Source organism: Vibrio sp. 99K-1 (assembly GCF_013114585.1).
Taxonomy (GTDB): domain Bacteria; phylum Pseudomonadota; class Gammaproteobacteria; order Enterobacterales; family Vibrionaceae; genus Vibrio; species Vibrio chagasii_B.
The window spans coordinates 115,344-214,287 of sequence record NZ_VTXF01000018.1; the positions used below are offsets into that span (position 1 = coordinate 115,344).

Sequence of the window (98,944 nt, forward strand, 5' to 3'; positions counted from 1 at the left end):
AACCAGTGGCTGTCTTGAGCGACTAGTGTCACCATTTCAGTCGCAATATTATGTAGGTTTTGTTTTGCGTGAATATCTAGATCGATATTGTCTGAAAGGAAGTTTGAGAATTGACGGACAACATGATTAAGCACTTCATCAACCAGATCTTCACGAGTAGGGAAGTAGTTAAATACTGTTGCTACTGATACCTGAGCGATATCTGCAATGTCAGCGTGACCACCACGGCCAATGCCGCGACGAGAGAATACTTCAAGCGCGATTTCCATCAGCTGAAGTTTTCTTTTTAAAGGTGAAAGCCTAGTTCTAGGTCTCTTAGAGATTGAGTCCATTTTATTTTCCTTGCCAACGATTTTTTTATATTAATGATTTTATTATTATTTAAGCCAAGATGAGTGTAATGGTGCATATGCGAATGGTCAATCCTTTGAGCTTATTTAATAGACAGTTACATCAAACTTGATACATAAAGCGTGATCCACATTGATGTGAAAGGAGGCGACTATCAGACAAAGCACAAGTGCACATTTCATTGATAATCTGACAGTAAATTGGAACCATAAGGTGGTGTGGGTATTTGAGCAGTGCTAGACTTACGCACAAATTGAGCGGCACCAATGGCAAAACTGTCTACACTTGTCGCAATCACCAAACAAAATGAGAGCAGTATGAAGCATACAGTTGAAGTCATGATCTCTGAGCAAGAAGTTCAGGATCGAGTAAACGAACTAGGCAAACAGATCACGGAACACTACCAAGGCAGTGAAGATCTGGTTTTAGTTGGCTTATTACGTGGATCGTTTGTCTTTATGGCGGATCTTGCTCGTGCTATTGATTTAACTCACCAAGTTGATTTCATGACCGCGTCTAGCTACGGCAACAGCATGGAAAGCTCACGTGATGTTCGTATTTTGAAAGACCTAGATGACGACATCCAAGGTAAAGACGTTCTGCTTGTAGAAGATATTATCGATACTGGTAACACACTGACTAAGGTAAAAGAGATCCTGAGCTTACGTGGTCCTAAATCTATCGAGATCTGTACGCTACTAGACAAGCCTTCACGACGTGAAGTTGAAGTGGACACTAAGTGGATTGGTTTCGAAATCCCAGATGAGTTCGTTGTTGGTGTTGGTATCGACTACGCTCAAAAATACCGTCACCTGCCATACATTGGCAAAGTTGTACCGCAAGAGTAATCATTACGCTTGCCGACAGAAGATATTAAAAAGCCCGCTTGATGCGGGCTTTTTGTATTTTGATTGAGATAATTAGCCTTGTTGGCTAAGAAGAGGCGTCGTTAAGATTTTATTGATAGCTTCTAAGTGGCTGTTCTCTAAAGTATCGTTACTAGAGCAGCGCACGCCAAGGTCTTGCAATTTGCCATCGCCAATACCATACACCACACCGTGGATCTCGACCTCTTGACCACGTTCCCATGCACTTTGCATAATGGTTGAGTTACCTAGGTTGTAAACCTGCTCTGCGACGTTAATCTCACAAAGCTTGTCACCCCACTGTTCACGTGGAAGCGCTTCGATCTCTTTACGGTATTTTAGGTAGTTATCGCGAATGTGAAGTAACCAGTTGTTGATAAGGCCAAGTTTCGGGTTATCAATTGCCGCATTAACACCGCCACAACCGTAGTGACCACAGACAATAATGTGTTTCACTTTAAGCACATCTACTGCGTACTGAACGACAGATAGACAGTTTAGGTCTGTATGAACCACTTGGTTGGCCACGTTTCGGTGAACAAACAGTTCTCCAGAATATAAGCCAGTAAGGCGCTCGGCTGGAACTCGGCTATCTGAACAACCTATCCATAGAAAACCAGGGCTTTGACCCTCTTCAAGCGTTGTAAAATACTCAGGTCTTTCAGAGCGAATTTCTTCGGACCATTTGGAATTGTTCTCAAAAAGCTGTTTTATTTCTGGCATCTTGCTTCTTACATCCCTCAATTAAGATGCTTAACTATACACAATGTTACAAATTCAATCTCGTAAAAACTGCGTCAAAATGTACTCATCTGACGTGTTCTAGTACGGAAAATCATAAACTTAGCCCACTATCAATAATCCGGTTATAAGACATGAATAATGTGATTGAATTAACACTTTCTGAACACTTGATACATTTGTTAAAGTGATAAGGTTTGTCATTTCATCATCAGGAAGGTGTGTTTTGTTTGGAAGTCGTTTTACGGATATCAATCTCAAAGGGGATATGTTTGGCGGTGTAACTACAGCCATCATCTCGTTACCTTTAGCATTGGCATTTGGTGTTGCTTCTGGCGCGGGAGCTGAAGCTGGCTTGTGGGGCGCCATTATGGTTGGCCTATTTGCAGCATTGTTTGGCGGTTCGAGTAGTTTGATTTCTGAACCTACCGGCCCGATGACGGTGATCATGACTGCCGTAATGACGAGTATGGTTGCGAAGTATCCTGAAACGGGTATGGCAATGACCTTTACTGTTGTGATGATGGCCGGTGCATTCCAGATATTACTTGGCACGTTAAAGCTAGGAAAATACGTCACTTTGATGCCATATAGCGTGATTTCCGGATTCATGTCGGGAATTGGCGTTATTCTGATTATCTTGCAGCTGTCTCCATTGTTAGGACATGCCGCTCCATCCGGTGGTGTAATGGGCACGCTCTCTGCTTTGCCTGATACGCTAGCAAACTTAAAAGTGAGTGAGCTATTTCTAGGTGCACTGACACTCGGTATTCTGTTTGGCTTCCCAGCTAAGTACCGTAAGTATGTGCCTGCGCAACTGGTCGCGTTGGTAGCCGTCACTCTTTTGTCCGTTATTTTCTTCGATACCGATTCTATTCGCCGTATTGGTGAAATCCCAGCAGGTCTGCCTTCTCTCGTTATCCCTACTATTAGCGCTGAGCAATTCACAACTATGGTTATTGATGCTTTAGTGCTTGGTACTTTAGGTTGTATTGATACGCTTTTGACCGCTGTTATTGGAGACTCATTGACTCGTAAAGAGCATGACTCAGATAAAGAACTGCGTGGCCAAGGTATCGCAAATATGCTTTCCGGCTTGTTTGGTGCATTGCCAGGTGCGGGTGCTACCATGGGCACTGTAACCAATATTCAGGTGGGAGCGCGCTCTCCACTGTCCGGTGTGATTCGAGCATTAGTATTGGCGTTAGTGGTTTTGGTCGCTGGTGGATTAACAGAACCTATCCCTATGGCTGTGCTGGCGGGTATTGCGATGTATGTAGGCTTCAACATTCTCGATTGGAGTTTCATTCAGCGTGCGCACAAGGTCAGTTATGCGGGCATGGGCGTCATGTATGGTGTAATGCTGCTAACCGTATTTGTTGACTTGATCATCGCGGTTGGATTGGGTGTATTTATCTCGAACATTTTGATTATTGAAAGATTGAGCCGTGAGCAAGCCAGACAAGTTAAGGCGATCAGTGATGGTGATGATGAAGACGATATCCCATTGACCGACAGCGAACGTCAGCTACTGGATAATGCCAACGGCAAGGTTTTGTTCTTCTATCTATCAGGGCCGATGATCTTCAGTGTCTCAAAGGCGATTTCACGTCAGCACTCAAGTATTACTGATTATGAAGCAATGATTTTAGACCTAACCGATGTACCTATGATTGATGTTACGGTTGGTCTTGCGCTAGAGAATGCAATCAAAGATGCGCTAGACGCTCAATGTGAGGTGTACTTGTTGTGTCCGAATGAGAACACTCGTCAACAGTTGGAGAAGTTCCACGTAATTGATTTAGTACCGGAATCGAACACATATCGCTTCAGATATGAAGCCTTGACGGCCGCAACAAGCTACGTTGAGAGAGACGAGCACCAATTTGAATCGGTTTAATACTCTTACTAATTCACTGTGCCTGAACAATAGTTATCAATATTGGTCATGAATTTCTAATAACGGAAAGTACCGCTAAGTTAATGTCTTAGCGGTATTTTTTTGTCTGTGATATTCGATATAGGGCTTTATGCAGCCTTAGTTCTTTTAAGTTTTATAACGAAACCGTTAATCGACATTTGTATTCATCGTCATTCAACGATAAACTTGTTTGCAAAATGGCCGCGTACATTATCTTGAGCTAGTTCAACTGGTTCATTTCAGGTTTCGTTCTCTTCATCCTGTCCGGCTAACCACACTATTTATAGCAAATGGCAATCATCTCTATGTATGCATTAGAAATTGAGCAATTAAGAAAAACTTATGCTGGTGGCTTCGAGGCACTTAAAGGCATCAGTTTACAGGTAGCAAAAGGTGACTTTTACGCGCTACTTGGTCCAAATGGTGCGGGTAAGTCCACCACCATTGGCGTTATCTCTTCGTTAGTAAATAAAACCTCTGGCAAGGTTAAGGTATTCGGCTACGACATTGATACCGATCTTGAGCTGGCAAAGCAGAACCTAGGCTTAGTTCCTCAAGAGTTTAACTTCAACCCGTTTGAAACGGTTGAGCAGATCGTTTTGCAGCAAGCGGGTTACTACGGTGTGCCTAAATCTCTGGCAAAAGAGCGAGCGAAAAAATACCTATCTCAACTCGATTTGTGGGAAAAACGCGGCGAACGTGCACGTAACTTGTCTGGTGGTATGAAGCGTCGTTTGATGATTGCTCGTGCATTGATGCATGAGCCACAGCTGCTGATTCTTGATGAGCCAACTGCAGGTGTCGATATTGAACTGCGCCGCTCGATGTGGGAATTCCTCAAAGAGATCAATGAGAAGCAGGGCATTACCATTATCTTGACCACGCACTACCTAGAAGAGGCGGAAATGTTGTGTCGCAACATCGGCATCATTAATCGTGGTGAGTTGATTGAGAACACCACCATGAAGGCGCTACTAGGTAAGCTGAGTGCGGAAACCTTTATCCTTGATCTGGAGGAGGGAGCTGCGGAGCCTAGGTTAGAAGGCGTCAATAACCAAGTCTTGGTGAATGGTTCTTTAGAGATCGAAATTGATAAGAACCTAGGTTTGAACACCATCTTTGCTCAGTTGAGTGAGCAGAATGTGAAAGTCCTCTCGATGCGTAACAAAGCTAACCGTCTGGAAGAACTGTTTGTAAGTATCGTACGTGAGGGGAGTAAATAATATGTACAGCCTATATTGGACCGCTTTTCGCAGCTTGTTGACCAAAGAGATCAACCGTTTTACTCGTATCTGGGTGCAAACGCTAGTCCCACCTGCAATTACTATGACGCTCTATTTCATCATCTTCGGTAACCTGATTGGTGCGCGAATCGGTGAAATGAACGGCTTTAGTTATATGGAGTACATAGTGCCGGGTTTGATCATGATGTCGGTAATCACTAACTCATACTCGAATGTGGCTTCATCATTCTTTAGTGCCAAATTCCAAAAGAACATTGAAGAACTGCTGGTTGCCCCTGTACCAAACTACGTGATCATTGCTGGTTTCGTGATGGGTGGTGTGGTGCGCGGCCTATTGGTCGGTACTATCGTGACCTTTGTTTCTCTGTTCTTCGTTGACCTTCAGGTTGATCACTGGGGCGTGATTATTGCGACCGTTTTCCTAACATCGGTGGTATTTGCGTTAGGTGGCCTTATCAACGCGGTATTTGCACGTACGTTTGATGATATTTCAATTATCCCAACCTTCATTCTGACGCCGCTTACTTATCTTGGTGGTGTGTTCTACTCGATTAGCCTGCTGCCTGAGTTTTGGCAGGGTGTGTCGAAGTTGAACCCGATTGTCTACATGGTGAATGCGTTTAGATATGGTTTCTTGGGTGTGTCTGATGTGGGTATTGTGACGTCGTTTGGCGTACTAGGTGTGTTTATCGTTGTACTGTATGGCATTGCACATTACCTAGTGACTAAGGGCATCGGCTTACGCAGCTAACTCCGGCGCCCCTGAATCGCAGGTAAAGAAAAAGGTCGATATTACATCGACCTTTTTTGTCTCTTTTATTTGAGAATCAGCACGCTACTCAGCTGTTTCTTCTTTCACTTCTTCTTTGGTTTCCGTTACCAAGTCGAGAACTTGGTTGTCGATAAGACGAGTCTTATCTAGGAAAGCCGACATAAGAATCACAGCTTGAGTCGATTCTGAAGTGATGGCTTGCAGAGTTTTAGCATCACAAATGAAAATTTCATCCGGTTGCAGATCTGCTGCGCGAAGCTGGTCTGTCGCATCTTCAATCACTGATGCGTAGTCATCACGTCCACCACGAATTGCGCTGCTGATCCAACGCATAGTGCGCGCTAGAACCGGTGCACGTTGGCGCTCATCAATAGTCAGGTTGCTATTGCGAGAGCTCATTGCTAAACCGTCCATTTCACGAACCGTTGCAACGCCTACAATTTCAATGTCTAACGCTAAGTCAGTTGTCATTTGGCGAATGACAGCAAGTTGCTGGAAGTCTTTCTCGCCGAAGCATGCAAAATCTGGCTGAACGATGTTAAACAGCTTAGTGACAATCGTCGCTACGCCACGAAAGTGACCCGGACGAGACGCACCTTCCAACATGTGAGATAACCCTGGTACTTCAACAAACGTCTGTTTGTCTAGGCCATCTGGGTACATCACTTCTGGTGTCGGTGTAAATACCAGTTCAACGCCTTCGCCCGTTAGTTTGCTTAGATCCGCTTCTAACGTGCGAGGGTAGTTGTTCAGGTCATCGGCACGATCAAACTGCATCGGGTTAACAAAGATGCTTACCACGACGATGTCTGCTAGTTCACGAGCCTTCTTTACTAGAGTAAGGTGGCCTTCATGCAGGTTTCCCATAGTCGGAACAAAAGCAACCGTACGTCCATCACGCTTAAACTGTTTAATCTGCTCACGAAGAGCCGCTATTTCAGCAAAAGTTTGCATACTTACTCCTAAGCGATTGTATGAGCATCATCAGGGAAGCGTGCGCTCTCTACTTCTTCTTTGTATAGAGCTACTGCTTTGCGCATGTCACCTGTTTCTGCTAGGAAATTCTTAGAGAACTTCGGCATGTAGTTCGCAGAAATACCGAACATGTCATGCATAACCAAGATCTGACCATCGGTAACATTACCTGCACCGATACCAATAACTGGTACGTGACAAGCTTCTGTAATTCGTTTTGCCAATGAAGCAGGTACACATTCAAGTAGAACGATTTGCGCACCTGCGTTTTGTAGCGCTAGTGCGTCAGCAACCATTTTATCCGCTTGGTCGTCATCGCGACCTTGAACCTTGTAACCACCAAAGATGTTCACAGATTGCGGCGTTAAGCCTAAGTGTGCACATACTGGTACTGCGCGTTCTGTTAGCATCTTCACAGTATCAACCAACCAGCTTCCGCCTTCGATTTTTACCATGTTCGCACCAGCACGCATCAAGGTAGCTGCGCTCTCACAAGCTTGCTCTGGAGTCGCGTAGCTCATGAAAGGCATGTCAGCCATAAGAAGACAGTTCGGGCTACCAGCACGCACAGAGCGAGTGTGGTAGGCGATGTCTTCAACGCTTACTGGTAATGTGTCGTTATGGCCTTGTAGAACCATACCCAGTGAATCACCGACAAGCAGAACTGGCATCTCTTGGCTTTCGAATAACTGAGCAAAGCTCGCATCGTAAGCTGTTGACGTCGCGAATTTACGGCCTTCACGTTTACACTTGATCAGGTCGTTAATGGTTACTTTTTTCATTGGTTTTCCTTAATGCGCCTGGCTATTGCTGCCAAACATTGAGCCCGTTTTTATCTACAATTTTCAGTAGTTCTGTCAGCTCAGTCCCATCAGGGAGTTGTAAACTTGGTGCGATTTCAGCAAGCGGGTAGAGTACAAACTCTCGTTCTTTCATTCCGTAATGAGGAACGGTTAAGCGCTCTGAATCGATCACCTCATTGCCGTACAGCACGATGTCGAGATCCAAGGTTCTTGGTCCCCAGCGTTCGTCTTTACGGACACGCCCTTGCTCTAACTCGATTTTTTGAGTGCAATCAAGCAGTTCAATAGGCGTTAATTCGGTTTTAATCGCGACTACCGCATTGATGTAGTCCGGTTGATTTTGCGGCCCCATTGGAGTGCTACTATATAGCTGAGAGGTCGCAATAAACGTTGATCGCGGTAGGCTTTTTAGCGTTTCGATAGCCAAGTTTGCTTGGCTAACTGGGTCGGCAAGGTTGCTGCCGACCGCAATATAAGCAGTTATCATTCGGCTTGCTTACTCTTTTTGTTTCGGTAAGTCTTACGGCGACGATGACCTGACTTTGATGGCGCCGCTACGTCGTTAGCCATTGCTTGACGCATATTGCGACCAGCTGTCTGATAGCGCTCCCACCATTTAGCTAACTCTTTTGTCTCGCCACCTTCAATCTCGCCACGCATCTCTAAGAAGTCGTAGCCAGCGCGGAACTTGTTGAGCTCCATTAGGCGAACGGCACGCTTACCGTTACGGCGAGGTAATCGCAGTTGCAGTTGCCAAACTTCGCGAATGGTTGCTGTGTGGCGACGAGGAATAGCAATGGATTTTACTTGCTGATCCAGAATGATGTTACTCGCTTCCATGATCGCATCGTAGTGTGCCATGCCTTGTTCAGAGACAAGCTTGTCTGCCAGTTTGTTCATTGGGTACCAAAGAATCGCGGCAAACATGAACGCTGGGTTTACTCGCTTACCATCTTCGATACGAAGGTCGGTAGAGTCGAGCACCAAATCAAGCATCTGCTCAGTCGGTGAGTCGTAATCTTCAGTGAAGTACTCAGCTACTGCTGGGAACATCTGCTGGAATAGGTTGTATTCACGCATCAGGTGGTAGGTCTCTAAACCGTAGCCTGATTGAAGCAGTTTTAGAGACTCTTCGTAAAGACGTGCTGCTGGGATGTCTTTTAGAAGGTGCGCCAAACCTTCAATTGGGTCGGCGGTGTCTTCTTCAATGTCAAAGTCCAGCTTCGCTGAGAAACGCATTGCACGCAGCATACGTACAGGGTCTTCACGATAGCGTGTCTCTGGATCGCCAATTAGGCGGATCAGCTTGTCTTCTAAATCTTCTACACCACCTGCGTAATCGTGGATGCTGTAGTCGGCAATGTTGTAGTACATCGCATTGATAGTGAAATCGCGACGCTCTGCATCTTCATCAACACTGCCGTACACGTTGTCGCGTAATAGCATGCCTTCTTTCGATTGTGCAGATACGTTTTTAGATGGCTCTTGATGGTGACCTCGGAAAGTTGCCACCTCAATGATGTCACGACCAAACATGATGTGTGCCAAGCGGAAACGACGGCCGATTAGGCGGCAGTTTCGGAAAAGGTTCTTGATCTGCTCTGGCGTAGCGTTGGTCGCAATATCGAAATCTTTTGGTTGAGAGCCAAGTAAGATATCACGAACACCACCACCGACTAAAAATGCGTCAAAACCCGCACCATTCAGGCGATATAGTACTTTTAGTGCGTTATCGCTGATCTGCTTACGTGAAATATTGTGCTCTTGGCGAGTATAAATATTCAGTGCTAGTTCGTGGAATCCGCGTTGTTCGCTTGGGGTATTGTCGTTTGTATTCATTAGTTTAGAACAAAGTAGGTATCGCCAACTTTGTTTTTCTCTTAGTCCAAAGTGGTAGTGCAGAGTTTAATTGCGGCTAATAATAGCTTAGCGCGAGCCATTTGAGAACATCGTCTGCTTAACCACAGTGGTTGGTTATGGCATTTTTGTGTTTCGTTTTTACTATTTGCCGTTAGTTTTGAGCTAATTGCAGTGTTGTTTTTGTAAACTATCAGGTAATTGAGCAACGTTCCATTGCTGGCAGCCCCATGCCAATATCTCATCGATTGAAGCCTCACAAACAGCTTTAGGAACCTCAAAGCCTAAGAACTGCATGGCATTGAGCAGTGTTGGTTTAGGGTTATCGAGGTCAATAGCGGTAGCGTGGTTTTGCTTTGATAGTTTATTGCCAGACGCATCGGTCGCTAACGGCAAGTGCAAGTAGCTCACTGTGTTTTGTTTCAGTGTTTTATAAAGACTGATTTGGCGGCCGGTAGGTTCGATGAGATCCGCGCCTCTCACCACCTCAGTTACGCCTTGCTCGATATCATCAAGTACCACGGCTAAGTTATAAGCAAACAAGCCATCGCGGCGTTTGATGATGAAATCTTCTTCTGCCAGTGCCTTAGGGATTTGAATGGTGCCATGACGGACATCGTCGAATGACTCGACAGGGAAATCCATACATAAGCGCACGGCTTGCTCGCCAGTATCCGTTAATCCTGCCTGTCGACAATGGCCATTATAGAAACCACCCAAGGCTTTTATCTGTTTGCGCGTGCATTGGCAGTAGTAGGCTTGGTTGTCAGCCACCCATTGATCAATTTGCGCTTGGTATAGGTCGTGACGTTGGCTCTGATAAACAACTTTACCATCCCAAAATAGGTGGTATGCCTCAAGCGTCTTAAGAATTAGGTCTGCAGCGCCAGCCATTTCTCTTGGCGGATCCAGGTCTTCCATACGGACTAACCATTGCCCCTGATGAGATTTTGCCTGGAAGTAGCTGCCAAGAGCGGCAACCAGTGAGCCAAAATGAAGAGGACCTGACGGTGATGGTGCAAAGCGCCCGATATAATTCATATGTGAACAACCTAATCTAGAGGATACCGCAGTAGCCGATTCTTAAGACGTTTAATGTGGTTTAATGCATGCAGTGAGTACTGTTGTTGCTTAGCACTCGTTTTAACACTGCTCATTGCTATCTAAGGTATCTCGCTTGGGCAGCAAACAAAAAAGGGAGCCAAAGCTCCCTTTCTTTACATCCGCAAGCATTAACCTTGCATCTGTTTCTCTTTGATCTCTGCAAGTGTTTTACAGTCAATACAAAGGTCAGCAGTTGGGCGAGCTTCAAGGCGACGAATGCCAATCTCGATACCGCAAGAATCACAGAAGCCGAAATCATCTTCTTCGATCTTGTCTAGTGTCTTCTCAATTTTCTTGATTAGACGACGCTCACGGTCACGGTTACGTAGCTCTAGGCTGAATTCTTCTTCTTGAGAAGCACGGTCAACTGGGTCTGGGAAATTCGCTGCTTCGTCCTGCATGTGGTGCACAGTACGATCAACTTCTTCCCTGAGCTGGTTGCGCCAAGCTGCTAAAATTTTTGTAAAATGTTCCGTTTGCTCAGGTGACATGTATTCTTCACCTGGCTTTTCTTGGTACGGTTCAACACCTGCGATGGCTAGGATGCCTAGCGCTTTTTTCTTAGATTCTGGCATACAGCATCTCCTATTTACACCTAGTCAACTGCAAAGCAGCTAATTTTAAGGCGGGTATCTATAGCAGAAAGAACGAATGGTGGCAAATACTCTTATTCAAACTTGCAATCAATGTGATTTGTTCAACATCTTTGTTCAGTTATTGATAAATTCAACAGATTGTTTTAGTTGTATTTGAGTACTGCTGAGCTCTGCTTTGTAGCAAAGCACTTCAACTCCAGCGTCTTGTGCTTGTTTTAGTAATAACGAATATTTGGCGTCTATATGGTGTGCCGCAGACACTTTTTCAATACCTGAATGTAAAACAGTGAATAAAAGTACGGCTCTATTTCCAGATTCGACCATTTCTGTGAGTTCACGCAGATGTTTTTGGCCTCTGGTTGTCACCGCATCAGGGAAAAATCCTTGCCCCTCAGTTGAGGTCTCTTGTTCATCGAGTAAGGTGACGCTTTTTACTTCGATATAGCAAGGCGGCTTCTCGTTATCTTCAAGCAGAATGTCAATTCGACTATTCTCGCTACCATACTTCACTTCGGTTCGTAACGCGTTATAACCTAAGAGTTCAACTATAGTCTTATTTTCAATTGCTTCCACTGCCAGCTGGTTTGCTCGCGCAGTATTTACACAAATCCGGTGACCTTTGTCCGTTTCTGAGATCTCCCAGCTGTTTGGGTACTTTCTTTTTACATTATCGGAGGTTGAATACCACACAGTGTTACCCGGAGTCGCGCATCCTGTCATCGCTCCAGTGTTGGCACAGTGAATAGTTCGCTCGCTGCCGTCGGGAAGTTTGATGTCAGTGAGGAAACGTTTGTAGCGTTTGATAAGAGTCGCTGACTCTAATGGTGGATTGAACTGCATATTACTTATTTAGACGGGTAGGTTTTTATGTACAATATTGCCAACATTACACCACAAGGTTCTCCCATTGCCACAACTGCCCATAGAAGCTGTGATGCCAGATCTGCTCGCTGGCTTAGAAACACACACTCAACTTATTCTAAAGGCCTCTCCCGGTGCGGGTAAGTCAACATTCTTCCCTTTACAGTTAGTTAAGACCAAAGCCGTTCAAGGCAAAATCATCATGCTTGAACCAAGGCGGTTGGCTGCAAGAAATATTGCGGCTTACTTGGCGAGCCAATTGGGAGAGAAGGTGGGGGAGAGCATCGGTTTTAGAGTTCGTGGCGAATCTAAAACCAGCAGTGCAACTCGCTTAGAGATCGTTACCGAAGGGATCATGACCAGAATGATCCAAACTGACCCTGAACTGACTGGGGTCGATATGGTGATCTTCGATGAATTCCATGAGCGCAGTATTCATGCGGATACGGCACTGGCGTTTAGCTTGGAGATCCAAGAAGCGCTACGTGACGATCTTAAAGTGATAGTGATGTCGGCTACCTTAGATCAGCAAGCTCTGCAATCCTTGTTGCCAGAGGCTAAGTATGTTGAATCGCAAGGTCGCACCTTTCCGGTTGAATTCCGTTACCAGCCCTTGGGTACTAATGATTACTTGGCGCCTAAAATGGCTAACGTGATTCGTTCTCTGATGGAGAAGGAGTCGGGGTCACTATTGGCGTTCCTACCAGGAGTGTCTGCAATAAAGCAGGTAGAAGCTCAATTAGAGAACTTAGTCAGTGACATTGATGTGTGTCCTCTATACGGGCAGCTTAACTTTTCTCAGCAACAGAAGGCGATTGCACCATCGGAGAAAGGACGCCGCAAAGTGGTATTGGCTACCAATATCGCTGAAACCTCTTTGACTATCGAAGGTATTCGATTAGTGGTGGACTCAGGGCTTGAAAGAGTCGCTAAGTTTGATTTGAAAACTGGTATCACTAAGCTCGAGCAAGTCAAAATCTCACAATCTTCCGCTGAGCAGCGCGCGGGTCGTGCTGGGCGAATTGAAGAAGGGCTGTGTGTTCGTTTGTACAGCGAAACGCAGTTAATGCAGCAACCTGCTGTACCTGAACCGGAAATTCTCCATTCAGACCTCTCCTCGCTGGTGGCAGAGTTGACCCAGTGGGGCGCTGCAAATGCGGATGAACTGCAATGGCTTGATATTCCGCCACGTGCCTCTATAGAGCAAGCTAGACAATTGTTGCAAAGCCTTGAGCTATTAGACACCCATGGTCAGTTTACTTCGTTAGGTAAGCAAGCGCAGCGATTAGGTATTGAGCCGCGTATCGCCAGTATGCTGATCAAAGCGCAGCAGGGCAGCCAAGCCATGTTGAATGTTGCTATTGTTGCCGCTGCGTTGTTGGAAGAGCCAGAGCGCAATGTCTCGGATATTCAGCATTCGCTACATAGGCTAAAGCAGAGAAAGCACACGAAAAATAGCGTTGTGATGCAGCGAGCGAAAAACCTCGCTAGCAAACTGAATCATCACTTAGATTTGTCACAACTTGACGAATCATTGCTACCATTGGTGCTTTGTTTTGCATTCCCAGACCGAATTGCTCAAGCAAGAAGTGCCAATAGTAATGCTTTTCTGTTAGCGAACGGTCACGGTGCAGAGGTGCGTGATGATGATCCATTGGCAAACAATGATTATATCGTGGTGATTGATTTGATGCGTAGCACCGGGCGTGCTAGTCAGATCTTCTTAGCGACCCCCGTTGATATTACACAGTTAGAAGACGCGTTTCCTAAGCTTTTTGTTTGTTCCGATTATGCCGACTGGGATGAAAAACGTGGCAAATTAGTTGCCGAGCAGCGAGTTGCTTTGGGTAAGCTTGTTATCAGCACTAAGGCTTTACCTGAGCCGGACGCAAGTCAGATTAGCCAAGCGCTGTTGAATTACATCGCTCGATGTGGGCTGGACCGTTTACATTGGACGCCAGCGGCGAAGCAACTTGTTGAACGCGTGCGCTGCGCTCAGCTTTGGATGCCAGAACATGATTGGCCTGCGATGGATGACGCGAGCCTAGTAGAACATCTTGATACTTGGTTATCGCCGTATTTGAACGGCGTTAAATCTGCGAAAGGGCTGGCAAACGTTTCGATTGAGCAGGCACTGTCGGCGTATCTCGGTTGGCCTCTGAATCAAGAGATTGACCAGTGGCTGCCAACACATTATCTGATGCCGACAGGCAGTAAAAAAGCGATCCGATACCAGTATCAATCTGAACCCGTGATCTCGGTTCGAATGCAAGAGGTCTTTGGTGAACAAGACTCACCATTGATAGCCCAAGGGCGTAAAAAGGTTGTGCTTGAATTACTTTCTCCTGCACAGCGCCCATTACAAATTACTCAGGATTTAGCTGGCTTTTGGGCTGGCGCGTACAAAGAAGTGCAAAAAGAGATGAAAGGTCGTTACCCAAAACACCCTTGGCCTGATGACCCTGCTAACCATGTTGCAACCACTAAAACCAAACGACAGTTGAACCGATGATGACCAAAATGTTAACGCCAAAAAAGGCACCACCTAAAAAAGCGCCAGCAAAGAAGTCACCAGCGACCAAAGCTAAACCAAGAAAGCCGAGAGCGACGGCCAAGAAAGGCAAATCAAAAGCGAAAAAGGCGGGTAACAGAGGTTGGTTAAAGATCCTGTGGGGCATCGCGTGGAAAGCGGGCCTAGCACTGGCTGCATTGCTATTGTTTGTTGGTATCTATCTTGACTCTGTGGTGAAGCAGCGCTTTGAAGGCCAGCTGTTTGATTTACCAACGGTTGTTTATGCGCGTGTGTTGGATTTATCTCCAGGTACTCAGGTCAGCCTTGTTCAGGTGAAGAATGAACTGGATGTGCTGAATTATCGTAAGGTGAGCTCCCCTCGTCATCCTGGTGAGTATTCATCTTCATCAACTAAAATTGAGATGATTCGTCGTCCGTTCGAGTTTGTCGATGGGCCGGAAGCCGATCGTCACGTGATGCTGCACTTCAATGGTAATGAGTTAACTCGTATTCAGTCGCTAGAGAAGAAAGGCGACATGGGGTATTTGCGTGTCGAACCTAAGATGTTGGGCATGCTTGAGAAAAGTAACGATGAACAACGTCTGTTCTTAAAACGTAACCAATTTCCAGAGGTGATGGTTGATGCCTTGTTGGCGACGGAAGATAGAAACTTCTATCAGCACGATGGTGTTTCACCTCTAGCGATTGCTCGTGCGATGGTGGTTAACGTCAAGGCTGGGCGCACTGTTCAAGGTGGTAGTACGCTGACACAGCAGCTCGCGAAAAACCTGTTCCTATCTAGTGAACGTACGCTTTGGCGTAAGGTTCGTGAGGCTTATATCGCGCTTATCTTGGATCATCGTTACAGCAAAGACCGCATTCTAGAAGCTTACCTAAACGAGGTTTATCTTGGTCAAAATGGCGGTGAAGCGATTCACGGCTTTGGTTTGGCTTCGCGCTTGTACTTCGGCCAACCGATTCAAGAACTGCGTATTGATCAGTTAGCCTTGCTGGTGGGCATGGTGAAAGGACCATCGTATTACAACCCGGTTCGCTACCCTGAGCGCGCTAAAACTCGACGCGATCTGGTTCTGCGCTTGTTGATGCAACAAGATATTTTGACCCCAAGACAATATGAAGAAGCAGCAAGCCGTGATTTGGATATCCAGGACAATCCGCGCATTGCCAGCCGTCAGCCTGCTTATTTCCAACAGGTCAATATCGAGCTGAAAAAGTATGTTGGTGATAGGTTCCAAGCTAAGAAAGGGATACGTGTTTTCACCTCTTTGGATCCGGTTTCGCAAGACAAGCTAGAGAAGTCGATTGCTCGCAAGGTGCCTGAACTATCGAAAACGGCAGGTGATAAATTAGAGGCTGCAGCGATCGCGGTAGATAGAAATACTGGTGAAATCCGTGCAATGGTCGGTGGTAAGCGTACTGGCTATGACGGCTTTAACCGAGCGTTGAACGCAAGTCGTCCTATCGGTTCTTTGGTGAAACCAGCTGTTTATTTAACCGCACTTGAGCAGCCAGAAAAGTACACCTTGGCAACGACCTTGATGGATACGCCGCTCAGCTTGAAAGGCAGTAAGGGCAGCGTATGGAGCCCGAGAAACTTCGACCGTAAGTTCCGCGGAGAAGTGCCTTTATATGTGGCACTGTCTAAGTCTTATAACGTACCAACTGTGCGTCTAGGGATGCAGTTAGGCATTGATAAGGTCTCCGATACCATAGGTAAACTGGGTGTCGATAAAAATGAAATTCGCCCAGTACCATCGATGTTTTTGGGGGCGTTCTCTCTGACACCATTCCAAGTGTCTCAGATGTTCCAGACGATCACTAACTCAGGTCGTATTGCGCCTTTATCTGCGCTTCGCTCAGTGGTTGACAGTGACGGTGAGGTTTTATACCAATCTATCCCTCGAGTATCGCAGCGCGTTGATCAGCAAGCCGCTTGGCTAACCACTTACGCAATGAAACGTGGTGTATCGGAAGGGACAGGTCGATTCCTACAGAACCAGTTTGCATGGGCAGGGCTGGCCGGTAAAACAGGTACTAGTAATGACAGCCGCGACAGTTGGTTTGTGGGTGTTGATGGGCGCGAAGTAACAACCATCTGGCTTGGACGTGATGACAATAAACCGACTAAGCTTACTGGTTCTAGTGGTGCATTGCGTGTCTACGCTGATTACTTGAAGCAGAGAACGCCTGAACAGCTACTACTGCCATGGCCAACCGGAATCGCAACCGCGAGCTTCACTCGTACGTCTGATGGTGCGTTGGAGTTTGACTGTGACGGCGCAGTTAAATTGCCGGTTTGGGATGAAAATGGAAACATTAAAAAGAGCTGTGAAAGTCAACCAAAACAGTGGCTAAAGAAGCTTTTTCAATGGTAAAGTCATAACAGAAAACAATGACAAGGACAGTTTAAATAATGATTTCTCGTTGGTTAGTGAGCAGCTTAGGTATGGTCGGAACTGTGATCAGTTTTCAACTGTTCGCAGCGACTGCGGCACAGGTTGATTCATCTGAGCATGTGGAACTTGAACAAGCTCATAAGAGGCCAACGGTTGCTGTTGTTTTAGCGGGCGGCGGTGCAAAAGGTGCTGCCCATATTGGCGTACTTAAAGCGCTCGAAGAGATGCAAATCCCGGTTGACTACATTACCGGTACCAGCATGGGTTCATACGTTGGTGGTCTTTATGCGACAGGGATGAGCGCAGACGAGATTGAAAGCTTTATCTATACGGTGGATTGGAATCGCGGTTACCGAGACCGTGTAAACCGTAGCGATCGTCGTGTAAGAGATAAAGAGTATGAAGACCGCTACCAACTGAATACCGATCTTGGTTTAGGTTGGGGAGAAATCAAAGCCAGAAAAGGCGTGGTACAAGGCCAGAATATGCTGCGTATTCTGCGTGAAACCACAGGTAACTTGTCGCCACTCGACTCTTTCGATGATCTTGCCATTCCTTATCGCTCCGTCGCAACCGACATTATTGAACTTGAAGAAGTCGTGATTGACCACGGCCACCTTGTCGATGCCATGATGGCGAGTATGTCGGTACCTGGTGCTCTGCCTCCTTATGAAGTTGATGGTCGAATGCTGGTTGATGGTGGCGTAACCAACAATATGCCGGTTGATGTCGCAAGGGCGATGGGCGCAGATATCATTATTGCGGTCGATATCAGTACCAACTACAAAGGCAAAGAGGACTTCACGACCTTTTTAGCCGCAGCAGACCAACTTTCCAATTACCTTGTTCAACGTAGTACCCAGGAACAAGCCGAGACACTCAAAGACAACGATGTATTTCTCCAGCCTGATGTTGGGCAAATGGAAACGACCGAGTTCGATAAAATGCCATCAGCTTACGAAGCCGGTTACGAGGCAGCGAAGCAGCACTCTGTTGAGCTTTCTAAGTTGTCGCTCTCGAATGCTGATTACCAACACTATATCGAAGACAAACAAAAGGCGCGCAGGCAGTTGAAGCATGGTGATAAAACCGTGGTTGATAAAGTGGTCATTAATAACAATACCCACTACTCAGATAAGCTGCTCGAAAACCGTTTGAACCTTCATTCTGGCAAGGTTCTCAAAACCAGCGAAATCGAGGCAAAGGTGCAAGACCTTTATGCGTTGGATCGCTTTGAGTTGGTGACTTATGAGTTCGAAAACGTTGATGGTGAAGATCAACTTACGGTTAATGTGGATGAAAAGTCTTGGGGACCTAATTACCTCAACTTTCGATTCTTCCTCGAAGACGATTTTTCTACGACAAGTCAATATTCTATTGGTGTCTCGGCCAATTTTACCGATATCAACTCACATGGCGCTGAATTAAGAACAAATGTTGAGATGGGAACGGATAAGCGAATTGAGGCGGAGCTTTACTCGCCGTTTTTCTCAAGTCAGAAATTATTTACCTCTGCCTCGATTGTCTACAGTAAGCAAAATCGAAACTTACCTGTCGATATTGATGAAATTGAAGAGCCGACACTCGATGTAACTAACGATTATTTCCCAATGACATACAGTGAATACATCGGTGAATTAGCTTTAGGTTATCAGCCTACTCTGTGGCAAGAGCTAAAGTTTGGTGCTCGCTATACTAACGGTGACGTAGAAGTCGCTTCGTTACCTTCATTGGGAAGTGGCGGCTACTCACGTATTGGTGGTTTTATTAGTTATCGATTGGACACCTTAGATAACTTCAGTTTGCCAACCGAAGGTTATTTCGTTGATTTGGAATACCTTGTCTCTCATGATGATTTTCAAAACGATACGGAGATCAACGACACAGAGTTAACCTCAGAAAGTGATACCGTTTATGAATTCTCAGCCAATTTCATGGCAGCGCAAAGCTATGAAAGACATACTTTTGTCGGAAAAGTCGATTATGGCATTGTAGAGAGCAAGAACTCAGTCTTTCCTATTGACCCTAGAGAGCTCGGTGGCTTTTTAAACCTGTCTGGTATCCCAAGAAACAGCTTAATCGGTCAGAACTTGGCGTACACCAGTCTGATTTATCGTTATAAGTGGTTTGAAAATGATTTCGGTCTCTTTGAATCACCGTTCTACGTGGGCGCATCTATCGAGCATGGTGGCGTTTGGTCGAACAATGATTTGAAGCTTAATGAAGCGCCGATGTACACCGCAGGCTCGGTTTTTGCCGGTGTTGACTCCCCGATAGGACCAATAATATTAGCTTATGGACGTACGGAAGATAACTACGATTCGGTTTACTTGATTGTTGGTACGTCTTACAAATAATCATGCGCGGAGTCGTTATTTAACTGCGTAAATAGGCAAAAATAGTGGGACTTTCGTCTTAACTTGCTATGTTGGTCAAAATGATAAGATTTTAATTTAACGTTAAATTTGCTATTCTACCGCCCACAGTTTGGCCTCTATGACGCCGCTCATCAATACAAATTGAATGACAAAAATGGCAATGGAGAGCCAAGTTTCCAAGGATGTTCACTTCTTTATTTTACTAACAATTATGAAGGTGAGAAGTGAACCGCAATGAGAGGAAAAAAGTCGTGCTTGAAGCCTACCGTAAACACGTCGAAGAACGTGCTGCCGAAGGAGTTGTTCCTAAACCACTAGATGCTGAGCAGGTAGCTGGCCTAGTTGAACTTCTGAAGAATCCACCTCAAGGTGAAGAAGAAACCATTCTTGACCTACTAGAAAACCGCATTCCACCAGGCGTAGATGAAGCTGCCTATGTAAAAGCGGGCTTCCTAACGGCTATCACTAAAGGTGAAGTAGCATCTCCACTAGTAAGCAAAGCAAAAGCTGCAGAATTGCTTGGTACTATGCAAGGTGGTTACAACATCGAATCTCTAGTATCTCTACTTGATGATGCTGAGCTTGCTCCAATCGCTGTGAAAGCACTGTCTCATACTCTACTGATGTTTGATGCGTTCTACGACGTAGAAGAGAAAGCAAAAGCTGGCAATGAATCAGCGCAACAAGTTATTCAATCTTGGGCTGATGCAGAATGGTTCACAGCGAAAGATAAAGTCGCTGAAAAGATCACTGTAAAAGTATTCAAAGTCACTGGTGAAACGAACACCGATGACCTATCTCCAGCACCTGATGCATGGTCTCGCCCAGATATTCCAGTACACGCAAAAGCGATGCTGAAGATGGAACGTGATGGCATCAACCCAGATCAACCAGGTACGGTTGGCCCAATCGCTCAAATCGAAGAACTGCAAAAAGACGGCATTCAGCTTGCTTACGTAGGTGATGTTGTTGGTACAGGTTCTTCTCGTAAGTCTGCGACAAACTCAGTACTTTGGTTCATGGGTGAAGATATCCCGTTCGTACCAAACAAGCGCACTGGCGGTGTTTGTCTTGGTGGTAAAATTGCTCCAATCTTCTACAACACGATGGAAGATTCAGGCGCACTTCCGATTGAATTAGACGTTCAAAACATGAACATGGGCGATGTTATCGATATTTTCCCATATGAAGGTGTTGTACGTAAAAACGGTGAAGAGATCTCTAGCTTCGAACTAAGCAAAGTATTGCTGGATGAAGTTCGTGCTGGTGGTCGTATCCCACTTATCATCGGTCGTGGTTTAACAGGTCGTGCTCGTGCTTCTCTTGGTCTAGAAGAAACAGACTTATTCGCTAAGCCTGTTGATCCATCTGCATCTGATAAAGGCTACACACTAGCTCAGAAGATGGTTGGTAAAGCATGTGGTGTTGAAGGCGTTCGCGCGGGTCAATACTGTGAGCCTAAGATGACGACAGTAGGTTCTCAAGATACTACTGGCCCTATGACGCGTGATGAGCTTAAAGACCTTGCTTGTCTTGGCTTCTCTGCTGACCTAGTGATGCAGTCTTTCTGTCATACATCGGCATACCCGAAACCAGTTGATGTTAACACGCACCATACGCTACCTGATTTCATCATGAACCGTGCCGGTGTTTCACTACGTCCTGGTGATGGTGTTATCCACTCATGGCTAAACCGTATGCTTCTTCCTGATACTGTAGGTACAGGTGGTGACTCGCATACTCGTTTCCCTCTAGGGATCTCATTCCCTGCGGGTTCTGGTCTAGTTGCATTCGCGGCAGCAACAGGTGTTATGCCTCTTGATATGCCTGAATCTATCTTGGTTCGCTTTAAAGGTGAAATGCAGCCAGGTATCACGCTACGTGACCTAGTACATGCAATCCCTCTATACGGCATCAAGCAAGGTCTACTAACCGTAGAGAAAGCAGGTAAGATCAACGAATTTTCTGGTCGAGTGCTAGAAATCGAAGGTGTTGAGCACCTATCTGTTGAGCAAGCGTTCGAACTTTCTGACGCTTCAGCTGAACGTTCAGCTGCAGGTTGTACAGTTAAGCTGTCTCAAGAGTCTATCGAAGAGTACCTGAACTCAAACATCGTTATGCTTAAGTGGATGATCGCTGAAGGCTACGGTGACGTTCGTACTATCGAGCGTCGTATTACGGCAATGGAAGAGTGGCTAGCGAACCCTGAGTTGCTGTCTGCCGATTCAGATGCTGAATACGCACACGTTATCGAAATCGACCTTGCTGACATCGATCAGCCAATCCTATGTGCACCAAACGATCCAGATGATGCTCGTCTTCTTTCTGACGTTCAAGGCACAGAGATCCAAGAAGTGTTCATCGGTTCTTGTATGACCAACATCGGTCACTTCCGTGCTGCAGGTAAGATGCTTGAAGAGTTCAACGGCTCGCTAAGCACTCGTCTATGGGTGGCTCCGCCAACTAAGATGGACAAAGACCAGCTAACAGAAGAAGGCTACTACGGTATCTTCGGTCGTGCAGGGGTTCGTATCGAAACTCCGGGTTGTTCACTATGTATGGGTAACCAAGCGCGTGTTGCAGACAAGTCGACAGTAATGTCTACGTCTACTCGTAACTTCCCGAACCGTTTGGGTACAGGTGCTAACGTTTACCTAGCATCTGCTGAACTTTCTGCGGTTGGTGCGATTCTTGGTCGTATTCCAACGAAAGAAGAGTACCTAGAGTACGCGGATAAGATCAATGCAACGGCTGCAGATACATACCGTTACCTGAACTTCCATAAAATGGGTCAGTACACGGAGAAAGCGGACACGGTTATTTTCCAAGAACCAGCTTAATCGCTGACTGGCTAAATAATTGATTAAACGCCTTCTATTCGTAGAAGGCGTTTTTTTATGTCTGAATGTTGGGGGATGAGTAGCTCGATCTATTTATTACTTCGCTATATACTCTCGCCTCATTTTTAACCCTGTCTGCAGTTACTGCGTGGAGCCACTATGGAATTCGAATTTACAAGAAACACTCTGATGGGTGAGTACTACGTGAAATGCAGCATGGGACATGAAATCGTTGGCCGCTGGTTACAAGAAGAGATCGGTAAAGATAAGCAGAAATTAGATCATGTGATGGCGCTTATCGAGCAATCACGACAGGGTCTGAGCAATGAAGTGACGCTGCTCGGCAAAGAGATTAGCCTAGCGATCAATGAAGATGAAGTAACGATTCAAGAAAACGTGTTAGGTCATGAGCAAGAAATGGAAGAGGGCAGTGAGTTCGACTTTTACAACTGTGAGAGCCAAGCAAGCTGTGGAATTGACGACTTCGAGTTGCTAATCGAGCGCTGGGTTGAGTTTCTAGGGTACTAGCCGTTGTTATAACAGTGCTTAGGACTCCGTTGCCCAAAACTGGAGCAATAATAGAGCCACGCATTAAGATAGTGAAAAGGTCGCACCAAATTGGTGCGACCTTTTTTTTTATTAGCGCTTAATCATCACCATCTTATTAAAAATCAACAAGTTAAATTCTTGGCACACAACTTGGATTGTAATAAGAGAATTAACGGAATTAGTGAAGAATTTAAGGAACGAATATGAAACTAATAAATGCCATTGTTAAGCCATTCAAATTAGATGACGTACGTGAAGCGCTGTCTGATGTGGGTATTGAAGGTATGACGGTCTCTGAAGTTAAGGGCTTTGGTCGTCAGAAAGGACACACTGAATTATACCGTGGTGCGGAATACCAAGTCGACTTCCTGCCAAAGGTGAAGCTAGAGATTGCTACTCAAGCTGAAAACGTTGACCGAGTTGTTGAAGCGATCAGCCAAGCGGCACACACAGGCAAAATCGGTGACGGTAAGATTTTTGTGTATGACCTAAGCCAAGCTGTACGAATCCGTACTGGTGAAATGGATGCAGAAGCACTTTAAAGAATTACAAGGACTGGAGACTTTAATATGGAACTTACAACAACAGTAACGGAACTACGTTACGCACTAGACACTTTTTTCTTCCTCATTTCAGGTGCGTTGGTAATGTGGATGGCAGCAGGCTTCGCAATGTTAGAAGCTGGCCTAGTTCGTTCAAAGAACACCACAGAGATTTTAACTAAGAATATCTGCTTGTACGCGATTGCATGTACTGCATTCTTAGTCGTTGGTTACAACATTATGTATGTCGATAACGGCGAAGGCGGTTGGTTACCATCATTCGGTACTCTGATTGGTACTCAAGGTGAAGGCGCAGACCACTCTTTAGAATCAGACTTCTTCTTCCAGGTAGTATTCGTTGCAACCGCAATGTCTGTAGTATCTGGTGCAGTAGCTGAGCGTATGAAGCTTTGGTCATTCCTAATCTTCTCTGTAGTGCTAACAGCATTTATCTACCCAATGGAAGGTTACTGGACTTGGGGCGGTGGTTTCCTATCAGAAGCAGGCTTCAGTGATTTCGCAGGTTCAGGTATCGTACACATGGCGGGTGCAGCAGCAGCGCTAGCAGGCGTTCTACTACTTGGTGCTCGTAAAGGTAAATATGGTAAAAACGGTGAAATCTACCCAATTCCAGGTTCGAACATGCCACTTGCTACATTAGGTACATTCATCCTTTGGTTTGGTTGGTTCGGCTTCAACGGCGGCTCTCAACTGATGGTTTCAGATTTTGAGAACGCAACAGCAGTGGGTCAAATCTTCCTTAACACCAACGCAGCAGCAGCAGCGGGTGCAATCGCAGCACTACTAGTATGTAAGACAACCTGGGGTAAAGCGGACCTAACCATGATTCTTAACGGTGCGTTGGCTGGCCTAGTAGCAATCACTGCAGACCCTCTATCACCATCACCTCTATTTGCAGTAGCAATTGGTTCGGTATCTGGCGCATTGGTTGTATTCAGCATCATCGCTCTAGATAAAGCTAAGATTGATGATCCAGTAGGTGCAATCTCAGTGCACGGTGTGTGTGGTTTCTTCGGTCTAATGGCTGTGCCACTAAGCAATGCAGACGCTACATTCGGTGCACAACTATTCGGTGCAGCAGTAATCTTTGCTTGGGTATTCGGTGCGAGCCTGGCGGTATGGGCTGTACTTAAAGCAACAATCGGTATCCGTGTAAGTGAAGACGAAGAGCTAGAAGGTATGGACATGCACGATTGTGGTGTTGGTGCTTATCCAGAGTTTGTATCAGTAAAATAATCAATAGTATTTGTCTAACCTGAACGGGTTAGGCAGGACAAAGAAAACCCCATAGCTATTGGTTGTGGGGTTTTGTTATTAATGGTCGAGTAGTTTTGATTGATTTAGATAAACCGAGCTAGCCGGCAACTCTTCGCAAGAATAAGCGGTCACTTTGAAATAGATTGTTACAAAAGTGCGAGGCTGATGGCGCAGAGCGAACAATTTTTTTGTCGGATATCATTGTAATTGTGTTATTGATGAATATAATAACGCAACTGATATAGATTATCATTTCGATATAAGGGATTTTACCATGAAAAAACTGCTAACTCTTTCAGCTCTTGCGTGCAGCACTATCGCACCAGCAGCAATGGCTGCAGAAGAAGTAAACGTATACTCTTACCGCCAACCTTTCCTTGTTGAGCCAATGTTCGATGAGTTCACAAAGGAGACGGGTATTGAGGTAAATGTTAAGTTTGCTAAGAAAGGTTTGGCAGAAAAGCTAGCTCAAGAGGGTGAATACAGCCCTGCAGACGTGGTATTAACAGTTGATATCAGCCGTCTATCTGAGCTAACTGAAAAAGGCTTAGTTCAAGCGGTAAACAGCGACGTTCTAGAAAAGAACATCCCGGCTCAATACCAAGATACAGACAACGAGTGGTTTGCTCTAACAACACGTACTCGTAGTGTTTACTCTTCACGTGACCGCGTTGGCCGTCTAGGTGAAGACTTCACTTACGCTGATCTAGCGAAGCCTGAATTCAAAGGTAAAATCTGTACTCGTAGCGGTAAGCACCCATACAACGTTTCTCTAGTATCTTCTATGATAGCTCACAAAGGTGAAGCGGAAACTAAAGAGTGGTTAGAAGGCGTAAAAGCAAACCTAGCTCGTAAGCCTCAAGGTAACGACCGTGCACAAGTTAAAGCTATCAAAGAAGGTCTATGTGACGTTTCTCTTGGTAACAGCTACTACCTAGGTAAGATGGTTAACGATAAAGAGCAAAAAGCTTGGGCTGACGCTGTTTACATTAACTTCCCTAACCAAGAGACGACAGGCACTCACGTAAACATCTCTGGTATGGCAATGGCTAAGTACTCTCCAAACAAAGAGAACGCAGTTAAGCTAATGGAATTCCTATCTGGTAACACAGCACAAGGTATGTACGCAGAAGTAAACTACGAATACCCAGTTAAAGCTGATGTTAAACCTTCTGAGCTAGTAGCTTCTTGGGGAGAATTCAAAGCAGATACTATCTCTCTAGACCAAATTGCAGATCACCACGAAGCTGCAATCAAGCTTCTAGACGAAGTTAAATTCGACCTGTAATTATTAATATAGGCTTCGGCCAATATTAGATTTAACAACCTCAAGTTGCCGTTTTGGGTACTTGAGGTTGTTTTGTTTTTAGTTAAGTCACTTTTTGAAACAAAGCTCTCGTTTGATCTTGAGAGTTATTAGCACAGCTCCTTGAAGTCATTACCGTATATGGGTATAAATAACCCCCACCACTAAAAGGGCATGAGATGTATTTGCAACTGCATTTGTGTTTCATTAAGCCTCGTTGTAATTAGGCGATGAAAGAAAAGAATTATTTATGGAACACCAGTAGTGGTTTGATAGCTTTACTACTGGTTTTTCCGATCTTAGCGATATTCACCACCGCTGTAGGTGAAACAAATGAGCTGTTTTCTCATTTGATGTCCACAGTGATGCCGACTTACGCTTATAACACTGTCGTTTTAGTGATAGGAACCATGTTCTTGTCGCTGCTATTTGGTATCCCCTCAGCTTGGATCATGGCGATGTGTCGCTTGCCGGGTGAGAAAGTGTTGCAGTGGGCATTAGTTTTGCCACTCGCAATGCCAGCTTATATTGTTGGATACATCTTTACCGATTGGTTTGACTTCGCCGGGCCTGTGCAGATTCTGCTTCGCGACCTAACTGGCTGGGGGCCTGGGGAGTATTGGTTCCCGGACATTAGAACCTTGTCTGGCGCAATTATTGTTCTGTCACTTGTTCTATACCCTTATGTATACCTGTTGTGCCGTGCTGCATTCATGGAGCAGAACGTCTCTCTACTCCAATCCGCTAGATTATTGAAATGCTCACCTTGGGAAAGCTTCCGCCGCATCTCTTTGCCGCTTGTGCGCCCATCAATGGCTGTCGGTTTATCACTTGTTGCCATGGAAACCATCGGTGACTTCGGCACGGTCAGCTACTTTGCGGTGAACACCTTAACAACGGCGGTTTATGATACCTGGTTAGGCTACTCAAGCTTGACCGCGGCAGCGAAAATATCGGCAATCATGTTGGTTATCGTGATTCTATTGTTAAGCTCGGAGCGATACAGTCGCCGTAAACAGAAGCTATTTCAAAATCAATTCAGTAGTAGTGAAGATTTTCGTTATGACCTGTCTGGTTGGAAAAAATGGCTAGCAATGTTTTGGTGTTGGGGGCTAGTCTGCGTCGCATTTTTGTTCCCGCTTGGTCAGTTAATTATTTATGCTTATAAATACTTCGGTCAAAGCTGGACTCCAGAATTTAGAGAATACGCGGTTAACAGCTTATATGTTTCTATTGTGGCTGCGATCATCGGTGTGATCATTGCTCTCATTGTGAACTTTAATCAGCGAGTAAGCCCAGGCAAGAGAAGTCAGGCATACATGCGTCTTGCTTCTATGGGTTATGCCGTACCTGGCACCGTGTTGGCAATTGGTGTGATGGTGCCGGTTTTGTTCATGGACCACTTAATTAATGATATTGCGAAAGTGATGGAGTGGGGACGTCCGGGGCTGATCTTCTCTGGCTCTATGTTCGCGCTTATTTTTGCGATGGTAGTGCGTTTTTCTGCGGTTGCTATCGGCAGTGTGGAAAGTAGCCTAAGTAAAGTGTCGCCGTCTTTGGATATGGCTTCAAAGACCATGGGTTGTAACACCAACCAGATGTTACGCCGAGTGCATTTGCCTCTGATTAAGCGTGGTGCTTTGATTGCAGGACTATTGGTGTTTATCGAATCGATGAAAGAGTTGAATGCAGCGCTATTGCTGCGTCCGTTTAACTTTGAAACCCTAGCTACCTATGTTTATAACTATGCCTCAGACGAGCATCTAGAGCTGGCTGCGATGCCTGCTGTGTTACTTGTACTGGTGGGTCTAATCCCATTGATCATCGTCAACCGTTCTTTGGAGCAAAAAAACTAATGAGCTGTGCATTATCTATTAAAGATCTGACTTGTAAGTATGAGTCTCAAACGGTTCTCGAGTCACTTTCTCTTGAAGTTGAACATGGCGAGATCGTATGTCTACTTGGCGCTAGTGGCTGTGGTAAAACAACTTTATTAAAAGCAATTGCTGGATTACTTCCGTTGAGCCATGGGGTAATGAATCTCAACTGTCAGACTATTGATGATGGTAAGAATTGGCTACCACCAGAGCAACGTAACATCGGCATGATCTTCCAAGATTATGCGCTGTTTCCGCACCTTACCGTAAATCAGAACGTGGCATTTGGACTGCGTGATATGTCTGAGCAAGACAAGAAAGCAAAAGTGAAAGAGATGCTAGAACTGGTTCACCTTGATCAATATGGTGAGCGCTATCCTCATCAGTTGTCTGGTGGACAACAGCAACGTGTCGCTATTGCTCGCTCTTTGGCTTACAAGCCTGATTTATTGCTACTTGATGAACCGTTCTCGAACATTGATACCCAAGTTCGTCATGAGTTGATTTCTCAGATCCGCAAGATCTTTAAGAAGCAGGGCGTAACCGCTATTTTTGTTACTCACAGTCGTGAAGAAGCGTTTGCCTTTGCGGATAAAATGGCCGTAATGAACCATGGTGTGATTGAACAATATGGCTCAGCATCTGAGTTGTATTTCCACCCTTCAAGCAAGTTTGTGGCTGATTTCTTAGGTGGTGGTAGTTACTTAAATGCTCAGCGTATCTCAGATAATGAATTCGAAACCAGCTTGGGCTTAGTGGAAGCAAAAGCGCAAACGGAGATTGATGTTGGCTCTGAGTGTGCGCTGTTACTAAGACCTCAGCACATTGTCGCGAGCCATGATACAGACAGTAACTTGTCGGTATTGGAGCAGCAATTCATGGGTGACCATTGTCGCTATGTGATTGAAGCCAATGGGCAAAAGCTACTGGCGACTTCGTCGGAAGCGTTAGAAGTTGGTATGCCAGTGACCGTGAAAGTAGACACTAAAGGCGTACTGGCTTTTTAGGTGTTTTAGTGGCTCAGCTATAAAAAAGCCCAGTACTTTCACCAAAGTACTGGGCAAGAGTTCTTCACTTATAGGCTTTAACAAGGCAGTGATTTGTTAAGTCCCATACAAAACTGCTGCACTCTATAAGCCTATAGAGAGAGGAAGTCTTTCACTTTTTGAAGAACACGTTCTGCAGTGTCTTTATCTTCCATTTCTGCGAAGATTCGTAGTAACGGCTCTGTTCCTGAGAAGCGAGCAATTACCCAGCCGCCATTCTTGAAGTACACCTTGGCACCATCTTCATAGCTGACTTTTTCAATTTCGTATTCAAATTCAGGTAGTTGCTTCTCGACGTAGATCTTAGTGTAGAGCGCTTCTTTCTCTGAAGGTTTAAACTTACAATCGCCTTCCGCGGTGTAGGCATAGCCATATTTAGAGTAAATCTCATCAAGTAATTCAGACAGCTTCTTGCCTGTCACACTGATCATCTCAACCAGTAAGCTTGAAGCAAATACGCCATCCTTACCTTTGATGTGACCACGAATGGTTAAACCACCTGAACTTTCGCCGCCAATCAGAGAGTCATCAGCCTCCATTTGCGAGCTGATATGCTTAAAGCCTACAGGAACCTCAAAGCTTTTCTCACCATGATCTGCCGCCACTTTATCCAGTAGATGTGTGGTTGCGATGTTACGAACAACAGAGCCCTTCCAGCCTTTGTATTCCAGCAAGTAGTAGTAAAGCAGGAGTAGTACTTCGTTTGGGTGAATGAAGCTACCTTTCTCATCGATAATACCTAAGCGGTCAGCATCGCCATCGGTACCAATACCGATGTCATACCCTTCAGCTGCAACTAAGTGCTTCAAGCGATAGAGCGTAGCTGCGCTTGGTGATGGCATTAATCCACCAAAATCTGGGTTTTTACCATCGTTGATCACGTCGACATCACAACGGCCATTGATAAGAACCGTTTGTAGGGCGTTCTTCGCTACACCAAACATTGGGTCAATCAGTACGCGCAGATTCGCTTTCTTGATTGACTCGATATCGATGAAGTTAATGATCGAATCAACAAAGTCGTTCATTGGGTTGATGATCTCGATCTCTTTGTCATTCAACGCTTGTTCGAAGTCGACGCGGATAACGTCTTCGTTGGTTAGAGTTGCGATTTGCTGTTCTATCTTCTCTGTGATGATCTCATCAGCATCGCGACCACCTTCAATAAACACCTTGATTCCGTTGTAATCCGCTGGGTTGTGAGAAGCGGTAATACATGCCGAGTAGGTGCAGCCCATCTCTTTCGCTTGGAACATGACGATAGGGGTTGGAACAAACTTATCGATGAAGCTGACTTTGATGTTGTTAGCGGCTAAAACTTCAGCAAACCAACATGCAGCTTTATCGGAAAGGAAGCGACGGTCGTAACCGATCACAAATCCATTTTTGGCTGCATCTTCATTGTTGATGATGTTTGCCAGCGCTTGTGCCACAAGGCGAACGTTCTCTCTGGTGAACTCTTCACCAATGAAAGCGCGCCAGCCACCTGTACCAAATTTAATCATTAGAAAATCCTTTTAGTCTCTTTGCCTCAAACCCAATAGGCTTGAGGCAAGAGTGGTTGGTTAAGTTGCGTGACTAGCCTAGAACAACGACAACATCGTTCACGCTGCCTTCTGCTTGAACTGGGATTGCGCCTTCTACTGACTCACCGTTGATAGTGATAGAGGCAACCCCTTTGCTTACTGCATTCGGGTTCTGTACTGTGATGTTGTATGTCGCACCACGCCATTGACGAGTCACTTCAAACTCTGGCCAATCTGTTGGGATACAAGGATCTACGGTTAAGCCTTCAAAGCCAGTACGGACACCAAGAATGAAGTTGGTTACCGCAAAGTATGCCCAACCAGAAGTACCGGTTAACCAAGGGTGGTTAGCGCGGCCATGGTCTTGGTGGTCTTTACCCATGATGAATTGCACGTACGAGTATGGTTCTGCGTAACGTGTTTCAATCATGTCGTTTTGGTTGTATGGGTTAAGTGCATCGTAGAATTTCATCGCACGGTCACCACGGCCAAGTTTCGCTTCTGCTACCCAAGCCCATGGGTTCGGGTGAGAGAAGATAGCGCCATTCTCTTTTACGCCTTGGTAAACGCGAGTGACGAAGCCGATATCATCGTTTGGTGTCGCGAACGATGGAGAGTTTAGGTGCAAGCCGTATTCAGAGAATAGGTTCTCATCGACTGCATCCATCGCTTTCTCTCCGCGCTCCTGAGAAACCGCACCAGATAGAACTGCTAGCGTGTTTGACTCAAGATGTACACGACCTTCAGCTTGTTGAGCTGTACCGATCTTGTCGCCATTTTTGGTTAGACCACGAATGTACCAACCGCCTTCATCATCCCAAAGGTGTGTTTCACACGCTTCACGAACGTTCGCTGCCATTTCTGTGTATTTCGCAACATCAGCGTCGTTATTGCGGAACTTAGCTAAGTCTAAGAATTCTTGCAGAGCCCAGAAGTGTAGGAATGAAACCATTGAAGATTCACCGCCACCTAGGTTCAAACAGTCATTCCAGTCAGCACGTAGACCTTTACAGATACCTGTTTGACCAACGTATTCTGCAGAGAAGTTCAGTGCCGCTTTCATGTGTTCGTAGACTGTCGCTTCACCGCCGTCTGCGTAAGGAATCACTTCGTCAAAGAAGTCGTGCTCGCCAGTTTCCATTACGTATTTGATGATGGTCGGAACGATCCATAGGTGATCATCAGAACATGTGTCTTCAATGCCGTGGATCTTGTCGTCATCTGACGGTGTTGGAACAACCGTTGGTGATTTTGATGGCTCGACGTCTGCTTTCTCTGGATCGAACCAGTCTGGATCGAACAAGTGTAGACCGTAGCCCGCTTTCACTTGGCCGCGAAGCAGGTCGATAATACGCTTCTTGGTCATTTGTGGGTTGGCATGAGGTACTGAAATAGCATCTTGCGCCGTATCACGGTAACCCAGACCAGTACGACCACCAACTTCGATGAATGAAGCAAAGCGTGACCAAACCACACAGGTTTCGGCTTGGTATAGCGTCCAGGTGTTGATCATGGTGTCTAAGCCTTCGTTTGGCGACTTAACTTGGAATTTGTTGCAACGCTCGTCCCAGTGATCCTTGATACCTTGGAACGCTGCATCTACGTTTGCAGTGTCTTGGTACTTTTCACGTAGGCGTTCACCGTTGCCTTTACCGATACCTAGTACATAAGCAAAGCGAACTTCTTCACCTGGTTGAATGGTAAATTGCTTATGCAGAGAACCACAGTGGTTGTAACAGGTTTGAGCGCTGTTCGAACACTTACCGTTTTCAACCGCAATTGGGTTAGCTTCATCGCGGTACATGCCAAGGAAGTTGTCACGTTGACCGTCGTAGCTGTCTGGTGAGAAGGTTGACGCTAAGTAGTAGAAGCCTTCAAAGTCGTTAGTGTTGTAGTACAGATCGTATTCCAACACACCTTCTTGGTAAGACGTGCCCGCAGAGTACAGAGACATCTGGTGGTTTTGGTTGTCTGATTGGATGTGGCTGAACGAGAACTCTACAAATGAGAATGTGCTGATAGTACGTGGTTTATCAGTGTTGTTCTTTAGCACAACGTCCCAAACTTCTGCATCTTCACCTTTAGGTACGAATAGCGTTTTGGTTGCGGTAATGCCGCTGTATTCACATTTGAACTTTGAGTATGACAGGCCGTGGCGAACCTCGTAGTTCGCTTCATCTAGGCTTTTTGCCACTGGCTGCCACGAGATAGACCAGTAATCACCAGTCTCATCATCACGCAGGTAAACATAGTGTCCTGGACGGTCAAAGGTGCCGTTTGGACGGAATTTAGTAACACGGTTGTATTCCGGAGAGTTGTAGAACGAGTAACCGCCCGCATTGTGCGAAATTACAGTACAAAACTTTTCAGTACCTAGGTAGTTGGTCCAAGGTGCTGGTACATCAGGGCGAGTGATGACGTATTCGCGATTGTCGTTATCGAAATAGCCGTATTTCATTGTCATTTCCTTTTTAACAAACTGCATCTATGCAGCTAATTTTTAAATAGTGATGCTGAGTTTTGTTGGACTGAGCACCTTAATTTGAGTCAGCTATCGCTCGGTATGAGCATGCTGTGGTTTGGTTTTATTCAGCTTTCCAAGGGTTGCGGTAATCAACATTGAGTCTGTCGAGTAGCGGCAAGTGACCTTTTAAGCGAGACAGGTAATCAAGCCAGTTTCGGTTGTCTTTGTGTGTCCAACATCCTTCAGCTAAAGCGCTAATTCTTGGGAATACCATGTAATCCATACGCTTTTGGTTGGTGACGATCTCACACCATAGAGCACACTGAATTCCGCGGATCCGCTTACGAATTGGGTCGGTGTCGGATATCTCAGCAAGCGCTTCATAGGTATAAGCTTGTTCTAATGGGATAACGGCAGCCCAATCTACGCCCGGCTCTTCCGGTGCATAATCTTGGGTCATGTCGAGATAAGTAAATTGTGCGGGCTGCAGAACCACATCAAAGCCTTGGCGAGCACAGTTCACGGCGGCTTCTTCGCTGAGCCACGAGTAGATGATGGTCTCTTTGCTCACCTTGTCGCCGTGTTGTGCCTCTTCCCAGCCCACCATGCGTTTGCCTAGCTGCTTAAGTTTGTTCTCGGCATAGCGGAACAGGTGGCCTTGTAGATCTTTGCTGTCTTGGTATTGATGTTCTTTCATCAGTGCTTGAGCAGCAGGGCTGTTGGTCCACACTCCAGGTGGCACTTCGTCTGCGCCCATATGAATCAATTCACTCGGGAAGAGCTCAGCGACTTCTTCAATAACGATATCTAAGAACTGATAAGTCCCCGATAAACCTGGATTTAGTACATTGTCGTTGTAGTGCTGAATGCTCTTGTATTGAGTGGTGTCCGCTTGCTCTACCAACATATCAGGCAGTGATTTGATCGCGGCGCGGCAGTGTCCCGGGATATCGATCTCTGGGATCACAGTGATGCTACGTTGCTCTGCGTATTCAATAACTTCGCGAATCTGTTGCTGTGTGTAGAAGCCGCCGTAGTTTTCCGCAATATGGGTATATTGCGGTTCCAATGCATAGTCAGGGCCGCGCCAAGCACCGATTTCAGTGAGTTGAGGTAGTCGCTTAATCTCTATTCTCCAACCTTCATCATCGGTTAGGTGCCAATGAAAAACGTTGAATTTGTAGTGCGCCAGTTGGTTGATTAAACGCTTCACTTGCTCCACCGAGTGGAAGTGACGTGCACAGTCCAACATCATGCCGCGGTATTTGAAACGAGGTTGATCGGCGATTTTGCAACATGGCACAGAGAAGTGTTCAGCATCTTGTTGTTGAACCAATTGGATTAAGCTAGCGACGGCATGCGTAAAGCCTGATTGGCTGCCGGATTCTACGACCACTTGCTGAGCGGTGATCGTTAGCTTGTACTCGGCTTCATCTAAAGTCGGATTACTACGCAGTAGAATGTCACAGTTTTCTTCTGGTGAGAGTTCTGCTGAAACCGCTAGCTCAAACGTAGTCAGTAATTCTTGTTGTAGCCAAGTGCTAGCTTTCTCTGCAAGGTGTGACTGAACTTCAACTGTGCACGCTTTGTTCAGTGCGAAGCCGCCTTGTTTCAGCTCGAATTGATTCGGTTGGGGGATCAGTGCTACCGCTGCCGCATCTACTTCTGGGATTTGGCTGCGTTCACGATATGGTGAAGCCAGCACTATTGGTGATATCGCAACTGGCAGTACCGAGGTTTCGCCTTGGTTATGTGTTTGGATAAAGGCGTCATTGAGACCATCAGAATAGAAACGGAATGGAGCGCTTTGAATACTGAATTCAAGGTAGTAATGGTTGTTCGCCTTTAATACGGTGGTACTTGGCTGGTAAGAACAAAAGCTTCCTACTTGAGTTAATTCACCTTGCGACAGACTCTCTGGAAGGATGAATCGGTCAAATGCAAAATGGAGTGACCAATCAGTTACGTCAAGATCACTTAAGTTATGTACCGTAAGGCCAAATCGGCAGTTGTGTTTTTGTTCAGAAAGAACAGCTAAGTCGATGCGATAATTCATATAACTTCCCTGCTAAGCCTGTTGATACAAGTTGTGTTGTGGTTTTCCGGCAAACATCAATGCCCCTTCGATAGCGTCAAATTGAGGTTCAACGATCCATTGTTGTACTGGTGGTGATAACCAGTTGAGAATGCGCTCTGCGATACTGCCCATCAGGCATACCTTGTCCGCACCTTTGCGATGCAGTGCTAGTACAAACATTTCGATATCAGCGGCGGTTTGCTTGAGCATCTCGATAGCGAGCTCATCGCCTTCGTTAGCCAGTTGAAAAATTGCTGGCGAGAATTGACCGTAGTCTTTTGGAATCGCGCCTTTTGACCATTCGACGATGGCATCAACATCATTGCCAAAGTGGTTCATCACGTGTTGAGTCAGTGCTGTCTTGTTGCGAATGCCATCTTCTGCCAGCAGAACTTGTTGAATCAAGCGAAGCCCCATCACCGCGCCGCCACCTTGGTCAGAAATTGGGAATTCACGACCACCAACGACATGCTGCTCACCATCTTGTAGGTAGATGCCGCATGAGCCAGTGCCACCAATCATGATGGCGCCGTTTTGGCTATTGTGAGCGCCAATACAAGCACCGTAAGCGTCAGTGTTGAGCGTCATACTGGCGAAAGGGTGTGGCTGAGCCATGAAGTTGAACCATGCTGACTTTTGCTCAGCACCAGCCAGTGCAAGGCCGACATGCATATTTGAAAAATGACTTGATTCGAGTTGCCCTTGTTGTGCTGCTTGAGTAATCGCATCAATAATTGAGCTCATCGCAACATCAACACCTAAAAGGATGTTAGCGCTGCCGCTTTTCGCTTCACCAATGAGTGTGCCTTGGTCATCGCGAATACGAGCACGACAAGACGTGCCGCCACCATCAATACCTACGTAGTAAAGCGTCATGATTATTGCTCCTTACGCTGTGCTAGGAAATTGAATTGCGCAGCGGTTGCCAATAGGAACCAAGCACCGTGAGGGATCCATTGTTCGCCCCAGCGCCAGTTTTGAAGCATGTCATCTTTTTGTGCTGGTGGATTGAACGCAATGTCTTGATCATCTTCAAAGCCAGCGGTGACACCGTTACAGATACCGCCTTTGGCATTGAAAAAACCAAGCTGAGGTAAGTAGTCAGGGTTGTTATGACCGTGACCATCAAGCATGCACATGTGGTAAGGGTTAAGGCCCAAGATCCAGTCGAGGCTGTTCTGTGAAAGCTGGATCAAACGTTTTTGCAAGCCGTGATCTTTAATATGTGGTTGAACGAGGTAAGCCATGGTTGCAATGGAACCAAGACGTGCGTTTTCACCTTGCCACCAGTAGCCGGTTTCGTTCTTCTGAGCTACGAAGAAAGCATCGCGCTTATCACCATCAACATTTTTTACGTACTGTCTTGGGTAGCCAAATGGGTTGGTGACTTTATCGGTGATGTTGATTTCGAACTGACATGCTTGTTCAACAACAATGCGAGCTTGTTCTTTGAGCTCTGCGTCAGTTTCATTATTGATGTATTCGCACAGGGCTATCACTGGCAACCCTGCTTCCGCGGCGTGGAAGTATGGGCGAGAGCCATCAGCATTAGCTGACCAGAAGTGCTCAAATGAATCATCTGACTGTTGGCGAGAGATTAAACGAGTCGCCCAAGTTCTTGCTTCTGAAAGGTATTGTTCGTCTTGTGTTACTCGGTAAAGCTCATTGGCCGCGAGTAGGGCGCAATACTCATCGATGATGTTCTCTTCACCATCGTTTAGGTACTGTAAGTTGTACTCTTTAAGATGCCAGTAACCTTTAGTCGCGGTATCAAGATAGGTTTGGCTCGAGTAGCTACCCGATATGTCTAGTTCAGACGCTGCGGCAAGTGCTGCAATAGCCACACCAGCACCTTGTCGGTAGCCGGCTTGCAAATCTGTTGATTTATGGCCTTCTTGAGTGGAGTACGCGCAGATGTCGCGTTGGTTGATATCCTTGCTCCACTTATCGAATACTGTCATGTAGAAGTATCCAGCCGCGTCTTGCATACGTACTAAGAAATCGGCACCGAATAGCGCTTCTTCTGTTAGGCGAGTCATGGAGAATTTAGGGAAGTCTGGATTGTCACTGGTTAAGCGCACGCTTTTGAGCATGTTCCAAACAACCATAGGAATCTGTTGTGGATTGAGGTAGTTGCCGTAAGACAAGTGGCTAAAGTACTTGCTTACATCACCTGATGCGTCGTACCAACCACCATGAACATCAACGTATCGGTCGGTGCCAAGAATTTGGGCTTGACGATCTTTCTTATCAAAAATGCCGCCACAACGTTGTGATTTAAAGTAGTGAAGCACATCAGAAAAAGTGTGGCTCATTAGTAGGTTGTTACCAATCTCGAACACTTCAGAGCGAAGGTTGTCAAAGCGCAGGTAGTAACGTCCGCTCTCAGTGAATGCGCTGAAATCGATCGTGAAGAATTGCCCTTGATGCCAGTTTGCTACGCGACCCTGTTTTACAACGTCGAAGTTACCCACGGTAATGTGGTTGTCGGCACACACGAGCAATGCAGTGGTACTGGATAAACGCGCTTTCTTTGTCTGCAGAATAGCTTGCTTAGGAGCCGAAGATTCGTAGCCAATATGGTTGGTCAATAACAGCATCAATATTCTCCAAAGGTCCTAGTTTCTTGTGGCTAGGTACCTGAATTGTTTTGGATATAAGTAGTTAGGGTCCGCAGACCCTAACTCAGTCTTAATGTTTAGCTTTCGTGTAGGTAGCAACGAACGAAGTGGTTCTCTGCTAATTGAGTCACGCCAGGAAGTTGCTCTTTACACTTGTCCATTGCGTGAGTACAACGGCCAGCGAATGGACAGCCTACAGATGCTGGCGTCCATAGCGGGATTTCACCTTTGTTGCCGGCCAGTTGGTCATGGATTGATTTCTTTGGATCTGGAACCGCTGAAACCAATAGTTGGGTGTAAGGGTGCTGAGGGTTAGCGATGACGTCATCGGTATCACCCCACTCAACCATGTGACCCACATACATTACTGACAGGTCTTCAGCGATGTAACGCGCAGTGGCGATATCGTGGGTGATGTAAAGCAGAGACATTTGTTTCTCAAACTTCATCTCTTCCATCAAGTTCAGAACACCGGCACGAATCGAAACGTCGAGCATTGATGTTGGCTCATCGGCAAGAACGACTTCTGCACCTACCGCGATGTTACGTGCAAGGTTGACACGCTGACGTTGGCCACCAGACAGCTGGTGTGGATACTTTTTCGCTGTCTCTTTTGGTGGGATTAGGCCTACTTGCTCTAAAAGATCGTATACACGCTCTTCTAGCTCTCTCTTGTTGCCAGAAGTCACCTTCTTGTGGATCAACAGTGGTCGAGCAATATGGTGGAAGATGTTATGGGTTGGATTCAGAGAACCAAACGGGTCTTGCCATACCATTTGCACACCTTCACGGTAATGCATCAGATCTTTACGGCTTGAGATATCTTGAATATCACGGCCTTTGTACTCAATGGTACCGCCTGAAGGCGCGTACATTTTTGCGATCATTTTTGCTGTGGTTGATTTGCCTGAACCAGACTCACCAACGACGGCTAGGCCGCGGCTTTTGTACATTTTGAATGACACGTCGTTAATCGCACGCATCATTGGGGTTTGAATGGTGGTACTGCTTATTGGGAAGTCTTTTACGACGTTCTTACCTTCTACCAATAATTGACCGAAATCTTTGCTCATAATTGTCTCCAGAATCCTTATTCGCTTCGCTTGCTTTTTGGCGGACGAAGCCGCCTTATTCGTTATTCACGCTGAATCAGCGTGCAAGCTATAGCTTCCTTTGTACTATTGGGTCACCGTACAGGTGGCAGTTCGACAAGTGTCCCGGCTCGATAGAGCGCAGCTTGGTTGGCACTTTGGTACAGGTTTCATGTACACGGTCACAACGAGCTTGGAAGCGACATCCTTCAGGAATCTCTAGTAAGTTCAGAGGGTTGCCTGGAATACCGGTTAGTTTTGTCTTTGGCCCTGTTAGTGGAGGGAAAGAACTACCCAGCCCTTTGGTGTAAGGGTGGTAAGGGTTTTCTAGAATATCTTGTGAGTTAGCGACCTCGATAAGCTCACCCGAGTACATGATGCCGATGCGGTCAGAGAACTCGACCATCAACGATAAGTCATGGGTGATAAACAGAATCGAGAAACCAAACTCTTCTTTTAGTGCATAGATCTTTTGTAGGATTTCGCGTTGTACAACCACATCGAGTGCTGTTGTTGGCTCATCCATGATGATCAGCTTTGGATTCAGTGCTAACGCGATAGCAATCACTAGACGTTGACGCATACCACCAGAGAATTGGTGAGGGTAATCACTCAAACGGCTCGGGTGAATGTCTACGATTTCCAGTAAGCCTTCAGCGCGCTTTTTAGCTTGCTCACGAGTCATGTTCGTGTGACGCATGATTACGTCACAGAACTGCTCTTCCATTGGTAATACTGGGTTGAGTGCGTTCATCGCACTCTGGAATACCATCGACATCTCACTCCAACGGAACGCTTGCATACGGTCATCACTGTATTCAAGAATGTTTTCACCATTGAAGATAACCTCACCACCACTGATGTAAGCTGGCGGCTTATGAAGACGCATTAGTGAGAAAGCAACGGTTGATTTACCACAACCCGATTCACCGGCTAGACCAAATACTTCACCAGGCGCGATATCGAAGCTAACGTTGTTACACGCACGCACATCGCCTGATTCAGTGATGTAATCCACGCATAAGTTGCGGATAGAAATTAGTGGTTCAGACATGATTATTTATCTCCGCTCCAAAGTGCATTTTGTGGTGGTAGTTCTGGTTCGCGTTCTTGTTTGTCTTGAGCTGCAAGCTTCTTCCAACGCTTCATACCTTTGTGAGAACGTAGTTGCGGGTTAGCAATCTCATCGACAGCGAAGTTAAGCAGAGCAAGGCCTGTTACTAGCATTGTCAGTGCGATACAAGGAGCCAACAGTTCCCACCAAGCGCCAATCAGCATTGATGAAGAGGTTTGAACGTTGTAAAGCATGATGCCCCAGCTGATTGTGTTCGGGTCGCCAAGACCTAGGAACGAGATCGTTGCTTCCATCATGATTGCGTACATTACTGAGCCGATGAAGCTTGCACCTACGATAGAGATAAGGTTTGGCAGAATCTCAACGAAGATGATGCGAATTGGAGATTCACCAAGTACTTCTGCTGCTTTAACAAACTCTTTTTCACGTAGTGCTAGAGTTTGGGAACGAACAACACGGGCGCCCCAAGCCCAGGACATAAAGCCGATAACCAAGGTTATAGTGAGTGGCCCTGCCTCACCGATAAAGGCTGCTACCACGAACAGTAATGGGTATTGAGGGATAACCAGCATGATGTTCATTGCAGCGGTTAGTACGTCATCCACACGACCACCGAAGTAACCTGCAGAAACACCGATAACGGTTGCTAGTAGACATACTGTTAGACCAGCACCGAAGCCTACAGCGAGTGATACGCGTGCGCCGTATACCACTTGTGACCAAACATCACGGCCCATACGAGTCGTACCTAATACGTGGTCAGCCTTTTTAGACATGATCAACGTGCGGCGGTCGTCTGCAAGGTTTTGTGCCACCCAGCCGTTCGGACTAGTTTGCGCAGACTTAACAACAAAGCCTGGGTACTCGTGTGGGTTACCTGTGCGCTTGTCTGGTGCATGTTTGGTGATCAGTGGAGCAGCAAGAGCGCCAAGAACAAAGATGCTTAGGATGATGACGCCTGTTAGGGCCATCGGGTTACGCCAAATGAGTTTTAGAAAGTCTTTCATGATTATTTACCACCCTTACGAAGACGAGGGTCAAGAACTACGTACAGCATGTCTGCAACCAAGTTAAAGAACAGCATGAATAGCGTCATGATAAGTAGCTGACCTTGCAGTACTTGGTAATCACGAGCGTTAATTGCGTTGAAAAGTACGCTGCCAAGACCTGGGTAGTTGAAGATGATTTCGATAATTAGCTGACCACCGATTGCCATACCTAGCGACATAGAAAGTGCTGTCACACTTGGTAGCATTGCGTTACGCGCTGCGTAGTTGAATACCACTCGGTTTTCGCTCAGGCCTTTGCCTTTCGCCATAGTGATGTAGTCTTCAGCAAGCAGGTTGATCATGTTGTTACGCATGTTCACTAGGAAGCCACCAATTTGAACAACTGAAGCACAGAATAGTGGTAAGAAAGCGTGGTAAGCCACATCTTTGATGAATGCCCAGCTTGTCCAATCAGGCACAGTACCAGCGGTGTAAGCGTAACCCGTCGGGAACCACTTCAAGCCGATTGCAAAGGTAAATAGTGCAATCATCGCGATAACGACTTGAGGAACGGCTTGTAGAATCAGCATTCCTGGCGTTACAAAGGCATCGTATTTACTGCCACGTTTCCACGCCGCGAAAATCCCTAGGATTGAACCGATAGAGAAAGAAAGAATTACTGCGGTACCTGCTAAGAACAGCGACCAGCCGAATGCTCCACCCAACAATGAGTTTACAGAAAGAGGGTAGAATTGAATTGATGTACCAAGCTCCCAGCTAAGGATGTTCTTCATGTACGCTGCGTATTGAACTAGCAAGCCGCCATCAACGAAACCTAATAGCTCTTTCATTGCAGCAATACGTTCTGGAGTAACTTGTACCGAAGCGTTCGCAAACATCATGGTAACTGGGTCACCAGGCATTGCTCTTGGAATAATAAAGTTTAACGTCGCTGCAACTAATAGCGCGACAAAATAAAATGACAAACGTCTTAAAAAATAACCCATAACTCACACCTTACTCACCCAGATTGTTTCCCTGTTTCTGGATTCAGGTCGCTCCTAGCGAAATTTGGAACGAAAAATCCCCTGACGACGAGCGCCATACTTTCAATTGAGAGTGTGGGGATTTTTATAAGCGGCGTAAGAGATTACGCCGCAAGGATTGAACGATTACTTATTTAACTGGTTTTAGGTCCAGTACATGAAGTAGACGCTCTGGAATACCAGCCCAAATGTTTGGACGGCCTTTAGGATTTTCTTCGTTCCACCAACCAGTGAAGCGAGTTGTGTTGTATTGGTACATGTAAGCACCAGACATCACTGGGATTGTCACTTGGTCTGCAGCGATGATTTGCTGGATACCGTGTGCAATGTCTAGCTGTTCGTTCTTATCAGCTGTTTTGTAGAAGCTGTTTAGAAGACCATCTAGTTTGTCGTTTTTGTAGAAGTGCATAGCGAAACGAGGCATACCGTCACCAGATTGTAGTGATGAGTTGTAAGCACTGTTCCAGTACGTGTATGGATCCGCACCGTGGAAGTAGTTTGTGTATGCTACGTCGTATGTACCTTCAAGCATTGCTTGGTTGTATACAGAGAAGTCTGGCGTACGAGCTTTCGCTTTGATGCCTACTTCGTTTAGCTGCTCTACCGCTAGTTGAACTGTGTTGTTGAAGTCAGTCCAGCCGTTTGGCGATTGGATCATTAGTTCGAAAGACTTACCTGATGGAGTATCAACAAAACCATCGTTGTTTACATCTTTGAAGCCAGCGTCAGCAAGAAGCTTCTTCGCGCCTTCAGCGTTGTACGTGTTAAAGCCTTTGTACTTGTTGTGAGTCTTTTCATCAGACCAAGCTTCGAATGCGTAGCCAAGGCCAGATGCGAAGTCGTTCACTGTACCGCCACCGTAGAATGCGATGTCGATGATAGTTTGACGGTCAAGAGCCATAGAGAAGGCACGACGGAATTCAACGTTGCTCAATGCTTCATGCTTCGCAGCATCTGGGTGCTTGAAGTTAACAACGAATGCTTGCGTACCTGCTGGCGGGTACCAGTAGTGGTGTTTAGGGCTAGCTGCCGCGTACGTACGGTCGATATCTGGAACGAAAGAAGACGTCCAGTCCATTTCACTGTTTACAACTTTACCTAGGAATTGGTCGTTGTTAGCAATTTGTGGAACACGTAGACAGTCAACGTCTAGGTTGTCTGCATCCCAGTAGTTTGGGTTTGCACACTGGATGTATAGTTGCGCTGTAAACGTATCGATTTCTGTAAATGGACCAGAACCTACCGGGTTTTCATTGGTAAACGTTGATGGATCTTTAACGTCTTTCCAGATGTGCTTAGGTACTACAGGTACTTTAGCAATCTCGTAAGGTACGTTTGAGTTTGCTTCTGTTAGGTTGAACTTAACTTGGTTGTCGTTTAGTTTTTCTACAGAAGTTACCCAAGAGTTGATACCAGATTGGTCAAGCTCTGGCTTCTCTTTTACAAGGTTGAAAGAAAAAACAACGTCATCAGCAGAGAAAGTTTCCCCATCAGACCATTTAACACCCTTACGAATGTCGAAAACAACGCTCATCAGATCATCTGACATCTTGAAGTTTTCAGCTAGACGGAACACAGGAGTGTTACCGTGCATTTCGTTAAATACTACTAGCGGCTCGTATAGGAAGTCAGTTGTAGTATGAAGGTTAGTAGCACCAAGGTACGGGTTAAAGTTACGTACGAATGTTGTGTACTCTTTCGGGTGAATAGTCAGTTCGCTGCGTTCTGCAGCTGTTGCTACTGATGCAAAACCTGTCGTAGCAGTTGCAATAATTGCTGTTGCTAGTGCTGTTTTTTTTATATTGGCAAGCATAGCTGTTCCTTACTATTTGCTTTCATTTCACTAATGGATTGAATGTTATCTATCGCTAATTGGTTAGTAGATACACACTCTGGTTAAAGGCCTACCTCTTCTTCGTTGCTCCAGATTCATCGCTGTTTCTGAGAAGTGGTAAGAGTGGCCTGTAGGCCTTTGGCAGGAGTAAGAAAACACCTTATCGATGAATTAATCAAACTCGTTTCCCGTCAAAAACGTTAAAAACAGATAACCTCACGTTATTAACGTCAAAATAGGGTGCTCTGGTGGTTTTTTGTCCGCAATTGTTAAGGTGATGTGACTCGCAACTAGTTAGGTGTTGAATAATGCATGTGAGTGATTACTTACATCTTGTCTTTTTAAATATGGTGGTTGTTTCTAATTTAATCTAATTGTAGATCTTGGTCACTTACTAATTTCACGTTAAATTTTCCGAGAAAATTAAATCTGCCGTTCTGTTGTGACTCGCTTCTCAAACTGTAACAAATAGTCAGGTTACGGTTAGAATCGGTGGAGAATAGAGCGAAAATCGGCAGCTGATGCCGATACTCATTACGTCGAAATAGCGTGATATTTCTCTTGTTTAAGGCTGTAAAAGAAGTGGGAGTGAACGGCTCTAATTGTGCTTTTTACGACTCTTATATGTACAAAAAAGCCCACGCAAGGTGGGCTAATAGAGTGATGTTAGTTCAGGATTAACTGGTCAGTAACTTCTGTAGTTTGTCTCTGAGCATCTCAATGTGCGTTCTCTCTGGTGTCTGTTCTTTACAGTGTTCGAGAATGAACTCGATAGAGCTTAGTACTGTTCGCCAGCGAGGTGTTTTAGGCAGCGTTTCAACACGTAGGTATTTGTCTAACGTTCGCGTTTGTAGTGTGCTTCTGTCTAGATAAACGCGCCATAAGCCACTCTTCTCTGCGAACGCAAACTTGGTTTCTCCGGTAACCGATTCCCAGTAGAGGATGGCGTTGGTCATCGCGTCGACTAAGACTTCACGCATTAACTCTTGTTTGTTTTTACCTTCTCCCGTGGCTTTATCTGCTAAGCGTGTAAACTCACCACCGAGTTCTTTCAGCTGTTGCAGTTTGTCCTTGTCACCTTCAAAGGCATAGCTAGAAAGCGCTTCAACAGCCGTCTCAAGGTTATTGATACGGTTTGAGTTAACACCACCGCCAACATTGAATATGTACATGGTGTCTAGTCCAGAGCCCTCAGGTAACTTGAGGATGTCACTCGGTATGCGCTGACGAGTGTCATCTATATAGATGTCGATATCGCCACAGTAGTGTGCTTGTTCCACTTTCAGGTATTTAGGCGCGATGATTTCGTCGGCCATTGAGCGCTTAAGTTGTTCTTGTCCGCGCCTAAAGAGTTTCGCTGCCGCTTCGTTGGCAAAGCGAATACGTTGGTCATCACGAATGCAGATGATGGCCTCTGGTGCGGATTCTAGCTGCTCGAGTAAACGTCCTTGAGTTTCTAGCAAGTTAGCTTCAACCATCGCTCTGTGCTTGAGCTCTAGTTGTAGTTGGTCGTTCTCAAGGCGTCTCTGCTCAGCTTTACTTGCTGATAGATGTGCTGTGATTCGAGCTGCTAGCTCTTGTTTGTTGAATGGCTTAGACAAATAGTCATTAGCGCCAGCTTCGAAGCCGCGTACACGGTCTTCTGCTTGGTTGAGTGCGGTCAGCATTATGATCGGTAGTTGCGCATGGTCATATTGCTTACGCAGTGTTTCACACACTTGATAGCCGCTCATGCCCGGCATCATGATGTCGAGGAGCAATAGTTCTGGCTTCTCTTTTTCAATCAACTCGATGGTTTCAGGGCCATCGCAGGCTGTACGTACTCGATAGCCTTCTAGTTTCAAGAAGCTGTCTAGTACACGAAGGTTAACGGGTTCATCATCCGCGATAACCAGCAGTGGACCATCAGGGTTCTCATTGATGACGCTGTTTTCTTGCTGTGTGTTATCAATCAAGTCAGGCGCTTTGAAGTGTGAGTAGCTACCTGATTCGTTGTAGTTTTTAAGTTCTTCTTCTGTCGCCAGAGGCAGAGTAAAGCTGAACGTAGTACCTAGCATTGGCTGGCTACTTACGTATAGCGAACCACCCATTAATTCAATTAACTGGCGACTGATCGACAAGCCAAGGCCTGCACCTTGGCGATAGTTACTGGCGTCTTGACCTGCTTGAATGAGAGGCTCGAAGATATGTTCAAGATACTCTGCTGGTATGCCTTGGCCAGTATCGACCACTTGCACACGAATGTTGTCGTCGATTACGCTCGCAGAGATAACGATTTTACCTTCTGATGTGTACTTGATGGCATTGCCGACCAAGTTATACATCACCTGCTCAAGGCGCTGAGGATCGGACGATACTAGCCCTAAATCACTCGGCACTTGGTTAATAATACGAATCGGTTTATTGCCCAACAGGTGATGAGATAGCTCAAGCACCAAGCTGGTGGCAGCAGACAGATCAACCGCAGATTTCTTAATGTCCAAGCTACCGTAACGCATCTTGTGATAATCAAGCAGATCATCAACCAAGGTTGCTAGTCGCTGACCACTGTTGATGATGATATCCAACTGGTATTTCTGGTTCGCCGGAATAGGGCCATTCGCACCCGATATCAGAGCTTCAGCAATACCAACCATACCATGCAGTGGTGTTCTCAATTCGTGTGAAGTGGTTGCTAAGAATTCATCTTTGAGTTTGTTGGCGAGCTGCAACTCATCATTTTGTTTCTGAATAGTCTTAAGGTTGTCCTCAAGTTCATCATTTTGATTTTTGATCAGCTGCATCTTGTCACGAATTGAACGTTGCATTCGCTCAAAGCTGACAGCCAAGCGACCGATTTCGTCTTTGCGCTCTGTATTGATCATGGTTTCATCAAGGTCACCGGCAGAGACTTTCTCGGCTGCCCATGTCAGTTTAAGCAGCGGGGAGGTGATGAAGTTTGATAAATAGTGCGATGCAACCACCACCAGAATGATGGCGGTGAGCATGACGATAACGAAGATCTTTTCTAGCTGGTGGATACGTGCGAAGGCTTCTTTTTCTGGAAGCTCAACGACCAAAGCCCAAGTGGCGTACTTAAGCTCAATAGGTGTATAGGCCGCAATGATGGCTTGATTCTGAGTGTTATCGAATGTGCCAACAGCGGTTTCGCCTGCTAGTGCTTTGTCCACGACATCTAGGCTTAGATTGATAGATTCTTGCGAATGAGCGAGGCTACGAGGTAAATGGTCACTACCAACGAGCAAAGTCTGAATGTTTGAGCTCTTGTTTAGATCGGCAATCAACTTAGTGATGCCGTTGATTGGCAGCCTAAACATCGCGTAACTGTGTAAGTAACCCTGCTGCACAATAGGTGCACCTAACCATGCCGTCTGTTTACCGTTCTCGTCCTTAAAGTCAGAGACAATAACTGGCGTGTAATCTTCATTTGACTTGCGTCGGTCTGTGACGTCTTTGGCCAGGCGCTTGAAGGTAATACCTAGGTTTGAGTCCTTGTACTTACCAGTCAGCAAGTTAGTGCCGTAATCGTCATTTTTAAAGACGGAGTAAGCAACGTTTCCGTTGATATCAACCAATAAAATATCGTCAAAATCGGAGCGCTTAAGCAACTCTAGATAGGCGTTATGATAGCGCTTATGCAGTAGGCGATAACGTTCACTACCAATATAGCTGCTCGATTCTGGAAGAATGGATGTTTTGATCTGATCACCAGAACCTTGGATATAACGTTGCTGAGCATTGCTGCGAGCTTCGTCAATATCCAAGCCTAGGCGTTGGAAGGCATTGATTAAGCCATAGAAGCGTCCGCCACTGGCATTGGCTAGTTCTGAACGAACAAAGCCCATGACTTGGGATTCTTGAGCCTGTAGGTAGTCGACAATCTGTTGTTGCTTAGTATCACGAACAGAAACAAGGTGCGAAGTGCTTTGTTCCTGAAGATCCTGACTGTGCGATTGAAGGAAAAATATCGCGATAAGTGTCACTGGAGTAATACTAAGGACAAGAAATGCCAGCATTAGGGTGTTTTGAAGGCGCTTAAACTTCTGCTTACGATAAAATCTAAACATAAATTGGGTACTACTTTCCTTTGATGTACTGCTAAAAGGGGCGAAAACAAGTACAGAGAATAGAATTAATGGTTTCCAATTTAACGAAATTAACGAGTTTTTTTACTTTGACAAGTAAGTGGTATTTAAAGCGTGTGCAAAAGCTCACTTTTATAGACTTTTGACAAAAATATGAACAGACAGCGCAGATAATGACCCTGCGCTGTGCTAGAGAGGCTACTTGTTTGCGTGGTAGATCGCGAATTTGGTGGTCTTATTTAGAGTCGCGCATTTTCCAAATGCTTGCTCAATAATTGGGATGTATTTTAAGAAGCTGTTGGCAACAATGATCAGCTCACCAGAACGGTTTAAATACTGTGGAGCCTGCGCCAGAAGGGTTTCTGTTGCACTGTAGCTCGTATCCAAGCCCGAGTGGAATGGTGGGTTGCTGATAATGAATTGATAGTCTTGCGCTGTATCTGAATAGACATCAGAAGCGAAAACTTTGCCCGTTAAGCCGTTCGCTTCCAAAGTTGCTTGGCTAGACGCTACTGCAAACGCACTGATGTCGCACATCTCAAGTTCAATATCAGGGTTGCGAGAGGCCATCACCGCACCGAGTACACCGGCACCGCAACCGAAGTCCAACACTTTGCCCTTCAACGTTGGTAATGTATCTAGCAGAAGCTGGCTACCGACATCAAATTCACCATGGCTAAATACACCTGGCAGGCTTTTTACGGTAAGTGACTGCTCACCAATGTTCACCGTGTAGGTTTTAAACCAGTCTTGTAGGTTAAAAGCGGCTGGCTGCTCAAAGCATTGACCCCAGTAGAAAGAGCAACGACGCGCTGAATCGTATTTTACGACCTTACCGTAAGCGGCAAACATCTTCTCAATGCTTTTCACGCCAGAGCGGTTCTCACCAACCACAACAATCTCAGTGTCCTTGCCTAGTTTGGCAAACAGCATTGCCAGCAAAAATTCAGCTTCAGCTTTTGCTTTTGGCCAGTACAACATCACTAAGTCAGCTTTGGTCTCTTCGGTAAACTCAGCGCCGTAAAAACGTTGGATCGTGCTGTAGCCTTCAAGCTGACGGTAGTAGCTGTAGTTTGAAGTAAATACAGAGACTGATTCACAGTGTTTTGCTAACTCAACAGGGAATAAGTCTTCAGCCTCACCGGCAACTAAAACATGTTTATCTTCAAAGTAGGCAAGTTGGCGCTCAGCAATCTGGCTTGGGGCAATATAAGCTGACATAGGACACTCTATTGAATCGTTAGCAAAAAATGAGGGCGGATTTTCGCATAATCCGCCCAAAGCTTGAAGTGTTTAATACTCGTTCGGCAAGTAAGTGATTGAAGAGCGGTTTAACTCTTGTCTTGCTGATTTAAAAAGTCCTTAAACTCTTCATCGTAGATGTTAAATAGAACAATGGTAATCGCAAAAATCAGCGGGCCGTAGATAAGACCAATCAGTCCGAATAGCTGGATACCACCCAGTAGCGAGAAGAAGATCATTAGGGTGTTCATACCCGCACTGCCTTGCATTAACAGCGGTCGTAGTAGGTTATCTATCGAGCCAACAATCGCCACGCAGTAAACGGTTAGGAAGATAGCCCAAGTCGTGTCACCGGTTAAGAACAAGTAAGCCGCCGCCGGGATCCAAATTAGCGCAGTACCTACTACTGGGATGAAAGAGGCAAAGCCCATCATGGTGCCCCAGAATAGGCCTGGGAAGCCAGCAATCCACATACCGAAACCACCAGCTATACCTTGTGCGATTGCAGTTAGGAATGATCCCATCACTGCTGATTTCGATACTTGCTCAATCTCAGCGAGAAGTTTGTCTTCTTGGCTGCGAGACAGAGGAAGAATGTGGCGAACCACACTGATGATTTTGTCATGATCTCTTAGTAGGAAGAACAGAACGAACAGCATCAAGAAGAAGTCCATCAAGAAGTTGGTCGCATCACCAAGGATCTTTGCACTGATGCCGACAAGCTTAGAGCCAAAGCTCGTCGCGAACTCGCCAACTTTTTGTGCGATAGCCTTAGGCTCAATGTTATCGAAAGGCAGGTAGTTATTTACGAACGACAGCGCTTTAACCACGATAGGGTGCTCAAACAGGGTTTGAATACCGCCATGTGTGACCCATTGATAAGTGTTTTGAGAAAATAGAGAGCCTTGCTGCACAATCGCTGCAAATACTGCCAGTAAAGGGATAACAATAATAAAGGTTAAGATCACACAAGATAGCAAGGAGACGAGGTTTGCTTTGTTCGGGATCTTCTTTTCAAGCCACTCATGGATCGGAAACATTAACAGTGAAATGATGAAGGCCATCACGATTGAGTTAACGTATGGTTCTATAAGTAGGTAACAAGCATAAGCCGCGGCGAGCAGCGCAATGATGATTACCCAGTGACTGGAATTGATTTTAATTTTTTCTGACACGGTAATGGTCTCTATATTTGCGTTCTGAGTTTATAATGGCTGCAAAACAGAGAGTTAGCAATGAGGAGTTTTGATAATGGGATGCTGTAATAAAGATAAGAAATGCCAAGATGAAGAGCAGCACACGAAAAAAGAGATCCCTTGGTTCAGAATGTTCCTTGGTACGCTGATGCTGTTGGTTTTCTTGTTCTGGGAACGTTAAGCGCTTTGCCGACATTGGATGACGGATGTGAAAGGGAGGTTCCCTTTAAAAAGCTGAGTGCCATCCATTAAAAAGGGCTGCGTTAATGCAGCCCTAAATTCAATCAGTTAGCGGCTTATCAGCGCTTATGATTATTTGCTTTCTGCAGCAATAATCGCAAGAGAGCGGTCAGCGGCTTCTAGTGTCGCATCAATCTCTTTTGAACCGTGAGCAAGCGATGTGAAGCTAGCTTCGAATGCTGAAGGCGCAAGGTACACACCGTGATCTAGCATTAGGTGGAAGAAGCGCTTGAAGCGTTCTACATCACACTTAGTTACATCTTCGTAGCAGGTTACTGTTTCTTGCTCAGTGAAGAAGAAGCCAAACATGCCACCAACTTGGTGTACTAGCATTGGGATGCCGTGCTTGTCAGCAAGTTGCTTGAAGCCATTCGCTAGCTGCTTAGTTTTTGATGCTAGACGCTTCTCGTTGCCTTCTTCACGTAGAAGGTTCAGACATGCATAGCCTGCAGCCATTGCTACTGGGTTACCAGAAAGAGTACCCGCTTGGTAAACTGGACCCGTTGGTGCGATGTATTGCATCACGTCTTTACGACCACCAAAAGCACCTACAGGCATACCGCCACCGATAACTTTACCAAGACACGTTAGGTCTGGCTTGATGTTGTAGTAAGCCTGCGCACAGCCTTCAGCCACACGGAAACCTGTCATCACTTCATCAAAGATCAGTAGCGCGCCTTCTTGGTCACAGATCTCACGTAGACCTTCGTGGAAGCCTTCTACTGGTGGGATACAGTTCATATTGCCCGCTACAGGCTCAACGATGATACAAGCGATCTCACCTTTGTTTGCTTCAAACAGCTCACGTACAGAGTCTAGGTTGTTGAATGTTGCCGTTAGTGTGTGCTTAGCAAAGTCTGCTGGTACGCCTGGAGAGCTTGGTTGACCTAGAGTCAGAGCGCCAGAACCTGCTTTAACAAGTAGGCTGTCTGCGTGGCCGTGGTAGCAGCCTTCAAACTTAAGAATTTTGTCACGGCCAGTAAAGCCACGAGCAAGGCGAATCGCACTCATGGTTGCTTCAGTACCTGAGCTAACCATACGTAGCTGCTCCATTGAAGGAACCATCTCAGACACAAGCTCAGCCATTTTGATTTCAGTTTCGGTTGGAGCACCGAAGCTAAGACCACGTTGAGCCGCTTCAATTACTGCATCACGGATAACCGCGTGGTTGTGACCAAGGATCATTGGACCCCAAGAGCCAACGTAATCGATATATGCTTTACCATCAGCATCAAAAATAAGTGGGCCATCAGCGCGTTCAACGAAGATTGGAGAACCACCTACGCCATTGAATGCACGAACTGGAGAGTTTACGCCACCAGGAATAGTTTGCTGTGCTTTTTCGTACAGCTCTGCTGATTTGGTCATTGATATATCCTCTTTTGACTGTCGGACCAATTGGCAGGCATTGTACCTATCCATAATCCAACTAGGAATGGTTTCGCTGATATAATCGCCCGAATCTGATTGTTTTGTGTGGTTGCACATTCATTTTGTTTTTATTTGATGAGTTTTTAGCAGGAAAAACGGCGATCAGGTGGTGAATACTTGAACGTTTCAGTCAGGTATTGGATAATCAGCAGAATATAAGAAAACACTCAACAACTATGGTCTCGAATTAGATTTGTATCATGTTGTTTTTGACACAGGTAAGAGAGGTTGTCGTGAGCGAAGCAAATATCCCATTGTCTTTTTCTGATGCAGCAGCTACCCGCGTACAAACGCTGATTGCTGAAGAAGAAAACCCAGAACTAAAATTGCGTGTATACATTACAGGTGGTGGTTGTAGTGGTTTCCAATACGGCTTCACATTCGATGAAAAAGTAAATGATGGCGACACTACTATCGTAAACAGTGGTGTAACGCTGGTTGTCGATCCAATGAGCCTACAATACCTAATGGGTGGCGTGGTTGACTACACAGAAGGCCTAGAGGGTGCACGTTTCTTCGTAAACAACCCTAATGCCACAACAACATGTGGTTGTGGCGCATCATTTAGCGTATAGCAATAAAGAAAAAGCTTTCTCTGAAAGCTATATTCGAAACACCGTAAACGCCGGACTTATGTTCGGCGTTTTTGTTTTTTATCCCCTTCATTTTTACTTCCTTTAGTACACGGCATATTTTTTTAAACTGTCGATAACGTCCTCAACTTTATTTCTCCTGTCCTGTTAATATTACTTATTTGTATCAGTACATCTCTTGTGACGCTGTTGCGTCAATTAATGCACCTAATGCGCCAGAAAAGGATTTGCTATGCCCACTCTATTTTCTAACTCGCCACTTTTTCAGAAACTTAAGCAGCCGTGGTTGGTCTCTCTGACTTTAGTCATACTGCTTTCTCTCTGGCTTGGCTTAGGAGTGGGGCAAGCTGAAGAGTCGCCTGAGAAAAAAGCGACTGAGATTCCATTGGCAAAGGTTTCTTACCAAACATTTACCTCATCACCCACCTTTAAGACCATTGATTTATACGGTCGAACAGCGCCAGATCGACATGCGCGATTAGGCGCAGAGGTTGCAGGCAAGGTCGTCAGGCTCAACGTTGCTAAGGGTGATACTGTAAAAGCAGGACAAGCCATTGCTCAGATCGATAAAGGCGACTTGGAAATACAGTTAGAGCGGGCATCGGCTCTGTATCGCCTCAAACAGAAAGAATTTAAAGCGGCGCAGTCACTGAAGAAAAGAGGGCTACAAGGGGAAATTGCTTACACTACCGCTGAGGCATCTTTAACTGAAGCGAAAGCCATGATGCGTAATGCGGAGTTGGCATTAAAGAATACTGTTATTACCTCACCTTTCTCGGGTGTGGTTCAAGACTTGATGGTCGAGCTTGGTGATTTCGTTGGCGTTGGCGACCCCGTTGCTGGTGTGATTGACCTTGACCCTCTGGTGATTAAAGCGGATGTCAGTGAGCGTCATATTCAGCACCTGTTAGCCAATCAAGATGCATTGGTTCGTCTACTTGGCAGAGAGGAAGTAGAAGGGCGATTACGTTATGTGTCTCGAATCTCTTCAGCTTCTACTAATACCTTCCCAATCGAAATTGAAATCGATAACTTTGATGGCTTACTGCCCGCTGGTGTCAGTGCTGAAGTAAAACTCAATCTAGAAACAAGAGATGCTATCAAGGTGACACCTGCGATGTTGGCATTAGACGAAGCGGGTAACCTAGGAGTTAAAACTCTGGTGTCAGTTGATGATGCGCCAAGCGTTAAGTTTGTTGGCATACAGCTAGTGAAGGCTGAGCAAGATGGAGTTTGGCTAACGGGCTTAGGTCAACAGGTCGATATTATTACCGTCGGACAAGGCTTTGTACGTGATGGTGATTCGGTGATTGCGGTTGAGCAAGGTGCTGAACTGTCAAATGTAGCGGCTGAGTAGGAGATAACTGATGTATTCAATTATTGATGCAGCTTTGTCTCGTGCTCGCACCATGCTTTCTCTGTTGGCACTTATCTTGGTTGCAGGTGTGATTACCTATCTCACGATACCTAAGGAGTCGAGTCCCGATATTACCATCCCGATTATCTATGTTTCTGTTGGGCATCAAGGGATTTCGCCCACCGATGCCGAGCGTCTGTTAGTTCGACCTATAGAACAAGAGCTTAGATCCATTGAAGGCGTAAAAGAGATGAATTCAACCGCCGCAGAAGGGCATGCTTCTGTGGTGTTGGAGTTTAATGTCGGAGTTGACCTTACCAAAGCGATGGCTGATGTGCGTGACGCCGTTGATCTTGCTAAGCCAAAACTGCCACAAGACAGTGATGAGCCGACGGTTAATGAGGTGACGCTCGCCTCTGAGCAACCTGTTCTGTCTGTGGTGTTATTCGGCACCGTTCCTGAACGTACTATTGTACAAATTGCCCGAGAGCTAGGAGATAAATTAGAGAGCTATCGCCAAATATTAGAGGTCGATATTGCCGGTGACAGAGAAGATATCGTTGAAATTATTGTTGATCCTCTATTGATGGAGAGCTACAGCCTAGATCAAGCTGATATCTACAATCTGATCGCATTGAATAATCGAGTGGTTGCCGCAGGTTTTGTCGATACGGGCTACGGTCGTTTCTCGGTCAAAGTCCCTTCGGTGTTTAACTCCTTAAAGGATGTGCTTGAGTTACCTATCAAAGTGGATGGCAAACAGGTCGTTACTTTTGGTGATGTAGCCACAGTTCGTCGAGCATTTAGAGATCCAGAGAGCTTTGCGCGTTTAGATGGGAAATCTGCGGTGGTCTTGGATATCAAGAAGCGAGCGGGTGAGAACATCATTGAAACCGTAGAGCTGGTGAAAGCGGTAATGGCTGGGGCTCAGCAGCAAGCTGAGTGGCCAAACAATCTGTTGGTTAAATACACTTGGGATGAATCGAAAGATGTGAAGATCATGCTCAATGATCTTCAAAACAACATCTTATCCGCCATCATTCTGGTGGTGATCGTAATCATCGCGATTCTTGGCGTGCGTACTGCTTTGTTAGTCGGCATCTCAATTCCTGGCTCATTCCTCACGGGGTTATTGGTTCTCTCAGTATTTGGGTTAACCGTTAACATTGTAGTGCTGTTCTCTTTGATTATGGCGGTGGGGATGTTGGTAGATGGCGCGATTGTGGTGACTGAATTTGCAGACCGACGGATGCAAGAGGGAGAAGGACGCAAAGATGCCTATCGAGATGCCGCTAAGAGAATGGCGTGGCCAATTACAGCGTCAACGGCCACCACTTTAGCAGCGTTTGCTCCGTTGCTGTTTTGGCCGGATGTGACGGGCGAATTCATGAAGTTCCTGCCATTAACACTGATCGCGACTTTAACGGCTTCATTGATTATGGCGTTGTTGTTTGTACCAGTGTTGGGCGGCTTGATTGGTAAACCGCAATACGTATCGTCTCAGAGTCAAGCTCGAATGGTGGCTTTGCATAATGGTGATTTTACTCAAGCGACAGGCTTAACTAAGGCTTACTACCACACACTTTCTTTAGCGATTAAGCACCCATTTAAAATTCTCTTTAGTGCGATACTACTCGCGGTTGCGGTAGGCTTTACTTACTCTAAAGCAGGTCTAGGAGCCGAGTTTTTCCCTGAGGTTGATCCACCATTCTTTAACGTTAAAGTGCGCTCACATGGTGATCTATCTATCCAGGAAAAAGATGACATCATGCGCGATATTGAGCTGATGATGCTCAATCATGATGAGTTCGATACCGTTTACACGCGTACTGGTGGTGACGACCAGATAGGTTTGATTTCGATAACACCTGTTGACTGGCAATACCGCCGTAGCGTTAAAGCGATCATCGAAGAACTTAAGGATCAAACCGATCAATACGCTGGCGTTGAGATTGAGTATAAGTTCCCTGATGCAGGGCCACCGGTTGAAAATGACTTGGTGATCGAGCTGTCGGCTAAAACGCCCGAGCAGCTTAATCAGGCAGCAAAGATTGTAAGAAGTTGGGCGGATGGTAATCAAGCACTGACCAATATCAGCGACACTGCAAGCAAAGACGGTATCGATTGGAAGGTGGATATCCGCCGTGACGATGCCGCGCGTTTTGCAGCTGATGCCACCTTGGTGGGTAATACCGTTCAATTTGTAACGAATGGCCTAAAAATTGGTGATTATCTTCCTGATGACTCAGCAGAAGAAGTCGATATCTTGGTGCGTTATCCGAATGATAAAAGGGATATCGGACGCTTCGACCAGCTAAGAGTCAAAACGCCAGCAGGCCTGGTTCCGATAACCAATTTTGCTCAGATCGTTCCAGACCACAAGCAAGACACCATCAAACGCCTTGATGGTAAGCGAGTCGTCAACATCATAGCAGATATGGAAGAAGGATATAACCTTGCTTTAGAACTGCCAAAGATCGAGCAGGCGTTAAGTGAGCTAGGGCTTCCAGATAGCGTAGATTTTCGTATTCGTGGTCAAAATGAAGAGCAGGAGAACTCGTCAGCCTTTTTGCAAAGTGCATTCTTAGTAGCACTAGCGGTGATGGCTTTGATTCTTATCACTCAGTTCAACAGCTTCTATCAAGCCTTCTTAATTCTAAGTGCAGTCTTGTTCTCTACGGTTGGCGTGTTCGTTGGCTTACTGATTTTCCAACGTCCGTTTGGCATCGTGATGTCGGGAATTGGGGTAATAGCGCTCGCCGGCATAGTCGTGAACAACAACATCGTGTTGATTGATACTTATAATCAGCTCATCAAAAGAGGCTTGGACAAGCGAGATGCGATTCTAAGAACCGGTGTTCAGCGTTTAAGGCCAGTAATGCTGACGACGGTTACGACTATCTTAGGTTTAATGCCGATGGTGTTAGAGATGAACATCGATCTGATTAATCAAAAGATAGAGTTCGGTGCACCGAGCACCCAATGGTGGTCACAGCTTGCGACTGCTATAGCTGGTGGTTTGGCGTTCGCCACGGTGCTGACCTTGGTACTGACTCCTTGTTTGTTAATGCTAGGGCGGAACAACAAACCTGAAAAACAGTAGCTAGGTGTGGTACGTGAGCATAAAAAAGAGCGCCTTGATGGGCGCTCTTTGCATTTTTCTATTTTGCTGTGAAGCTACAAACGCCTAGTTAGTCGCTAGTAACTGACCGTATCGCTCAAGGTTCTTCAATCGAATCTCAGAGTTTGCAATAAAGGTTGCTTTTGCCTTACCCGTTAGCGACTTAGATTGAGGTAACTTCACGGTACGCGCATTCTTGTGAACGCCATTAACTAAGAACTCGTAGTGCAAGTGTGGGCCTGTTACACGGCCTGTGCCGCCCAGAGTACCAATAGTTTGACCTTGCTTAACTCGTTGCCCTGTTTTCACCATGCGTTTCTTCATGTGCAGGTACTTAGTGATGTAAGTATTGCTGTGTCGAATGAACACGTAGTTACCGTTGAACTGGTTATAACCAGACTTCTGCACGATACCATCACCAGCTGCCCAGATAGGTGTGCCAACTGGGGCTGCGTAGTCGGTGCCTCGGTGAGCACGAACCTTGCCTGTTACTGGGTGTTTTCGGCGTGGGTTGAAGTTTGACGTTACACGACGAAAATCAATAGGGGAGCGCAGGAAGGCTTTCTTCATCGCTCGGCCGTTTTCGTCGTAGTAGTTACCGCTTTTATCGTCTAATACCGCAGTAAATGAATCACCTTGGTTTTTGAACACAGCTGCCATGATTTTGCCACGACCAATCACTTCGCCTTCAACCACTTCCTCTTGGTATAAGATTTTAAAGCTGTCGTTCTTACGAATATCCAATGCAAAGTCGATGTCCCAGCCAAAGATACCCGCAAGTTCCATGATTTGGTTGGCGGTTAAGCCTGCACTGACGCCTGCATTCCAGAAGTTAGAGGTAATATTGGCTTCGGCATAGTTGTATTGGTAAGCCACTTCTTTTTTATCAAAACTTGAAGTGAATGAATCGCCAGATTTGGTGATTTTGAAGCTTTCAAACGCGCTTAGTTGGCGTTTGAGCTGAATAAGGTCGTTGTTTTCATCAAAGCCGAATTGCAATACGTCACCAGGTCTTAGGTTCGAGAGCTGCTTTTTGATGTCTTGATTGGTATTGAGAAGGTTGAGTAACAAGCGGTATGAGAGACCAATACGTTCAAATAAAACAGAAGTGCTTTCGCCAGAGCGAACCGTGTATTTTTCCCAGTTAAGTACAGCCGTTGGTGGCGCGTCATTCGAGCTTACTAGCGCAGAAGCATCGATGCTCAAAGGGTAGTGTTTTCCTACAACAAGTGCGCCCGTATCGTCGCGCAAGCTGTTGACGTCGGGAAGTAAGAAAATCGCTATGAAAATTATGGCACTAAAAAATGCGATAAAAGCCCGGTGCAATATAGGAAGGCGTGCAAAAATAGACAACATGTTCCGGTTCGTTCTGTAAATATTATGAAAATCGGCGACGGAATAGTGTAACTGGTTTCAAAATACATCGCTATTCAAGTAAGATGTCTAACTATTATATTTTTGCCAAATCTGTGGGAGTGAACAAGAATGGCGAGTATTGAAGCTGCACTAGCCGAGATCAAACGTGGCGTAGAAGAACTAATTCCAGAAGACGAGCTGATTGCTAAATTAAAAGAAGGTCGTCCTTTACGCATTAAACTGGGTGCCGATCCAACGGCTCCAGATATTCACCTAGGCCATACGGTTATCTTTAACAAGCTTCGTGCTTTCCAAGAGCTTGGTCATGAAGTGACATTCCTGATTGGTGATTTCACTGCAATGGTTGGTGACCCATCAGGTAAAAACTCAACACGTCCACCGCTAAGCCGCGAAGACGTATTGAAGAATGCTGAAACTTACAAAGAGCAAGTTTTCAAAATTCTAGACCCTGCGAAAACACAAATTCGTTTCAACTCTGAGTGGCTATCTGACCTTGGCGCAGAAGGTATGATTCGTCTTGCTTCTAACCAAACGGTTGCTCGTATGCTTGAGCGTGATGACTTTAAAAAGCGTTACGCTGGTGGTCAACCAATCGCTATCCACGAATTCATGTACCCACTTCTACAAGGTCACGACTCTGTTGCACTAGAGAGCGATGTTGAGCTTGGCGGTACTGACCAGAAGTTTAACCTGCTAATGGGCCGTGAACTGCAAAAAGCAGCAGGTCAAAAGCCACAAGCGGTACTGATGATGCCACTACTTGTTGGTCTAGACGGCGTTAAGAAGATGTCTAAGTCTGCACACAACTACATTGGTATCAGCGAAGCACCAAGCGAAATGTTTGGTAAGATCATGTCTATCTCTGACGATCTAATGTGGAGCTACTACGAGCTTCTGTCTTTCCGTCCGCTTGAAGAAGTGGCAGAGCTGAAAGCTGGCGTTGAAGCGGGTAAAAACCCACGTGACGTTAAAGTGCTTCTGGCTAAAGAGATCATTGCTCGTTTCCACAGTGAAGCAGATGCTGATGCAGCAGAGCAAGAGTTCGTTAACCGCTTTGCTAAAAACCAAGTGCCAGATGATATGCCTGAGTTCGAATTCGAAGCAGGTCTACCAATCGCTAACGTTCTAAAAGAAGCGGGCCTAGTAAACTCGACTTCTGATGCGATGCGTATGATCAAGCAGGGTGCTGCTAAGATCGAAGGCGAGAAAGTTGAAGACAACAAACTGGTACCAGAAGTTGGTACAGCTGTTTACCAAGTAGGTAAGCGTAAGTTTGCTCGTATTACTATCAAGTAATAACGTACATCAATGATTTAATAAAAGGCATCTACGGATGCCTTTTTTATTGACAGAGAATTGACGAAGTCTTTTTAACAGCATTGCTACACTATGCGCGCTGTCGAACTGACAGTAATTTTGGAGATTTTTATGAACAATACCGACCATCCTCCTAGTTTGAATGGAGAAGAATAACCTGTCTCGGTATTGATCTATTGTCCTGCCGTTCAGGTAGGGTATCTTTGTTTTCCCTTCATTCTTTTCCACACTCTAGATTCTAACAAGTAGACACATCAGTGCTTTAAGCTCTTGGTGCGCTCAGTTATATGCTTTATGTATCGAGTTATACGCTTTTGGTGTACACCGCTTTATGTTTGTGAAGTACTCTCTGTAGGCTACTTGTTTTGATGGTCGTTACCTTTGCCAATCGGGAGATTCGCCATGACGGTAATGAACAACACTTTTTTATCTATTGAAGCTCTGTACTCAGAGCAAGACATCCAAGCTGTATCGAATGCATTTCAGCAATACGGACGTGAACAGCAGGTCAGGCTTTTGAACTGTATGCCGCTTGAAGATGCAGTACTTGTATTAGGGCAATGTTCTCTAAGTACGATTCAAGCTCTACTTAGTGAGCTAGAGGAGCAAGGCTTTGAAAAGCGCTCGCGACATCTAGCTCACCAACTAGGGCTAATCTATTCAGAGGTTGAGCCTCAACAGGGTTACCTTTCTACAGGTGTATTAAGCCATGTTAGACAGCGTATCGGTTGGATTATTGCGCTGGCACTGCTAGGCATCGTTTCTGGGCTTATCATTGCTCAGTATGAAGATATCCTAAGCCAGTTGGTACTGCTGGCTATCTATATGCCAGTTATCGCTGCAGCGGGAGGTAACACGGGAACACAAGCCGCTACTCTGGTGATTAGAGCCTTAGCCACTGGTGAATTGAAAAAACGCCAGTGGGCCAATGTTCTATGGAAAGAGTTTAGAGTAGCGATTTGCTTAGCACTGGCGATTGCCGCGGTAATGATTGGACGTATCTTGTTGTTCAGTGAAAACCAGTCTACTGGTGGTTACGACATTAACATGATTGCCTTTGCTATCGCTGTTGCTCTGTTTATTCAGGTGACAATATCGACGGTTCTTGGCGGCGGGTTGCCTATCGTGGCTCGTTTGTTCAAGTTGGACCCTGCAGTGCTAGTGAGCCCGGTATTAGCATCAATAGTAGACATCTCGGGGATGTGGATCTATTTCACGGTCGTGAATGCGTTTTTAGGCATCGCCTAGCGCTTATTAAATAGTAACAGCACTTCGAAAATAAAAAATGGCGCTAAAGATCTAAGATCTTCAGCGCCATTTTTATTGCGTCATAAACCGCTTACAACAAACGGCTCGCTATTTGGACTGGCTCTGTGTTTGACTGTATTCAATCACATCTTTATAAAAAGCACGTTCAAACTGCGTAATCGGTGCTTCTACTGGTTTGTCCGGGTCTTGCTCTTCAGGGAAGTAGTCACGAACAAATTGTACGAATAGCGAGCTGGGCTTCCCAGACTCATCTAAGCCATATCCCGCCATATTGTAGGTTCCGTACAAAGAACCACTCTTAGCTATGATATTGCTTTGAATCGGCGCTTTCCTCATGCTTTGTCGGTACTTAAGCGTTCCATTCATACCTGATGTTGGCATGGCTTCGATCAGCTTGAGCTGTGAGTCGTTTTCCCAGATATAACGAAGCACTTTAGCCATGGTCTGCGATCTCATTCGGTTGTTTCTAGATAACCCAGAACCATCAACGAGCTGCGCTTTGCTGAGGTCGATATTCGCTTTGGTCAGCAGTATCTGTTTTATTGCTTCAGTGCCGTTATTGAAACTCCCCGATTGCACATAAAACTTTGCTCCCAAGGTTTTGGTTAGGTTGTCTGCGATCAGGTTATCTGATTTTTTGAGCATGGTATCGAGCAGCTCTGGAAGTTTCGCTGAGTGATGACTAGCAACTAATGTCGCTTTGTTTGTGCCTTCTTTGGCTCCAATGAGTACATCACCCTTTACTTGTATTTTCAGCTCTTTAAGTAGTGAGTTCACCACTTGAGAGGTGTAAAGCTCAGGATTTTGAATGGCGAACTTTAGTGGTAGTGGCTTCTTACGTTCCACTAAGCAACCAGAGAGCGTGTATGAATTATCTGGTGTGGTGATGAGCTCTAAGTCGCACTGTGTGGCTTTTTGTCCTGAACGCGTCACGGTGGCAGCATTGGTTGTCACGTCTATTGGATAATGGGCTGGAATATAGACGCGAGTGCTACCGTTATCTTTTGTATAAATAGAGGCTTGTGCACAGTTGCTGTCTAAGGTCATCGCACTAGAAGGCGCGCTGTAACAAACGCCTAGAATGTCCCAAGGCCAGCCTACCGCTCGTTGATAGCCTGTATAAGCCGTGTTATCGAGGTATAAGTTGCCTTTGATGGTTCTGGATTGAGACTTAGCGTACTGAGCTAACAGGCTTTTTAGCTGTTCACGTTGCAGAGTTGGATCACCGCTAAATGAAATGATTGAATCATTGCCAGAACGAAGAATGCTAGTCGTGTAATGAAAGTCATCTCCCAACTCTAGCTTGGCCGCTAAAGCCGTCACCAGTTTTAACGTGCTGGCTGGTGGATAAAAGTCATCGCTATTGGTATTAAGCTCGCTTGAATCATTGCTTAACGATTTGATGATCAAACTCGTACTACTACCATCGGGCAGTGTATCTAGAGGGGCGTATGCGGAAGCGTTAACAGATAAAGCGCTAATGGAAAAACTACATAGTAGTAGTGGGGATAGAAGGCGCATAGAAGATTGTCTTGGATGGCTGATGTTTTCAGTATACAGATATAAAAAACGCCCGCTAGAGAGCGGGCGTTTTGATTCTCAATTAACTAATGAATCATTAGGCAATCAGAATTAGAAGTCGTAACGTAGACCTAGAGCTAGCTCGTCTTCAGCTTGAGCTGAAGTTGCGCCGCGGTTACCTACATTACCAACTTGACCAAACTTGTCGCCTTCAGAGATTAGGTTGAAGTTGTACGAAATGTATGTACGGAAGTTAGGCTTGAAGTAGTAAGTCGCATCGATAGCAACGTTATCAGCAGATGTATCACCATTTGTTTCTGCATTGTTGTACGTTAGCGTGAATGCAGTTTTGTCTAGTGTGTATGCTGTTGCGAATTCGTAACCAGTGTAGTCACCGTTGTCTTTCGCTAGTTCACCGTCTGTGAATGTACCAGCAAAGTATAGAGCTTCAGTGCGGAAAGATGCCGCTAGCATGTACTCGTTTTGCTCGTCTTGATCAGCGTAACCTGCACCTAGCTTAAAGCCAGAGTCACCGATTGCGTAGATACCAGATAGAGAGTAGCCGTCTGCGTTGTTGTCTTCGTAATCTTTAACATCACCAGCAATGTTCTTGGTTTCAGTACGGTCAGCAAAGCGGTAGCTTGCTTTTACGCCAAGGTCTTGGAATTGACCTTTGTACGAAACCATGTTGTCAGTACGGTCAGCTACACCAATTTTGTATGCAGCAGAGTTACCGTGGTAAGACATGATATCAGTAAAGTCTGTGATAACGCCTAGCGCACCATCGTTTTTACCGTAAGTAACTTCACCGAATGTACCGCCGATACCAGCGTACGTGTAACGGTTGTCAATAGTGTTGTCACCGCTAACATTGTTACCGTTTGCATCGTAGTCAGAAGTAGTGAACTCACCTTCGTAGAAACCAACACCGTATAGGCTATCTTGGATTTCAACTTTACCTAGGAAGTTAAGACGTACACGAGAGTTGTCTTGTGCTTTGCCATCTTTTACTGATAGACGAGCTTCAGCACGACCACCGATCTCTAGAGAAGTGCCGTTAGAGCTGTATACAGAAGTGCCGTCGATACCACCAGCTTGTTTACCGTCCGCTGCTACTGCGTTAGTAGCAAGAGCTGCAGCAGATACAGCAAGCGCGATCATAGTCTTGTTCATGTTATTATTTCCTAATTACTGTCCATAGAAGTTTTATTAAGGATTTGAACCCTTTTGTGTATTGCCCGTATTAATCAGGCTTCATAACCATGATTAGAACAGAAGTCTGAAAAATGCCAGTGCAATCCATGGGTTACTTTTTACCTCTAAAGTTCCATTGTCAGTTAGTAAAATGATATAAAACTAAAAAATGAACACTGTTTTATTATATTTATTGTCTTTTAAATTGTTGTTTTAGATTGGCTTTTACAAAAGTGTGATCTGCGTTTATTTTGTTTGTTTTTTGTTTTTTTAGGTATTTATTTTTCAGCTTATTGATGGTGAGGTTATTATTCATTTTTGTGATGTCAGTAATTTAGACCTAGATACAGCTTTTAAAACGCAAAGTGGAATAAAGATGATTTAGCCATAAAGTTTGTTTACACTAAGCCAAATCGTTTTGTTTCTACTACCCAATAAAATACGTTGGGTGTATTTATGTTGGCCAAAGAAAGCTTTGGCATAGAGGTAAAAAATGGAAAAGGTTCCAATGACAGTACGTGGCGCTCAGCAGCTACGTGATGAATTAGATCGCCTACTTAAGCTACGCCCTGTTATCTCAGCAGCTATTGGTGAAGCTCGTGAACTAGGTGACTTAAAAGAGAATGCTGAATACCACGCCGCTCGTGAAGAGCAAGGTATCTGTGAAGCTCAAATCCGTGATATCGAATACAAGCTATCTCTAGCTCAAATCATCGATGTAACCCAAATGGAAAACACGGGTAAGATTATCTTTGGTACAACAGTCACTCTGATTGATGTTGATACAGACGAAGAGTACCGTTACCAAATCGTTTCTGAAGACGAAGCCGATATCAAAACTGGCCGTATCTCAGTGAAGTCACCAATTGCTCGTGGTCTTATCGGCAAGATGGAAGGCGACGAAGTGATGATTTCGACTCCTGGCGGTGATAAAGATTACGAAATTGACAAAGTAGAATATATCTAATTGAATTTTCTTTGTTTCTGATAAGTAAAAAGGTCGCTAAATGCGACCTTTTTCGTTTCTCACGCTACACTAAAAGATAAGCGCACTGGCTATCCCTTTGTGAAGCTAGCTTATTATATGGCTAACTTATTTACGTGGAATCTCGATTTTACGTGCTTCTGACTGACGGAACAGTACTAGAACTTTACCGATAGTCTGTACTTTCTCAGCTTTAGTTTCACGTACAATTGCATCGATAATCAGCTGCTTAGTTTCACGGTCTTCTGATGCAACTTTAATTTTGATCAGTTCGTGGTGGTCTAGAGCTAATTCGATTTCCGCTAGAACAGCTTCAGTAAGTCCATTTGCGCCCATTAGCACTACAGGTTTTAAACTGTGAGCTAGGCCCTTTAGATGCTGCTTTTGTTTGGTACTTAGGTTCATTACGCGGCCAATTTTCTTTACTATTAGGGTTGAAAAAACCTATTTTAACGCCATCTAATGCTGAAGACTATAATTTATTCGGCAATTAGTACTTTCCTCCACTTTAGGTATCCAATGAGCAAACAGAAACACTCGGCCAGTTCAGGCCGTTGGTTGAAGGAACACTTCGACGACAAGTACGCAAACGAAGCAAGAAAGAAAGGCTATCGCTCACGTGCTTATTTCAAAATGGAAGAGATTCAAACGAAAGATAAATTGCTGTCTCCAGGGATGACCGTTGTGGATTTAGGTGCAGCGCCTGGTGGTTGGTCTCAATATGCTGCTAAGATTGTTGGAGACAACGGACAAATCATTGCGTGTGACTTGTTACCAATGGATCCAATTGCTGGCGTTAGCTTTTTACAAGGCGATTTTCGTGAAGACGCTGTTCTTGAAGCCTTATTGGAACGTATACAACCAAACATGGTTGATGTCGTGATGTCAGATATGGCACCTAATATAGCGGGCAACAACTCTGTAGATCAGCCTAGAGCTATGTATTTAGTTGAATTAGCTTTGGATATGTGTCGACAAGTTCTAGCTACCGATGGTAGTTTTGTTGTAAAAGTATTCCAAGGCGAAGGGTTTGATCAATACGTTAAAGACGTCCGTGAGATGTTTAAAACGGTGAAAGTCAGAAAACCCGACTCTTCTCGAGCTCGTTCTCGTGAAGTGTTTATCGTAGCCACTGGTTACAAAGGTTAACGATTCTCTTCCAAGAGTGAGAGTTAACAATATGGCTACAGGTTACAAACTGTAGTACCCTACCTTTAATTACAATTAGTTATCGAGAGGCTGACACCTTGAGTGACATGGCAAAAAATTTAATTCTGTGGCTTGTTATCGCAGTAGTGTTGATGTCGGTATTTCAGAGCTTCGGCCCTGGGGAAAGTAACGGCAGAGCAGTAGATTACACCACGTTTGTACAGGAAGTTGGCCAAGGCCAGATTCAAGACGCACAGTTCAATAACAGCGAAATCACTTTCACACGTCGTGGCGGTGGTGCTAAGTATGTAACTTACATGCCTGTTTATGATCAAAAGCTACTTGATGACTTAATTAATCAAAACGTAAAAGTTCAGGGCACACCACCTGAAGAGCAGAGCCTACTTGGCACTATCTTCATTTCATGGTTCCCTATGATCTTACTGATTGGTGTATGGATTTTCTTCATGCGTCAAATGCAAGGCGGTGGCGGCGGTAAAGGCGCGATGTCTTTCGGTAAGAGCAAAGCTCGAATGATGAGCGAAGAACAAATCAAAACGTTGTTTGCGGATGTTGCTGGTTGTGACGAAGCAAAAGAAGACGTGAAAGAGTTGGTTGACTATCTTCGTGACCCAAGTCGTTTCCAAAAACTGGGTGGTAAGATCCCTACAGGTATCCTGTTAGTTGGTCCTCCAGGTACTGGTAAGACATTGCTTGCAAAAGCGATTGCTGGTGAAGCGAAAGTACCGTTCTTTACTATTTCTGGTTCTGACTTCGTTGAAATGTTTGTAGGTGTTGGTGCATCTCGTGTGCGTGACATGTTCGAACAAGCGAAGAAAGCGGCACCTTGTATCATCTTTATCGATGAGATTGATGCGGTAGGTCGTCAACGTGGCGCTGGTGTTGGTGGTGGTCATGATGAGCGTGAACAAACATTGAACCAAATGCTGGTTGAGATGGATGGTTTCGAGGGTAACGAAGGTATTATTGTTATCGCTGCGACTAACCGTCCAGACGTACTAGACCCAGCACTACTTCGTCCAGGTCGTTTTGACCGTCAGGTTGTAGTTGGTCTACCAGACGTACGTGGTCGTGAACAGATTCTTAAAGTACACATGCGTAAAGTTCCACTATCTGGCGATGTTGAACCATCTCTGATTGCTCGTGGTACTCCAGGTTTCTCTGGTGCAGACCTTGCAAACCTTGTGAACGAAGCGGCGCTATTTGCAGCTCGTGGTAACAAGCGCAATGTCTCTATGGTTGAGTTTGAACTGGCTAAAGATAAAATCATGATGGGTGCTGAGCGCCGTTCAATGGTGATGTCTGAGGAAGTGAAAGAGTCAACGGCTTACCACGAAGCCGGTCACGCAATTGTTGGTCGTTTGGTACCAGAACACGATCCTGTGTACAAAGTATCAATCATTCCACGTGGTCGTGCGCTTGGTGTAACCATGTACTTGCCAGAGCAAGATCGTGTGAGCATGTCTCGCCAACATCTAGAGTCTATGATTTCTAGCCTGTACGGTGGTCGTCTTGCTGAAGAACTTATTTACGGTAAAGACAAAGTGTCAACTGGTGCGTCTAACGATATTGAACGTGCAACTGATATTGCTCGCAAGATGGTTACGCAGTGGGGCTTCTCTGAGAAATTGGGTCCTCTTCTTTACGCAGAAGAAGAAGGCGAAGTTTTCCTAGGTCGCGGCATGAGTCAAGCTAAGCACGTTTCTGATGACACGACTAAGCTTATCGATGAAGAGATTCGTATCCTTATCGACCGTAACTACGATAGAGCTAAGAAGATTCTTGAAGATAACATGGATATCATGCATTCGATGAAAGACGCTCTAATGAAGTTCGAAACGATCGATGCAGGTCAAATTGATGACTTGATGGAGCGTAAGCAAGAGATTCGTGATCCAGCTGGTTGGGGTGATCAGGTAAAAGCTGAACCTACAAAGGAAGAAGCAAAACCTGAAGCTAAGGCTGAAGAAGCTAAAGCGGAACCTAAAGCTGAAGAGTCAAAAGTTGAAGAAGTTAAATCTGAATCAGATGATGCTCAAAACAAAGATTCTTAATCGCTAAACTATCAATTAAAACCCTGAGTACGCTCAGGGTTTTTCTGTTTATAGCCTATGGTGTTTTTCCCTTTAAGATCGGCCTTCCATGATATTAAAAGCAAATAATAAAACTCTCGTGTTAGATCGCCCACATGTGATGGGTATCCTCAATGTCACCCCTGACTCTTTCTCTGACGGTGGGAAATTTAACTCACTTGATAATGCCTTACAGCAAGCTGAACGCATGGTTCAAGCGGGCGTTAGCATTATCGATATTGGTGGTGAGTCAACTCGACCTGGCGCTCCTGATGTTTCGTTAGAAGAGGAGCTTGCCCGTGTCATTCCTGCTATTAAAGCCATTCGTGCCAAGTTTGATGTGTGGATCTCGATAGATACCAGTAAAGCGGAAGTGATGCGCCAAGCTGTTGAAGCGGGCGCTGATTTGATCAATGATGTGCGCGCTTTGCAAGAGCCTGGAGCATTACAAGTCGCCGCTGATGCTAATGTTCCGATTTGTCTGATGCACATGAAAGGTCAGCCGAGAACCATGCAAGCTAACCCAAGTTATGATGATGTTCTTCAGGATGTAGAAGCATTCTTGCAAGAAAGGGTAGAAGCGTGTGAGGCGGTGGGTATTTCAAAAGATCAGCTGATCCTTGATCCTGGCTTTGGCTTTGGGAAAACCATCGAACACAATTATCACCTACTAGCGCATCTTGAAAAGTTTCATTCGTTAGGCTTACCTGTTTTAGCGGGGATGTCGAGAAAATCGATGATCTTTAAATTGCTAGACAAGGTTCCGGCCGACTGCATGGTCGCAAGCGTCACTTGCGCGACGATTGCCGCGATGAAAGGCGCACAAATTATTCGCGTTCATGATGTCGAGGAGACACTGGAAGCGATGAAAATAATCGAAGTGATGAACAACAATCACTAAATATAATTAAGGAAAATCACTATGTCTGATAAAAGACGTTATTTCGGCACAGATGGTGTGCGTGGCAAAGTAGGCCAGTACCCGATCACACCTGATTTTGTTCTGAAGCTTGGCTGGGCTGCTGGTCGTGTACTTGCGAAGCAAGGTACAAAGAAAGTTATTATCGGTAAAGATACGCGTATCTCTGGTTACATGTTGGAGTCTGCGTTAGAGGCAGGTCTTGCTGCTGCTGGTTTACAAGCGACGTTCACTGGTCCTATGCCAACACCTGCTGTTGCTTACCTAACACAAACATTCCGTGCTGAAGCGGGCATCGTAATCTCGGCTTCACACAACCCTTATTACGATAACGGTATTAAATTCTTCTCTTCTGAAGGCACTAAACTTCCAGATGATATCGAGCTGGCGATCGAAGCTGAACTTGATAAAGAGATTGAGTGTGTTGACTCTTCTGAGCTTGGTAAAGCAGTTCGTCTAAACGATGCGGCAGGTCGATACATTGAATTCTGTAAGAGCACGTTCCCGAATCAAATGACCCTTGCTGGCATGAAGATTGTTGTTGACTGCGCTCACGGCGCGACTTACCACATTGCTCCTGCGGTATTCAAAGAGCTAGGTGCTGAGGTTGTTGCTATTGGTGTTGAACCAAACGGTACCAACATTAACCACGAAGTGGGTGCGACGGATGTTCGCGCTCTTCAGGCGAAAGTGCTAGAAGAGAAAGCTGCACTAGGCCTTGGCTTTGATGGTGACGGTGACCGTATCATCATGGTTGATGAGTTAGGTAACAAGGTTGATGGTGACCAAATTGCTTACATCATTGCTCGCGATGCATTGCGTCGTGGTGAGCTGAAAGGTGGTGTTGTTGGTACGCTGATGACCAACCTAGGTATGGAAAACGGCCTTAAGCAGCTAGGTATTCCATTTGTGCGCGCTGCAGTTGGTGACCGTTATGTAATGGAACAACTGCTAGCAAAAGGCTGGAAGATCGGTGCTGAAAACTCAGGTCACGTTATCCTGCTAGATAAAGTGACAACTGGTGATGCTATCGTTGCAGCACTGCAAGTTCTTGCTTCAGTAGTTGGCAGTGAAATGACATTGAATGAGCTTTCTCAAGGCATGACGCTATACCCGCAAGTCTTAGAAAACGTTCGTTTCAGTGGTGATTCAAACCCACTGGAAGCAGACGCAGTGAAAGCAGCTGTTGTAGAAGTAGAAGCTGAGCTTGGCGAGAAGGGCCGTGTATTACTTCGTAAGTCTGGTACAGAGCCACTATTGCGCGTAATGGTTGAAGGTGAAGATGCTGAACTGGTTCAATCATCAGCACTTAAGATTGCAGATGCAGTAAAAGCAAACTGCTAATTTAGTGGTTTGCTCAGCAGGTACCATTAAGAGTGCTTGTACGTAAAAACGGTTGAATTATAGAGTGGTCAAAAGGGGTACAAATGAGTTTTGTGTTGCTTTTGGCCTTTTTTTAACCGTTCACTTGGTAAAGGCTTATTTTTTAGCAAATTCTCCTTGTCAGCCATCGCTGCATTCGCTAGTATTGCTCGGCCTTCAGTTAGGAGGTCGCTAGCCTTGTTCTTGAAAATAACTTTTTTGAACGGCGCTGGCTCAACAATTAGGAACATAGGTGGAAAAATGTTTACAGTTCTACTTGTGATTTACCTGTTGGCAGCGCTTGGTGTAATTGGCCTAGTGTTGATTCAACAAGGTAAAGGCGCAGATATGGGAGCCTCTTTCGGTGCTGGCGCTTCAAACACTGTGTTTGGTGCTAGTGGCTCAGGAAATTTCCTAACCCGAATGACTGCAATTTTTGCAACTACATTTTTTGTCCTTAGCTTAGTGCTCGGTAATATGTCTACACATAAAACTGAGTCACAGTGGATGGACCCGACTCAAGGTCAGGTTATCCAGCAAGCTGAAGACGCAGTGAGTGAAGCTCCGGCGCAAGGCGACGAGATTCCACAATAATCTGTAAAGATTTGATGCCGAGATGGTGAAATTGGTAGACACGCTAGCATGAGGTGCTAGTGCCTTAGGGTGTGAGGGTTCGAGTCCCTCTCTCGGCACCATGTTTACAAACTTGTAAAACATCTTGTTGGGCGTATAATGCTCGCAAGTCGGACGCGGGATGGAGCAGCTTGGTAGCTCGTCGGGCTCATAACCCGAAGGTCGTCGGTTCAAATCCGGCTCCCGCAACCAATTTTAAGTGCTATATTTAGTCTTGATTGGTAGCAAGTTTGCACAGTGTGAACCTCACTGTGAGTTAAGTGTGATATCGAATGTGATGGCACTTAGCATATAAGGGTCCAGCAACAAAAACCCCGGCTTATACGGGGTTTTTTGTTATCTAAGCATTTGTAAATGCGTTTAGATAATGTTTGCTTGGAATTTAAATTGGGCTTTGAGCCCTTTTTTTGTTTCTGGAGTGGTTAAATGACTGGTTTAGAAAGACAACTTACTGAAATGCTTGACGCTCCAGTAGCAGCATCAGGTTATGAGTTAGTTGGATTAGAATTTATTCGTGCTGGTGAGCACTCAACGCTACGTATTTACATCGATTCTCCAAACGGCATCAATGTAGACGACTGCGCTGAAGTTAGTCACCAAGTAAGTGCCGTAATGGATGTTGAAGATCCAATTTCAGTGGCTTATAACCTTGAAGTGTCTTCACCAGGTTTAGAGAGACCACTGTTCAAAGCAGAGCATTACCAACAATTTATTGGTCACGAGGTAAGCATCGTTTTGAAAATGGCTGTCGGCAACCGTCGTAAATGGAAAGGTGATATCCAATCTATTGAAGGCGAGACAGTAAAAGTATTGGTTGAAGGACAAGAAGAAGAATTCGTCCTAAGCAATATTGCGAAAGCGAACCTGATCCCTAAATTTTAGTTCTCCTAGAGAGAAGAGCTTAAGAGGCTAGATTAATGAACAAAGAAATTTTGGCGGTAGTAGAAGCTGTTTCTAATGAGAAAGCAGTTCCTCGTGAGCGTATTTTTGAAGCGCTTGAAATCGCGCTTGCAACGGCAACAAAAAAGAAAAGCGAACTAGAAATTGAAGTTCGTGTTGAAATCGACCGTAAAACAGGTGATTTCGAAACTTTCCGTCGCTGGGAAGCTGTTGAAGTTGTTGAAAACCCAACAAAAGAGATTTCTCTTGAAGCTGCTAAGTACGACGATCCAGAGATCGAACTTGGCGGTTTCATTGAAGATGACATCGAGTCAGTAACGTTTGACCGTATTACTACTCAAACTGCGAAGCAAGTTATCGTACAAAAAGTACGTGAAGCTGAGCGTGCTCAAATCGTTGAACAGTTCATCGACAACGAAGGTGAGCTAGTTACTGGTGTGGTTAAGAAAGTTAACCGTGACACGATCATCCTAGACCTAGGTAACAACGCTGAAGCGGTAATCCTACGTGATGACCAACTTCCTCGTGAAAACTTCCGTCCAGGCGACCGTGTACGTGGTCTTCTATACGCAGTTAAACCAGAAGCTCGTGGCTTCCAGCTATTCATTACTCGCTCTAAGCCTGAAATGCTAGCTGAGCTATTCCGTGTTGAAGTACCTGAGATTGGCGAAGAGCTAATTGAACTTAAAGGTGCTGCACGTGACGCAGGTTCTCGTGCTAAAATCGCTGTGAAAACAAACGACAAGCGTATTGACCCTGTGGGCGCGTGTGTTGGTATGCGTGGTGCACGTGTACAAGCTGTATCTGGCGAGCTTGGCGGCGAGCGTATCGATATCGTTCTTTGGGACGATAACCCAGCTCAGTTCGTAATCAATGCAATGGCTCCTGCTGATGTTGCTTCTATCATCGTTGATGAAGATGCACACTCAATGGACATCGCTGTTGAAGCGGACAACCTAGCGCAAGCTATCGGCCGTAGCGGTCAAAACGTACGTCTAGCATCTCAACTGACTGGTTGGGAACTGAACGTAATGACGGTTGAAGACCTTCAGAAGAAACACCAAGAAGAAGCGGTTGCTTCGATTGAAAACTTCATGAAGCACCTAGACATCGAAGAAGACTTTGCTCAGCTACTTGTTGAAGAAGGCTTCTCTACGCTAGAAGAAGTGGCTTACGTACCAGTAAACGAACTTCTTGAAGTTGATGGCCTAGACGAAGGTATCGTTGAAGAACTACGTAACCGTGCAAAAGATGCACTAACGACTCTAGCACTTGCGAAAGAAGAGACGTTTGACGGTGTTGAACCTGCTGAAGACTTGCTAGCACTTGAAGGCCTAGAGCGTGAAATGGCCTACAAACTTGCAGCAAAAGGCGTGGCAACATTGGAAGACCTAGCTGACCAAGGCGTTGATGAACTAGAAGGCATTGAAGACCTAACTGCAGAACGTGCGGGCGAGCTAATTATGGCTGCACGTAACATCTGTTGGTTCGGCGACGAAGAATAATTCAGCAAGGAGAGAAAGCGGTATGACACAATTAACAGTTAAAGCACTGAGTGAAGAGATTGGTACGCCAGTTGACCGCTTAATTGAACAACTTGCTGATGCAGGCATGAAGAAATCAGGGTCGGATCAAGTAACTGATTCAGAGAAGCAAACATTGCTAACGCACCTTAAAAAGGAGCATGGCGATACTTCTGGTGAAGCAGAGCCGACTCGTTTAACTCTTCAACGCAAGACCCGCAGCACGCTAAGTGTTGCCGCTGGAGGCGGTAAGAGTAAGGATGTTCAAGTAGAGGTACGTAAAAAGCGTACTTACGTGAAGCGCAGCGCTATTGAAGATGAAGCGAAACGTGAAGCTGAGGAAGCAGCTAAGCGTGAAGCGGAAGAGAAAGCACGTCAAGAAGCTGAAGAGCTTGCGAAACGTGAAGCTGCAGAGAAAGCACAGCGCGAAGCTGATGAGAAAGCAAAACGTGAAGCGGATGCAAAACGTGATGCTGAAGAAAAAGCTCAACGCGCCCAAGCTGAAAAGGCTAAAAAAGACATGAATTCAAAAAATGCAGACGCTAACGCACAAGCGAAAAAAGAAGCGGATGAACTAAAAGCTCGTCAAGAGCAAGAAGCACAGCGTAAAGCTGAAGCTGAAGCGGCGAAGCTAGTTGAAGAAGCTCGTAAGCTAGCTGAAGAGAACGAAGCGCGCTGGTCTGAAGAAGAGCAGAAGAAGAAAGAACAAGAGAAGTCTGCGGACTACCACGTGACAACTTCTACTTACGCTCGTGAAGCTGAAGATGCAGCTGACCAGAAAGAAGAAAAAGCGCCTCGTCGTCGTAAGAAGAAAGCAGCTCCAGCTAACCAACCTGGCAACAACCGTGGTGGTCGTAACCAACGTGGTCGTGGTGCTAAAGGTAAGCTTGCTAAACCAACTTCAATGCAGCAAGGCTTCGATAAGTCAGCAACTGTTGCTAAGTCTGACGTTGCTATCGGCGAAACTATCGTTGTATCTGAACTGGCTAGCAAGATGTCAGTTAAAGCAACTGAAGTTATCAAAGTAATGATGAAGATGGGCGCTATGGCGACTATCAACCAAGTGATTGACCAAGAAACAGCACAACTTGTTGCTGAAGAAATGGGCCACAAGGTAATCCTACGTAAAGAAAACGAACTTGAAGAAGCAGTACTAGCAGACCGTGATAACGATGCTATCGCTGAAGGTCGTGCTCCAGTTGTTACTATCATGGGTCACGTTGACCACGGTAAAACATCGACACTTGACTACATTCGTAAAGCACACGTTGCTTCTGGCGAAGCTGGCGGTATCACGCAGCACATCGGTGCTTACCACGTAGATACTGACAACGGCATGATCACTTTCCTTGATACTCCTGGACACGCGGCGTTTACTGCTATGCGTGCACGTGGTGCTCAAGCGACAGATATCGTTGTACTAGTAGTGGCAGCAGACGATGGCGTAATGCCACAAACAATCGAAGCGATCCAGCACGCGAAAGCGGCAGGCGTTCCTCTGATTGTTGCTGTGAACAAGATCGATAAAGAGGGTGCAAACCCAGACAACGTTAAGAATGAGCTAGCTCAATACGACGTAATCCCTGAGGAATGGGGCGGTGAGAACATGTTCGTTCACATCTCTGCTAAACAGGGTACAAACATCGATGGTCTTCTAGAAGCAATCCTTCTTCAATCTGAAGTTCTTGAACTGACTGCAGTTAAAGAAGGCATGGCATCTGGTGTTGTTGTTGAATCTCGTCTTGATAAAGGTCGTGGTCCAGTTGCAACAGTCCTAGTTCAGTCTGGTACTCTAAACAAAGGCGACATCGTTCTTTGTGGTCAAGAGTACGGCCGTGTTCGTGCAATGCGCGATGAAAACGGTAAAGAAGTAGTGACAGCTGGTCCTTCTATCCCAGTAGAGATCCTAGGTCTTTCTGGTGTACCAGCTTCAGGTGATGAAGCAACAGTAGTACGTGATGAGCGTAAAGCTCGTGAAGTTGCGAACTACCGTCAAGGTAAATTCCGTGAAGTGAAACTAGCTCGTCAACAGAAAGCGAAACTAGAGAACATGTTCTCTAATATGGCAGCTGGTGAAGTTGCTGAACTGAACGTAGTACTTAAAGCTGACGTTCAAGGTTCTGTAGAAGCAATTGCTGACTCTCTACTGAAACTATCAACTGACGAAGTTAAAGTGAACATCGTAGGTTCTGGTGTTGGTGGTATTACTGAAACTGACGCAACACTTGCAGCAGCTTCTAACGCTATCATCCTTGGTTTCAACGTTCGTGCTGACGCAACTGCGCGTAACACGGTTCAGAACGAAAACCTAGATCTACGTTACTACTCAATCATTTACCAACTGATCGACGAAGTGAAACAGGCAATGGGCGGTATGCTTGCTCCTGAATTCAAACAAGAGATCATTGGTCTTGCTGAAGTTCGTGACGTATTTAAGTCACCTAAACTTGGCGCGATCGCTGGTTCTATGGTTACTGAAGGCGTAATTAAGCGTAACAACCCAATCCGCGTACTACGCGACAACGTTGTTATCTACGAAGGTGAACTAGAGTCACTTCGTCGCTTCAAAGACGACGTTCAAGAAGTTAAGAATGGTTACGAGTGTGGTATCGGCGTTAAGAACTACAACGACGTACGCGTTGGTGACCAGATCGAAGTATTCGAAATCGTTGAGGTTAAACGTACTCTAGACTAATCGTCTGTACGACTCGACATATTGACTAAGGTTACTAACATTACTAGTAAAGGTAAGAAGTAATCGGTTGTTGAATACACCATGGGGGGCTGGTAATTACCAAGCCCCCCATCTTTCTAAGTGAGAAAAGAAAATGTCAAAAGAATTTAGCCGCACACAACGTGTGTCTCAGCAGCTTCAAAAAGAGCTTGCTCTTATCCTACAACGTGAAGTTCGTGATTCACGTATTGGTATGGTAACGATCTCAGACGTAGAAGTGTCTCGTGACCTTGCGTACGCAAAAGTATTCGTTACTTTCCTATGTATTGGTGAGCAAACACCTGAATCATGCCTTGCTGCTCTTAAAGAGCATGAAGTGCCAATCCGTATGGCGCTAGGCAAGCGTATTCGTCACCGCCTAACACCAGAAGTTCGTTTTACTTACGACAACACACTAGTAGAAGGCATGCGTATGTCTAACCTAGTAAGTGAAGTTCTGAATGACGACAAGCGTAAGCAAGAAGCTGCAGGCCGCACTGACGACACTCAGTCTAAGGGCGAAGAGTAATGGCTCGCCGTCGTAAAGGTCGCCCTATTAATGGGGTAATTCTGTTAGATAAGCCAACGGGCATTTCATCTAATGATGCACTGCAAAAAGTAAAGCGTATTTACTTTGCAGAGAAGGCAGGGCACACAGGTGCTCTGGATCCTCTTGCGACCGGCATGCTGCCAATCTGTCTTGGTGAAGCGACGAAGTTCTCTCAGTTTCTTCTAGATTCTGACAAACGCTACGTTGTGATCGCTAAGCTTGGTGAGCGTACCAACACTTCGGATTCAGATGGTGAAGTGGTTGAAACTCGTGAAGTGAATGTGACTCAAGAGCAACTTGAGCGTTGCATTGAAAGCTTCAAAGGTGAAACAGACCAAGTACCATCGATGTTCTCTGCATTGAAGTACCAAGGCAAGCCATTGTACGAGTACGCTCGTGCTGGTATTGAAGTCCCACGTGAATCACGTAAGATCACTGTCTACTCGATTGATCTGCTTCGCTTTGAAGGTGATGAGGTTGAGATGGAAGTGCACTGTTCAAAAGGTACTTACATCCGCACGATCACGGATGACCTTGGCGAAATGCTAGGGTGTGGTGCTCACGTGACCATGCTTCGTCGTACTGGTGTTGCGAAATACCCTTACGAGCGCATGGTAACATTGGAGCAGCTTAACGAGATCCTAGAGCAAGCGCAGGAGCAAGAGATTGCACCTAAAGAGCTGCTTGACCCGTTACTAATGCCAATGGATACTGCCGTTGAAGATCTACCAGAAGTAAACCTCAATGCCGAACTGACAGATTTGGTTCAGCACGGTATGCCTGTTCAGGTTGCTGGTGCGCCAACGGAAGGTACGGTTCGCATGACAAGCGGCGAAGAGAAGCTGTTTGTTGGCGTTGCTCAGATTGCGGACGATGGCCGAGTTGCACCGAAACGTTTGGTTGTTTTCAGAGATGAAGAGCCACAAGCGTAACGCTGAAACCGAGTTAGGTATTGGTGTTTAGCCTTGAAAAGCGAATCAATAAAGTAGAAAGCGAACGCTTAATTTAAGCGCTTCGCTTTTTTCGTTTCTAAGGCCATCGATTGTTATTGCACCAAATGACAAACTTCCCTATAATCCTCGGCTCGCGTAGCGGCTGAATCAGAGATTGGCTGCTACAAATATTAAACTACTCTTATCAGGAGAGAATTATGTCTCTGAATGCAGAAACTAAAGCAGCAATCGTTGCAGAATACGCGCGCTCTGAAGGCGACACAGGTTCACCAGAAGTACAAGTAGCACTACTTACTGCTTCTATCAACCACCTACAAGGTCACTTCAAAGCTCACAAAGGCGATCACCACAGCCGTCGTGGTCTTCTACGTATGGTTTCTAGCCGTCGTAAGCTTCTTGACTACCTGAAAGGTAAAGACCTTTCTCGTTACCAAGACCTAATCAAGCGCCTAGGCCTACGTCGCTAATAGCGATGTCTGCAAAGACTGTTTGAAGAAAAAGGAGCATTTATTGCTCCTTTTTTTGTGCCTGAAAGACAGAGTTTGAGCTATTTCACGGAGCTTTTTCAGTACGAAAATATCCCTGTATATAAAAATAGTTTATACTATGCCTCGCCTGTACAGCTAACTGTATAGGTATTATACGACCCAGAAGTTACAGTCACAGATGTCGGCCAATAGGTCGCGACTATTCAAAGTGGATGTACGCTGTATTTTTTCGATACAGCCCATAAAATCCGTCTGCTTCGACTAGTCGCGATTGGTGATTTTTGGGTTTCAACTTACTGACTCTAAAGAACAATCTTTAGATAAAGGAAATACAATGTTTGAGAAACCAGTTGTAAAAACGTTTCAGTACGGTAACCACACAGTTACTCTAGAAACTGGCGTTATTGCTCGTCAAGCTACTGCAGCAGTTATGGTAACAATGGACGATACTTCAGTATTCGTATCTGTTGTTGGTAAAAAAGAAGCGGTACAAGGTCAAGACTTTTTCCCTCTAACGGTTAACTACCAAGAGCGTACATACGCTGCTGGTAAAATCCCAGGTGGCTTCTTCAAGCGTGAAGGTCGTCCATCAGAAGGCGAAACACTAACGGCTCGTCTAATCGACCGTCCAATTCGTCCTCTTTTCCCAGATGCATTCAAGAACGAAGTTCAAGTTATCGCTACAGTAATGTCTGTTAACCCAGACGTTCAGCCTGACATGGTAACAATGATCGGTACTTCTGCAGCACTTGCTATCTCTGGTATCCCGTTCAATGGTCCTATCGGTGCAGCACGTGTTGGTCACATCGACGGTCAACTAGTACTTAACCCAAGCAACACTGAGCTAGAAACGTCTAAGCTTGACCTTGTTGTTTCTGGTACTGCTGGTGCGGTTCTAATGGTTGAGTCTGAAGCAGACAACCTAACAGAAGAAGAGATGCTATCAGCGGTAGTATTTGGTCACGATCAACAACAAGTTGTTATCAACGCGATCAACGAATTCGCAGCTGAAGTTGCTACTCCTGCATGGGATTGGGTTGCTCCAGAAGAGAACACTGCGCTTAACACTCGCATCGCTGAGCTTGCAGAAGCTAAGCTAGTTGAAGCTTACCAAATCACAGAGAAAATGACTCGTTACGACCGTATCCACGAGATCGCGGCTGAAGTTAACGAAGTACTAGTATCTGAAGACGAAGAAGTAAACCTAAAAGAAGTTCACTCTATCTTCCACGACCTAGAGAAAACAGTGGTACGTCGCAGCATCATCGCTGGTAACCCACGTATCGATGGCCGTGAAAAAGACATGGTTCGTGCACTAGACGTTCGCACTGGCGTTCTTCCACGTACTCACGGTTCTTCTCTATTCACTCGTGGTGAAACTCAAGCTATCGTTACTGCTACGCTTGGTACACAGCGTGACGCTCAAATCATCGATGAGCTAACAGGCGAGCGTAAAGATAACTTCCTACTACACTACAACTTCCCTCCATACTGTGTTGGCGAAACTGGTTTTGTAGGTTCTCCTAAGCGTCGTGAAATCGGCCACGGTAAGCTAGCTAAGCGTGGTATCGCTGCAGTAATGCCTTCTGTTGATGAGTTCCCATACACAGTTCGTGTTGTATCGGAAATCACTGAATCTAACGGTTCTTCTTCAATGGCTTCTGTATGTGGTACATCTCTAGCGCTTATGGACGCAGGTGTTCCAATCAAGTCTTCTGTTGCGGGTATCGCAATGGGTCTTGTTAAAGAAGGCGATGACTTCGTAGTTCTTTCTGACATCCTTGGTGACGAAGACCACCTAGGTGACATGGACTTTAAAGTAGCAGGTACTAACGACGGTATCACTGCACTTCAAATGGACATCAAGATCGAAGGTATCACTAAAGAGATCATGCAAATTGCTCTTAACCAAGCGCAAGGTGCACGTAAGCACATTCTTTCTGTAATGGATGAAGCTATCTCTGGTGCTCGTGAAGATATCTCTGAATTCGCTCCACGTATCCACACAATGAAAATCAGCTCTGATAAGATCAAAGATGTTATCGGTAAAGGCGGCGCAGTTATCCGTGCTCTTTGTGAAGAAACTGGTACTACGATCGAAATCGAAGACGACGGCACAATCAAGATTGCTGCTACTGAAGGCGCTGCTGCTAAAGAAGCTATCCGTCGTATCGAAGAGATCACAGCTGAAGTTGAAGTTGGCCGCATTTACCAAGGTAAAGTTGCTCGCCTAGCTGACTTCGGTGCATTCGTAACTATCCTTCCAGGTAAAGATGGTCTAGTACACATCTCTCAAATCGCTGACAAGCGCGTTGAGAAAGTGTCTGACTACCTAACTGAAGGTCAAGAAGTTCCTGTTAAGGTTCTTGAGATTGACCGTCAAGGCCGTGTACGTCTAAGCATGAAAGAAGCAGTTGAAACGCCGGCTGAAGGCGAAGCACCTGCTGCTGAGTAATTCTCAGTGTGTCGATAGTGATATCGCTTTTTAGTGATTTTTAACCTATCGTCAACAAAGCATGTTATAAAGGGGAGCATATCGCTCCCCTTTTTAATTGCGTTCATAACAGGAGTAATTATTTGTGAAATGGTTTCAAACCGCGAGTATGTGTTTACTGCTTGTACTAACTGGTTGTGCAACAACATCAGATAACGCCTCAAGTTGGGTTTACCCGCCTATGGCTGTGCCATTGCAACCAAGCGTTCAGCAAGAAGTTCAGATTGCACGTTTGAGTCAGCTACTGCAGCGCCCAGATCTGAATGATGAAGTTAGAGCTAAGATGCTGTTTGAACGTGGCAACTACTACGACAGTGTCGGTCTAAGGGATTTAGCGCGTTTAGACTTCAATCAGTCTCTTTCATTGAACCCTGCTCAGCCTGATATCTTCAACCTTTTGGGCGTCTACTTCACGCAAGTAGGGGAGTTTGATGCGGCTTATGAATCTTTCGACTCTACGCTCGAGCTTGATCCTGCGAATTCATATGCTGAGAGAAACCGCGCTATCGCACTCTATTATGGTGAGCGTTACGACTTAGCCAATGAAGAAATGATGAAGCACTACGCCGATGATCCGAGCGATCCATTCCGCGCGCTTTGGTTATACATCATTCAGCATGAGCTAACGCCAGAGCAAGCTAAGCTTGACCTGCAAAAACGTTATGAGAATCATGATGAGCAGTGGGGTTGGGTATTGGTTGCTATCATGCTCGATGACATCACTGAAGAGCAGGCATTCAAAGCGATCTTAACCGGTACTCGTGATAACACGTTGCTGGCACAGCGTTTAACTGAGACATATTTCTATCTGGCTAAGCGTTACCACATGAACGGTGACTACGCGAATGCGATCTCTTTGTATAAGTTGTCGGTCTCTTTTAACGTATTCGAATACGTTGAGCATCGTTACTCTTTCTTAGAGTTGAGCCGTATTTTCACTACGCTAAAAGCAGAGCACCTCGCTCAAGCTAAGCTAGCTGAAGCAGAGCAAGAAGCTGATGCTCGCTAAATAGATTATTTTTACTATCAAAGCCGCTGCCAGTCAGCGGCTTTTTTGCGCCTATTTTTTATGGTCTTTGTCTCGTTTTGGATTGCTTTTTATTTAAACAAGATTAAAATAGTTAGTCTTGCTAACTAAATGCCATTCTTTGATTGGGTGAGTATGCTGAACCAGAATTTAGAGAAGATAGAACGCTTCGCCTCGAAAGTATGGCGGACACAGGTAAATGAAGATCCTATCTGCCAGTTGAGCTTCAATGAATATGATTACTTGAAGGTGATTCAGGCCTCTCCTGAGCCGATTCGATTGACCGATCTTGCTATTGAAATGCAAGTGACTAAGCCTTCAGCGACCACTATGGTTCAAAGGCTTGAGAGAAAAGGTCTGGTCGAGCGTAAGGCTTCATTGGAAGACGCGAGATCTAAACTCGTAGTACTGACGCACAAAGCAGAGCTAGGTTTAGAAGAAGAGAGCAAGATCTATCATGTGATGGCACAAATACTGGAAAGTCATTTGTCTGAGCAAGAGTCTACGCAATTGAACCAGTTATTAGACAAAGCGTTGAAGTAATTAATTTAGATATTTAGTTAGCCTTATTAACTAATTTATCGAGTCATATCCCACTGATATGTAACTCACAATGAAAGTAGAGTAAGAGATGAGTAACTCAATTAGTCGTCAATTTTGGCGATACACAATCCCAACGGTAGCAGCGATGCTGGTTAATGGCCTCTACCAAGTGGTAGATGGCATCTTTATCGGTCGTTATGTCGGCGCTGATGGGCTGGCGGGTATCAACGTCGCGTGGCCGGTGATCGGTTCGATTCTTGGCCTAGGTATGCTGGTGGGTGTCGGTACTGGTGCGCTGGTATCGATTCGTCAAGGTGAAAAAGACACTCAAGGTGCCAAGCAGATCTTAGCTACGGGTTTAACCTTGTTGTTAGCCATAACACCAATTGTTTCTGTATTGCTGTATCTGTTTGCCGATAATTTCTTGCTTTGGCAGGGCGCTGAAGGGCGAGTGTATGAGCTCGGCTTGCAGTACTTACACATCTTGATTGGCGCCAGTGTATTTACCTTGGGTTCTATCGCAATGCCGTTTCTACTGCGTAACGACGATAGCCCGAACTTAGCCACAATCCTGATGATTATTGGTGCGGTGATTAATATCGTTCTGGATTACGTGCTTATCGCTCTATTTGGATGGGAGTTGATGGGCGCGGCATTGGCTACAGCGATTGCTCAGTTTGTGGTAACGGCTTTGGGTCTCGCGTACTTCTTCTCACGCCGTGCAAACCTGCGTTTACGTTGGAGTGAATTGAGATTGAAGCTTGCGGTAATCCCACAGATTTTCGCGATTGGTACATCAAGCTTCTTTATGTACGCTTATGGCTCAATGATGGTGGCATTGCACAACGCTTTGTTCTCTCAATATGGCGACCAGTTGATGATTGGTGCTTACGCTATTTTGGGCTATATCGTGACGGTTTATTACCTCACTGCGGAAGGTATCGCTAACGGTATGCAACCATTGGTGAGCTACAACCATGGCGCACGTAACCAAGCGAATATTCGCAAGTTGCTTAAGATTGCGATGTCGAGTTCGGTCTTGATTGGTGTCGCGTTTGTGTTGCTATTGAACGTATTCCCGCGTGAGTTTGTTTCAGTGTTTAACTCGGACGAACCTCAGTTAGTTGAGTACACCGTATTGGGTATTAGACTGCACATGTTTGCATTGGCGCTTGATGGCTTCTTGGTGGTTGCGGGGGCTTATTACCAGGCGGTGAACAAGGGCAGCAAGGCGATGTTTGTGACGATAGGTAACATGCTGATTCAACTGCCGTTCCTGTACATTATGCCTAAGCTATATGGCGTGCCGGGGATCTGGATTGCGTATCCATTGTCTAATATCGCGCTGAGCGTAGTGGTGATGGTGATGCTCTACAAAGACGTAAAGAAGCTCGACGCCTCGCCGATGGAAACCGCAACGGCATAGGTCGCTTTTCTTGAGGCGAACTAAAAAGGTCTAGCAAATGCTAGACCTTTTATATTTGTTATTCGGCTCAATCGTTGAGGCTAGATGTTTTTAACGTCTAAACCTGCAAGCTGATGCCAATAGCCATTACACTGGCGGCTCTCAATCTTCATTGGATTTTGACCCTGTTCGTTGGCTCTGAAGTTATTGATTTCAGAGAAGGTATCAACACCAAGTGGGCTTAAACGAACCACATCCACTAAGTCATGCATGTTTGGTAAGTCATTCACCAAGTTGTAGCAGTAGCCTGATTGAGTCTGGATGCCGTTAAGGTTGAAGACAGACTGACCTTCTTGGCTCTCAACTTGAAGACCTGTTGGGTACTTGATACAGCAGGTTTCACAGTCGTCTTTGGCTTTATTTTCTGCGCGAGCCGTAAAACAGCGTGCTGAATAAGCAAGAGGCAAGTAACCGTGGCTGAACACTTCGACTTCAAACTTGTTGCGAATATTGAGCTCTTCACACTGCGTCATCACATTGCTCAGCCATTCACGAGAAAGCTCGACTGGCATACACCAGCGCGTCATACCTTGCTTTAAGAATAGGTTCAGCGTGCGTGCATTGTAAGTGTTTACCGCAGGGCCAACCACGAAAGGCACTTTACTTTCGCTTGCAAGCTGAATAGCAGACACATCATTGGCTTCAATCGCAAAGTCACCGTTATCAATGTACTTCTTCATGATGTTGACTTCGCTCGGCGCTTCGAGCAATGCCATGGTCGACAATACCACTTGCTTACCTGAAGCGGACAGCTCTTTAGCGATGTCCATCCAGTGTTTCGCTTTCATCTCTCGACGCTTTGAACACACGGCTTCACCTAGGTAGATGATGTCTGCAGAGCTTGATTTTGCTTGCTCATAGAAGCTTTCAACGTCTTGTTTTGGCCAGAAATAAAGTAGAGGGCCTAATGCGTATTTCATTGAGTTCTCCATTTGGCTCTATTGCCATTTGCGATGGTAAGCGCCAAGCGTGGTTTGTGTACCTTCCGATACATTCGCCAGTGTCGCATTCCAAGCTTGTTCAACTTGGTATTGTTCAGGGTTCGCTAAGTAGCGGTCGATGGCTGCACGCCAAGTACGAGTCACTTGTTCTACATAAGCAGGGCTACGCTGACGACCTTCAATCTTCACTGAAGCAACATTAGCGGCGAATAACTCTGGAAGCATTGATAGTGTGTTAAGGCTGGTAGGCTCTTCGAGTGCATGATAACGCTTGCGTTCACCATCGATATCCGCTTCAAAGCGGCCTTTACACAGCGTTGGGTAGCCAGCGTTCTCACCTGCTTCATACTTATCGATAAGGATCTCGTTCAAGCGAGATTCCAGGCCAGTTTCTGTCTCTTGCCAGCGAACGTATTTCGCCGGAGAGCAAGCACCCACTGTATTTGGTGATTCGCCCGTCATGTATGAAGAGAGGTAGCAACGGCCTTCTGCCATGATGCACAAACTACCGAAAGCGAATACTTCAAGGTCAACGTCAGAAGTGATGTTACGAGAAAGCTGTTTGACCTGATGAATCGATAACACTCGCGGCAGTACGACACGTTTTACGTTGAAGTTTTTGTGGTAGAAGTCGATCGCAGCGGCATTGGTTGCAGAAGCTTGAACTGATAGGTGCAGTTCTAGATCTGGATATTTGTTTGCAGCGTACTCAAGCACAGCGATGTCAGCGATGATCAGTGCATCAACACCTAAAGCTGCTGCGTTGTCCACGGCGTTAGTCCAACGCTCGAAGCCATTTGGGTGAGCAAATGTATTTAAAGCAACATGAATTTTCTTGTTGTGGTCATGCACATACTGCACAGCACGATCGAGCTTTTTACCCGCAAAGTTTAGGCCTGCAAAGTGTCGGGCATTGGTATCGTCTTTGAATCCGATATAGACAGCATCCGCACCGCAATCAATGGCGGTTTTCAAAGCAGGTAAGTTACCCGCTGGGCATAAGAGTTCCATTTGCTCACTACCAGTAAAATTAAGTTGAAGCGGGCATTTTATGAAGAATTGTGAATGACGGAATTGATGTAAGGCAGGTTTAGATGGATAAATCTGCTTTTACTCCGTTTGAGGTACTGACGAATGGTCGTTTTGTATGTTGCTGTGGCTTTGAAGTGCGTGGTCGAATCGTCTAATTAGTTCTTATGGCGGCGGTTTTGAGCGAACAGCTCTTCAACATCTTGTTTTGGTTGTGGGCGATAGAAGTGGAAACCTTGAATCGAGCTGCAGTTTAGATTCGACAATAGCGTTGCTTGTTCACTGGTTTCGACACCTTCTGCAACCACAGTTAAATCGAGAGATTTACCTAGGTTGATGATGTTTTCAATCACGGTGATCTGTTTTGGTAGGGTATCGATATCTGAGATGAAAGCACGGTCTATTTTAAGCTCATCAATCGGGAAGCGAGCAAGGTAAGACAGAGAAGAGTAACCGGTACCGAAATCATCAATCGATAGAGCAAAGCCGAGTTTTTTAATCGCGTTAAGCATTTGTACTGTGTGTTCACTATCACTCATCACGGCGCTTTCAGTGAGCTCAAAGGTAATCGCACTTGGGTCTAGCTCTGTCGAGCGTAGTAACTTCTCCATGTAATCAATCAGTTTAGGGTTACCAAACTGTTCTGGAGAAAGGTTGATTGCCACACGACCAGGTAGAATCCCTTGCATCTTCCAACGCTTAACGGTCGCAAAGACTTCACGCATGACTACACGACCAAGTTGTTCAATAAGACCAGCCCGCTCTGCTACTGGGATAAACGCAGCTGGGCTGATATAACCTTCAACAGGGTGCTTCCAACGAACTAGAGCTTCTGCGCCATTGATGGTGAAGTCACGGGCGTTTACTTTTGGTTGATACCAAACCTCGAGTCCGTTTTGTTGCAGCGCCTTCTGAAGCTCTATCTCAAGCCACAGTCGCATGCGTGCTTCTTTGTTCATCTGCTCGTTGAACTTAATTAAGCGGTTACGACCACGATCTTTGGCTTCATACATCGCGGTATCGGCATTTTGCAGCAAGATACGCGCATCGGTGCCGTCTTGAGGAAAGCGTACGCTACCAATCGAGCAAGCTAGGCGCTTACTAAAATGGTGAAGGTCAAAAGGCTGATTGATCAGTGAAATGATCTTTTCTGCTAGTGTTTCTGCGGTTCTAGGGTGTTCCGGTTCTGGCAGAATGATACCAAATTCATCGCCGCCTAAATGGCCGACCACCGCTTGACGAGGCAGTAATCGTTTAAGGCGTGAAGCCACTTCTTTGATCACTTTATCGCCAATATGATGCCCTAGCGAGTCATTGATATTTTTAAAGTTATCAATATCTAAGTACATCATGACAACCGGTGTATCGTTGTGAATGAATTGCTCTAGGCGCTTGGTAAAACCGACTCGATTGTAGAGTTTAGTCAGCGCGTCTATGTAGGCATCTTCACTATTGGCTGGGGTGTATTGTTTGGTTGTCTCTTGAGCGTCTTGAATGAGTACCAGTTGGGTGCTGCTTCCAAGAATAGCGGTTGAGTCTATGTGCAGTTGAACTTTACGTTCGAAGCCGCATCTGGCACCCGTTAAGCAAACCAAACCAGACTCAGAAATAATAGAGCTGAGGCTGTTATTGAAGACTGTTTTGGTTTGTTCATCGATAAATAAGCGTCCTAACTCTTCACCAATCAATTCGGTGGTGGAGTTAAAACCAAGCAGGCGTGCAGCAGCTGGATTAGACGACAAAATGTAGTCGTTTTCAACCAATAGTAGCCCGTCGGGTAGCAGTTGAGAGAGCTTATGGAATTTTGCTTCGGACTCTTCTAAAGAACGAACCAGTACTTGATTTTCTGACGTATCGAAGGCGTGGAAGACGATGTAATCCGTATTCTTACCATTGGTCAGTGGAGACAAGCTGAAGTGGAGGCTAGTATCAAGGTCAGTTTCGTTGAGGGTGACTTCGGCTTCAATGGTTTCGCCGTTGAATGCGCGTTCGTAGTAAGGCTTTAGGTGTTGATAGAATTGTTCGCCTAAGGTTTGGCGGTCGTTCATGCCTGCAAGTTCAGCTTGGCTCAAACCAGCAATATCGCAATAACGCTCATTCACCATAAAGTAGTTATGTTGAGCATCAAGCACTGCAAAAAAGAAAGGGCTGTTTGCAGTTAGCTGGGTAAACCAATGTTGTAGTTGCTGGGGAGGCATCAAAGTACTACCAATTCTCCAAGAGCTTGATTATTCACAATCGATAAATAGTTATTACTTTTGTGTGGTTATCGATATTTACCTGTGAGTGCAGCGATCCGCTGTAATTCTCATTACCTGAATTACTATAACTGTGATTTTCAGGATATTAAAGGTCGGGCATCAAACAGAAGTTAATTTGATACATAACAGTAACTGAGATCTTAACATCATCTATGATGCATTCCATATTATTGACAAAGTTACGGATAAGTCACGTGATAAACAAGATTCGCACTCAACTAGTTCAAAATGCCGCATCAATTTTGCGATCTCCAGTCCAGTTATTGCCTAAAACAGTACAAAAAAGAGCCTTGTTAGAGGGGCTTAAGAATGTATTCAAAGAGGCGCTAGAAGACGGTGACTTTGAGTTCCTAGAAGATAAATGGCTTAAAGTCTCGATAAAGGATATGGGGTTAAGTTGGTGTATTAGCTACCAAAATGAGCAACTGGTTGTAGCAGATAAAGAGGTTGCTGAAGATGTAAGCTTTAGCGGGAATCTCAATGATCTTGTACTGATTGCCGGTCGTAAAGAAGACCCTGACACGCTTTTCTTCCAGCGTAGACTGTCTATAGAGGGCGATACAGAGCTTGGTTTAGAGGTCAAAAACTTGATGGACAGCGTAGATTTAGACTTATTGCCAACTCCCTTGAAAACTTTGTTAAATCAATTAGCTGATTTTGTGCAGAAGGGAGTACAATCCCCGGATACACAAAGTGAGGTAATGAATGCTTATTCGAACTGAAGCACCGGCAGATATACTTGTCATTGATCGTTTATTGAAATCTGTTTTTGAAACGGATGCAGAAGCCAGCCTGGTTATGAGCTTGCGTGAGAATAGTCATTTAACGCTGTCGCTGGTGGCTTGTTCTGATGAAGGCGAGGTTGTTGGGCACCTGATGTTTAGCCCGATCACGCTGCATGGTGACGATCATAACTGGCAAGGGCTTGCTCCGCTTGCAGTGAAAGAAGAGTTTCGCAATCAAGGTATTGCCAAAGCATTGGTTGAAGATGCTTTCTCTACTTTGGTTGATTTTGGTTACCCAGCCTGTGTCGTGCTTGGCGACCCTGCGTACTACGGTCGTTTTGGTTTCAAAGCCGCGAGCGAATTTGGTTTGAGTTGCGCTTGGGATGTACCTGAAGGTGCTTTTCAAGCCATTGAGTTGGTTGAAGGTGCACTTACTGGGCATGCTGGTGAAGTGGCTTACAGCCAAGAATTCAATGAGTTATAAGGCTACTTCTCACGCAATATGACGCAAACTGATTTAGTCTAAATAAAGGAGCTTGATGCTCCTTTATTTTTTGTTAGTATCAGCCCAACTCTCATAAGCGGTTTTGAAGTTCGTTCAAACAAACCGCCGACCACCAACCTAAGGTTATAACCCTAGATATGTCACAAACACACGCACAGTACCTGCAAGAGATGGGCATAAGCCAATGGGAGCTTAGTCATCCAGAACGTTTGGCGGGTTATGAATCAAAACTGACTCCGCTAGCGAGCGATTGCAAGTTACTGTTGGTTTCGCCTGAAAAACCTCAGGGCGAGCTCGCAGTGATGTTTGAGCGTGTGCTGAAAAGTATCAAGCTTGATTTATCTCAGGCACTACATATTCAGCCTCAACACCTAACCTCTATCGAACTTGGTGATGTTGAATGGGTGTGGTTTGCAGGTTGTGAATCGACTCAAGAGATTAAAGCTAAAACACTGCAATCCTCATTGTTGTCCGACATCAATGGCAATAACCAACATCGCCGTGACTTATGGCAACAAATTTGTGCATATGACTAATCAATTTTTACCGACTTCATCACATCATCTAGACGCTATTTGGCAGATAGAACAGGCTGCGCACTCTCATCCATGGTCAGAAAATATGATCCGAGATCTAGATAGTCGAGGCGCTTGTCATCATGTTCTTGAAGTCGATGGGCGAGTCGTCGGCTACTTCTTCGCGCAGAATATCGTTGGTGAAGTAACGCTATTAAATATTGCTGTGGATCCAAGCCAACAAGGCAAAGGCTACGGTAAAGCGCTGACTGAGCACTTCCTAGATATGTGTGAACAAGCTAACGCAGAAAGCGCGTGGTTAGAGGTTCGCGAAAGTAATGTGAACGCGTTTAATCTTTACGAAAAGGTTGGCTTTAATGAGGTGGACCGCCGTCGTAACTATTACCCAACCAAGCAAGGACAAGAAGACGCCATCATTATGAGCTATCTTTTTATGTCTTTTAACTAGCCATCTTGTCGCTTTTCGCTAAGCAGAGAATAAGCGGCAAAATAGGGTGCAAACTGACCCTTTAGAAAGTGACACGCTTTCTGTATAATCCGCACACAGAATTCAAGGGCAAGTATTATCTACTTGCCCTTTTTACGCTTTAGATCAGCAAAGGGCGACTATGTCTTTCCAACAAGAAGTGAGCAAACGTAGAACGTTTGCAATTATCTCTCACCCGGATGCGGGTAAAACCACGATTACTGAAAAAGTTCTTTTATTCGGAAACGCGATTCAGAAAGCGGGTACCGTAAAAGGCCGTGGCTCTAACCAGCACGCTAAATCTGACTGGATGGAGATGGAAAAAGAACGTGGTATCTCGGTAACTACGTCGGTAATGCAATTCCCATACAATGATTGCCTAGTAAACCTACTCGATACTCCAGGACACGAAGATTTCTCGGAAGATACGTACCGTACATTAACGGCGGTTGACTCTTGTTTGATGGTTATCGATGCTGCGAAAGGTGTCGAGGATCGTACTCGTAAACTGATGGAAGTAACGCGTCTACGTGATACACCAATCGTAACGTTTATGAACAAACTTGACCGTGACGTTCGTGACCCTATGGAAGTGCTTGATGAAGTAGAAAGCGAGCTAGGTATGGCTTGTGCTCCAATTTCATGGCCAATTGGTTGTGGTAAAGAGTTTAAAGGTGTTTACCACATTCACCGTGATGAAACGATCTTGTACGAATCTGGCCACGGCCACGAGATCCAAGAAGTTCGTATCATCAAAGGTTTAGATAATCCTGATCTAGATGAAGCGGTAGGTGCTGATCTAGCGGAAAGCGTACGTGAAGAGCTAGAGCTTGTTATCGGTGCTTGTCCTGAGTTTGATCAAGATCTGTTCCTTGCTGGTGAGCTAACACCTGTTTACTTCGGTACCGCACTGGGTAACTTTGGTGTTGACCATATGCTTGATGGCTTAACGAAGTGGGCTCCAGCACCGCAAACTCGTCAAGCTAACGAGCGTGATGTTGTTGCGACAGAAGAGAAGTTCTCTGGTTTCGTATTTAAGATCCAAGCAAACATGGACCCTAAACACCGTGACCGTATCGCTTTCATGCGTATCGTATCTGGTACTTACAGCCAAGGTATGAAGATGAACCATGTTCGTACCGGTAAGAACGTCAGCATTTCTGATGCGGTAACTTTCATGGCGGGCGACCGCGCTCGTGCTGAAAAAGCGTATGCAGGTGACATTATCGGTCTACACAACCACGGCACAATTCAGATTGGTGATACCTTTACTCAAGGTGAGAACCTGAAGTTCTCTGGTATTCCAAACTTTGCGCCTGAGCTATTCCGCCGTATTCGTCTACGTGATCCTCTGAAGCAGAAGCAACTTCTAAAAGGCTTGGTTCAGCTTTCAGAAGAGGGCGCAGTGCAAGTATTCCGCCCTATGCAGAACAACGACCTGATCGTTGGTGCGGTTGGTGTACTTCAGTTCGACGTGGTTGTAGCGCGCTTGAAAGCAGAATACAACGTAGAAGCTATCTACGAAGGTGTTAACGTTGCAACAGCTCGTTGGGTTGAGTGTGATGACGCTAAGAAACTGGAAGAGTTCAAACGTAAGAACCAATCTAACCTGGCGCTAGATGGCGGTGATAACCTGTCTTACATCGCACCAACGATGGTGAACCTGAACCTAGCTTCAGAACGTTTCCCTGACGTTAAGTTCCGAGCGACGCGCGAGCACTAATTTCTTCGATCTCTATTCGAGTTAAACAAAAACGTCTATTGTTCTGCAATAGGCGTTTTTTAATGCGTGCCATTTTAGACAATAAGCTTGAGGTAAATATGTTGGGTTGGATAAAAGCTTGGGTTAGGAAATACGATAAGTGGTGTGAAGAGCTTGGTTTGACACCTGAAAACAAGCGCAGCTGTGTTCCTTATCGTCGAGATCCTCAAGGGCAGCAAGCTGAGAGTGGGAATGATGACGCAGCAAACAAGTGATTTTCCGCTATTTGATACCCATTGCCACGCGGACTTTGAGGCGTTTGGGCAAAGTTTTACACATGAGCAGAGCATTGATGGGTACATCAAAGAGGCAAAACAGGCTCAAGTCGAGAAGTTACTCATCCCTTCTATAGGTCAAAACAACTGGCATAAGCTTGAAAAAATTGCACAATCTCACCCCAATGTTTACTACGCATTAGGCTTCCATCCTTACTTTTTAGAGCAAGCGGATGCGGTGCAATTTGAAGAACTTCATCAATTACTCGCTTCAAAAACACGTCAGTGTGTGGCCATTGGCGAGTGTGGGTTGGACTTTTTTGTGGATGTGGAACAGGAGAAACAAGAGCGCTTTTTCATCCAACAAATGGAGTTTGCCAAGGCGTTTAATTTGCCTCTGATTATCCATGAAAGGAAGTCTTACAACCGTCTTATTCAACTAATAAAGCAGCACAAGTTTACTTTAGGTGGGGTAATTCACGGTTTTTCAGGAAGTGAACAGCAAGCTTTGGTGTGGATCAAGCTTGGTTTCTATATTGGCGTCGGTGGAACGATAACTTACCCAAGAGCACAAAAAACACGCACAACCATCGCTAAATTGCCGCTTGAGAGCTTGGTGTTAGAGACCGATGCTCCGGATATGCCAACCTATGGAAACCAAGGAAATGTTAATCATTCCAAACATTTAGTTACGATATCAAATGAACTTTTTTTGCTTAGAAAAGAGTCAAAGCAATCGATTGCAACGCAAATTTGGCAAAATAGCCATCGCGCATTCGGTATATGTGAATAAAATCTAATGTTTTTGTTTATCGTTTGCGTAAATTGCATCTCTATTGTGATTTGAGTCACATTTGTGTGTGAATGGTACATGAATCTTCTACGAAAGTGTGAGGGCGGCATTACTTTATTAGTGGTCGCATGAGTATAATTGCCCCCGCTTTATAGCCCCATTTTGTAACACGCCAATAAATAACTAATAAGGAAGTCATAAACTATGAGCCTGTTTATGAGCCTAGTCGGCATGGTTGTACTGATTGCAATCGCAGTACTACTATCTGACAACCGCAAAGCTATTAATATCAGAACAGTGGGTGGCGCATTCGCTATCCAATTCGCACTTGGTGCATTCGTACTTTACATCCCTTGGGGTCGTGATTTGCTTGCAGGTTTCTCTGCTGGTGTAGCAAACGTAATCGACTACGGTAAAGACGGTACTGGTTTCCTATTCGGCAGCCTAGTTAACTTCTCTGTTGACGGTATCGGTTTCATCTTTGCTTTCCAAGTTCTACCAACACTGATCTTCTTCTCTGCACTTATCTCTGTACTTTACTACATTGGTGTAATGCAGCTAGTAATCAAAGTTCTTGGTGGTGGCCTTCAGAAAGCTCTAGGTACTTCTCGCGCCGAGTCAATGTCTGCAGCAGCAAACATCTTCGTTGGTCAAACAGAAGCACCTCTAGTTGTTCGCCCATTTGTTCCTAAGATGACTAACTCTGAACTATTCGCAGTAATGTGTGGTGGTCTAGCATCTGTAGCTGGTGGTGTACTAGCGGGTTACGCATCTATGGGTGTTCCTCTAGAGTACCTAGTTGCAGCGTCATTCATGGCAGCACCTGGTGGTCTACTATTCGCTAAAATCATCAAGCCTGAAACAGATACGCCAGACGATAACATCGCTGACGACATCGACGGCGGCGACGATAAGCCAGCTAACGTTATCGACGCAGCAGCAGGCGGCGCGTCAGTTGGTCTACAACTAGCTCTTAACGTTGGTGCAATGCTACTAGCATTCATCGGTCTAATTGCTCTAATCAACGGTATCCTAGGTGGCATCGGTGGTTGGTTCGGTATGGAAAACCTAACTCTAGAACTTCTTCTAGGTTGGATCTTCGCACCGCTAGCATTCATCATTGGTGTTCCATGGGAAGAAGCAACTATTGCTGGTTCTTTCATTGGTCAGAAGACAGTTGTTAACGAATTCGTTGCATACCTAAACTTCGTACCATACGTTGGTGAAAACGCTCAAGTTGTTGCAGCGACTGGTCAAGTGATGTCTGAGAAGACTCAAGCTATCATCGCATTCGCACTATGTGGTTTCGCAAACCTTTCTTCTATTGCGATTCTACTAGGTGGCCTAGGTGGTATTGCACCAAGCCGTCGCCAAGACATCGCACGTATGGGTGTTAAAGCGGTTGTAGCTGGTACTCTATCTAACCTGATGGCAGCAACAATTGCTGGCTTCTTCCTATCTTTCTAATCAAGTAGATTTAGATATATAGACGCCACTTTAATATCGCCCCGTAGCAAGAAATTGCTGCGGGGCTTTTTTGTTTTTAGGCCTATTGATTCTGAACATGAGTTCGATTCGATGGTGGGTCTAAAATGTTTTTTTGAGATACAAACCGTTTGCGTTCTAAGGAGCACTACAATTTATTAATGGATACCTATAATGTATAGGCTCAAGGGATAGGATGTCTCTTGTTGGCAAGAAAGTAACCGCTTGGATTCGTCCGTGGTTATTCTTCTGGGATTAAGCCAAACTTAGCGATACGCTATAGATGTTAGACACAACATGACTGATTTGTTGTGCCATAGACCAAACTGGTACTGTGCGGTGACAAGGATTGCAATTGGTAACGAAAGTTATCAAGTCTTCAGGGAACCAAGTCCGTTCATTTGTGACTACTGAGCATTACTAAAATATCCATCTATACTGGATGGAGGGCGAAGTAGTTAACTATTTGAATATATTGATCGGAGATAGAAATGAGCGATTTAAAAGCAGCAGCTCTACGTGCACTTAAACTTATGGACCTAACTACGCTAAATGACGACGATACTACTGAGAAAGTAGTGGCGCTTTGTCACGACGCGAAGACTGCAGTAGGCAACACTGCTGCAATCTGTATTTACCCTCGCTTTATCCCAGCAGCTAAGAAAGCGTTGCGTGAGCAAGGTACTCCAGAAGTACGTATTGCGACTGTAACTAACTTCCCTCATGGTAATGATGACATCGAGATCGCAGTTGCTGAAACAAAAGCAGCAGTAGCATACGGTGCAGACGAAGTAGACGTAGTATTCCCATACCGCGCTCTAATCGCTGGCAATGAAGAAGTAGGTTTCGAGCTAGTTAAACAGTGTAAAGAAGCATGTGGCGACATCACACTGAAAGTAATCATCGAAACTGGTGAGCTAAAAGAAGAAGCACTGATCAAGAAAGCATCTGAGATTTGTATCAAAGCTGGCGCTGACTTCATCAAAACTTCAACAGGTAAAGTGCCAGTAAACGCGACTCCAGAGTACGCACGCATGATGCTAGAAGTTATCCGTGACATGGGCGTTGCTAAAACTGTTGGTTTCAAACCAGCAGGTGGCGTACGTACCGCTGAAGATGCAGCACAATACCTAGCGATGGCTGATGAGCTACTAGGTGCTGAGTGGGCAGACAACATGCACTACCGCTTTGGTGCTTCAAGCCTACTAACTAACCTTCTTAATACATTAGAAGTGACAGACGAAACTGCTGATCCAGCAGCATACTAATCCTTTAAAAGTCTGTTTGATGGAGTGGCGTTAAGTCACTCCATATTACCTCTTTCCCTACAAACCATACTCACTAGAGTTTGGGAGGCACTAATGTATCTACCTCAAGAAATTATTCGCAGAAAACGTGACGGTGAAGTCTTAACAGCCGAAGAAATTAACTTCTTCATTCAAGGCGTCGCTAAAAACACGGTTTCTGAAGGCCAAATTGCAGCATTCGCAATGGCTATCTTCTTCAACGAAATGACAATGCCAGAACGTATCGCACTAACATGTGCAATGCGCGACTCAGGCATGGTGATTGACTGGAGCCACATGAATTTTGATGGCCCAATCGTTGATAAGCACTCTACTGGTGGTGTTGGTGACGTTACTTCTCTGATGCTTGGCCCTATGGTGGCAGCATGTGGCGGTTTCGTTCCAATGATCTCTGGTCGTGGCTTAGGCCACACTGGCGGTACCCTAGACAAGCTAGAATCTATCCCTGGTTACAACATTACACCAACCAATGAAGTGTTTGGTGAAGTAACCAAAGAGGCGGGCGTTGCTATCATCGGTCAAACGGGCGACTTAGCGCCAGCTGATAAGCGTGTTTACGCGACGCGTGATATCACAGCAACAGTCGATAACATCTCGCTAATCACGGCTTCAATCCTATCTAAGAAACTGGCGGCTGGCCTAGATTCTCTAGTAATGGATGTAAAAGTAGGTTCAGGCGCATTTATGCCGACTTACGAAGCCTCTGAAGAGCTAGCGAAATCTATCGTAGCAGTAGCAAACGGTGCAGGCACCAAGACTACAGCAATCCTAACGGATATGAACCAAGTTTTGGCTTCTTCGGCGGGTAACGCAGTAGAAGTTCGCGAAGCGGTTCAATTCCTAACGGGTGAATACCGTAACCCACGTTTGCTAGAAATTACGATGGCATCGTGTGCTGAAATGCTAGTGTTGGGTAACCTTGCAAAAGATTCAGAAGAAGCGCGCGAAAAACTGATGGCAGTACTGGATAACGGTAAAGCAGCAGAGTGCTTTGGTAAAATGGTAGCGGGCCTTGGTGGTCCAGCAGACTTCGTAGAAAACTACGATAACTACCTAGAAAAAGCAGAAATTATTAAACCAGTGTACGCGCTAGAAAGCGGTGTGGTATCAGCAATGGATACTCGTGCAATTGGTATGGCTGTCGTTGGTATGGGCGGTGGTCGCCGCGTAGCAACGGACAGCATTGATTACGCAGTCGGTTTCGATAGCTTCATTCGTCTTGGCGAAGTGGCAAGCGATGAGAAACCATTAGCAATGATTCATGCTCGCAACGAACAACAGTGGCAAGAAGCTGCAACGGCATTACAAAATGCAATCACTGTGGGCGGAGAATATACCGCAACACCAGACGTTTACCGTCAGATTCGTTCTGAAGACGTGTAAATAACCGTTATCGGTATACCTCGTGTATACCGATAATCAAAACGCTGGTGCAAAGAGCAATAAGTTGGTGAAGAAAATGAAAAGAGCATTTATTTTAGTTTTAGATTCATTCGGTATCGGTGAGACAGCGGATGCAGACAAATTCGGTGATGTAGGTTCTGACACTATGGGCCACATCGCAGACCATTGTGATAAAGGTCTTGCAGACAATGCCGATCGTCAAGGTCCTCTGACGCTGCCAAACCTGTCTAAGCTAGGTTTAGCGATGGCTCACAAAGAGTCTACAGGTCGCTTTGCTCCTGGTGTGGATGCAGACGCGGAAATCATTGGCGCTTATGGTCACGCTGCTGAGCTGTCTTCTGGTAAAGACACGCCATCAGGTCACTGGGAAATCGCAGGTGTACCGGTACTGTTTGATTGGGGCTACTTCACCGACAAAGAGAACAGCTTCCCTAAAGAGCTGACTGATCGCATTCTTGAGCGTGCAGGTTTGTCTGGCTTCCTAGGTAACTGCCACTCATCTGGTACTGAGATCCTAGATAACCTAGGTGAAGAGCACATGAAGACTGGCTTACCAATCTTCTACACGTCTGCTGACTCAGTATTCCAAATCGCGTGTCATGAAGAGACATTCGGTCTGCAAAACCTATTAGACCTTTGTCAGATCGCTCGTGAAGAGCTAGAAGAGTACAACATTGGTCGTGTTATCGCGCGTCCGTTCGTTGGTCCGGGTAAAGGTCAATTTGAGCGCACTGGTAACCGTCGTGACCTTTCTGTTGAGCCACCGGCAGCAACGATTCTTCAGAAGCTTGTTGATGAGAAGGGCGGTAACGTTCACTCAATCGGTAAGATCTCTGATATTTACGCTGGTTGCGGTATTACTCAGAAAACAAAGGCAACGGGTATCCCTGCGCTATTTGCAGCAACCAAAGAAGCGATCAATGAAGCAGGTGATAACACCATCGTCTTCACTAACTTCGTTGATTTTGACTCAGCTTACGGTCACCGCCGTGATGTTGCGGGCTACGCTGCTGCACTTGAGTACTTCGATGGTCGTATCAATGAAATCATCGATATGATGAAAGAGGATGATGTACTTATCCTTACTGCTGACCACGGTTGTGATCCAACATGGCCAGGTACAGACCATACTCGTGAACACATCCCTGTGATTGTTTACGGTAAAAATGTTCCAGCTGGTTCTTTAGGCCGTCGCGATACATTTGCTGATATCGGCCAAAGCTTGGCGTCTTACTTTGGTACTTCGCCAATGGAATACGGTGAAAGCTTTTTATAATTGGTAATGAATAAAAGAGAGGGAGACCTCTCTTTTCTTTTTGTTTTGAGATTAAGGATATTTTCAATGGCTACTCCACATATTAATGCTGAAATGGGTGCGTTCGCTGATGTTGTTTTAATGCCTGGCGATCCGCTACGTGCTAAATACATCGCTGAAACCTTCTTAGAAGAGGTGGTTCAGGTGTGTGACGTGCGCAATATGTTTGGTTACACAGGTACTTATAAAGGTCGTAAGGTATCGGTAATGGGGCACGGTATGGGTATTCCATCTTGTTCGATTTACGCGACTGAGCTTATTAAAGACTTTGGTGTGAAAAAGATCATTCGTGTCGGCAGCTGTGGTGCAGTGAGCGAAGATATCAAAGTGCGCGATGTCGTGATTGGCATGGGGGCATGTACCGACTCGAAAGTGAACCGTATTCGCTTCAAAGGTCATGACTTTGCCGCTATTGCTGACTACAAAATGGTTCGTGCGGCAGAAGACGCAGCTAAAGCACGCGGTGTTGATGTAAAAGTCGGTAACTTGTTCTCTGCTGAGCTTTTCTACACGCCAGATCCTGAAATGTTTGAAGTGATGGATAAATACGGCATTGTTGGTGTAGAGATGGAAGCGGCTGGCATCTATGGTGTGTGTGCTGAATATGGCGCAAAAGCTCTGACTATCTGTACCGTGTCTGATCACATCAAAACAGGTGAGCAAACCACATCAGATGAGCGTCAAACAACCTTCAACGACATGATGGTTATTGCGTTAGACTCTGTACTTCTTGGTGACCAAGAGTAATTGTTCTTCACTGTAGCTTGATAAAGTAACAGATAACAAAAAGCCCCGTTGTGAAGTGACCCCGTAAAGTTGGACATTTCTGTTAAGCGGCTTTCAAGGCCTGAGTTCGATATTCTATCGGAGTCAGGCCTTTTAGTTTCACTTTTATACGTTT

The 98,944-nt window shown here is 45.4% G+C and carries 78 protein-coding genes and 2 tRNA genes (1 of these 80 running past the window's edge); 50 read left to right on the forward strand and 30 right to left on the reverse strand.

Going from position 1 to position 98,944, the window contains the following annotated elements:
• On the reverse strand, positions 1-332 hold the 5' portion of the coding sequence (locus F0228_RS15585; protein WP_004738173.1) for a LuxR/HapR/OpaR family quorum-sensing transcriptional regulator. 274 nt of this gene lie to the left of the window's left edge; the window shows 332 of its 606 coding nt (coding positions 1-332); it begins with the start codon at positions 330-332; its stop codon lies beyond the left edge, outside the window.
• 336 nt (positions 333-668) lie between these two features.
• On the opposite strand from F0228_RS15585, the gene hpt reads away from it, so the two are divergent.
• Positions 669-1,199 (forward strand): hypoxanthine phosphoribosyltransferase, encoded by a 531-nt coding sequence (gene hpt / locus F0228_RS15590; protein WP_061032638.1) that lies wholly within the window; start codon positions 669-671, stop codon positions 1,197-1,199.
• 72 nt (positions 1,200-1,271) lie between these two features.
• On the opposite strand, the gene can is transcribed toward hpt, so the two are convergent.
• Positions 1,272-1,940 carry a carbonate dehydratase gene (gene can, locus F0228_RS15595; protein WP_008222714.1) on the reverse strand — a complete coding sequence of 223 codons (669 nt, stop codon included), beginning with the start codon at positions 1,938-1,940 and terminating at the stop codon, positions 1,272-1,274.
• Between the two features lie 286 nt (positions 1,941-2,226).
• Here can and F0228_RS15600 point away from each other — a divergent pair, with 286 nt between their 5' ends.
• From F0228_RS15600 to F0228_RS15610, 3 genes are all read left to right on the forward strand, one after another.
• Entirely contained in the window at positions 2,227-3,858 is a 1,632-nt protein-coding gene (locus F0228_RS15600; protein ID WP_171750861.1) for a SulP family inorganic anion transporter, read from the forward strand.
• 326 nt (positions 3,859-4,184) lie between these two features.
• Positions 4,185-5,102 (forward strand): ABC transporter ATP-binding protein, encoded by a 918-nt coding sequence (locus F0228_RS15605; protein ID WP_171762426.1) that lies wholly within the window; start codon positions 4,185-4,187, stop codon positions 5,100-5,102.
• 1 nt (position 5,103) lies between these two features.
• Positions 5,104-5,874, forward strand: a complete 771-nt coding sequence (locus F0228_RS15610) for an ABC transporter permease (RefSeq protein ID WP_004738182.1) — start codon at positions 5,104-5,106, stop codon at positions 5,872-5,874.
• 84 nt (positions 5,875-5,958) lie between these two features.
• Here the strand turns inward: F0228_RS15610 and panC are convergent, their stop codons facing one another.
• The 7 genes from panC to sfsA all read right to left on the reverse strand — a co-directional run bounded on the left by panC (position 5,959) and on the right by sfsA (position 12,070).
• On the reverse strand, positions 5,959-6,849 hold the full coding sequence (gene panC / locus F0228_RS15615; protein ID WP_171762427.1) for a pantoate--beta-alanine ligase: 891 nt from the start codon (positions 6,847-6,849) through the stop codon (positions 5,959-5,961).
• A gap of 8 nt (positions 6,850-6,857) precedes the next feature.
• Positions 6,858-7,652 (reverse strand): 3-methyl-2-oxobutanoate hydroxymethyltransferase, encoded by a 795-nt coding sequence (gene panB, locus F0228_RS15620; RefSeq protein ID WP_004738184.1) that lies wholly within the window; start codon positions 7,650-7,652, stop codon positions 6,858-6,860.
• A gap of 22 nt (positions 7,653-7,674) precedes the next feature.
• Complete coding sequence (gene folK, locus F0228_RS15625; protein WP_008222704.1) at positions 7,675-8,160, reverse strand: 2-amino-4-hydroxy-6-hydroxymethyldihydropteridine diphosphokinase; 486 nt, start codon at positions 8,158-8,160, stop codon at positions 7,675-7,677.
• On the reverse strand, positions 8,157-9,512 hold the full coding sequence (pcnB, locus tag F0228_RS15630; protein WP_061032480.1) for a polynucleotide adenylyltransferase PcnB: 1,356 nt from the start codon (positions 9,510-9,512) through the stop codon (positions 8,157-8,159). The genes folK and pcnB overlap by 4 nt, the downstream gene beginning before the upstream one ends.
• A 183-nt stretch (positions 9,513-9,695) precedes the next feature.
• Complete coding sequence (gluQRS, locus tag F0228_RS15635) at positions 9,696-10,571, reverse strand: tRNA glutamyl-Q(34) synthetase GluQRS (RefSeq protein WP_171762428.1); 876 nt, start codon at positions 10,569-10,571, stop codon at positions 9,696-9,698.
• A 191-nt stretch (positions 10,572-10,762) separates the two neighbouring features.
• Positions 10,763-11,209, reverse strand: coding sequence for an RNA polymerase-binding protein DksA (dksA, locus tag F0228_RS15640; RefSeq protein WP_004738189.1), 447 nt, complete (start codon positions 11,207-11,209; stop codon positions 10,763-10,765).
• 135 nt (positions 11,210-11,344) lie between these two features.
• Entirely contained in the window at positions 11,345-12,070 is a 726-nt protein-coding gene (sfsA, locus tag F0228_RS15645) for a DNA/RNA nuclease SfsA (RefSeq protein ID WP_116871684.1), read from the reverse strand.
• 94 nt (positions 12,071-12,164) lie between these two features.
• Here sfsA and hrpB point away from each other — a divergent pair, with 94 nt between their 5' ends.
• The 10 genes from hrpB (at position 12,165) to F0228_RS15695 (ending at position 28,797) form a co-directional block, all read left to right on the forward strand.
• Positions 12,165-14,603: an ATP-dependent helicase HrpB gene (gene hrpB, locus F0228_RS15650; protein WP_253820303.1), complete on the forward strand. Its 2,439-nt coding sequence runs from the start codon at positions 12,165-12,167 to the stop codon at positions 14,601-14,603.
• Positions 14,600-16,999, forward strand: a complete 2,400-nt coding sequence (gene mrcB, locus F0228_RS15655; RefSeq protein WP_171762429.1) for a penicillin-binding protein 1B — start codon at positions 14,600-14,602, stop codon at positions 16,997-16,999. The genes hrpB and mrcB overlap by 4 nt, the downstream gene beginning before the upstream one ends.
• Before the next feature lie 38 nt (positions 17,000-17,037).
• Positions 17,038-19,377, forward strand: coding sequence for a patatin-like phospholipase family protein (locus tag F0228_RS15660; protein ID WP_171762430.1), 2,340 nt, complete (start codon positions 17,038-17,040; stop codon positions 19,375-19,377).
• Positions 19,378-19,649: 272 nt separating this feature from the next.
• Complete coding sequence (gene acnB / locus F0228_RS15665) at positions 19,650-22,238, forward strand: bifunctional aconitate hydratase 2/2-methylisocitrate dehydratase (protein WP_171762431.1); 2,589 nt, start codon at positions 19,650-19,652, stop codon at positions 22,236-22,238.
• 159 nt (positions 22,239-22,397) lie between these two features.
• Complete coding sequence (locus F0228_RS15670) at positions 22,398-22,766, forward strand: YacL family protein (RefSeq protein WP_171762432.1); 369 nt, start codon at positions 22,398-22,400, stop codon at positions 22,764-22,766.
• A 224-nt stretch (positions 22,767-22,990) separates the two neighbouring features.
• Positions 22,991-23,329, forward strand: coding sequence for a P-II family nitrogen regulator (gene glnK, locus F0228_RS15675; RefSeq protein WP_004738200.1), 339 nt, complete (start codon positions 22,991-22,993; stop codon positions 23,327-23,329).
• A gap of 27 nt (positions 23,330-23,356) precedes the next feature.
• Positions 23,357-24,586 carry an ammonium transporter gene (locus F0228_RS15680; RefSeq protein WP_076655082.1) on the forward strand — a complete coding sequence of 410 codons (1,230 nt, stop codon included), beginning with the start codon at positions 23,357-23,359 and terminating at the stop codon, positions 24,584-24,586.
• A 295-nt stretch (positions 24,587-24,881) separates the two neighbouring features.
• On the forward strand, positions 24,882-25,895 hold the full coding sequence (locus F0228_RS15685; RefSeq protein ID WP_102426158.1) for a Fe(3+) ABC transporter substrate-binding protein: 1,014 nt from the start codon (positions 24,882-24,884) through the stop codon (positions 25,893-25,895).
• A gap of 248 nt (positions 25,896-26,143) precedes the next feature.
• Positions 26,144-27,769, forward strand: a complete 1,626-nt coding sequence (locus tag F0228_RS15690; protein WP_061032489.1) for an iron ABC transporter permease — start codon at positions 26,144-26,146, stop codon at positions 27,767-27,769.
• Positions 27,769-28,797: an ABC transporter ATP-binding protein gene (locus tag F0228_RS15695; RefSeq protein WP_061032490.1), complete on the forward strand. Its 1,029-nt coding sequence runs from the start codon at positions 27,769-27,771 to the stop codon at positions 28,795-28,797. The genes F0228_RS15690 and F0228_RS15695 overlap by 1 nt, the downstream gene beginning before the upstream one ends.
• Positions 28,798-28,928: 131 nt before the next feature.
• Here F0228_RS15695 and F0228_RS15700 read toward each other — a convergent pair whose 3' ends face one another.
• The 13 genes from F0228_RS15700 to F0228_RS15760 all read right to left on the reverse strand — a co-directional run bounded on the left by F0228_RS15700 (position 28,929) and on the right by F0228_RS15760 (position 50,061).
• The gene (locus tag F0228_RS15700) at positions 28,929-30,341 is read right to left on the reverse strand and encodes a phosphoglucomutase/phosphomannomutase family protein (protein ID WP_171762433.1); all 1,413 of its coding nucleotides are present in this window, start codon (positions 30,339-30,341) and stop codon (positions 28,929-28,931) included.
• A gap of 73 nt (positions 30,342-30,414) precedes the next feature.
• Positions 30,415-32,820: a N,N'-diacetylchitobiose phosphorylase gene (locus tag F0228_RS15705; protein WP_017066806.1), complete on the reverse strand. Its 2,406-nt coding sequence runs from the start codon at positions 32,818-32,820 to the stop codon at positions 30,415-30,417.
• 127 nt (positions 32,821-32,947) lie between these two features.
• Entirely contained in the window at positions 32,948-34,882 is a 1,935-nt protein-coding gene (locus F0228_RS15710; protein WP_171762434.1) for a family 20 glycosylhydrolase, read from the reverse strand.
• A 12-nt stretch (positions 34,883-34,894) separates the two neighbouring features.
• On the reverse strand, positions 34,895-35,779 hold the full coding sequence (locus tag F0228_RS15715) for an N-acetylglucosamine kinase (protein ID WP_171731574.1): 885 nt from the start codon (positions 35,777-35,779) through the stop codon (positions 34,895-34,897).
• Positions 35,780-35,781: 2 nt separating this feature from the next.
• A complete protein-coding gene (locus F0228_RS15720) occupies positions 35,782-37,503 on the reverse strand; it encodes a glycoside hydrolase family 9 protein (protein WP_171762435.1) in 1,722 nt (573 codons plus the stop codon).
• A gap of 98 nt (positions 37,504-37,601) precedes the next feature.
• Positions 37,602-38,597 carry an ABC transporter ATP-binding protein gene (locus F0228_RS15725; RefSeq protein ID WP_008222184.1) on the reverse strand — a complete coding sequence of 332 codons (996 nt, stop codon included), beginning with the start codon at positions 38,595-38,597 and terminating at the stop codon, positions 37,602-37,604.
• Positions 38,598-38,685: 88 nt separating this feature from the next.
• A complete protein-coding gene (locus F0228_RS15730; protein WP_008222182.1) occupies positions 38,686-39,669 on the reverse strand; it encodes an ABC transporter ATP-binding protein in 984 nt (327 codons plus the stop codon).
• 2 nt (positions 39,670-39,671) lie between these two features.
• Positions 39,672-40,697 (reverse strand): ABC transporter permease, encoded by a 1,026-nt coding sequence (locus F0228_RS15735; protein ID WP_008222181.1) that lies wholly within the window; start codon positions 40,695-40,697, stop codon positions 39,672-39,674.
• A 2-nt stretch (positions 40,698-40,699) separates the two neighbouring features.
• Positions 40,700-41,686 carry an ABC transporter permease gene (locus F0228_RS15740; protein ID WP_004738220.1) on the reverse strand — a complete coding sequence of 329 codons (987 nt, stop codon included), beginning with the start codon at positions 41,684-41,686 and terminating at the stop codon, positions 40,700-40,702.
• 169 nt (positions 41,687-41,855) lie between these two features.
• Positions 41,856-43,538, reverse strand: coding sequence for an ABC transporter substrate-binding protein (locus tag F0228_RS15745; RefSeq protein ID WP_008222178.1), 1,683 nt, complete (start codon positions 43,536-43,538; stop codon positions 41,856-41,858).
• 698 nt (positions 43,539-44,236) lie between these two features.
• Positions 44,237-47,626 (reverse strand): response regulator, encoded by a 3,390-nt coding sequence (locus tag F0228_RS15750; protein ID WP_061032496.1) that lies wholly within the window; start codon positions 47,624-47,626, stop codon positions 44,237-44,239.
• A 216-nt stretch (positions 47,627-47,842) separates the two neighbouring features.
• Positions 47,843-48,865: a 16S rRNA (guanine(1207)-N(2))-methyltransferase RsmC gene (rsmC, locus tag F0228_RS15755; protein ID WP_171762436.1), complete on the reverse strand. Its 1,023-nt coding sequence runs from the start codon at positions 48,863-48,865 to the stop codon at positions 47,843-47,845.
• Positions 48,866-48,975: 110 nt separating this feature from the next.
• Positions 48,976-50,061 carry an AI-2E family transporter gene (locus tag F0228_RS15760; RefSeq protein WP_008222174.1) on the reverse strand — a complete coding sequence of 362 codons (1,086 nt, stop codon included), beginning with the start codon at positions 50,059-50,061 and terminating at the stop codon, positions 48,976-48,978.
• Positions 50,062-50,137: 76 nt separating this feature from the next.
• On the opposite strand from F0228_RS15760, the gene F0228_RS25960 reads away from it, so the two are divergent.
• Positions 50,138-50,263 (forward strand): hypothetical protein, encoded by a 126-nt coding sequence (locus tag F0228_RS25960; RefSeq protein WP_258166754.1) that lies wholly within the window; start codon positions 50,138-50,140, stop codon positions 50,261-50,263.
• Between the two features lie 131 nt (positions 50,264-50,394).
• Here the strand turns inward: F0228_RS25960 and hemL are convergent, their stop codons facing one another.
• Positions 50,395-51,690 (reverse strand): glutamate-1-semialdehyde 2,1-aminomutase, encoded by a 1,296-nt coding sequence (hemL, locus tag F0228_RS15765; RefSeq protein WP_102425339.1) that lies wholly within the window; start codon positions 51,688-51,690, stop codon positions 50,395-50,397.
• Between the two features lie 296 nt (positions 51,691-51,986).
• On the opposite strand from hemL, the gene erpA reads away from it, so the two are divergent.
• From erpA to F0228_RS15780, 3 genes are all read left to right on the forward strand, one after another.
• Positions 51,987-52,328 carry an iron-sulfur cluster insertion protein ErpA gene (erpA, locus tag F0228_RS15770; RefSeq protein ID WP_004738231.1) on the forward strand — a complete coding sequence of 114 codons (342 nt, stop codon included), beginning with the start codon at positions 51,987-51,989 and terminating at the stop codon, positions 52,326-52,328.
• Between the two features lie 250 nt (positions 52,329-52,578).
• Positions 52,579-53,703 (forward strand): efflux RND transporter periplasmic adaptor subunit, encoded by a 1,125-nt coding sequence (locus tag F0228_RS15775; RefSeq protein WP_171762437.1) that lies wholly within the window; start codon positions 52,579-52,581, stop codon positions 53,701-53,703.
• A gap of 10 nt (positions 53,704-53,713) precedes the next feature.
• A complete protein-coding gene (locus tag F0228_RS15780) occupies positions 53,714-56,806 on the forward strand; it encodes an efflux RND transporter permease subunit (protein WP_171762438.1) in 3,093 nt (1,030 codons plus the stop codon).
• 84 nt (positions 56,807-56,890) lie between these two features.
• Here the strand turns inward: F0228_RS15780 and F0228_RS15785 are convergent, their stop codons facing one another.
• Positions 56,891-58,180 (reverse strand): peptidoglycan DD-metalloendopeptidase family protein, encoded by a 1,290-nt coding sequence (locus F0228_RS15785; RefSeq protein ID WP_171762439.1) that lies wholly within the window; start codon positions 58,178-58,180, stop codon positions 56,891-56,893.
• A gap of 129 nt (positions 58,181-58,309) precedes the next feature.
• On the opposite strand from F0228_RS15785, the gene tyrS reads away from it, so the two are divergent.
• Complete coding sequence (gene tyrS, locus F0228_RS15790; protein ID WP_105057560.1) at positions 58,310-59,497, forward strand: tyrosine--tRNA ligase; 1,188 nt, start codon at positions 58,310-58,312, stop codon at positions 59,495-59,497.
• A 423-nt stretch (positions 59,498-59,920) separates the two neighbouring features.
• Positions 59,921-60,766 carry a magnesium transporter gene (locus F0228_RS15795; protein ID WP_061032502.1) on the forward strand — a complete coding sequence of 282 codons (846 nt, stop codon included), beginning with the start codon at positions 59,921-59,923 and terminating at the stop codon, positions 60,764-60,766.
• A 108-nt stretch (positions 60,767-60,874) separates the two neighbouring features.
• Here F0228_RS15795 and dacB read toward each other — a convergent pair whose 3' ends face one another.
• A complete protein-coding gene (dacB, locus tag F0228_RS15800) occupies positions 60,875-62,308 on the reverse strand; it encodes a serine-type D-Ala-D-Ala carboxypeptidase (RefSeq protein WP_171762440.1) in 1,434 nt (477 codons plus the stop codon).
• Positions 62,309-62,419: 111 nt separating this feature from the next.
• A complete protein-coding gene (locus F0228_RS15805) occupies positions 62,420-63,481 on the reverse strand; it encodes a porin (protein WP_171762441.1) in 1,062 nt (353 codons plus the stop codon).
• Positions 63,482-63,995: 514 nt separating this feature from the next.
• On the opposite strand from F0228_RS15805, the gene greA reads away from it, so the two are divergent.
• Complete coding sequence (greA, locus tag F0228_RS15810) at positions 63,996-64,469, forward strand: transcription elongation factor GreA (RefSeq protein ID WP_008222155.1); 474 nt, start codon at positions 63,996-63,998, stop codon at positions 64,467-64,469.
• 126 nt (positions 64,470-64,595) lie between these two features.
• Here greA and yhbY read toward each other — a convergent pair whose 3' ends face one another.
• Positions 64,596-64,892, reverse strand: a complete 297-nt coding sequence (gene yhbY / locus F0228_RS15815; RefSeq protein WP_004738252.1) for a ribosome assembly RNA-binding protein YhbY — start codon at positions 64,890-64,892, stop codon at positions 64,596-64,598.
• 114 nt (positions 64,893-65,006) lie between these two features.
• Between yhbY and rlmE the strand changes: the two genes are divergently transcribed.
• The 17 genes from rlmE (at position 65,007) to F0228_RS15900 (ending at position 83,260) form a co-directional block, all read left to right on the forward strand.
• Positions 65,007-65,636: a 23S rRNA (uridine(2552)-2'-O)-methyltransferase RlmE gene (rlmE, locus tag F0228_RS15820; RefSeq protein ID WP_004738253.1), complete on the forward strand. Its 630-nt coding sequence runs from the start codon at positions 65,007-65,009 to the stop codon at positions 65,634-65,636.
• Between the two features lie 107 nt (positions 65,637-65,743).
• Positions 65,744-67,711: an ATP-dependent zinc metalloprotease FtsH gene (gene ftsH / locus F0228_RS15825; protein ID WP_105057557.1), complete on the forward strand. Its 1,968-nt coding sequence runs from the start codon at positions 65,744-65,746 to the stop codon at positions 67,709-67,711.
• A gap of 88 nt (positions 67,712-67,799) precedes the next feature.
• Complete coding sequence (gene folP / locus F0228_RS15830; protein ID WP_105057556.1) at positions 67,800-68,630, forward strand: dihydropteroate synthase; 831 nt, start codon at positions 67,800-67,802, stop codon at positions 68,628-68,630.
• Between the two features lie 21 nt (positions 68,631-68,651).
• Entirely contained in the window at positions 68,652-69,992 is a 1,341-nt protein-coding gene (glmM, locus tag F0228_RS15835; RefSeq protein ID WP_105057555.1) for a phosphoglucosamine mutase, read from the forward strand.
• 279 nt (positions 69,993-70,271) lie between these two features.
• The gene (gene secG, locus F0228_RS15840) at positions 70,272-70,604 is read left to right on the forward strand and encodes a preprotein translocase subunit SecG (protein ID WP_171731587.1); all 333 of its coding nucleotides are present in this window, start codon (positions 70,272-70,274) and stop codon (positions 70,602-70,604) included.
• A gap of 16 nt (positions 70,605-70,620) precedes the next feature.
• Positions 70,621-70,705: transfer RNA gene (locus F0228_RS15845), tRNA-Leu, on the forward strand.
• 53 nt (positions 70,706-70,758) lie between these two features.
• A tRNA-Met gene (locus F0228_RS15850) sits at positions 70,759-70,835 on the forward strand.
• A gap of 234 nt (positions 70,836-71,069) precedes the next feature.
• The gene (rimP, locus tag F0228_RS15855; protein WP_004738265.1) at positions 71,070-71,525 is read left to right on the forward strand and encodes a ribosome maturation factor RimP; all 456 of its coding nucleotides are present in this window, start codon (positions 71,070-71,072) and stop codon (positions 71,523-71,525) included.
• A gap of 35 nt (positions 71,526-71,560) precedes the next feature.
• On the forward strand, positions 71,561-73,048 hold the full coding sequence (nusA, locus tag F0228_RS15860) for a transcription termination factor NusA (RefSeq protein WP_008218818.1): 1,488 nt from the start codon (positions 71,561-71,563) through the stop codon (positions 73,046-73,048).
• Between the two features lie 22 nt (positions 73,049-73,070).
• On the forward strand, positions 73,071-75,761 hold the full coding sequence (infB, locus tag F0228_RS15865) for a translation initiation factor IF-2 (RefSeq protein ID WP_008218816.1): 2,691 nt from the start codon (positions 73,071-73,073) through the stop codon (positions 75,759-75,761).
• Between the two features lie 133 nt (positions 75,762-75,894).
• Positions 75,895-76,308 (forward strand): 30S ribosome-binding factor RbfA, encoded by a 414-nt coding sequence (gene rbfA / locus F0228_RS15870; protein WP_061032510.1) that lies wholly within the window; start codon positions 75,895-75,897, stop codon positions 76,306-76,308.
• A complete protein-coding gene (truB, locus tag F0228_RS15875) occupies positions 76,308-77,261 on the forward strand; it encodes a tRNA pseudouridine(55) synthase TruB (RefSeq protein WP_171731588.1) in 954 nt (317 codons plus the stop codon). Before rbfA ends, truB begins: the two co-directional genes overlap by 1 nt.
• Before the next feature lie 218 nt (positions 77,262-77,479).
• Positions 77,480-77,749, forward strand: a complete 270-nt coding sequence (rpsO, locus tag F0228_RS15880) for a 30S ribosomal protein S15 (RefSeq protein WP_004740633.1) — start codon at positions 77,480-77,482, stop codon at positions 77,747-77,749.
• A 355-nt stretch (positions 77,750-78,104) separates the two neighbouring features.
• Positions 78,105-80,225, forward strand: coding sequence for a polyribonucleotide nucleotidyltransferase (gene pnp / locus F0228_RS15885; protein ID WP_008218809.1), 2,121 nt, complete (start codon positions 78,105-78,107; stop codon positions 80,223-80,225).
• Between the two features lie 124 nt (positions 80,226-80,349).
• Positions 80,350-81,273 carry a lipoprotein NlpI gene (gene nlpI / locus F0228_RS15890; protein ID WP_004740631.1) on the forward strand — a complete coding sequence of 308 codons (924 nt, stop codon included), beginning with the start codon at positions 80,350-80,352 and terminating at the stop codon, positions 81,271-81,273.
• 153 nt (positions 81,274-81,426) lie between these two features.
• Positions 81,427-81,834: a MarR family transcriptional regulator gene (locus F0228_RS15895; RefSeq protein WP_171762442.1), complete on the forward strand. Its 408-nt coding sequence runs from the start codon at positions 81,427-81,429 to the stop codon at positions 81,832-81,834.
• Between the two features lie 88 nt (positions 81,835-81,922).
• Positions 81,923-83,260: an MATE family efflux transporter gene (locus tag F0228_RS15900; protein ID WP_061032512.1), complete on the forward strand. Its 1,338-nt coding sequence runs from the start codon at positions 81,923-81,925 to the stop codon at positions 83,258-83,260.
• Between the two features lie 80 nt (positions 83,261-83,340).
• Here F0228_RS15900 and F0228_RS15905 read toward each other — a convergent pair whose 3' ends face one another.
• The 3 genes from F0228_RS15905 to F0228_RS15915 form a co-directional block, all read right to left on the reverse strand.
• Positions 83,341-84,219 (reverse strand): U32 family peptidase, encoded by an 879-nt coding sequence (locus tag F0228_RS15905; RefSeq protein WP_008218800.1) that lies wholly within the window; start codon positions 84,217-84,219, stop codon positions 83,341-83,343.
• A gap of 18 nt (positions 84,220-84,237) precedes the next feature.
• A complete protein-coding gene (locus F0228_RS15910; RefSeq protein ID WP_061032513.1) occupies positions 84,238-85,251 on the reverse strand; it encodes a peptidase U32 family protein in 1,014 nt (337 codons plus the stop codon).
• Positions 85,252-85,427: 176 nt separating this feature from the next.
• Positions 85,428-87,467: a bifunctional diguanylate cyclase/phosphodiesterase gene (locus tag F0228_RS15915; protein ID WP_116871705.1), complete on the reverse strand. Its 2,040-nt coding sequence runs from the start codon at positions 87,465-87,467 to the stop codon at positions 85,428-85,430.
• 215 nt (positions 87,468-87,682) lie between these two features.
• On the opposite strand from F0228_RS15915, the gene F0228_RS15920 reads away from it, so the two are divergent.
• The 12 genes from F0228_RS15920 (at position 87,683) to deoD (ending at position 98,790) form a co-directional block, all read left to right on the forward strand.
• Positions 87,683-88,252 carry an SCP2 domain-containing protein gene (locus tag F0228_RS15920; protein ID WP_008218795.1) on the forward strand — a complete coding sequence of 190 codons (570 nt, stop codon included), beginning with the start codon at positions 87,683-87,685 and terminating at the stop codon, positions 88,250-88,252.
• Entirely contained in the window at positions 88,236-88,739 is a 504-nt protein-coding gene (locus F0228_RS15925) for an N-acetyltransferase (RefSeq protein WP_171762443.1), read from the forward strand. Before F0228_RS15920 ends, F0228_RS15925 begins: the two co-directional genes overlap by 17 nt.
• A 158-nt stretch (positions 88,740-88,897) precedes the next feature.
• A complete protein-coding gene (locus F0228_RS15930) occupies positions 88,898-89,296 on the forward strand; it encodes a DNA polymerase III subunit psi (protein WP_171762444.1) in 399 nt (132 codons plus the stop codon).
• Entirely contained in the window at positions 89,289-89,744 is a 456-nt protein-coding gene (gene rimI / locus F0228_RS15935) for a ribosomal protein S18-alanine N-acetyltransferase (protein ID WP_116871707.1), read from the forward strand. Before F0228_RS15930 ends, rimI begins: the two co-directional genes overlap by 8 nt.
• A 160-nt stretch (positions 89,745-89,904) precedes the next feature.
• Positions 89,905-91,485, forward strand: a complete 1,581-nt coding sequence (gene prfC, locus F0228_RS15940; RefSeq protein WP_061032518.1) for a peptide chain release factor 3 — start codon at positions 89,905-89,907, stop codon at positions 91,483-91,485.
• A 98-nt stretch (positions 91,486-91,583) separates the two neighbouring features.
• The gene (locus tag F0228_RS15945; protein WP_171762446.1) at positions 91,584-91,739 is read left to right on the forward strand and encodes a DUF5363 family protein; all 156 of its coding nucleotides are present in this window, start codon (positions 91,584-91,586) and stop codon (positions 91,737-91,739) included.
• A complete protein-coding gene (locus F0228_RS15950) occupies positions 91,720-92,532 on the forward strand; it encodes a TatD family hydrolase (protein WP_116872056.1) in 813 nt (270 codons plus the stop codon). Before F0228_RS15945 ends, F0228_RS15950 begins: the two co-directional genes overlap by 20 nt.
• Before the next feature lie 204 nt (positions 92,533-92,736).
• On the forward strand, positions 92,737-93,999 hold the full coding sequence (locus F0228_RS15955) for a NupC/NupG family nucleoside CNT transporter (RefSeq protein WP_061032521.1): 1,263 nt from the start codon (positions 92,737-92,739) through the stop codon (positions 93,997-93,999).
• 509 nt (positions 94,000-94,508) lie between these two features.
• Positions 94,509-95,285, forward strand: coding sequence for a deoxyribose-phosphate aldolase (gene deoC / locus F0228_RS15960; RefSeq protein ID WP_008218778.1), 777 nt, complete (start codon positions 94,509-94,511; stop codon positions 95,283-95,285).
• A 93-nt stretch (positions 95,286-95,378) separates the two neighbouring features.
• Entirely contained in the window at positions 95,379-96,707 is a 1,329-nt protein-coding gene (deoA, locus tag F0228_RS15965; protein WP_105057549.1) for a thymidine phosphorylase, read from the forward strand.
• Between the two features lie 76 nt (positions 96,708-96,783).
• The gene (locus tag F0228_RS15970) at positions 96,784-98,004 is read left to right on the forward strand and encodes a phosphopentomutase (RefSeq protein ID WP_171731592.1); all 1,221 of its coding nucleotides are present in this window, start codon (positions 96,784-96,786) and stop codon (positions 98,002-98,004) included.
• 66 nt (positions 98,005-98,070) lie between these two features.
• Positions 98,071-98,790 (forward strand): purine-nucleoside phosphorylase, encoded by a 720-nt coding sequence (gene deoD / locus F0228_RS15975; RefSeq protein ID WP_061032524.1) that lies wholly within the window; start codon positions 98,071-98,073, stop codon positions 98,788-98,790.
• Positions 98,791-98,944: the final 154 nt, after the last annotated feature.

Excerpts from the sequence above, each read along its gene's own strand:
- F0228_RS15950 (WP_116872056.1), top strand. The coding sequence starts at position 91,720 with ATGACGCAGCAAACAAGTGATTTTCCGCTATTTGATACCCATTGCCAC.
- prfC (WP_061032518.1), top strand. The coding sequence starts at position 89,905 with ATGTCTTTCCAACAAGAAGTGAGCAAACGTAGAACGTTTGCAATTATC.
- F0228_RS15780 (WP_171762438.1), top strand. The coding sequence starts at position 53,714 with ATGTATTCAATTATTGATGCAGCTTTGTCTCGTGCTCGCACCATGCTT.
- F0228_RS15930 (WP_171762444.1), top strand. The coding sequence starts at position 88,898 with ATGTCACAAACACACGCACAGTACCTGCAAGAGATGGGCATAAGCCAA.
- panC (WP_171762427.1), bottom strand. The coding sequence starts at position 6,849 with ATGCAAACTTTTGCTGAAATAGCGGCTCTTCGTGAGCAGATTAAACAG.
- greA (WP_008222155.1), top strand. The coding sequence starts at position 63,996 with ATGGAAAAGGTTCCAATGACAGTACGTGGCGCTCAGCAGCTACGTGAT.
- folK (WP_008222704.1), bottom strand. The coding sequence starts at position 8,160 with ATGATAACTGCTTATATTGCGGTCGGCAGCAACCTTGCCGACCCAGTT.
- nusA (WP_008218818.1), top strand. The coding sequence starts at position 71,561 with ATGAACAAAGAAATTTTGGCGGTAGTAGAAGCTGTTTCTAATGAGAAA.
- F0228_RS15685 (WP_102426158.1), top strand. The coding sequence starts at position 24,882 with ATGAAAAAACTGCTAACTCTTTCAGCTCTTGCGTGCAGCACTATCGCA.
- panB (WP_004738184.1), bottom strand. The coding sequence starts at position 7,652 with ATGAAAAAAGTAACCATTAACGACCTGATCAAGTGTAAACGTGAAGGC.
- hemL (WP_102425339.1), bottom strand. The coding sequence starts at position 51,690 with ATGACCAAATCAGCAGAGCTGTACGAAAAAGCACAGCAAACTATTCCT.
- F0228_RS15660 (WP_171762430.1), top strand. The coding sequence starts at position 17,038 with ATGATTTCTCGTTGGTTAGTGAGCAGCTTAGGTATGGTCGGAACTGTG.
- pcnB (WP_061032480.1), bottom strand. The coding sequence starts at position 9,512 with ATGAATACAAACGACAATACCCCAAGCGAACAACGCGGATTCCACGAA.
- dacB (WP_171762440.1), bottom strand. The coding sequence starts at position 62,308 with ATGCGCCTTCTATCCCCACTACTACTATGTAGTTTTTCCATTAGCGCT.
- F0228_RS15795 (WP_061032502.1), top strand. The coding sequence starts at position 59,921 with ATGACGGTAATGAACAACACTTTTTTATCTATTGAAGCTCTGTACTCA.
- yhbY (WP_004738252.1), bottom strand. The coding sequence starts at position 64,892 with ATGAACCTAAGTACCAAACAAAAGCAGCATCTAAAGGGCCTAGCTCAC.
- F0228_RS15605 (WP_171762426.1), top strand. The coding sequence starts at position 4,185 with ATGTATGCATTAGAAATTGAGCAATTAAGAAAAACTTATGCTGGTGGC.
- rimI (WP_116871707.1), top strand. The coding sequence starts at position 89,289 with ATGACTAATCAATTTTTACCGACTTCATCACATCATCTAGACGCTATT.
- F0228_RS15925 (WP_171762443.1), top strand. The coding sequence starts at position 88,236 with ATGCTTATTCGAACTGAAGCACCGGCAGATATACTTGTCATTGATCGT.
- F0228_RS15905 (WP_008218800.1), bottom strand. The coding sequence starts at position 84,219 with ATGAAATACGCATTAGGCCCTCTACTTTATTTCTGGCCAAAACAAGAC.
- rlmE (WP_004738253.1), top strand. The coding sequence starts at position 65,007 with ATGAGCAAACAGAAACACTCGGCCAGTTCAGGCCGTTGGTTGAAGGAA.
- hrpB (WP_253820303.1), top strand. The coding sequence starts at position 12,165 with ATGCCAGATCTGCTCGCTGGCTTAGAAACACACACTCAACTTATTCTA.
- rsmC (WP_171762436.1), bottom strand. The coding sequence starts at position 48,865 with ATGTCAGCTTATATTGCCCCAAGCCAGATTGCTGAGCGCCAACTTGCC.
- F0228_RS15735 (WP_008222181.1), bottom strand. The coding sequence starts at position 40,697 with ATGAAAGACTTTCTAAAACTCATTTGGCGTAACCCGATGGCCCTAACA.
- F0228_RS15895 (WP_171762442.1), top strand. The coding sequence starts at position 81,427 with ATGCTGAACCAGAATTTAGAGAAGATAGAACGCTTCGCCTCGAAAGTA.
- F0228_RS15900 (WP_061032512.1), top strand. The coding sequence starts at position 81,923 with ATGAGTAACTCAATTAGTCGTCAATTTTGGCGATACACAATCCCAACG.
- ftsH (WP_105057557.1), top strand. The coding sequence starts at position 65,744 with ATGGCAAAAAATTTAATTCTGTGGCTTGTTATCGCAGTAGTGTTGATG.
- F0228_RS15680 (WP_076655082.1), top strand. The coding sequence starts at position 23,357 with ATGGAACTTACAACAACAGTAACGGAACTACGTTACGCACTAGACACT.
- deoC (WP_008218778.1), top strand. The coding sequence starts at position 94,509 with ATGAGCGATTTAAAAGCAGCAGCTCTACGTGCACTTAAACTTATGGAC.
- F0228_RS15710 (WP_171762434.1), bottom strand. The coding sequence starts at position 34,882 with ATGAATTATCGCATCGACTTAGCTGTTCTTTCTGAACAAAAACACAAC.
- F0228_RS15715 (WP_171731574.1), bottom strand. The coding sequence starts at position 35,779 with ATGACGCTTTACTACGTAGGTATTGATGGTGGCGGCACGTCTTGTCGT.
- rimP (WP_004738265.1), top strand. The coding sequence starts at position 71,070 with ATGACTGGTTTAGAAAGACAACTTACTGAAATGCTTGACGCTCCAGTA.
- F0228_RS15805 (WP_171762441.1), bottom strand. The coding sequence starts at position 63,481 with ATGAACAAGACTATGATCGCGCTTGCTGTATCTGCTGCAGCTCTTGCT.
- F0228_RS15945 (WP_171762446.1), top strand. The coding sequence starts at position 91,584 with ATGTTGGGTTGGATAAAAGCTTGGGTTAGGAAATACGATAAGTGGTGT.
- glnK (WP_004738200.1), top strand. The coding sequence starts at position 22,991 with ATGAAACTAATAAATGCCATTGTTAAGCCATTCAAATTAGATGACGTA.
- deoA (WP_105057549.1), top strand. The coding sequence starts at position 95,379 with ATGTATCTACCTCAAGAAATTATTCGCAGAAAACGTGACGGTGAAGTC.
- F0228_RS15705 (WP_017066806.1), bottom strand. The coding sequence starts at position 32,820 with ATGAAATACGGCTATTTCGATAACGACAATCGCGAATACGTCATCACT.
- F0228_RS15610 (WP_004738182.1), top strand. The coding sequence starts at position 5,104 with ATGTACAGCCTATATTGGACCGCTTTTCGCAGCTTGTTGACCAAAGAG.
- infB (WP_008218816.1), top strand. The coding sequence starts at position 73,071 with ATGACACAATTAACAGTTAAAGCACTGAGTGAAGAGATTGGTACGCCA.
- mrcB (WP_171762429.1), top strand. The coding sequence starts at position 14,600 with ATGATGACCAAAATGTTAACGCCAAAAAAGGCACCACCTAAAAAAGCG.
- F0228_RS25960 (WP_258166754.1), top strand. The coding sequence starts at position 50,138 with ATGGGATGCTGTAATAAAGATAAGAAATGCCAAGATGAAGAGCAGCAC.
- F0228_RS15720 (WP_171762435.1), bottom strand. The coding sequence starts at position 37,503 with ATGCTGTTATTGACCAACCATATTGGCTACGAATCTTCGGCTCCTAAG.
- F0228_RS15690 (WP_061032489.1), top strand. The coding sequence starts at position 26,144 with ATGAAAGAAAAGAATTATTTATGGAACACCAGTAGTGGTTTGATAGCT.
- sfsA (WP_116871684.1), bottom strand. The coding sequence starts at position 12,070 with ATGCAGTTCAATCCACCATTAGAGTCAGCGACTCTTATCAAACGCTAC.
- F0228_RS15700 (WP_171762433.1), bottom strand. The coding sequence starts at position 30,341 with ATGATTAAATTTGGTACAGGTGGCTGGCGCGCTTTCATTGGTGAAGAG.
- rpsO (WP_004740633.1), top strand. The coding sequence starts at position 77,480 with ATGTCTCTGAATGCAGAAACTAAAGCAGCAATCGTTGCAGAATACGCG.
- rbfA (WP_061032510.1), top strand. The coding sequence starts at position 75,895 with ATGTCAAAAGAATTTAGCCGCACACAACGTGTGTCTCAGCAGCTTCAA.
- F0228_RS15775 (WP_171762437.1), top strand. The coding sequence starts at position 52,579 with ATGCCCACTCTATTTTCTAACTCGCCACTTTTTCAGAAACTTAAGCAG.
- can (WP_008222714.1), bottom strand. The coding sequence starts at position 1,940 with ATGCCAGAAATAAAACAGCTTTTTGAGAACAATTCCAAATGGTCCGAA.
- F0228_RS15725 (WP_008222184.1), bottom strand. The coding sequence starts at position 38,597 with ATGAGCAAAGATTTCGGTCAATTATTGGTAGAAGGTAAGAACGTCGTA.
- pnp (WP_008218809.1), top strand. The coding sequence starts at position 78,105 with ATGTTTGAGAAACCAGTTGTAAAAACGTTTCAGTACGGTAACCACACA.
- folP (WP_105057556.1), top strand. The coding sequence starts at position 67,800 with ATGATATTAAAAGCAAATAATAAAACTCTCGTGTTAGATCGCCCACAT.
- F0228_RS15600 (WP_171750861.1), top strand. The coding sequence starts at position 2,227 with ATGTTTGGCGGTGTAACTACAGCCATCATCTCGTTACCTTTAGCATTG.
- F0228_RS15670 (WP_171762432.1), top strand. The coding sequence starts at position 22,398 with ATGGAATTCGAATTTACAAGAAACACTCTGATGGGTGAGTACTACGTG.
- secG (WP_171731587.1), top strand. The coding sequence starts at position 70,272 with ATGTTTACAGTTCTACTTGTGATTTACCTGTTGGCAGCGCTTGGTGTA.
- glmM (WP_105057555.1), top strand. The coding sequence starts at position 68,652 with ATGTCTGATAAAAGACGTTATTTCGGCACAGATGGTGTGCGTGGCAAA.
- tyrS (WP_105057560.1), top strand. The coding sequence starts at position 58,310 with ATGGCGAGTATTGAAGCTGCACTAGCCGAGATCAAACGTGGCGTAGAA.
- F0228_RS15915 (WP_116871705.1), bottom strand. The coding sequence starts at position 87,467 with ATGCCTCCCCAGCAACTACAACATTGGTTTACCCAGCTAACTGCAAAC.
- deoD (WP_061032524.1), top strand. The coding sequence starts at position 98,071 with ATGGCTACTCCACATATTAATGCTGAAATGGGTGCGTTCGCTGATGTT.
- F0228_RS15740 (WP_004738220.1), bottom strand. The coding sequence starts at position 41,686 with ATGGGTTATTTTTTAAGACGTTTGTCATTTTATTTTGTCGCGCTATTA.
- F0228_RS15955 (WP_061032521.1), top strand. The coding sequence starts at position 92,737 with ATGAGCCTGTTTATGAGCCTAGTCGGCATGGTTGTACTGATTGCAATC.
- truB (WP_171731588.1), top strand. The coding sequence starts at position 76,308 with ATGGCTCGCCGTCGTAAAGGTCGCCCTATTAATGGGGTAATTCTGTTA.
- F0228_RS15750 (WP_061032496.1), bottom strand. The coding sequence starts at position 47,626 with ATGTTTAGATTTTATCGTAAGCAGAAGTTTAAGCGCCTTCAAAACACC.
- F0228_RS15785 (WP_171762439.1), bottom strand. The coding sequence starts at position 58,180 with ATGTTGTCTATTTTTGCACGCCTTCCTATATTGCACCGGGCTTTTATC.
- F0228_RS15730 (WP_008222182.1), bottom strand. The coding sequence starts at position 39,669 with ATGTCTGAACCACTAATTTCTATCCGCAACTTATGCGTGGATTACATC.
- F0228_RS15695 (WP_061032490.1), top strand. The coding sequence starts at position 27,769 with ATGAGCTGTGCATTATCTATTAAAGATCTGACTTGTAAGTATGAGTCT.
- F0228_RS15970 (WP_171731592.1), top strand. The coding sequence starts at position 96,784 with ATGAAAAGAGCATTTATTTTAGTTTTAGATTCATTCGGTATCGGTGAG.
- dksA (WP_004738189.1), bottom strand. The coding sequence starts at position 11,209 with ATGCCAGAATCTAAGAAAAAAGCGCTAGGCATCCTAGCCATCGCAGGT.
- gluQRS (WP_171762428.1), bottom strand. The coding sequence starts at position 10,571 with ATGAATTATATCGGGCGCTTTGCACCATCACCGTCAGGTCCTCTTCAT.
- F0228_RS15920 (WP_008218795.1), top strand. The coding sequence starts at position 87,683 with ATGATGCATTCCATATTATTGACAAAGTTACGGATAAGTCACGTGATA.
- F0228_RS15745 (WP_008222178.1), bottom strand. The coding sequence starts at position 43,538 with ATGCTTGCCAATATAAAAAAAACAGCACTAGCAACAGCAATTATTGCA.
- F0228_RS15910 (WP_061032513.1), bottom strand. The coding sequence starts at position 85,251 with ATGGAACTCTTATGCCCAGCGGGTAACTTACCTGCTTTGAAAACCGCC.
- hpt (WP_061032638.1), top strand. The coding sequence starts at position 669 with ATGAAGCATACAGTTGAAGTCATGATCTCTGAGCAAGAAGTTCAGGAT.